We start from the raw sequence: 115,343 nt of genomic DNA, 5'->3' as shown, positions 1-115,343 counted from the left end.
TCAGATGCGCGTCGTTGTAGCTGAATCCGGCACTCAGGGTCACCGAGTTGATGGGCAGGAACTTCATCTCCAGCTCCGCACCCTGGCTGACGGCATCGCCGAAGTTAGCCGTGATGTTGTAGCCGCAACCCAGCACGATCTGCTGCTGCACGTGCTTCCAGTCGATGTGATACACGGACGCGTCGATCAGCAGGCGCCGGTCCAGCATCGAGCTCTTGAAGCCCAGCTCGTAGTTCCACAGGGTATCCGGGTTGTACTTGTTCAACTGCGACTGGCTGAGGCCAAGGCCTTCGACCTCCGAGCCACACAGCGCCGCTGGCGCCGGGTTATTCGGGCCGCCCGGACGGTAGCCTTCGGATGCCGTGGCGTAGACCATGTTGTCCGGGCTGACCTGGTACTGCAGCGTGAACTTCGGCGTGCTGCCGTAGTCCTTCGAGCTGCTATGTACGGTGCTCGGGCCGCCGTTGAGGAGGCCGTCGCCGCTCTGCGCGAAGCCCTGCTTCACCTCGAACGCACGGATGCCGGCGCTGGCCTTCAGCTTATCGGTGATGTTCCAGGACAGCTCACCGAACACGGCATACTCGTGCAGGGTGGCGTTGCGCGCGCCGGCGTAGATCGTCGAGTAATCAGGGAACGGCGTATTGAAGGCCTGGTTGAAGCCGTCGGGGTAGGGGATGGACGAGGAAAGCGGCGCACGCACATCGTGGTAGAAGGCGCCAAGGATCGCCTGCACCGGCCCGTCGAACTTGCTGGTGGCCCGCACTTCCTCGGTGAACTCCTTGTTCTTGTAGCTTCCGTACATGGTCGTCGGGTAGACGCTGGGCAGGCCGAAGAAGTAGTTGATGACCTTGGAGCTATCGTCGCGGATGTTGACGTCGCGCGTGAAGTACGAGGATGACGACATCAGTTCGAACGCGTCGAACTGCTTGTGGATGGCGAGGTTCGAGATCGTCGACTTCTGCACGTTCGCTTCGTTGACATCGCGCACTTGGTAGGGGTCGCTGAGCGTCGCCGGGATCTTGTCGTAGGTAAACGGCGAGCCGAGCCTGGAGTACTGGTAGATGACGCTCGGCGTGATCGTCAGGGTATCGTCCGGCTTGATCAGCAGTGCCGCAAGTGCGCCATACGTCTTGAACGTGTTGACGTTGTCCTTCTTCTTGCTGTCCGGGTCCGCCTCGAGATAGTTGGTCGGCGAGATCCGGTAGCGGTCGATATAGCCGTCGTCATCGCGATAGTAGGCAGAGACGCGCAGGGCGACCTTGTCCTTGAGCAGCGGAATGTTGAGCACGCCATTGACGTTGGCGTTTGGGCCGCCATGGTACGTGCCGGAGACATCGGTCTTGATGCGGGCTTCGACGAAGTCCAGGTCCGGCTGGTTGGTCACGTACTTGACCGTGCCGCCCATGGAGCTGGAGCAGTAGATCGTGCCCTGGGGCCCGCGAAGCACCTCGACACGCTCGATATCGAACACCGACGGATCAATCACGCCACGCGTGGAGAGCAGGGCGGCATTGCTGGACGCCGCGATGGGCACGTCATCCAGGTAGTAGCCGACCGTCGCCGCGGAGCCGGCGCTGGACGAGATACCGCGGATGATCAGGTTGTTCGAACCCGGGCCTGACGAAACGACGGTGAGAGAAGGTGCGATACGGGCGAGATCGACCAGGCTGGTTACACCCTGGCGCTCCAGCTGCTCGCCCGTCAGTGCGGTCATGCTGATCGGCACCTTCTGGATATCCTGCTCGCGCTTGGCGGCGGTCACCGTGATGCCTTCGAGGGTCTGGGGCGTATCCGACGCCTGCGCCTTCTTTTTATCGTTGGCGGGCGTGGTCGCGTCCTGTGCCTCGGCGGCGCCTGCGGCCAAGGCCACGGACAACAGGGCGGAATAGAGCAACGTGCGCTTGAAATCGTGGTTCATGAAACTCCCCCGGGAGTCGGTTGTGCCCTAGGTCCCCTGGCACGGAATGGATAGCCATCCAGACGGCTATGCTGCGGCGCACGATGGCTTGTTTCGATCAGATCAAAAAGTTTTGATGACGTCAAGCTTTTACGATACGATCGGGCTGCAGTCGCAGATAGACATCCAAACGGTCCAATTAATGGGGTGCCATGAAAACCATGTCCGTTCTTTTCTGCGCCGCGAGCGCAGTGACGCTGGCCGCCAGCGTGTCGGCTGAAACGCCGGCCGTCCCGACCGCCCAGGCCATCAAGCAGACGCTCGACGCCAGTGCCGCCGCCTGGTCCGCGGGTGACCTGAAAACCTTCATGGAGTGCTATGAGCACTCGCCCAGCACCCGCTACGTCAGTGCCAGCGGCACCGTGGTGGGCTACGAAGCGATCGAGACCATGTATGTGACGCGCTTCAAGAAGCCGGGTGCCAGCTTCGGCAAGCTGACGCTGGAACTGATCGACGTCAAAGACCTCGGCTCCCAGTACGCGTTCGTGGTCGGCCGCTACCACCTCAAGCCGGACACGGGCGCCGAGGTTTCCGGCCTGACGACCCTGCTGTTCCACAAGGTCGGCGGCCGCTGGCTCATCAGCAGCGACCACAGCTCCTGAGTATGGCCGGCGCACAGGGGACGCCGGTGCATGCTGCGGGGCTGAGCATTGGCTCGGCGATTCGTGACCGACGGCGAGGCCTCGGTCTCACCCTGCAGGCGCTGGCCACCAGCTCAGGGCTGTCCATACCGTTCCTCTCGCAGGTCGAGAGGAACCTCGCCCATCCATCGCTCCTGTCGCTCGAAGCCATTGCACGAGCGCTGGATGTCGACGTGGATTACTTCGTCGGGGTCCCCACGCCGGGGCAGATTGTCTGCCGCGCCGGCGAACACGAGCGACTCGATCTCGAATCACCCGTGGTCTACGAGCGATTGAGTGGCCGGCATGCCGAACGCAAGATGGAAGCGCTCCGGCTCATCGTCCCGCCCGGCCTCGTCGCGCCGACCATCCACAGGGAAGGCGAGGGCTTCTGGTACATCCTGAGCGGCACGCTGGAAATGACCGTGGGCAGGAAGAAGTTCGTACTTAAGGCGGGAGACAGTGCGCACTTTGACCAGCGCCATCCTTACAGCATGCGTAATGCGGGTAAAACCGAGGTGCGCATGATCTGGGTGGGGACGCCGGCGATATTCAAGGACTAGGCCATCGCCTTCAGGTCAAACCCAGCTTCCCGCAGACGTAAAAGGTGGCGTACAGCAGCCCCACCACCAACGGCACGAAGATGGCTACCGTCGTGCCGACCAGGCGCAACACCCGGCGCCGCTCCTTGTGGCGGCCCAACTTTCCCTGGTCGTAATGCCACTTTACAGCGAAAAACATGCCCGTCCCGAAGACCAGGGCCTTGAAGACAATGAAGATGATGGGGACCCAATCGATCATTTTAATGTTTCCGGGCAGATGCTTAGCGGTTGGCTTTAAAGCATGCTACCCAGAAACAATCCCCATACAATCGGGACAAATTGTCCCAGTACCCCCCGGACGGAAGGCGGCTCGCCTGCAACCACGGACTGGAGGCTGGATATAATTCCCCGCTTTATCATCGGCGAGCAACATGGACCGACTCGAAGCCATGGCCATGCTGGTCTCCTCGGTGGAATTGGGGAGCCTGTCGGCGGCTGCGAGACGCATGCGGATTCCGGTCTCCACGCTCACGCGAAACGTCAACGATCTTGAAGCGCTCCTGGGCACGAAGCTGCTCGTCCGAACCACCCGAAAGCTCACGCTGACCGACGCCGGCAATGAATACGTCGCCGCGGCGAAGCAGATCCTGGAGCAGGTCGATGAGCAGGAACGCCGCGCCGCCGGTGAGTTCCAGACCCCGCGAGGCGAGTTAGTCGTCGCCACTCCCGTGCAGGTTGCGCGGTTGAGAGTCCTGACGGTCATCGATCAGTTCCTGGCACAGTACCCGGACGTACGAATCCGGCTCCTGCAGTCCGACCGAAACGTCGACCTTGTCGATGCGCATGCCGACGTCGCCATTCGGATCGGCCGCCTGCGCGATAGCAGCCTTGTCGCGACGCGCATCGGGGCACTCAGGGTCGTGGTCGTAGCCAGCCCGGGCGTTCTCGAGAAACATGGTGGGCCGGAGACGCCGGAAGACCTGCGAGATTTTCCCTGCGCCGTATTCGATAGCCCCTATCTTTCGCCCTGGCGTTTCCGAAACCCCGGCGCGGAAGAGACCTTTACGGTGGCGGTTGTTCCGCGCTTGCTTGTGCTCTCACCGGATGCGGCGGTGGACGCCGCCATCGATGGAATCGGTGCGACGCTCGTGCTCGAGCATGACGTGGCCGAAGCAGTAAAGGCCGGGAAACTGCAATATATCTTGCAAGCGTACGAGGTTGAGCCGTTACCCGTGCACCTGGTGCACATCTCCCGCCACATCATGCCCGCGAAGCTTCGCCATTTCATCGATTTCGCCGTGCCGAAACTTCGCGCCGAGCTCGCCAGCTTTGGGCGCACTCCTGAGATCTAGCACGCAGCCCGCCGTCTTCGATGGCAATCGGTACGACGGGCTGCAGCGTGGTTTGCAGCGTTACGTCAGAACTGCGTCAGACCGCCATCGACCACCAGCTCGGCGCCCGTGGTGTAAGACGAGTCGTCGCTTGCCAGGAAGAGCGCGGCCTTCGCCACCTCGGCGGCTTCACCGAAGCGCTTCAGACCGGTCTTCGCCGTGATGCCGGCGGCGACTTCCTGCAGCACCGCGTCGGGCAAGCCCACCTTGCTGTAGAAAGGCGTTGCGATGGCACCCGGGCTGAGGGCGTTAACGCGGATGCCGCGAGGCGCCAGTTCAGCGCCCAGGGTGCGAACCAGGGACCGCGTCGCCGCCTTGGTCGCCGCCAGGATCGAAAGGCCCGGGTATCCGATCGTATTCAAGAAGGACGTCGTAACGATGATGCTTCCGCCCTCGGTCATGACGGGGGCAGCCTTCTGGATCGTAAAGAACGTCCCCGAGAAGTTAAGCGCCAGGTTGTCGGCGACGTATGCTTCGGTCACAGCTTCCAGCGGGGCTACCGTCGTGGCACCTGCGTTGGCAAACACAACGTCGATGTGGCCGTATGTCGCCTTGGTCTCAGCGACGGCACGTTCGATGTCCGCGACCTTGCGGATATCGGCATGAATCAGGAGAGCCTTGCCATTGAGTGCAGCGCCCGCGGCGGCCAGGCGGTCCTGGTTCGAGCCGACCAGCACCACGTGGGCGCCCTCGAGCTGGAAGAGCTTCGCGGCCTCCAGGCCAATGCCCGACGTACCGCCGGTGATGAAAGCGACTTTGTTGTTGAGCTTCATGATGAGTACTCCTCGTTGGGTTGATTGCGGGACGAGGAGAACGATGCGCCTAACCATTCGGGCGGTGAATATGGGAAAGCCGAGAAACATCTGCTCAAAAAACGATGAAGTGACTTTTGTACTTGGACTGGGCGGGGTTTGCCCTTGTGGGCGGGTGAATTCGGCGTCCTTTAACAATCCAGTGTACGTGCGCGGTGCTAGCGTCACACGCTACGCCGCCCTCACGTCAGCCCCTGGAGCGCCCCATGGCCCTGAAAGACCTGATCACCGACCCGCTTGGTTTCGGCACCGCGCCGCTCGGCAACATGTTCCGCGACATTCCCGAGGACGAAGCCCAGGCCACCGTAGATGCCGCTTGGGGCCACGGCATCCGGTACTACGACACGGCACCGCTGTATGGCGCTGGCCTGGCCGAGATCCGCCTCGGTAAGGCACTCGCCGGCCATGCCCGGGAGGATTACGTCATCAGTACCAAGGTCGGTCGCATCGTCCTCGACGAGGTCGAAGACGTGAACAGCCGCGACTTCGGCGAGAAGGGCGATGTGTTCCGTTACGGCCTGCCCAACAAGGTCATTAACGATTACTCCGAGGACGCCACCCTGCGGTCCATCGAGGGAAGCCTCAAGCGCCTGGGCACCGACGTCATCGAGATCGCGTGGGTCCACGATGTAGCACAGGATTTCTACGGCGATGAGTGGCTCGCCCAGTTCGAGAGCGCACGCAAGGGTGCCTTCCGCGCGCTCGACCGCCTGCGCGATGAAGGCGTCATCAAGGCCTGGGGCCTTGGCGTCAACCGCGTGGAACCCATCGAGATCCTGCTGGAGCTGGAAGGGCCGCGCCCGGATGGTTTCCTGCTCGCCGGCCGCTACTCGCTGCTCGATCACAGCAAGGCCCTGCAGCGCGTTATGCCGACCGTACAACGCGAAGGCCTGGGGATTGTCGTCGGTGGTCCCTACAGTTCCGGCGCGCTCGTGGGCGGCAAGCACTTCGAATATGCGCCGGCGAGCTCGGAGATCCTGCACAAGGTTGCCCGCATCCGCGGTATCGCGGATGCGCACGGCGTGAGCATGAAGGCGGCCGGCCTGCAGTTCAGCCTGGCCCATCCCGCCGTCGCCGCGGTCATCCCGGGCGCAAGCCATCCGGGTCGCATCGCCGAAGACAAGGACGCCATGCGTGAACACGTGCCGCGTTCGTTCTGGCTGGAGCTGCGCAAGGAAGGCCTGGTGGCGCCCGATGCGCCGTTGCCCGGCGACGACTGAGGGGGAGGGGAAGGGCACCCCGCGGCGACGCACGCGCTTAGAGCGCGTCGACCGCCTCGAGCGGGATGGGGTTGCGCGTGGCCAGGTCGTTGATACGGCCGAGGTAGTCCTGGTAGTGCGGGCTCGCGCGATGGGCTTCGGCGCCGGCCGTATCGGCGTACAGCTCGTCGATCACGAACACGCCAGGCGTCTCGCGGTGCCGCCACAGGTTGTAGTGCACATTGCCCGGCTCACCGCGCGAGGGCGCCGTCATGCCGCGAAGCAATGCTTCGAGTTCGCCGGCCTTGCCTTCTTTGGCGGTCAGGACGGCTATCACCTTCACTTGCTTCGACGACATGGCGGCATTTCCTTTGGGGGGCGAAAGCCTGGAGGTTAATCGACTTTGGCCAGGGCGTCGGCAATCGCCTTGCCGACGATGGTGCCGGAAGCCGGGTTCTGTCCCGTGATCAGGCGACCATCCACGATCAGGTGCGGCTGCCACGGGTCCACGCAGGTGTACTCGGCGCCGGCCTCGCGCAGCACGCCTTCCAGGTCGAAATCGACGTCGCGCGCTGCGTAACCATCCTCTTCGGCCTTGGAGAACGAGGTCAGCTTGCGGCCTTTGACAAAGGGCGTGCCGTCCTCGAAGCGAACGCCGAGGAAGGCGACTGGCCCGTGGCACACGGCCGAGACGATCTTGCCGCCGTTCCAGGCCCGCAACACGGCGCGCTTCACGTAGCGGTCCTTCGAGATATCCACCATGGGCCCCAGGCCACCCGGGAAGAAGATCGCGTCGTAATCGAGGACGTCCACCTCGGAGAGCTTGCGGCTGCATTGCAAGCGGCGGAAGGCAGCGCTTTCCAGGAACTTCTTCTGTACCGGGTCCGAGCCGTCGTACCCATCATGCGGAACAATCCCGCCGAGCGGCGAGGCAAACTCGACGGCGACGCCGGCTCCCTCCAGCTCTTCAAACGGATGCGCGATCTCGGGAAAGAAGAACCCCGTCGTGCGCTCGAAATTGCCGATAACTGCGGTATTAGTCGCGATGCAGAGAACGTGCTTGACGCGCATGGTGGTGGCTCCGTCGATGGGCTGGGGAGAGGAGGGCGCCGGGCTTGGTAGCCGAAGAGGCCATCTCACGGGATATAGCTGTGGCTCTCGGGGAAAGATTGGTAAATCCGTTCCCGTTGACGCGGTCCAGGTCGATTGGCCTATGATCCACCGGGACGTCCGCACCGGCGGGCATCTAACAAAATCAGGGCGATAAGCATGGATAAGCTTTGGAACAGGCTGCGTTCGGTCTTCGGTGGGGATAAGGCGGCGGAGCGTGTGGCAACAGGCCTGAATGGCAACAAGGATGCGGAGGACAACTTTTGGCAGGAAGTGTATGCCGCTCGAGCGGCCTTCTATCAAACACACTTCGGACCGCTTCCCGATGACATCCTCAAAATTGCACACCTGCTTGGCGTCTGGCCCGGCGGAGGAATCTTCGTCGTACCTGCAGATCGTCTGAAGCCAGGCGCTCGGATCTACACGACCTTCGGACTATCGAACCCAGACATGCCGACGGGCGTTGCTGCCACCAACATCTCGTCGACGCAGGACAGCCAAGGCCGGCTAGCAGCCACACAATCCACCCTCAGGGAAAAGTCACGCACAATCGCGCCCGCAGGCGCCGCAGGGTACGGCTATGAAATCGCTGTTGTTGCGAGCGAGGACGCGACATGGCCGCTTGGGATCGTGGAGTGGGTAGCGCAGGCGGAGCTTTGCGGTGACGCCGGGATCCTTGAACGTGTACGGAAGTACGACGGATTGACGGTCGAGCGCGTCCAGATAGGCCCGAGCGACTGGTTAAACCTGTTGATCGCGAATGCTGTGGGGCCGCTTCCACCCGGCACGACACTGCCGAACGGGACCATGGATCTACTGGTCGCCACCACGATCACCGATGAGGAAATGGCCTGGTCAAAGACCAATGGGCGTGGCGCACTCCTCGATCGTTTAGTCGCCGGCGGTGTCGGGCAGTTCAGTATGCGCAATCGCCCATCGGTCTTGGGCATTGTCACGTCCGCGGACGAGCTCAGTGGCGACGCGCCGGATCTCGCCGAGGTGGTTTCCAGGGACGTCGCCGAGCACCATGTGGCAGCGGGACGATTGGAAAGGATCCATCTTTTTCCGTTGGAACTCGGCGGAGAAGATGCTGCGGTTAACACGGTTTATGGACCAATCGGAACGCGTGCGAAGAAAGCCGCGATCGACGAGATGGTGCGACAACGTCTCGTGGCCGGCACGGTATCGCAGTATTCGGCGTCACCCGAGTACGAAGGCCGAAGCGTCGTGCCCGCGAGGATCAGGATCAGGGCGTGGGGAGCTGATTCGAAACATGCCTTCGAAACGACGTTGGATATAGGGAACGATGGGATTGTAGGAAGTCCCTGATTTCCCTGTCGGCATTATCTTACATAATATACATTATGCGCACATATGGAAGTTGCATCGACCAAGCCGGCACGGCTCGGTCGATGCCCCTCTTTCACGTGAACAAGCTCTATAGCGCCAGGCCCTGCATGCCTGCGGCACCCGCGAAGACCGGTGTATTGCCCACCTGCAACAAATGCCCGTCAGGTAGCACCAGGAAGGTATCGACGTTACCTCCGAGCGAGTTACCCACATAAATGAAAGCACCATCCGCCGATGCCTTGATGTCCGTCGGCGCTGCGCCGGCTTCCAGCTTTCCTGCCACGCCCGAACCAAGGAGCGTCAACGAGCCGTTGCGACCGATTCGGTAGGCGCTGATATCGCCCTTCCCCGCGTTGGCGGTAAACGCAAAACGCCCTGAAACGGTCAGCCAGCAGGCTGCCGCCTGGCCATTTGCCACGTCCGCCGACACCGCGCTCAGCGTTCCATCGCGACCCACGGAATAGGAAGACGCCGCCGATCCGGCCGCTTGCGACGTGACCAGATAGCCCCGGTCGTCGAAATCGAAACCAAATGGCTGCGGATCGTTAGACGGGGAAATGACCGGATCCGTGGCGGGTACGCCTGCCCGATCCAGGGCGAACAGCTCGAACCAGCCTTTGGCACCGGCATTCTTTACCGACACAGCCAGCCAGCGACCATCTGGGGAGACTTGAACCTGGGCAGGTGTCATGCCTACGTTTGGCTGATTTCCGACCAGGGGCGCATCCGTCCCGATGAGCCGCGTCTCCTGAGGTAGCGCGACAAGCTGGCCGCCTGGCGTCAGCTGGAACACAGTGACCGTGGATGTGCCAGCGCTATTAAGAACGTATACGCGATTGCCTCGCTCGGCGACGCTTACCGGATACGACCCGCCCGAGGGTTGAACGTCGACCAGATTCAGCCGGCCGCCCTCGATCGCAAAGACGGAGACCTGGTTGCTACCGGCGTTGGTGGCATAGAGCCACCGTCCATCGGCGCTCCTGAGCAAGGCATTCTGCGAGCCAAGCGGGTCGGGCGGCGGCGCTGTCGTACCCACGCCGACCCCCTTGCCACCCGTGGATACAACGGCCTTTTTCTCCAGGCCACCGAAGAAGTTGCGTTTCAGTACCGCCACGCTATTGGCAGCGATATCGTTGGAGAGAACGTAAACATAGGGCGAGTCGAACCGCGGCAGGCTAAAGGACGGTTCGGCAGCATGGGCCGTGCCAACCGCCAGTACACCAGCGATGCTGGCCGCCAGGGTGTGAATGAGCTTCATGGTGGGATCTCCGATGTGAGCCGGAAGGCTCACTAACCATTCGTCGTGCGATCCCAACGGGTTACAGCGCCACGCCAAAAATGCGACCTACGCCTCATAAAGTGAAGCGTGGAAAGCCTTCAGGTGCCGCTAGGGAACCCTCCGCCCCATCCGGCTATTAACCTAGGCTGCCCACTCCCGTTCAAGGCTTTCCTGGATAACCGCCACCAGCGATTCGTCCATCGACATAGCCTCTACCGCCCTTGCCAGATATGTCTCGTCGGAAACGAGTGAAACGCTCTTTTCCCATGCCCTCCGAACCGACGAGCCATAGGCCAACTCAGCTTTGTGCACCGACTCACGGGGGACTGGACCCCATGTGTGAATCATCATCGCCAAATCGATGATGTCCCGGCTCATGGTCGAGCGATCGACGCCGCGATCGGCGTTGGCCAGCAGTTTTTCAGCGTATGCATCAACGTTGGCGAGGACCGGCACTCCCTCGATGTCGAGCGAGCTTGGCTCCAATGGAATGCGAGCTTCGCGCACGAGCTCGAAACGGATATTCACTCCGTCGACATCGAGATACGTGGAGATCTTGTCGCGGTCAGTGCGAACATCGCGCGTATGCTTTATGGGTTTCCGGAGAAGGCTTCCCAGTGTTGGCGGGGCGATGGCTTCACGAAGACTCCGATAGCCAACCGCGTCTGCGCAAAGAAAATCAATATCGACAGACTCCCGGTACTCGCCGCACTGGAGAACGATGGCCGTTCCGCCGCCAAAGTAGCATTGGGCCTGCTTCAGGAGGCGCCCATCCAGGGCACGCAGAACGTGGGCAATGCGTTGGTGATGCGGCCGCTCAAACATGCAGTACTCCGTTCCCATAGCGATTCACCAGGTCATCGAGCAGTCGACGCTCCTTGTCGCTCATCGAATCGCGATCGACCATGTCCCAATTGCGTTCGTACAGTGCGAGTGCATCCGGCTCGGCGATGGTGCGCTTTCCCGGTCGATTCCACGCCAGTCGCTTCAACTGTGGAAAGTCGTCAATGACGATCAGCGGTTCTCCAGCCGTCGGAATCAGGTTGAGGGCGCGCATCACCGCCGCGTAGGTACCCATGGCGACCGATGGCCTACCCTGCTCCACTTCGATGAGCTTCTGCCGTCCGACTCCTGCCGCCCGCGCGACCGCGGCCTGCGTCAGGCCCATGTGCGTACGTGCGGTCCGAAGCAACTGGCCGAGGTCACGAAGGGGTTCGAGCACGGGATCTGGGATGGTCATGTATCGAATATACGACATCTTGACCAAATGTCACGTTAACGCGACACTGCCTCGAGGCTTCGAACACATACCATGGGTGCCGACCCCATCCAGTCCCAGCTGATCGCCGGTGTAACCAGACCCATGGCCACGCGCCACAAACCGTCCAGCGCCACTTACGTCTTCAAGACCTTGCCCACGCCAGTGGGACGGCTGCGCCTGGTGGGAAGCGACGGCGGGCTCGCAGCTATCCTCTGGGAAAATGACGATCCGAAACGGGTGCCACTGCCGATCGCGGGCGAGTCGCCGGAGCACCCTGTGCTGGTCGAGGTAGCGCGGCAGCTGGATGAATACTTCGCCGGCGAGCGACTCACATTCGACCTGCCCCTCGATTTCCACGGCACGGTATTCCAGAAGGATGTCTGGACCGCGTTGCTCAACGTGCCTTACGGCCAGACGCGATCCTACGCGCAGATCGCCGAACAGATCGGCCGTCCCACCGCGACCCGCGCCGTGGGCGCCGCCAATGGACGCAATCCGATCTCGATCATCGCGCCCTGCCACCGCATCATCGGCACCAACGGCACGCTGACGGGCTTTGCTGGCGGCCTGGATGCCAAGGCGTGGTTATTACGCCACGAGGGTTCGCTCGCCGCACCACCCGGTCTCGAAAGAAATGTCAGGCGGGTGTAACCCAAGGGCCGGCGCTAACGAATACATTGTCATAGCGTTGTAGCCCGTGGCGACCTGTACGATGGGCCTTGCGCGTCCACCCGCCTCCGGTCATCGGAAGGAGCTGACCATGGCCACCGTCACCCGGCGTCTCTATCGGCACCCACTGCCGCTGCGCCTGATGCACTGGATCAACGTGCTTTCGCTCACGATCCTGCTGGGCAGCGGGCTGCAGATCTTCAACGCCCACCCGAGTTTGAGCTGGGGCCAGACCAATACGCCGGAGCGTACCTGGCTGTCGCTCGACGCACCGGCGGGCCCGGATGGCATGCCCCGCGGCACCACGACGATCGCCGGGCATACGTTTCATACCGATGGCGTGCTAGGCGCCTCCACCGTCGACGGCGAGCATGTCGCCCGCGGATTTCCTGCATGGGTCACCGTGCCCGGACCGGGCTGGCTGGCGATGGGCCGGCGCTGGCATTTCTTCTTCGCATGGGTCTTCGTCCTGAACGGTGCCGCCTACCTCGCCTGGTCAGTATGGACACGGCACCTGCAGCGCGACCTCGTGCCCACCGGTGCGGACCTGCGCGCGATCGGCCCGACCGTCCTCCACCACCTGCGTCCCGACCCCGACGCGGCTACAAAGCGCTACAACGTGCTGCAGCGCCTGGCGTATCTGTCCGTGCTCATCGCTTGCATCGGCATCGCGTGCATGGGGCTGGCGATGTCGCCGCGGCTGGATGCCGCCGTTCCCTGGCTCGTGGACGCCGTTGGCGGCCGGCAGTCAGCGCGCTCGATCCATTTCCTCCTGGCCGGCTTCCTCGTCGCCTTCGTTGCGGTGCACCTGTTCGAGGTGCTGTTCAATGGTGTTCTCAATCAACTGCGCAGCATCGTTACCGGCTATGTGCGCGTGAAGGAGACGAACGATGACTGATCGACGCCGCTTCCTGCGCAACGCGATCACCTCGGCGCTGGGCGCCCTGGTCGTGGGCTGCGACCGTATCTCGGATTCAAACACTGGCCCACGGGTACTGGGCGTGGCCGAGGAGGTCAATCGACGCGTCCAGGGGCTCGTTTCCCCGCGTGCCTGGCTCGCCCGCGAATTCACCGTGGCCGACATCTCGCCTTCCTTCAAGGCCAACGGCAATACGAATCCCGACACGCCGCGCTACAACGCGATGCGGGAACGTCAGTTCGCCGACTATCGGCTGGCCGTCACCGGGCTCGTCGAGGCGCCACGTCAATTCAGCCTCGCCGAGCTCGCCCAACTGGGTGAGCGCACCCAAATCACCCGGCACGATTGCGTCGAAGGCTGGAGCGCGATCGGCCAATGGACCGGCGTGCCCCTGGCGGCGCTACTGGACACGGTTCGTCCCACGGCCACAGCCCGCTATGTCGTCTTCCATTGCTTCGACCAGTGGGAGGACGACACGTTCTACTACGAGAGCATCGACCTGGACGAGGCGCGGCATCCGCAGACCATCCTCGCGCATCATTTCAATGGCGAGCCCCTGCCCGTTCCCCATGGGGCGCCACTGCGTCTTCGCGTAGAACGACAGTTGGGTTACAAGCACGCTAAATACATTGAGCGCATCGAGCTCGTCGATCGCTTCGATCACCTATACGGCGGAGGTGGTGGCTATTGGGAAGACAACGGCTACGAATGGTACGCCGGGATCTAGTGCCACCTTCCGGCCCCTATATCGGCGGCGCAAGCACCCCAGGCCCCCACTCCGCCGCCTTCCGATGACACAACTGCCTCTCCGTCAGCGCATGAACGTTGCCCGCCGCATCGTGGACCCGCGTTGCGCACGCCTTGGGCTCAGTCGCTGCGGCCCGGTCATAGTCGCGCAGCATGGCTTCGCGAATCTCATGCGGCGTCGGGTTTCCCCGATCGCTGGGAGGCAGGTTGACCATCACGCCTCCGTTGCCCGCGTCACGTAGACACACTGAACGTGGTGCTCGAAAGCATCATCTGCCAGAGGGATGCTGTCGCCCTCAACCGAGACACCGTCCAGCGTTAACGAGCCCGTTTCGCCCGGCCCAGCCCGGCGCAACTCGATCACATACGTTGCCGCACCGTGCCGATACGTGACGGTGTAGCCGTCCCACCGTGCCGGCACACAGGGTGTGATGCGCAAGCGCCCCTCGACGAGCGTCAGACCCAAAAGCGATTCGAGCAGCAGGCGGTACATCCAGCCCGCTGAGCCCGTGTACCACGTCCAGCCACCGCGCCCGACATGCGGAGGCACCGCGTACACATCGGCAGCGAGCACATAGGGCTCGACCTTATAGGTGCCGACGGCGGCCGCATCGGCCGTGTGACCCGAAGGCAGGATCATCCGGGCCAGGTCCCAGGCGTGTTCGGTCTGGCCCAGGCGGGCGAAGGCCATGGTCGCCCATACCGCGGCATGCGTGTATTGCCCGCCGTTCTCGCGGACGCCAGGCAGGTAGCCCTTGATGTAGCCCGGATCCATCGCCGTGCGGTCAAAGGGCGGATCCAGCAGTTGGATCAGGTGCGCGTCCGGGCGGACGAGATGGGCGTCGAGCGACCGCATCGCCTGGCTAGCGCGTTCGTCACCTGCCCCACCCGAAAGCACCGCCCAGCTTTGCGCCACGGCGTCGATACGACATTCGTCATTGCGGGCGGACCCAAGCGGCGTGCCATCGTCGAACCATGCGCGGAGGTACCACTCGCCATCCCAGGCATGCGCTTCGATGTTCGCGACAAGGCGGTTTGCCTCCTCGTTGCAGCGCGCGGCGAACGCATCGTCACCGTGTGCCGCTGCTATCGGCGCGAATTCCCGAAGCACGTGGACAAGGAAGAACGCCAGCCACACGCTTTCCCCCTTCCCGCCCTCGCCCACCCGGTTCATGCCATCGTTCCAGTCGCCACTGCCCATCAACGGCAGCCCATGCGTTCCGCGTGGCATCGAGTGCATCAAGGACCGGACGCAGTGCTCATAGAGCGTTCCCCGGGTACCTGACAGGCGCGGAAGGTCGTAGAAGGACTCCTCGTCGGGCCGCAGGGCGCGCGCCTCGAGGTACTCGATCGACTCCTCGAGCACGGCGGTATCGCTGCTGGCCATGACGTATCGACTCGTCGCGAGGGGCAGCCAGAGGAAATCATCGGAGCATGCGGTACGCACGCCCCGTCCAGACGGTGGGTGCCACCAGTGCTGCACGTCGCCTTCGACGAACTGGCGCGAAGCACAGATCAGCAGCTGCGCCCTCGCCATGGCGGGCGCGGCATGCTGGGCGGCCATGGAGTCCTGCAACTGGTCGCGGAAACCGATCGCCCCACCGGACTGGTAATACCCGCTGCGCGCCCACATCCTGCTCGCGATCGTCTGGTAGAGAAGCCAGCCGTTGGCGAAGACATCGACGGCTGGCTCCGGGCTCTGCACCTGTACCGCGCCGAGCAGGTCGCGCCACTGCGCACGCACATCGACGAGCTCCCGCGCCGCGGCGCCATCCTGGCGATACCGCTGTACGAGGTCACGGGCCTCGTCCTCGCTCGCGCCCATGCCCAGGCGGAAGACCACGTCACGCGACTCACCGGGCGCCAGGGGGATGCTCACGCGCAATGCGCCACACGGGTCCAGCCCTGCCCCGACCCGGTTGCTCCAGCCCTGTCGGCGCAGGGCCAGCGGCGACGATGCACGGCCATTGCGGCCAAGGAAGTCGCCCCGGTCGCCGCCCATCTCGCGATCCGCGTCGCCCACATCAAAGAAGGCGATGCGGCCGGGGAAATCGCCGTTATACGCGTTGCGCGCGAACAGCGCGCCCGTCGTCGGGTCGATATCGGTCACCACGTGCATGGCGTTCTTCTCGCGAATGTCGCCCAGCACCCACTCCACGTACGCCGTCGCGGTGAGCAGGATGGCGTCGGTACCGTGATTGGTGATGCTGAGCACCTGGAACCTTACGGGTGCGTCGCGTGCGACGAACACTTCCAGTCGCGTGGCCACGTGGTGCTCCGTATGTTCGAACACCGAGTAGCCGAACCCATGACGGGTGGTGTAGGTGCCCTCCCCGCGCATGGGCAGGGCCGAGGGCGACCAGGCATGGCCCGTCGCTTCATCGCGCAGGTAAAGCGCCTCGCCACACGCGTCCTCCACGGGATCGTTCTGCCACGGCGTCAGCCGGCAACCATGGGCGTTGCCGGCCCAGGTATACGCGCTGCCGCTTTCCGAGATAACGCTGCCGAAGCCCGCATTGGCGAGGACGTTGCACCAGGGTGCGGGTGTAGCAGCGCCCTGCTCCTGCGTGATCACGTATTCCGTGCCATCGGCGGAGAACGCCCCACTGGCTTGCGCCGAAGGCAGCGCGGGCGGGGGCATGCTGGGCATCCAGCCCGCCGGGGCGGCGACCGGCGGCCGCAGCCCCATGCGGTGGCGCTCCATCTGCTCCTGCAGCGAACCCAGCGTATCCACCACCACGATCCGCGCGCTCGCCTCCATCACCAGGCGATCTTCGTACGACAAGGGCTGCGCTGCGCGGATGTACACCCCGCCCGGGCGATCCAGGAGGCTGGCCTCGGCACCGGAGGCGAGCAGTCCGATCAAGGCATCGTGCAAGGCCTGGCGGTAGCCAGTGCTGTCTTCGTTCCAGATCACCAGGTCCACGGCGAGCCCGCGGAGCCGCCAGTAGGCGGTCGCACGGATGAGGTCACGCGCGATATCCAGGCGGGCGATGTCGCCGATGCGGAGCAGCACGATAGGCAGGTCGCCTGAAACCGCCTGCCCCCAAAGGCCTGACTGCCCGCGCGTGTTCGCGGCGATCAGTGATGGCTCCGCGCGCATCGCTGAGTTCGCATAGATGATGGACGTGGCCATGTGCTCGAACAGCTGCGCATCGGCGAGCGTGGCATTGGCCTGGCGCAACGTCACCTGGCTATGGGTCCACGCAAGGTCGAACACGCGGTCGCAGAGATGCCGGTCCCGGTACTTCTCGATGAGCCGCATGCAATGGCCGCGCTCGTCGCCAATGCCCGTCACGAAATCGAGGGTCGCCGTCTGTTCGGGTTCAAGCGTGATGCGTACGCGAATGGCCACTACCGGATCCAGGACGGGACCTGCGGTGCCGGACAACTGGCGCGTCCCCGGGGCAAGCGCGACGGGGTCGGCCGCGCTGCGGCCACGGCCGATGAACTGGGCGCGGTCGGTTTCGTACGAGATTTCATCGATATCGGCATCATGGACGGCAACCAGGTGGCACATCCACGGCGGCTTCTCTGCCGCGGAACGGCCGCGGCGTGTGCATAGCAACGCCTGCACCGAAGGCACGATCTCGGTGGTGACGAACAGTTTGCTGAAGGCGGGGTGTGCGGTGTCGCTGGCGGGATCGGCGAGCACCACCTCGGCGTAGCTGGTCAGCTCCACGGTGCGCCGGGTCTTGTGGCGATTGGTGATCCGCGTACGGCGAAGCTCGATATCGTCCTCAGGCGAGACCACGATCTCCGTGTGCGTTTCAAAGCCACGTTGGCGCACGCGGAATTCGGCCCGCGACTCGGCGAAGATCGCTTCGAAGCGTTCCGTTTCGCGCATCACGGGCTGGTAGGCCGTGCTCCAGACCTCATCGTTGGAGGGGTCGCGCAGGTAGCAGAACATGCCGTGGTGATCGCGGGTGATGTCCTCACGCCAGCGCGTCACGGCCATGGTGTCACGCCGGCTGTACCCGCCACCCGCGCTGCTCACCATGACGTGGTAGCGACCATTGGACAGCAACTGCACGGCTGGCCGCGGACGATTCGGGTCCGTAAACAGGCGCAAACGCGTCTCGGGAGCCACCGCCTGCTGCACGCTGTCGCCGATGCCCGTGTGCTTGAGGTATTCGCTGGACGAGAACGGCACCCGCTCCTGCAGCAGGAGGCTCGTGGCCATCACGTTCGGATCCGACTCGAACCGGCGTCGCATCGGCTGGTCAAGCAAGGCGTGCCCGATCGAAAGCAGCGACATGCCCTGGTGATGCGACATGTACGACTGCACGACCGCTGCCTCCTGGCCCGGGCGCAGGCGCGATGGCGTGTAGTCGACCGCCTCGTACAGGCCGTACCGGCCAGCCATGCCCGCGTCGCTCAAGCGCCAGAGATTCGTGGTGGCCGCCGCGGGCGAAACCATCAGCGCGAGCACGGTAGCGTACGGCGCGACGACCAGGTCGTCGCCCAGGCCACGCTTCAGGCCCAGGCCCGGCACACCGAAGGCGCGGTACTGGTAGGTCATCCTCGCATCGACGGCGTTGTAACCTGATTCCGATACACCCCAAGGCACGCCGCGCTGCCTGCCGTATTCAATCTGTCGTGCGACGGCATTTCGCATGGTCTCGTCGAGCAGGCTGCCCTCGTACGTCGGCATGACCAGCACCGGCATCAGGTACTCGAACATCGAGCCCGTCCACGAGAGCAGCACAGGCAACCCCTCCGCCGTCGTCAGCAGACGGCCCAGCGAGAACCAGCTCGCTTGGGGCACCTGCCCCTGCGCGATCGCCACGAAGGTGGTCAATCGCGATTCGGAGGCAAGCAGGTCGTAGAAGGACACATCCAAGGCATGCCGTTCGAGGTCGTAGCCGATGGAGAAGAGGCGCCGGTGCTCGTCGTACATGAACGCCTGGTCCATCACGGCAAAGTTGGCCGCGAGTGCCGCGGCCTCTTCCAGACGGCGAAGCTGCGAACGAGCCCGTTCGCCGCGAATGCTGTCCGTTTCCATGGCGAGCTGGGTGAGCGACGGGATCGACGGTGTGCCCGCGGCATTGCCGTTCCACCATGTGGCCTCTGCCACCAGGTCATCACACTGCCCGGCCAGCCGTTCCAGCCAGAAGGCACCGTCGTCAGACGGCACGCCCGAAAGAGCGGCGTGTAGCGCCTCGGCCCGGGCCTGCTGATCCAGCGCGAACTCGAGCACTTCGCTCATCGACGACGGCGGTGCATCCATGGCCGTGGCCAGAACGCCGGACCACGCCCGGAGTTCAGCCGGGCTCGCAAGCGACAGCGCCGCATCGAGGACGGCCAGCGTATCGCGCAGCCCGTCGATGGATTCGCGACGGAACACCGGTTGCTCGGCCAGGCCCAGGAGCCCGCGTTGCAGGGTGATCAGGTGCCCGGCAAGGTTGCCGCTATCGACGCTGGAGACATAGCGAGGGTGCAGCGGCTGGAGCGTCTCGGTGTCGTACCAGTTGAGGAAGTGGCCACGGTAGCGTTCAAGCAAACCAAGGGTCGCCAGAGTGGCGGCGGTGCGCTCGAGGACGCGGCCGGCGCCCAGGTAGCCGAAATCGAAGGCCGCCAACCCCGCCAGTAAACCGAGGCCGATATTGGTCGGCGATGTGCGCCGCGCCACGTGCGGCTGCGGCACCATCTGCAGGTTGTCGGGTGGCAGCCAGTGGTCGTCGGGCCCGCCGTGCACCTCGAAGAATGCCCAGGTGCGGCGCGCCAGTTGGCGCAGGAACGCGAGGTCGTACGCGGAAGGTACGTAGCGCCGACTCGTGGGTGACCGGCTGACCCACCACGCGATCACCGGCGAAAGGGCCCACAGCAGCAGCCAGGGTAGCGCCACGGCCAGGGCCGATGGTCGCAGAACGACGAGAGCCACTGCCACGACCAGGGCCGCCGCGGGGCCCGCCCACAGGGCCGCCCACGGTACGCCCCGATGGTTACGCCCCAGCTTCGCCACGACGCTCGATGAGCGCCATTCAAGCAGGTGCCGCCGACTGATAGCGACACGCCAGACCGATCGGAGCATCGCATCCAGCCCCGAGTGCGCATCGTGTGGCAGCGATGCGATCGCCAGCGCGAGGCGGGCCACATGGTTGCCCAGCGCAGTGAGCGCGACGTGCGCCTGCTGCCGCCAGCCGATATCGCGCGGTTTGCGAACCGCATCGAGCGTTGCCTGCAGCAGGATCGGCAGCAGCGCCATGGAGAGCACCGCCAGCGTCCAGGTCACGACCGGTGCGATCGCAAGCCAACCCACGATCAGCAGGAACAGGGTCGCGGCAGGAACGACGCTGCGGCGAAGGTTATCGAAGATCTTCCATCGGGACAGGCCGCTCAGGTCGTTACGCCGCCAGCCGTCGGCCGCCGGAACCACCGGCATGAGCCACGGCAGCAGCTGCCAGTCACCACGCATCCACCGGTGACGGCGCTGGCTCTCATCGATGTAGCGGTCGGGCATGGCTTCAAACACGAGCACATCGCTGAGCAGCGCGGAGCGCGCCACGCAGCCTTCGATCAGATCATGGCTGAGCACGCGTTCGGGCTTGAAGCGCCCGGCCATCGCGTGCTCGAAGGCGTCGACATCGTAGATGCCCTTGCCTATGAAAGACCCCTCGTGGAAGAGGTCCTGGTACACGTCGGAGGTGGCGCGGGTGTACGGATCCACCCCGGCGTCGGCGCCATGAAGGCGCGCATGAAGCGAGCGCGCCAGGGCCGGCAACGCGATGCCGACACGCGGCTGCATGATGCCGTAGCCCGATGTGACGACGTGATCGGCGGCATCGAAGACCGGCCGGTTCAGGGGATGATCCATCGCACCGACCAGCAGATGCGCGGTATCCCGCGGCAGATGGGTGTCGGTATCGAGCGTGATGACGTAACGGATGGGCGGCAGATGCTCGAAGCGGCCCACGATGAGCTGGAAGCGTTCCCTGCCCTGCCCTCGCAACAAGGCATTCAATGCCGCCAGCTTGCCGCGCTTGCGGTCGGCGCCGATCCATAGCTGTTCGGTGTCGCTCCACTCGCGCGGCCGATGAAGCAGGAAGAACCGGTCCACTTCGCCGCTTGCATACTTCGTGTTGAGGGCGTTCACGCGTTCCAGGGCGTACTGGAGCATCGCCGCATCAGCCGGTAGCGTCGGCGACACGGCGTCCGTGAAATCGGTGAGCAGCGCAAAGTGCAGCGCGTCGTCGCGGTTCGCCAGGAACCGGATCTCCAGCGCGTCGACCAGTTCATCCACATCGCCGAGCTCACCCAGCAGCGTCGGGACGACGACGAGGGAACTGGCCTCCGACGGGATGCCCTCGCTGTAATCCATGCGGGGGATGCGATCGGGGCGCGTCAGCAGTGAAGTCGCCAGGTTGAGCAGCCCGAGCGCGAACTGACTCGCCAGCAGCGTCGCGGCCACCGCCAGCGCGACGAACATTCCCGTCTCCAGGTTCGCGAGCATGCCTGCGCCCATCAGGGCCACGGTAAGGGCGAACGTTACCGTGATGAGCACCGCCATCGCCAGGCGGAACGGCGGCCTGGGCGCCGGGGCAACGCGCCCCTTGGCGTGACCGGAGAGGCCAAGCGTCTGTTTCAGCGCTGGCAATCCATCGCCCTGGAGGTGATAGCCGACGTGACGGGAAAGGCCTTCCGCGGCCTCGCTTGCTTCGAGCACGGCGCGCGCGACGTGCAGCTCGTCAAGCTTGCCCTTGCGCGCGAGGCGCTCGATCTGGTGGCGGTAATCGTCGCGGCTAGCAAAGTCCATCCGGGCGTAAACGCCGGCGGGATCAGCGCGCAGGGTGGCCTCCACCAGGCTGGTACGCTCAACCAGAACCTTCCAGTCGATCATCGCGAGCATGCGCAGGCTGCCGATGCTGTTGCCGATCGACACCTGCTGTGCGGCTTGCTGCTGGGACTCCACCTGGACGAGATAGTCGATGCTGTGGCCCGATTCGGCGAGCCGCTGTTCAACCCAGCCCAACGGCATGGCCAGCGCCGGGCCCTGGCCTTGCAGGCGCCGGACGAGCTCAGCGACAAACGGGGCGCTCATGACAGGCGACGAGCGCGCCATGTCCGCGACGACGAGCACGACATTCTTCGCGTCTTCGGCCGCCATCCGGGTCATCGCGTTGGCCCACCGCGTCGCCCGCCTGCGGCCCGCGCGGTCCAGCGTGACGCGTACGGCGATGCGGCGCAGGTTCTCGATCAGGGCGATGCGCAGCATGATGGGCACCGCCCATAGCTCGCCAAGGTTCAGCGGCGCGACGGACTGATAGGACGTGAGGAAACGGGCAAGGCCCACCTCATCGATGCGTCCGTCCCCGTGGGCGATGACCTCCAGTGCGATGTCATAAGCACGTGGCAGGCCTTTCGATGCTCCGTCGTCAAGCTGCACCAGCTCGCGGCTGTAACCATTCGGGAAATCCCTCTTTGCCGTCCGGATCTGCTCCTCGATGAGGTACAGGTTATCCAGCAGCCACTCGCCGGCCGGCGTGGTCGCTTCACCCCGCTCACTCGCCGCCATAAGGCCGCGGCAGGCATCCAGGATCGTCAGTTCATTATCCGCGAGCCGTGGCAACAGCCATTCTGGCGCATGCACCGGCGCGACCCGGTGACGGCCGGCAAGTATGGGCCCGTGAGCTTCCAGCTGATCCGCGTTGAAGAGTTCCGCGCGTATGACAGGCTCACGCTCAATGCGCGCGGAAGTGCGTCGCCGGCGAGCGCCGAGCAGGATCAGGTCCCCGCCAAACGTGGTGCGAGGAGATCCATGGTTTTTATCCTGCAAGGGGGTGGCGAGCGCCCGGAAACGGCAGTCTCGCCCTTGGGGTGTTACGGCAGCGCGAGGGTCACGTGGCGGCGTCCGGTCATTCGTGAAGGCTACGGGCCTCGACCCAAAGGGCCACTCAACGCGGGCCCGAGCTACCCCACCTTTCCAGATCCCCCAATGTCAGCGCCCCGCTCTTCGCCGCGATGGCTGACGAATGCGTGGCTTTACTCACCACGCCATGGGCGTCCACGAGCACCATGGTCGGATAAACGTCCACGCCAACCTGCTTCGCCAGCGCATCCTGGCCGGGAACAATCGGCCAGTTGAATCCACGGCGAGTGGCGAACTCCTGGGCGGTGGCGGCGTCGTCGAAGGTGAAAGCCACCACGGGAACGTCGGGATGGGCACGATGGAACTGGCTCAGCACCGGTGTTTCCGCGATACACGGCGCGCACAGGGCAAAGAAGAAGTTGGCGATGAACGGCTTGCCGCGGAGCGATGCGAGTGAAACCGCTTTGCCGTCCAGGGTCGTGGCGTGGAAGGCGGGGAACGGCTTCCCCTGGATCGACATGCCGGCAGGCTGTGCCCTCGCCTGCTTGTGTGCGGCGATGACAGCATCGCTCTCGAGCCTGAGCACGGCCGAATGGTGCTCGGGGCTCTTCTGGATGTCGAACGGCCGGCCCTTCATCAGTGCCTGGAACTGACTGAAGGGGACGACATGCCCGTCCTGGTCCTCGCAGATCACGGTGTAATCATGCGGGATGGCCATTTGATCACGAAGGGCGTCTGGCACGACGTCGGTGGGGCGCGTCTCTGCGCTTGCGGAGGCGGTGACGGCGGCAAGGAGGGTAATGAACACGGCAAAGCGCATAGACAAGCCCGTTAAGCTACATAGGTAGCTATTACACTACATGTGTAGCGCAACTCATTGCAATGCTTCAGTGCGCTGCCACTAGCGGCAAGGACGCAACGCGCCACTCCCCGGAAGTCTCCCGGTGAAACGTCACATGCAGATCGCCATGGAGCGCCTGTTCGACGTCCCCGTCCCTCACACCCATCGCCGTCACATGAAACACGTCGCGCCCCTGTCCGGGCCGTGACTCGAAATGCAGGACGGTGCCTCGCATGCCCGCCAATGCCTCGCATTGGCCCGTCCCCACGCCCGCCACGCAAATCGCCACGCATGCGAGCCCCAAGGCAGCCGCCGCGGAGGCCCGGGCGAGAAACCCGGGCCGCTCAGGGCCGCCTTCCCCGCCGAGGATTGCGAGCAATCGTCGGCGCGCGGCCCCCGCTGGCCCGGCCATGGTCGACACCGTGGGCACCATGGCCCCGACCCGACTGGCATGGCGAAGGGATGCCAGAACCGCTTCCGCGTAGCCTGCGCGCGTGACGTCGTCGGCGCCGCGCAGGGCCTGGAGATCACAAAGCTCCTCGCGTGCCGCGAGGATGAGCGCGTGCAGCCGCCTCAGGGGCCAGCACCACGGCATGATCGCCATGGCCGCGTGCTCGGCGAGCAGGCGCCAATTATCGAGCCGTCGTGCATGGGCCAGCTCGTGGCGCCTGATCGCGCGAACCACGGGCGGGTCGAATGCGAGGACGGTGGCGCGCGGCATGACGACACGTGGCCGGACATAGCCGATAAGCATGGGCAGCCCGACTTGGGCGCCGGCGCCCCGCAGAAGGCGGCTCGTCCTGAGTGATCCAAGGAACCGGTGGCCGAAGACGACGGCTCCTGCGAACGCGCACAGCCCGAGCAGTGCGGACGACACCGTAGCGGCGCGCAGCAGCCACGTCTGCGCCGGGACGACCTCGGGCAACCACCCGTTTGCCAAGGGGTAAACCGCGCTTGCAGGGCGCCAGGGGTGGGTGAGTAAAGGCAGTATCGCTGGCAGGCCCGCCGTCACCCAAAAGGCGGCCGATGCCAGCGCGTGCCTGACTCGCGGCGACCAGCCGCCGTCGAGCCGATCGATGGCGTACGCGCCACCGGTGCCGATGGCCACGGCCGCCAGGCAAGCGAGGACAAAGCCAATGGCGCTCACGGGCGCTTCTTGCGCCCGTTGAGCAGGCGCTCGAGCTCGGCGAGCTCGCTCTCGTTGAGGATGGCGCTGCCCGACAAGGCGGATACCGGAAGCTTCCCGGACACCTCGAGAACATGCCGGAGCACATGCTCAAGGGAGTCGCCGAGCACCTCGACCTTGCTCCGGGCTGCCGAGAACACGGCAAGGCCGTGCACCTCTTCGCGGACCACCAGCTCCTTGGCCCGCATCCGTTCAAGCACGGTCCGGGTGGTCGAGACCGCCCAGCCGGTACGCGCGGCCACGGCGTCATGCAGTTCGCGCGCCGACTGGGGTGATGCCTCCCAGAGCGCTTTCAACACTTCCATTTCGCTGTCAGAAAGAATCACCGCAGGGAGGCCTTGTGGACGTGGCCGCGACCCGCGCCACCGATGCGCCGGAGGATACTACAGATGTAGCGCCCCATTGGCGGCCTCACGGCCGCGGCTAGCTCGTCCATAGGGAAGAGCGAAATCTACATGCCGGGCTCCCGCAGCTTCTTGTAGGCTCAATCTACCGCTATATAGCCTGTTTTATATCGAGATGGGCGCGGCGGCTGACCTGGGGACTTGGGAGATACCATGAAACGACTGATCGCCAGCGCTGCGGCGCTGCTATGCCCTGTGTTCGCCGCCACCGCCCAGGTGGCGAACGGCCCCTCGGATACCACCGACAAAAAGGATACGACGGCCCTGGAGACCGTGACGGTCACCGCCCGCCAGCGCGAGGAAGACCTGCAGAAGGTCCCGATGGCCGTGTCGGCGGTGAGCGGTGAATGGCTTGATCGGTCGTACACCGTCAACACGCAACAGCTCAGCCTGCTGGTCCCCTCGCTCTACTACAACTCGGCCAACCCCCGGAACACCGCGTACACCATCCGCGGGCTGGGCTCGAACACGCTTTCGGTCAGCGCGGCCAATGACGGCATCGAGCCTGGCGTCGGGTTCTACGTGGACGGGGTCTACCACGGCCGGCCCGCCACCGCCGCCTTCGACTTCACCGACATTGACCGCATCGAAGTGCTGCGAGGGCCGCAGGGTACGTTGTTCGGAAAGAACACCACGGCGGGCGCGATCAGCATCACCAGCCGCGAACCCACGTTCACGCCCGAAGGCAATGGTGAGATTTCCTATGGCGAGCAGGGATTCGTCCAGGCCAAGGGGACGGTCTCGGGACCCATCAGCCCGACGGTGGCAGCACGAGTCTCGGCTCAGTACACCGAGCGCGACGGCACGATCTACAACGTGTCCAACGGGAAAGATGAGAACGCCTTGAAGAACTATGCGCTGCGTGGCCAGCTACTCTTCAAACCCGATGACGACCTCAACGTGCGGCTGATCGGCGACCTCTCGAGCCTGAATTCCGATTGTTGCACGCAGAATTACCTGCGCGTCGGCAAGACGCTGAAGAGTGCGGCGCGGCAATTCGAGGGTCTTTCCGCCAACCTTCCCGCCCACGGCTTCCCCGCGTATTCGCCGCCCAGCCGGAACATCTACGATCGCCTTACCGATATCGATGCGCCGCTGCATATCGATACACAGGACGGCGGCGTGTCGCTCAACGCAGACTGGAATGTGGGCCCCGTCACGCTGACGTCGATTTCCGCGTGGCGGTACTGGAAGTGGGATGTTGCCAACGATCGTGACTACACCGGCGTCCCCGTCCAGCTGATCCAGCGCATCCCCTCGCGCCAGGACCAGTACAGCCAGGAATTCCGCGTGGCCTCCAACGGTGATGGCCCCTTCAGCTACGTGGGCGGCCTGTACTTCTACACCCAGGAAATCAACGGCAAGCCCATCAGCGTCTACGGCCCGGCGGCCACGTACTGGCTAGTGAGCACGACGAGCTTTCCCAACATGCCCGATAACCTGGCCGACGGTTACGGCCAGTACGGCACGTCGCACTACCGTATGAAAAGCTACGCGGCATTCGGCGAGGTGAACTATCAGTTCACCGATCGCCTGACTGGGACGATCGGCGCGCGATACACGTACGAAGACAAGAACGGTACCTACGCGACGACCGTATCGGGCGGACTGCCGACCACGCCAGGCTCGATCCAGGACAACGCGAAGCTCTCGCTGTTCCGTCCGCAGAGCTATCGCGCGTCGGATAACGGCGGCAACCCGTCTGGCCGTGTCAACCTCGCGTATCAGTTCACCGACAGCCTGATGGGCTACGCGGGCTTCGCCTATGGGTACAAATCCGGCGGCCTGAACATGTCAGGCCTGCCGCTGGATGCCCAGAACAACCCGGCCCTCGCCACCGCGGTGATCAAGGACGAGACGAACCGCACCGTGGAAGTGGGGCTGAAATCCGCGTGGTGGGACGGGCGCGCCACAGCCAACTTCGCGGCATACCGCACCACGGTCGACAACTACCAGGCGAACATCACCTCCAGCACTGAAACGGCGGCCATTCGTACGTACCCGGCGAATATCCCGAAAGTGCGTGTGCAAGGCGTGGAAGGCGATTTCGCTGCCCTGCTCTTCACCGGCTTTACCTTGCGCGCGTCCTTTGCGTACGCCGATGGCAAGTACGTGAGCTACCCTAAGGGCCCCTGCCCGCTCGAATGGCAGAACCCGAACGCGGCAGGCGGTTGCCAGCCACTCAACCCACCGGCCAGCCTGGCTAACAAGACATCGAACCCGCGTGGTAACCCCACCACGCCCGGGGCTTATGACCTGAGTGGCCTGCCGCTCGCCGGGCTGTCGAAGTGGGCGGGCTCGCTCGGGTTCGATTACGAACTCCCGGTGGGCCACGACGCCTTCCTCGTTCACGCGGACACCAGCGCCCGCAGCGGTTACAACTCGGATACCACCAACTCCATCTACACGAAAATCGCCGGTTACGCGGTCGTCAACGCGAGCATTGGGTACCGCTTCGACGATAACTGGGAAGTCGACGTCTTCGCGCGGAATCTGTTCAATCGCGACTACGTGACCGCCCTGACCGTGCAAACCGGTAATTCGGGTCTCATCCTCGGCCAGCCCAGTGATCCGAGAATGGTTGGCGTGACGTTGCGCGCGCACTTCTAGAGACCTCGGTGCACGCCGCGCCTGAAATCTGGAGGCTGCGATGCGCACGCGACGGACGTTCCCACAGGTATCCATGGATCGGGGATGTCGATTGCCGAGCCGCTCGTTCGACGTCTGACTGTGGCAACCCGCGCCACCCAGGAGAAGACCCGATGAAGATCCGTCCTCGCACCCATGCCCTCCGCTACGCCGCCGCGTCCGTGGCCTCACTCCTGCTCGGCCTGGCCATCGCGCCGCTACACGCGAAAGACGCCACCGGCATGGCCCCCATCGACGCCTACCTCCTGGACCGCACCGCGGAGATCAACCTCGCCAGGAGCGCCGCTCCCGCGTCCATCTCGAAGGACGCCACGGTCCTCGTCCTGACCCGCACCGGCTATGAGACCGCAGTCAAGGGCACCAACGGCTTCGTCTGCTACGTCGGCCGGGGTTTCGGCGGCGCACCGGACTGGCCGGAGCGCTGGGACCCGAAGATCCTCGCCGCCGCCTGTGACAACCCGCCGGCGGTACCGACGATGACGGCCCTGCTCAAGCTGCGTACCGCCCTGACCCTCGCAGGCAAGAGCGACGCGCAGGTCATGGACCGCATCAAGGCGGCCCTGAAGAGCAAGGAGATTCCGCCGCTTGGCGCCGGCGCCATGTGCTACATGATGTCGAAGAACGCGTACCTCTCCGCCCAGGGCGAACACAACATGGCGCATGTCATGTTCTACGTTCCGACCAAGGACGGAACAACATGGGGTGCGAACCTCGATGGTTCACCCGTGATCGGCGGTAACTACTGGTACCTGCTTCCCGGCCATGAAGCCGACGCCGCCACCCTTCCCCCGATCTCGGTCTTCCTGGTGGCGACGAGCACGTTCTCGGACGGTACACCGGTAGCACCACACCCCATGTAAGCCATCGCGCTGTGGGTTACGCGCTTTCCGCGAGCAGTTCGTCCAGCTGGGCGAACTGTTCCGGCAGGCCTTCCGCTGCGCCGGAGAGGGCTTCATCAAGGGCCGCTTCCGTCGGATAGATCTCGTGCAGGGTCACCAGGGTGGCGCCGGCATGGTCTTCGAACGTCACCGTGGTCACCGCGCCCTGGTCGCTTTCCTCGTTCGTCCACACCATGCGCTGGTTGGGCGTGACTTCCTTATAGGTACCGAAGAACGCCATCGGCTGGTCGAAGTTCGGGTGACGGAAGACGAGGCGATACGTGCCGCCGGTGCGGATGTCCATGTCGCATGATTCCAGCGACATGCCCGCCGACTTCGGCACCCACCACTGTTTGAACAGGTCCGGCGTGCTCCACGCCTTGAACACGATGTGCACCGGGGCGTCGAACGTCCGGGTGACGACCATCTCGCGGTTGTTCTTGCGCTGCACGGCGGTGCGGTTCGTCGCGGCTGGATTACTTTCTTTTACGTTTGGCATCTGCGTTCTCCTGGTGTTTCATCTGCGCAACAAGCTCGTCCAGCGCGTCGAACCGTGCGCTCCAGAGCTGACGGTACTGCTCGATCCAGGCGGCCTCTTCTTCCAGCCGGTCCACCCCCAGCCGGCAGGTGCGAACCCGCCCGACCTTCTCCGTCTTCACCAGTCCCGCATCCTCAAGGATGCTGACGTGCTTCTTCATGCCCGTGAGGGTCATGTGAAACCGTTCGGCGAGGTCGGTGACGGAAGCATCAGCACGGCCCAGCTGCTCCAGCACGCCCCGGCGCGTGACGTCGGAGAGGGCGGCGAAGGTGCTATCGAGGCGGGCTTGATACTGAACCATATGGTTCACTGTATGCCGCCGAACGGGCCTTTGCAAGGGGCCATGGAAGGGTCAGAGGAGCACAGTGACTCCCGAGGTCGTACGCGCCTTGGTGTCGTAGCTGCAGCGGAATGTAAACGTCTGGGCCTGGCCGCCCGCCCCTGCGAAACTGCCGTCTCCCGATACGTCGACACGACTTTCGCCGGCGACCGACCCGTCGGCCCGCGTGACCTTCACGCTACCCGCGGAAGGCATGCGCGAACGCACCTCCTGGCTCGCGGCGTCGCTGCAGGCACTCACCGCGAACGGATCCACGACCTGGTGATCGCGCGCGTCGAACGACGACCACTGCGCTGCGGCCGCAAGCGGTAGCCATGCCACCGCGCTTACCCATAGCGTTCTCATACCCGGCTCCCGTCAGTCCGCGGTGAGCCCGACGCTTGCACAGGCGCCGTCAGCGGGAGCGCAATATCCTGTGATCGCCGTCGCCTGCATCGATTTCACCCCCCAGTAACTTATGATGCTCCGGTTCACCCTTCCCCAAGGAAATCGTGCCCATGAAGAAGCTGGCAATCGCGGTCGCGCTGACGGCCCTGCTCACAAGCACCGCCCATGCGCAGACCAACGCGGGCGATCAGAAGTCCGATACCGACCTCCCCTTCAAGGTCACGAAAGTGGCCACCTTCGACCTGCCCTGGCGCATCGCGTTCCTGCCGGATGGCCGCATGCTGATCACCGAGAAGGTCGGTCGCGTGCAGCTGGTGACGCCTGATGGTGCCAAGACCGAAGTCGAAGGCGTGCCCGCCAGCTATGTCGAAGGCCAGAACGGCATGCTCGGCGTCTTCCTGTCGCCGCATTACGCGACGGACCACAACGTCTACCTCACCTATGTCGCGCCGGGCGCGTACGGCGGTGGCCTGGCCATGGGCCGGGGCAAGCTCGTGATCGAAGGCGACAAGGCCCGACTGGATGGCTTCCAGGTGCTGTGGCAGCAGTTGCCCACCGGCAAGGGCGGCCAGGCCGGCGCGCAGATCGCATTTTCCCCCGACGGCAAATACCTCTTCCTTACCGTCGGTGATCGCCAGCGCTTCACGCCCGCGCAGGATCCGAACCAGCCCGTAGGCAAGATCCTGCGACTGACGCTGGACGGCAAGCCGGCACCGGGTAATCCGTGGGCAGGCAAAGTCGGTACGCCGACGATTCCGCTGATCGATCCGGCCGCGAATACCGAAGCCGCGAAAACAGCGCCTGTGGTCAGCACCTACACCTTCCCCGGTAAAAACCTCACGCCGTCGGAAACCTGGGCGACGGGCGTCCGCACGCCGTACGGCCTTGCCTTCGCACCGGACGGCCGCCTGTGGGAACTTGAGCACGGCCCGCGCGGTGGCGACGAACTGAACCTCATCGAGCGTGGCAAGAACTACGGCTGGCCGCTGGTTTCGTATGGCAAGAACTACGACGGCGTGCCCATTCCCTCGCCTGACACGCGTCCGGATCTCGTCAAGCCTGTGATCTACTGGGTACCCGTGATGGCTCCGGGCAACCTCATGTTCTACAAGGGCACGATGTTCCCGAAGTGGACGGGTAGCGCGTTCCTCAGCGGCCTTGTCAGCCAGGGCATCATTCGCGTCACGGTGGACAACAAGGGTGGCGCCACCGCCGTGGATCGCTGGAGCCTCGGCAAGCGCATCCGCGATATCGAAGAAGCGCCGGATGGTTCGCTGTGGATTCTTGAAGATGCGAAGCCGGGTGGTTTGTTCCGGCTGACGCCGAAGTAATTCGGCCAAATGCCACGCGCTTTCGCCAAGCCGCGCCATCGGCGTCAGCCGATGGTATGCACCACGAAACGCGACGGACCCACGCCATGCATAACGCCCTGACGATCACCACGGACGCCGGCAGTTTCAACGCCTATGTCGCCTATCCGGAAGCGGACAAGGCACCTGCCGTGGTCGTGCTGCATGAAGTCTTCGGCGTGAATGACGATATCCGCCAGACCTGCGACGCCCTCGCCGCGCAAGGCTTCATTGCCGTTGCGCCCGATCTGTTCTGGCGGCAACAGGCTGGCGTGGATCTCAGCGTGACGTCGGAAGCCGACTGGAAGGCGGGCTTGGCGCTCTACATGGCGTACGACCGCGCCAAGGGCGTCGAGGACATCATGGCCACCGTCGATGCCGCCCGGCACCTCGACCGGTCCACCGGCCGTGTCGCGGTGATGGGCTACTGCCTCGGTGGCCTGATGGCCTTCCTCACCGCCGCGCGGAGCAAGGTCGATGCCGCGGTTGCCTTCCACGGTGGCGACACCGAGAAGTATCTCGACCAGGCGAAGGCGGTCACCGCGCCGTTCCTGATGCACCTGGCCGTCGAAGACGAGTTCATCTCCAAGGCGGCGCAGGCCGACATCAAGAACGCGTTCGCGGGCATGCCCAACGTCACCATCTACAGCTACCCGGGCTGCAACCACGCGTTTTCGCGGCATGGGGGTGCCCACTACAATGCGGCCGCGGCGAAGACCGCGAACGACCGGACGTGGGCGTTCCTCAAGCAGAGCCTCGCGTAGGGAAGCGAAACCGCTCGCGGATTACCCCACCGCATCCAGCTGCGCGTCGCCGTCCGCGCCTTCCTCATCCGCGCGGCCGAACCGCATGATCAGCAGGCCCGTGGCGATCGATGCCACGGCCGCGCCAACGAGCGTCGTCGAAAGACCCACGGTGTCGACTGCCCGGCCGCCGATGAACGCACCTGCGGCAAAGCCCATCTGCAGGATGGAGATGAAAACCGCGCTCGCGCTTTCCAGCTCTTTGGCCGCGGATTTAGTCATGAAGCCCTGGGTCGCGATGGGCAGGGCACCAAAGGCGAATCCCCAGGCGAGCACGGCAGCAGCCGCCAGCCACGGAGATTGGCCAAACACCGTCAGCGCGACGATGGACAGGCCAAGAAACGCTGCGGTGCCGGCGAACGTGCCACGCGCACTGCGCTGCGTAAGCGCGCCGCCCACGAAATTGCCGATGAACCCGGCGACGCCGTAGCCGACGAGCAGCGACGACAGCAACGCCGCAGGCATCTTCGAGACGTGCTCAAGGAAGGCGCCCATGTACGTATACGCGGCGAACTGGCCCGCGAAGGCGAGGAAGCACGCGAGCAGGCCGAGTCGGGCATTGGGAATGCGGAACAGCGCGGCCAGATGGCGAAGCGTCACCGTTTCCGACGGCAACAGGCGCGGCAGCAAAGCCATCTGCGCCACGAGCACCACGGCACCGAACGCGGCCACGCTCTCGAACGCGGCACGCCAGCCAAACGCGCTGCCGATCAGGGCACCCGCTGGCACGCCGACCACCGAGCCGAGCGAGATGCCGGCGAAGATGATGGCGCTCGCCCGCCCCACGGACGCCGCCGGCACCATCTTGCCGGCCACGATGCTGCTGATGGCCCAGAAGCCACCCACGTCGACGCCCAGGAGCACGCGCCCGAACAATGCGACAGCCAGGTTGGGCGCGAAAGCGACGATCAGGTTCGAGACGACCAGCAGGGCACTAAGCAGGATGAGGATAAGGCGACGATCCGCCCTGCCCGCGCCCAGCATGATCGCCGGGGCCGCAATGGCGGCGGCGAACGCCGGCACGGTCATCATCAGGCCGGTAGCACCCTCCGGCGAACCGAAATCCGCCGACATGCGGGTCAGCAGCCCTACCGGGATGAACTCACTGGTGACCAGCGCAAAGGTCCCGAGGGCCACCGCCGCAACGGCCAGCCACTGGCGCAAAGCACCCTCCGACCCGGGAGCGGGCCGATCAGACAAAGAAGACATGGGGAAATTCCGACGAGGCGTGAAGCCGCAATGGGTACGCAATGTTGGGACGGGTCGTCTCATGGCAAGGGACACGGCCGTCCCCAGCCGTGGAATAGAACCTATTCCATCGAGTGGGTTGCATAACGATAGGAAGGTCTCTACTTTTTTGCAACCCACTACAGGCGACCCTCCCATGAGCACTCCCTCCCTCGGTACCGCCATCGTCACTGGCGCCTCGTCCGGCATCGGCAAGATCTACGCGGAGCGCCTCGCCGCCCGCGGCTACGACCTCCTTCTCGTGGCCCGCCGGCTCGACCGCCTCGACGCCCTGGCCGCCCAGATTGCCTCCTCCACCGGCCGCAAGGTCGCCACGCTGCAGGCTGACCTGAGCCAGCGCGCCGGCGTCGCCGCGGTGGAGAACGTCCTCAACGAGGATCCCTCGGTCACCCTGCTGGTCAACAACGCGGGCATCTCCCTGGAAACGAGCGTGCTCAACACCTCCCCGGAGATGATCGAGCGCCTGATCGCCGTGAACACCCTGGCACCGACCCTGCTGGCCTCCGCCGCGGCCAAGGCGTTCGTCGCCCGCGACAAGGGCGCCATCATCAACATCGCCTCCGTCCTGGCGTACATCCCCGAGCTGATCGACGGGATGTACAGCGGCACGAAGGCCCACCTGGTGAACCTCACGCTGGGCCTCGCCCCGCACCTGGCGAACACGAACGTTCGCGTGCAGGCCGTCCTGCCGGGCGCCACGCGTACGGAAATCTGGGACACGATGGGCATGGACCCTGATGTCGCCCTGCCCGGCCAGGTGATGGATACGGCGGAACTCGTCGATGCGGCGCTCGTCGGTTTTGATCGCGGCGAGGTGATCACCATCCCGCCGCTGCATGACGAGAGCCAGTTCCAGGCCCTCGAAGCAGCACGCGCGGCGATGGCGCCGAACCTGTCGACCGACACCGCCGCACCGCGCTACCGCGCCTGAAGCCCCGGTCATGGACACCTACCCCCGGATCTCCCTGCCCGTTATCGCGTCGGCCGGCGTACTTGCCATGGCCACCTTGTTGAGCGCCTGCTCGCGGAGCGAGGCGGACCCTCGCCTCGCCCCGCCGCTGGTGCGCACGGCGACGCTCGCCGCCTCTGAAGCGGGTGAATCGACCTTCTCCGGCACCGTCGCCGCGCGCGTGCAGAGCAACCTCGGCTTCCGCGTGCCGGGCAAAGTGGTCGAGCGCCTCGTCGACGCCGGCCAGGCCGTCAAACGCGGCGATCCGCTGATGCGCATCGACCGCACCGACCTCGCCTTGGCGAATACTGCGTCCGCGGGCGAAGTCGAAGCGGCACGCGCGCAGGCCGTGCAGACCGCGGCCGACGAAAAACGCCTCGGCAAACTCGTCGGCGCCGGTGCGGTGTCGGCATCCGCGTACGACCAGGCCAAGGCCGCCGCCGATGCCGCGGCCGCCCGCCTTCGTGCGGCGCAGGCCCAGGCCACGGTGTCGTCGAACGAAGCGGGTTACGCCGTATTGCCCGCCGACGCGGATGGCACCGTGGTCGAGACACTCGCAGAGCCGGGCCAGGTGGTCACCGCCGGTCAGGTCGTCGTGCGGCTCGCCCATGCCGGCCCGCGCGAGGCACTCGTCGACCTGCCGGAAACGGTGCGGCCGGCCATCGGTTCTATGGCCCGTGCCACGCTTTACGGCAGCGACGGCGCCGGTGGCAGCGCACGCCTGCGCCTGCTGTCCGACGCCGCCGATACGGCGACGCGAACCTATGAGGCGCGTTACATCCTCGACGGCAGCGCGGCGGATGCACCGCTCGGTGCCACGGTCGTCATCCACATCCCGGATGCCACGCACACGGCTCCGTCGGTACCGATCTCGGCCATCTTCGATAACGGCAAGGGGCCGGGCGTGTGGATGCTCCAGGGCAAGACGCCGGCGTCGGTCACGTGGCGTGCGGTCACCCTCGGCACCATCAGCGATGAAACCGCCACCGTGACCAGCGGCCTGCATGCGGGCGAGTCGTTCGTCGCCCTCGGTGCCCATCAGCTGCACGAAGGCGAGCAGGTGCGCACCAGTGCGGCGCCGGGAGCGACGCCATGAAAGCCGGCGGCTTCAACCTATCGGCCCTCGCCGTGCGCGAGCGGTCGGTGACCCTGTTCCTGATCATCGCGATGTCACTCGCGGGCTTGTATGCCTTCGTCCATCTCGGCCGCGCGGAAGATCCGAACTTCACCGTGAAGGTGTTGACCATCGTCTCCACCTGGCCGGGCGCGACCGCGCAGGAAATGCAGGACCAGGTCGCCGAACCCCTGGAAAAGCGCCTGCAGGAACTGAAGTGGTACGACCGCAGTGAAACCTTCACGCGGCCCGGCGTGGCGTGGACCACCCTGACGCTGCGCGACGATACACCGCCGTCCGAGGTGCCCGAAGAGTTTTACCAGGCCCGCAAGAAGCTCAGCGATGAAGCACCGAAGCTGCCGCCCGGCGTGGTCGGCCCGCTGGTCAACGACGAGTTCTCGGACGTGACCTTTGCGCTGTATGCCCTGAAGGCGCGTGGCGAGCCCCAGCGTGCGCTGGTGCGCGAGGCCGAGGCGATCCGCCAGGACTTGCTCCACGTGCCGGGCGTGAGGAAGGTCAACATCATCGGCGAGCGTCCGGAGAAGATCTTCGTCGAATTCTCGCATGAGCGCCTGGCCACGCTGGGCATCGCACCGGAGGTGATCTTCGACGCGCTCAACAAGCAGAACGTGCTGACCCCCGCGGGCTCGATCGACACCAGGGGGCCCCAGGTGCAGATCCGCCTCGACGGCGCGTTCGACAATCTCGACACCATCGGCGCGACGCCCGTGGTGGCCAACGGCAAGACGCTGCGACTGAGCGACATTGCCACCGTGCGCCGGGGTTATGAAGACCCTGCCTCCTTCCTGATCCGCCACGATGGCGAACCCACGCTCGTGCTGGGCATCGTGATGAAGGACCGCTACAACGGGCTGGATCTTGGCAAGTCGCTGGAACAGAAGGCCAGCGAGATCTCCGGCACGCTGCCGGTCGGCCTGACCTTCTCGAAGATCACCGACCAGGCGGTGAACATCGCCGAGGCGTATGACGAATTCATGCTGAAGTTCTTCGTCGCGCTGGCCGTCGTCATCGTCGTCAGCCTCGTGAGCCTTGGCTTCCGCGTGGGCATCGTGGTCGCCGCCGCGGTTCCGCTGACACTGGCCGGCGTGTTCGTCATCATGCTGATGACCGGCCGGGACTTCGACCGCATCACCCTCGGTGCGCTGATCCTCTCCCTTGGCCTGCTGGTGGACGATGCGATCATCGTCATCGAAACCATCGTCGTGAAGATGGAGGAAGGCAAGGACCGTATCGCCGCGGCGACGTATTCGTGGGGCCATACCGCCGCGCCCATGCTGGCCGGCACGCTGGTGACGGCGATCGGCCTGATGCCGGTGGGCTTCGCGCATTCCGGTGCGGGCGAGTACGCGGGCAACATCTTCTGGGTAGTGATGTTCTCGCTGCTCACCTCGTGGGTCGTGGCGGTGGTCTTCACCCCGTACCTCGGCGTGAAGCTGCTCCCGCACATCAAGGCCGTCGAGGGTGGCCACGCCGCCATCTATGGCACGCCGCGTTACCGCGCCATGCGCCGCGTGATTGCCGCGGTGGTGCGCAACAAGGGACTCGTCCTCGCGAGTGTCGTCGGCCTGCTGGTGGTCTCCTTCCTCGGCATGGGCTTCGTGAAGAAGCAGTTCTTCCCCATTTCCGATCGACCCGAAGTGCTCGTGGAAGTGCAGATGCCCGAAGGGACTTCGATCGACGCCACCAGTGGTGCCACCCGGAAGATCGAAGCGTGGTTGCGCAAGCAACCGGAGGCAAAGATCGTCACCAGCTATATCGGCCAGGGTGCACCGCGTTTCTTCCTCGCGATTGCACCAGAACTGCCGGACTCGTCGTTCGCGAAGATCGTCGTGCTTACCCCGAACGAGGAAACCCGCGAAGCCCTGAAACGGCACCTGCGCCAGGCCGTGCAGGACGGCCTCGCCCCCGAGGCCCGCGTCCGCGCCACGCAGATCGTCTTCGGCCCGTACTCGCCCTTCCCTGTCGCCTTCCGCGTCTCGGGCCCGGATGAAGCGAAGGTGCGCGAGCTGGCTGGCCAGGTGCGCGGCATCATGCAGAAGAACCCGGGCATGCGCACGGTCAACATCGACTGGGACGAGCGCGTACCGACGGCGCACCTTGTCCTGGACCAGCAGCGCCTGCAGGCGATTGGCCTGACCTCGCACGACGCGGCGTCCCAGCTGCAGTTCCTGCTGACGGGTATCACCGTGACCCGCGTCCGCGAGGATATTCGCTCCGTGGACGTGGTGGCGCGTAGCCAGGGCCCGGCACGACTGGACCCGTCGCGCCTCGGCGCCTTCACCCTCGTGGGTGCGGCGGGTCAGCGCGTGCCGCTCGACCAGCTCGGCCACATCGAAGTGCGCATGGAAGATCCCATCCTGCGTCGTCGGGATCGCATGACCACGATGACCGTGCGTGGCGACGTGGGCGAAGAGTTCCAGCCGCCCGATATCTCGCTGGCACTGATTCCCCAGTTCAAGCCCATCATCGATGCCCTCCCGCCCGGCTATGCGATTGAAACGGCGGGTGCGCTGGAGGAATCGGGCAAGGCCAATACAGCGCTGGCGGCGGTGTTCCCGGTGATGGTGCTGCTGATGATGATCGTCATCGTCTTCGAGGTGCGATCCATCTCGGGCATGGCCATGGTGCTGGCTACGTCACCGTTGGCCCTGGTGGGCGTGGTGCCGACGCTGCTGCTGTTCCACCAGCCCTTCGGCTTCAACACCATCCTGGGCCTGATCGGCCTGGCGGGCATCATCATGCGCAATACGCTGATCCTGATCGGCCAGATCCGCACCAATGAGCGACAGGGTCTTGATCCGTACCACGCCGTGGTCGAAGCCACCGTGCAGCGTGCGCGGCCGGTGATCCTCACGGCACTGGCCGCGGTACTGGCGTTTATCCCGCTGACGCAATCGGTGTTCTGGGGCTCGCTGGCCTATACGCTGATCGGCGGCACCATCGGCGGCACGGTGCTGACGCTGCTCTTCCTGCCGGCCTTGTATGCGCTGTGGTACCGGATCCGACCGGACAAGGATCTGGATCCGGGTGCGGTGCCGCACATCAGCCATGTACCGGAGGAAGACTGAAGGCATAATTGACTGCCATGACACAGATCAGACCCGCCACGCCTGCTGACCGCGATGCCTTGCTTGCCATCTGGCTTCGCTCGGTTCGCGCTACGCATGCTTTCCTCACCGAAGCGGACATCACAGCGCTGATCCCCGCCGTGCGCGACGGTGCCCTGGTGATGCTGGAAACGTGGGTGCTGGCCGATGAAGACGGCCAGTCGCTAGGGTTCATGGGGTTGGATGGCGCGAAACTGGAAGCGCTGTTCATCGACCCTGGCCATGCCGGCCAGGGCGGTGGCACCGCCATGGTGAATCATGCGCGTGTACTGAAAGGCCCGCTGACCGTCGACGTCAACGAGCAGAACCCCAATGCGCTTGGTTTCTATCTGGCAAAGGGGTTCGTCGTGACCGGACGCTCGGAGACGGACGGCGACGGCAGGCCGTTTCCGTTGATCCATCTGGCGATGAACGCGTAAACGTCGTTCTCAGTCAGTGACACCCACGATCACCGACGCCGCATCGAAGATCGCCAGCACGGCCGTGCCTTCGGCAAGGCCGAGCTGGACGACACTTTCCTTGGTGACGATCGACGTGATGGTTGCGCCGCCCTCAATCGCCACGGTCACCTCGGTGTTCACCGCGCCGGGGTGAATCCGTTCCACCGTGCCGGGCAGCTGGTTGGAGGCGGACAGGCGCCCTTCCCCCGGCAAGCCGAGCATGACCCAGCTCGCCTTGATCAGCGCGATGACCGGACGGCCGGCGGCGAGGGCCAGGCTGTCGGTGCTTTCGCGGGTGACGGTGGCGGTGAGCGTCGCGCCGCCCGTGGTGCGGATGGCGATGCTGTCATTCACCGCACCCTGCTGGACGTGGTCGACAACGCCGGCAAGCTGGTTGCGTGCACTGGTTCGCATGGTCAGGTGCCTCAGCAGATGGATGTCGTGGGTGGCCTGGTCGCCCAGCGATGCCAGGTGCTCGACGAACAGGCGGTGGGCGGATTCAATGCTGCGGAACGATGCGATGAGGCGCTCGGCGCGAGCCGTGAGCCGCGCCCCGCCGCCGCCCTTCCCCCCGGTGACGCGTAGCACCAAGGCTTCGCCGGCCAGGTTGTTCATGGCCTCAACGGCGTCCCAGGCCCCCTTGTAGCTCATGCCCACGGCCTTCGCGGCCGCGGTAATCGAGCCCGTGAGCCCGATCTGGGACAGCAGTTCGACGCGGTCCACTCCGCCCCAGCGCCGCGCGCCGTCGGAGAGCCATAGGGAGCCTTCGTACTGGAGCATGCCGTCGCCTGGCGATGGGACGGGGGCAGTCTAGCCCGGAAGCGCAAAATCTACATCCAACCAGCCGGTACCCGTCTACCTCATCCCTTGCTGGAATCGACCTTGGGATCACCTTCCCGCGGTTTCTGCCCCGTCTGGTCGCCATCACGGCTGGCGGGCTTGTCCTGGCCCGGGTTGGCCGCGGGGTTATTCGAGCCACCGACGCCATTGGCGGAATGTTGCTTGCTGTCTTTATCGCTCATCACGTTTCTCCCGTTAAGGAGGTCATCCTTCGCTCCACCACGTGACGGGACCGGGGCGTCGCGGTATGCAAGCCGTGATTTAGTGATGGACGGACGGCGCCATGGCTAAGCCCAGACCAACGAGCGAGAGCCCGATCACGACAACGGCCAGGTTGCGTTTTGAGGCCGTCCAATGGGTCGCCACGAACGCGGGATAGGTGAACAACCAAAGCGCGACCATGCCCGATAGCCACAGTCTCGAGCTGCGCTTGGCGAGTATCCACGACCAGATGAAGCCGACGAACCATACAGCGACACCCAGATAGCCCACCACGACGCTGCTAAGGGTCTGCATCACCCGCCCCATGTCGGGGCCGCCCTCGCCAGGCGGCTCGTTCAGCTGAAAGGCCAGCGGCACCCTCACCCAGCTCGCTTCGGGCTTCCCGCTTTTCATGGCAGGCTTGAAAGTCCACTGGGAAACGCTCCGCACAGCGGCCGCATCGAGATCTGGGTAGCCACTGGAGGTCTCGATCGTGATGTGCGACGCCCGACCGGTGGCTTCGACCAAGGCCCGGACGGTGGCCGTGCCCTGTTCGCCCGCGTCAACGGCCGACGGTGGATACTCGAGGGAGGAATGGACGATGGACGCCGCACTCGCACCCTCTGATGCGAGGACCTGGCCACTGAGGAAAATCGCAAACAGCGCTACAGCTATCAGCCACCGACAGAAACCCCGTGTCATCCCGCTCATGTCCCTTTCCCCCGCCCCATGGAACGTCCCGTGGCTGGATGGTACGTGGAATTGTCTAACAACGCCCCGACCACCTACGATCTCGGCCGTGACCCATCCCACGCCCAACCTGCAGCGTCTGCGTCGCCATAAAGGCGGCTGGATGCTGCTGTTCGCGGCATTGATGATCAAGATCGCGGCGAGCACTGTGTGTGTGTTCGACGGGGCACGGGTGGCTTCTACGCCCACCGTGCCGGGTGATGCGGTGACCGTGAGCGTGCTTGCCGCGGATGCCGTCGCCGCTGACAACGACCTTTGCCTCCTCGGCGAAGGCAGTGGCTGCCACTGCGCGTGCGCCCATGGCGCCGCGTTGCCGATGACCTCGCCGCTGGTTGCGGCCGTCGTGGTCCCTGAGGCGCCGGTGAGGCATGTACCTTCGGCGCCCACCGCGCTGTATCCCCCTTCCCTGTTACGCCCTCCTATCGCCTGACAACCCTTCGTGCCCGACGCGTTGCCGGCTAAGCCGTCGCGTCGATCGTTGCTGGTTTTCAGGAGATTCCCCCCATGTTTTCTTTGCGTACAGCGCCCTGGGGCGCCGTGTGCGTGTTGCTTGTCGCCAGTGCGTCCGCCTCGACGCCACCGCCGCCCGCGCTTCAGGCTGCGGTGCGTGAGTGGTGGGCCAGGAGCCCGCAAGTGGAGGCCGCCAGCGCCGCGTTGCGTGCGGCCCAGGCCCGCGCGACGGCCGCCGCCCAACCCGTCTACAACCCCACGCTGCAGCTCGAAGGCGAGAACGCGGATGTCGATCGCCGTACCGCCGGGGTCAGCCTGGCACTGGACCTGTCGGGCAAACGCCGGGCCCGGATGAGCGAAAGCGATGCCGACGTACGGGCGAAGGCGGCGGCTTACGCGCTGCAGCGTCGTGACGTCGCGGCCGATGGGCTGAAGGCCTGGGCCGGTGCGAACTTCGCGCGGGAACAGAGCGAACTCGGACGTCGCCGGGTCGCCGTCATGGCGCGCTTCGACACACTGGCCGCCGACCGCCTGAGGGTGGGCGATATCAGCACGTCCGAACGCGACCTGGCCGCGCTTGCCCTGGGCGAGGCGCAGATCCAGCAGGCGTCGCTGGCACAACAGGAAGCGACGTCTCTCGCCGCACTCGAAGGCCTTGGCGCCAACCTCAGCCAGCCGTTACCCGCGCTGCCGCGTGACCTGCCGCCGGGCACGGATGACCTTGCCCCCATGGCTGTCGCCGACCGGCCGGAACTCGTGCAGGCACAGGCAGAGCAGGACCGCGCCGAAGCGGGCGTGGTCGTCGCCCAAAGGGCACGGCGCCCAGACCCGACACTGAGCTTCACTGGTGGCCAGGTGCGCAGTGGCCCGCGTAACGATCGCGTCACCGGCATCAGCGTCTCCATGCCGTTGCCCATCCGCGATACCGGGCGTGCGGGTGTCGTCGCCGCGCAGGCCGATGCGGACGTGGCGTTCGCGACGCGGCGTGCGGCCAGCCTGCGATCCGAAGCAAGCCTCAAGCAGGCGCAAGCGACCTACGCCGCGTTACGTGCGGCCACGGCGTCATTCCGGCAAAGCCGGGCCAGCGCCTTCGACGAACGCGCCCACACCCTCGAGAAGCTGTGGCAAGCCGGCGAAATCGGCACCTCGGACTACCTCGTGCAACTCAAGCAGAGCCTCGACACCGCGCTCGCCGCCGTCGCCCTCGAAAGCCAGACCTGGCAGGCATGGTTTGACTACCTCGCCGCGGCGGGTCGCCTCACCGAGTGGATCGATGGCCCCGCCAAGGACGTATCCCCATGACACTTCGTCAAACGCCTCGCATCCTCCTGCTGCCACTCCTGGCCCTGATGGCGGCCAGTCCCGCGTTCGCGGCAACGAATCCCCTCCTGCTCGATCCTGCGGCCATCAAGGCGGCCGGCATCGTGGTCGACACCCTGGCCGTGCGCACGGTATCCGACCAGGTCAAGGCGCCTGGCGAGGTCAAGGTGGATGCCTACAACACCGTGCTCGTCTCGCCTCGGGTCGCCTCCCAGGTCATCGCTCGCAAGGCGAAGCTCGGCGACATTGTCACGGCCGGCACGCCGCTGGTCGTGCTCTCCAGCGTCGAGGTGGCCGAGACGCAGGGCCAGCTGATCGTGGCCAGCCAGGACTGGCAGCGTGTCGCGTCGCTTGGCGCGCAGGCCGTCTCGGCACGTCGCTACAACGAAGCGCTGGTGCAGCGCGACCAGGCCAGGGCAAAACTGAAGGCGTATGGCCTGTCCGACGGCCAGATCGCCCGCCTGATCAAACGCGGCTCATCGGCCGCCGATGGCAGCTTTGAGCTGCTCGCCCCGAGTGCGGGACGCGTCACCACCGATGACTTCCTCGTCGGCGAACGCATCGAACCGGGCCGCCCCTTGTTCACCCTGGTCAGCGAGTCGTCGGTGTGGGTGGAAGCACGCCTTGCACCCGCCGTGGCTGCGCAGGTGAACGAAGGTGATGCCGTCACCGTCGTCGCCCACGGTGCCGAACTGCCCGGCAAGGTCCTCCAGCGATCGCACCAGACGGACGAGAAAACCCGCACCGTGGCCGTGCGCATCCAGGTGCCTAACGCCAGCGACCAGCTACACGCCGGCGAGCTGGTGGAAAGCCGCATCGCCATCGCCTCAACCTCACGGCATCTGGCCGTGCCGGCGGAGGCCGTCGTCCTGCTGCAGAACCAGGCCACCGTATTCGTGCGCGGCAAGGCACCGGGCGAGTTCGAGCCCGTGGCCGTCGAGGTGGGCGATACGCGCGGTGGATGGACGGCGATCAAACAGGGGATCAGTGCCGGCGTCCCGTACGTGCGTCAGGGCGCCTTCGCACTGAAGGCGCGGATCCTGCGCTCGCAGCTGGGAGAGGACTGATGCTGGCTCGCCTGGTCGAACTCTCCCTCAAGTACAAGGTGCTCGTGCTGATCGCCTTCGCCGTGATCGGTTTCTTGGGCTTTCGGGCCCTGCGCACGTTGCCCATCGACGCGTTCCCCGACGTCACGCCCGTCCAGGTGAACGTCTACACCGAGGCCGCCGGACTGGCCGCCGAGGATGTCGAGCAGCTACTCACGACGCCCGTGGAGTCGGCGCTGGCCGGCTTGCCCAAGGTCGACGAGATCCGTTCCGTCAGCCTGTTCGGGCTGTCCTACGTCTCGGTCTACTTCGCCGATGACATGGACATCTACTTCGCCCGCCAGCTGGTGAACGAACGCCTGCAGCAAGTCGGCGACCGCTTGCCAGCCGGCTACGGCAAGCCCGAAATGGGCCCGAACACCTCAGGTCTCGGCCAGGTGTTCTGGTACACCGTTGAGCGCGCGGACGAGTCGTTGAAGGAGGCGCCTTCCGACATGGACCTGCGCACCCTCCACGACTGGACCGTACGGCTCATCCTGCGCACCGCACCGGGCGTGGACGACGTCACCTCGTGGGGTGGCCAGCAGAAGCAATACCAGGTCCGGGTCGACCCCCTGCGCCTGATCGCACACGGCCTCGGCTTCAAGGACGTGATGCAGGCACTCGAAGCCAACAACGCGCAGGTGGGCGGCAACGTCATCGACGTGGGCCGTGAGCAATACCTGGTGCGCGGACTTGGCCTGGTAAAGGACGCAAGCGACATCGGCAACATCGTCCTGAAAACCGAGGACGGCACGCCGACCTATGTCCGCGACGTCGCCACCGTCACGGAGGCCGGCGCGCCACGGACGGGCGCCGTCACCCGCGACGGCAAGGAAGTGGTGATGGGCCAGGCGCTGGCCCGCATGGGCGAGAACGCGAAAAGCGTGGTCGATGCGGTGAAAGGCAAGCTCGACACCGTGAAAAAGGCCCTCCCCGCCGGCACCACCATCAAGCCGGTGTACGAGCGCACGGACCTCGTCAACGCCGCGGTCGGCACCGCGGCATGGGCGCTCATCGAGGGTTCGATCCTCGTGGCCCTCGTGCTGTTCCTGTTCCTGGGTGAGTTGCGCAGCGCGCTGATCGTGGTCGTAACGCTACCGCTCGCGATGCTCATTGCCTTCATCGCCATGGACCAGGTCGGCCTGTCCGCGAACCTCATGTCGCTTGCCGGCCTGGCGATCGGCATCGGCATGATGGTCGACGGGTCGGTGGTGATGGTGGAGAACGCGTTCCGGATCATGGCCGAGCGTGCCGCGCACGGACAGCCGGTGGACAGGACGGCCGCCGTGCTCGAAGCGGCACGCGAGGTCGCCGTGCCCATCGCCTTTGCGATCGGCATCATCATCGTGGTGTTCCTGCCCCTGTTCAGCCTGCAGGGGCTGGAAGGCAAGATGTTCAAGCCGATGGCCTACAACATCAGCTTCGCCATGGCCGGCTCACTGATCCTCGCCCTCACGCTCATCCCGGTGCTCGCCGCGCTGGTGCTCAAGCCCCGCGACGAGAAGGACACCCGCCTCGTGGCGGCACTCAAGCGAGGCTACGCCCGCGTACTCGGCTGGGCGCTTGGGCACCGGAAGGTCGTGATCGGCACGGCGGCCGCGGCGCTCGTGGGGAGCCTCGCCCTGTTCCCGTACCTCGGCAAGGAGTTCATGCCGAACCTGCGGGAAGGCGCGATCATGTGGCGGATCACCTCGATCCCCTCCGCCTCGCTGGACGAATCCATAGCCCTCTCGAACCGGGTCGCCGAGCGGATCAAGGCGACGTTCCCCGAAGTCGAAACGACCCTTGCGATGATCGGCCGCGCGGAGAAAGGCGAGACGGCCGACGTGAACTACATGGAGGTCTATACGCCCCTGAAGCCGAAGGACCAGTGGCGCAAGGGTGAAACCCTGCAAAGCATCGAGGAGGCCATGCAGGCCGAACTCACCACGCTGCTCCCGACCGCCGTGGTGAGTTACACGCAACCGATCCAGATGCGTATCGAGGAACTCATCTCCGGGGTACGCGCCACGCTCGCCGTGAAACTCTACGGTGACGACCTGGCGGAACTGGACCGGTTGAGCGCACGAATCAAGGACACGCTGGCGACGGTGCCCGGCGTGGCCGACCTCGGCCTGGAAGCGAACATCGGCAAGCCGCAGATCCGCATCGAGGTCAACCGCGACGCCCTCGCGCGTTATGGCCTGAACGCTGATGACATCCTCACGGTGGTGCGCAACGGCATCGGCGGCGAGCCTGTCGGCACCGTGCTGGACGGCGTGAAGCGCTTTGACATGACGGTACGCCTGGACGACGCCAGCAAGGCGTCGCTTCCCGCCATCGAACGGATTCCGCTGCGGACGCCCTCGGGCGCACTCGTCCAGCTGTCGCAGGTGGCGAAGGTGACGACGGCCGAAGGCTACTCCTTCATCCGTCGCGAACAGCTGCAACGCTATGCCGTGATCCAGATGGACGTGCGCGGCCGGGACATCGATGGTTTCGTCCAGGAGGCCAATGCCGCGATCGCGAAGGCGGTCACGCTGCCCGTCGGTTACTACACCGAATGGGGCGGTGCCTTCGAGAACCAGCAGCGCGCGCTTAAGCGACTGGCGATCATCGTGCCCGCCACGATCTTCTTCATCTTCGTGATGCTCTACACGGCGTTCAACTCAGCGCGCTATGCCGGACTGATCCTCGCCAATGTCCCTTTCGCGGTCATCGGCGGCATCGTCGGCTTGTTCGTCACCGGGCAGTACCTCTCGGTACCTTCCGCCATCGGGTTCATCGCGGTGTTCGGCGTGGCGATGTTGAACGGCATCGTCCTGGTGAGTTTCCTGAACGACCAGCAGCGGGCGGGACTGGGCGTGCGCGAGGCGGTCGTTCGTGGCACGGCCATGCGCCTGCGGCCGGTACTCATGACCGCCAGCGTGGCGATCCTGGGGCTGGTGCCCATGCTGCTTTCGTCGGGCGTGGGTGCGGAAACCCAGCGGCCGCTGGCCACGGTGGTGGTTGGCGGGTTGATCACGTCGACGTTGCTGACGCTGGTGCTGTTGCCGGTGTTGTATGACTGGATGGAGCAGCGCCGGGCACGAGGGTAAGCTGGTGCAAGCGGCCATGGCGCCTTTGGGGAACTATGGCGTGACCAGCCCTGCGGCCCGGCCGCGGAAGCCAGAGGGGACTACCATGATCGTTCTGCGCGTTAACGGGGAAGACCGCCAGGTCGACGTTCCCGACGATATGCCTCTGTTGTGGGCACTCCGGGACATCGTCGGCCTGACCGGTACCAAGTTCGGCTGCGGCATAGCCCAGTGCGGCGCCTGCACGGTGCACCTCGACGGCCGCCCCGTCCGCTCCTGCCAGCTGCCCATCGCGGCGGTGGGCAACCAGGCCATCACGACCATCGAGGGCATCGGTGCCACGCCCGAGGGTGCGAAGGTGCAGCAGGCCTGGCTGGCCCTCGATGTCGTCCAGTGTGGTTACTGCCAGTCGGGCCAGATCATGTCCGCGGCGGCCTTGCTGGCCCGCACGCCCAACCCCACCGATGCCGATATCGACACCGCTATGAGCGGCAATATATGTCGGTGCGGCACGTACGTGCGGATCCGTGAGGCCATCCACCAGGCAGCGACGGGCACACCGGCTGGCCTGCAGGTCATCGTTGACGGGACACCGGCATGAAACCGCTACGCCCTGACGATCACATCAACGAAGGCCGCCGCACGGCCCTGAAGGCCGCTGGCGCGGGCCTCGCCGTCGCTTTCCTGTGGACGGCGGGTGCCGGACCCGCCATGGCCGCCATGTCCGCCCGCCGCCAGGACGCCGATGCCGCGGTGGCGGCCGCCGACGGCAATCCGGCGTTCGCCCCCAACGCATTCATACGCATTGACGAAGACGGCAAGGTGCGGCTGGCCATGCCCTCCGCGGAAATGGGCCAGGCCATCTACACCGGCATCGCCATGTTGCTCGCCGAAGAACTCGGCGTCGGCATGGACCAGATCACCATCGAACACGCACCGGCCAGCGACGCCCTCTACGGGCAGCCGCTCCTGGGCGGCGGCCAGATCACCGGCGGTTCGACCAGCACGCGCGGCCAGTGGCAGGTGCTGCGCGAAGCCGGTGCCGTCGCGCGCGAGATGCTCGTCGCCGCGGCCGCCGCGCAGTGGCGCGTGCAGGCCTCCGAATGCAGCGTTGCCCGCGGCGTCATCACGCACGGTGCGTCCGGCCGCACCCTCGGCTTCGGTGCCGTGGCCACCGCCGCCGGCAAACTCCCGCAACCTGCCACCGTGACACTCAAGGACCGCAAGGACTTCACCCTCATCGGCAAGCCCATGCGTCGCGTGGACTCGCCCGATAAGGTGAACGGCAGCACCCAGTTCGGCATCGACGTGAAGGTGCCCGGCATGAAGTTCGCCGCGGTACGCACCAGCCCGGAACTGGCGGGCATGCTGGGCGCCGTGGACGATCGCGCCGCGCGAGCGATTCCCGGCGTGGTCGCCGTGCTCAAGCTGGACAACGCGGTGGCCGTGGTGGGCGACAACTACTGGGCTGCGCACAAGGGTCTCGATGCGCTCGCCATCACCTGGACGCCAGGCGTCAACGCCAACCTCGATACGGCGACGCTGATCGACGCGCTGAAGCAGAGCTCTTCCAACGGCCCTGCCCTCGTCGGCCGCAAGCCCAAAGGCGAAGCACCCTCCGGTGGCAAGCGCGTGGACGCGGAATACGTCACGCCCATGCTCGCGCATGCGCCGATGGAACCGCTCAACGCGACCGTGCATGTCACGCCCGGCAAGTGCGAGGTATGGACAGGCACCCAGGTGCCCACGAGGGTGGTGGCCGAGGCGGCACGCATCTGCGGTATTCCGGCGGACGCCGTCACGGTGCACAACCAGTACCTCGGCGGCGGCTTCGGGCGCCGCCTGGAAACCGACCAGGCCGAACAGGCCATCGCGTTTGCGAAGCAGGTGGCGTATCCGTTGAAGGTGATCTGGAGCCGCGAGGAGGATATCCGCCACGACCGCGTGCGCCCGCTCTACTTCGACCGCATCTCCGCCACGCTCGATGGGAACGGCAAACCCGTGGCCTGGCACCAGCGGATCACCAGCGGCACCGTGCTCGGCCGCTGGCTGCCCGGCGCCCTGGGCAAGGACGGCATGGACAGCGATGCCATCGAGTGTGCCGCGGATACACCTTATGTCATCGACTACTCCCTCGTGGAATGGATACGCCACGACATGCCGCCGGGCCTCATCGTCGGCTGGTGGCGTGGCGTTGGCCCCACGCACAACCTCTGGGTGATCGAGAGCTTCGTGGACGAGCTGGCGCACGCCGCCGGCAAGGATCCGCTCGCGTATCGCCGCGCGATGATGGCGCCCGGCTCACGTCCGCTGGGCGTGCTTGACCTCGCCGCCGCGAAGATCGGCTGGGGTGCGCCCCTCCCTGCCCGCTGCGGTCGTGGCATCGCCGTGGCGTCGCCCTTTGGCAGCCATGTATCCCTGGCCGTCGAAGTGGAGGTCACACCGCAGGGCATCGTCAAGCTGCGCCGTGCCGTCGTCGCCATCGACACGGGCATCGTGATCAACCCGAGTTCGATCCAGGCGCAGATGGAAGGCGGCATCGTGTTTGGCTTAAGCGCTGCCCTTTTCAATGGCATCACCCTGAAAAACGGCGCGATCCAGCAGAGCAACTTCCACGATTACCGGAGCCTGCGCATCAATGAGACGCCGCCGATCGAGGTGCACATCGTCGACAGCGGTGAGGCGCCGGGCGGTATCGGTGAAGTGGGCACGGCGATCGCCGCGCCCGCGCTGGCCAACGCCATCTTTGCCGCCACCGGCATTCGCCTGCGTGAGCTGCCCGTGGCGCGCACGGCGCTCTCGGTGCCCGATGCCCTGAAACAGGTGGCCGAAGTATCTCCACGCGCGGAGGATGCGGCATGAAACGCCTCTTCATCTCCCTCCTTATCCTGATCGTCATCGGCGTTGGGGCGTTCTTCTGGCTGACCCGCACCGACGGCACCGACGGCACCGCACCCCTCATCGTCGGCGCGCCCTCCGGCGCCAACCCCGTCGCCCGCGGCGAATACCTCGCCCGTGCCGCGGACTGCACCGCGTGCCATACCGTTCCGGGTGGCAAGCCGTTTGCGGGTGGCATGGCCTTCAAGTTGCCCTTCGGCACGATCTACTCCTCGAACATCACCGCCGACCCCGAGACCGGCATCGGCACGTGGACGGACGATCAGTTCGTCCGCGCCGTGCGCGAGGGTGTCCGTAACGATGGCAAGCATCTGTACCCGGCGTTCCCGTACACCTCGTACACCGAACTGAGCCGGTCCGATGTGCTGGCGATCAAGGCGTGGCTGTTCGCGCAACCCAAGGTGCGCCAGGCCAACCGCGAAAACGACCTCGGCTTCCCGTTCAACCAGCGCTGGGCCATGGCGTTCTGGAACGCGGCCTTCTTCCGCAGCCATCGCTTCGAGCCCGACGCGTCGCGCCCGCCTGCATGGAACTCCGGTGCCTACCTGGCCGGCGCCCTGGGCCACTGCGGCGAATGCCATACGCCCCGCAACATCGGCTTTGCGGTGGAACGAGGCAATGCTCTCGCTGGCGAAGTGGTGCAAGGATGGCGTGCGTATAACATCACGGCGGATCACGCGCATGGCGTCGGGCAATGGTCGGACGAGGCACTGGCGCAATACATCCGCACCGGGCACGCCGATGGCCATGCCTCCGCGTCGGGCCCCATGGGTGAAGCCGTCGAGCACAGCCTGCAGTACCTCACGCCCGAGGATACGTCGGCGCTGGTGTCATGGCTGCGCACGGTGCCTGCACGCGAAGGCCATGACCCTGTGACCGTGGATCCAAAGCCCGCGGCCGTGGCAGCGTCCGGCGCCTGGACACCGGGTGGCGACACGAGTGCGACGGCAATGGGGCAACAACTGTTCGAAGGGGCATGCGCAAGCTGCCACCAATGGGACGGCGGTGGCCAGCAGACCCGCTATGCCAGCCTGGCCGGCACGCGCGGCGTGAATGACCCGAGCGGCGCCAATGTCACCCAGGCGATTCTCGCGGGCGTGAACATGCGCGTTGCCGACAACGACGTGTACATGCCGGCGTTCGGCCACGCGTATAGCGATGCGGAAGTCGCGGCGTTGGCGAATTACGTCATCGCCCACTTCGGTGGCAAGGAAGGCAGGGTGACGCCGAGTGAAGTCGCACGGCGACGGGCGCTCTGACATGGCGCAACCTCCGTCAACCGTCACCGTATCCGCAGAGCAGGCGTGGCCCGCATGGCCTGAATACGCCCTGCTGGACGACCTGCTGCCCTCGATCCGGGCGTTCGCCGCGGACGGTCCGGTGGCACTGGCCACGCTCGTGTCCGTGGAAAACGCCTCGCCGCGCCCTCTCGGCAGCGAGATGGTGATTGCCGCCGACGGTCGCATCGCCGGTTACGTCTCCGGCGGTTGCGTGGAGGCGGCCGTCGCCGCCGAGGCATTGGCCGTCCTCGCCGAGGGGCGACCCCGCCTGCTTGACTACGGCGTCGGCAGCCCGGTGATCGATATCCAGCTCACGTGTGGTGGCCGCATTGGCGTGTTCACGCGGGAACTGTTCGCGGCCACGCGCTATGTCGATGCGCTTGCCATGGCGCGCCGCGGGCGCTTTGCCGTCACGGTCTTCACCGACCGGTCCGACGGCGCATGGCGCCTCGAGAACGGCTTCCACGCCGCCACGGAACGGGAATACGCTCGTGTCCATGAGCCGCCCATCCGGCTGGTGGTGGTCGGCGCCGACCCCGCCACGCTGGCGCTCGCAAGGCTCGCGGTGCACGCCGGCGTGGAGGTGACGCTGCTGCGGCCGCACGGGCCCGCCACGCTGCCACCGGGCCTCACCCTGGCACGCTACGACAACCGGTCGCTAAGCGTGGCACTGGACAACCTCGCCCTGGATCCGTGGACCGCGGTGTACACGCTCAGCCACGATGCCGACGTGGACCACGCGGTGATGATGCGCGCGCTGCAGTCACCGGCCTTCGCGGTGGGCGCCCTCGGCAGCCGCCACAAGATCCCGGCACGGTTGACCCGCCTGCGTAGCGCCGGTATCCACGACGACGACCTCCGCCGCCTTAACATGCCTGCCGGCCTGGCCATCGGTGCACAGACGCCGCAGACCATCGCCCTGTCCATCCTGGCCGAGGTGTCCCAGGCCGCGAGAGGGATGCCACCGTGATGGTCTCCCCCGAGGCCCTGCTCCTGGCGCGCTGGCAGTTTGCCTTCACTGTCTCGTTCCACATCGTCTTCCCGGCCATCAGCATCGGGCTCGCGTCGTTTCTCGCCGTGCTCGAAGGCCTGTGGCTGAAGACAGCCAACCGTGTCTACAAAGACCTGTTCCTGTTCTGGTCGAAGATCTTTGCCGTGGGCTTCGGCATGGGCGTGGTCTCCGGGGTGGTACTGAGCTACGAGTTCGGCACGAACTGGTCGGGCTTTTCCGCGATGGCCGGCGCCATCACCGGCCCCCTCCTGGCCTTCGAAGTGATGACGGCGTTTTTCCTCGAAGCCGGATTCCTCGGGATCATGCTGTTCGGCTGGAACAAGGTCGGGCCGCGCGCGCACTTTTTCGCCACATGCATGGTCGCCACCGGCACCCTGATCTCGACGTTCTGGATCCTTTCGTCGAACAGCTGGATGCAGACGCCGCAGGGCTACGCAATCGTCGACGGCCGCATCGTCCCCGTCGACTGGCTGCGCGTCATCTTCAATCCGTCGTTCCCCTATCGCCTGGTGCACATGACGCTGGCCGCGTTCGTCGTGGCGGCGATGATCGTCAGCGCGTGCGGCGCATGGCACCTGCTCCACGGCCGTCGCGACGATGCCGTGCGCAAAACCTTCTCCATGGCGTTGTGGATGATGGCGGCCATTGTCCCGCTGCAACTTCTTGCTGGCGACGCCCACGGCCTGAACACCCGCGAACACCAGCCGGCGAAGATCGCCGCCATCGAAGGCCTGTGGGACACCGAGCACGGCGGCACCTCGCTCAACCTCGTGGGCTGGCCCGACATGAAGCAAGAGACCACGCACTTCGCCGTGAAAGTCCCCCATCTGGGCAGCCTGCTGCTCACGCACACGTGGGATGGCGAGATCCAGGGGCTGAAGAGTTTCCCGGCGGAAGACCGCCCGAATTCCACCATCGTGTTCTGGAGCTTCCGCATCATGGTGGGCATGGGCCTGCTCATGCTGTTGCTGGCTTTTCTCGGCGTCCTCCTCCGGCGCGGCAAGCGGCTTTACGAAGCGCGCTGGTTCCAGTGGTTCGCGCTGCTGATGGGGCCGTCCGGACTCGTCGCGCTGCTGGCGGGATGGGTGACGACCGAGGCCGGCCGCCAGCCCTGGGTGGTGTATGGCGTGCTGCGCACGCAGGATGCGGCGTCCCCGGTGACCGTGGACCAGGTCGGTACCTCGCTGATGATCTTCATCCTCGTCTACACCGTCGTCTTCGGCACGGGCATCTACTACATGCTCAAGCTCATGGCGAAGGGACCGGACCTGCACGAGCAGGCGGAGATCGAGACCGGCGATACCGGCCCAGGCCGCGGCCGGTTCGACCATCGCCCGCTATCCCGCCCGACCGACGCCATCGACGAGTAACGACCATGACTATCGATCTTCCCGTGATCTGGGCCGTCGTCATCGCGTTTGGCGTGTTCCTCTACGTGACCCTGGACGGCTTCGACCTGGGCATCGGCCTGGTGTTTCCCCTGTTCAACGGCCCGGGCGACCGCGAGGTGATGCTCAACACCGTGGCCCCGGTCTGGGACGGCAACGAAACCTGGATGGTGCTCGGCGGCGCCTGTCTTTATGCGGCGTTCCCCATCGCTTATTCGGTGCTGCTGCCTGCGACGTACCTGCCGATCATCGCCATGTTGTGTGGGCTGATCTTCCGTGGCGTCGCGTTTGAAATCCGCGCGAAGGCGCGGCGTACGCAGCATCTTTGGGATCTCGCCTTCGTGCTCGGCTCGGGCGTCGCCGCCTTCGCGCAGGGCGTGGTCCTGGGCACCCTGCTCGATGGCATTCCCATCACGCGCACCGGCCAGTACGCCGGCGGCCCCTTCGACTGGTTCTCTCCCTTCAAGCTGTTCACCGGCCTCGGCCTGATGGTGACCTACGCCACGCTGGGCTGTGGCTGGTTGATGATCAAGACCGATGGCGACCTGCACCGGCGCATGCGCCGGCTGATGGGCCCGCTCGCCCTGTTGCTGGGCCTTACCGTCGCCATCGTGAGCCTGTGGACCGTGCTGGGCCAGCCCGCCGTCGCGGCACGCTGGTTCAACGCCTCCAACCTGCTTTACTTCCTCCCCGTGCCTGTCCTCGTCTTTGCATGCCTGCTGGGGATCTTCGTGACCTTGCGGCGCGGCTCGCATCACCTGCCCTTCCTACTCACGCTGGCCATCCTCTTCCTTGGCTACACCGGCTTCATCATCAGCATCTTCCCGAACATTGTGCCGCCATCGCTGGATATCTGGGCGGCGTCATCACCGCATTCCAGCCAGCTCTTCACGCTGGTGGGTGCGCTGATCATCATCCCGATCATCCTCACCTACAGCAGCGTGGCGTACTGGGTGTTTCGCGGAAAGGTGAAGGCCGGCGACGAGGGCTACCACTGATGGCCGGGCTGTCACGCGGCCGCCAGGCGGCGTGGTTCGTGGGCCTCTACGTGGCAGGCGTGGCCGTCGTCCTCGCGGTGGCGGGCGTGATACGGGCGTTTCTCGCGCCGTAAGCCGCCTTGTGGCAAGGTGCGCCCCATGCAAACGAACATCTGGGTTGACGCCGACGCCTGCCCCAACGTCATCAAGGACATCCTGTTCCGTGCCGCGGAGCGTGAGCAGGTGGAGGTGACGCTGGTCGCCAACAGCTGGATCCGCACGCCGCCGTCGCGGTTCATTCGCTCCATCCAGGTGCCCGGCGGCTTCGACGTGGCGGATGACGAGATTGTCCGCCGCGTGCAGCCGGGCGACCTCGTCGTCACCCAGGACATCCCGCTGGCCGCGTTCGCTATCGAGAAAGGGGCACTCGCCCTGCATCCGCGAGGCGAGATGTATACGAAGGACACCATCGCGCAGCGCCTTTCCATGCGTAACTTCATGGAAGAGCTGCGCGGCTCGGGCGTGGATACCGGTGGCCCGGCCGCCATGCATCCGCGGGACCGGCAGAACTTCGCCAATGAGCTGGATAAATGGCTGGCCCGGCGCAAGACGGGCAAATAGCCCGCGTTACTTGCCTTTGGCTTTGGGCGTGACCTCCACGGCAACGCCCTCCACATACGTCATCCGCACCAGGTCACCGACCTTGAGCTGCGCCATGCGCGCCTGGCGCGCCGGGTCATGCACCTCGACCTTGCGTTGTTTGCCGTCGGGGCCGCCCAGGGTCACCGTATGCGCGGTGAGGTCGATCGCTGTGATCTTGCTGGTCACGGAGATGGACTGGCCGACCACGCCGCCTGGCAGCGCCCCTTTCGGCGTGCGCGCGGCATCCACCTGGCTCTCGACGCCGAGCTCGGCGCTGTTCGCCGGAAGGATCTCGATCGCGCTCGCGGCCTGGTAGGTGATCGTCACCACGTCGCCCTCCCTGAGCTGAGCGAAGTTGCGCACCTCCGGGCCCGCCTCGATGGTGAACTCGTCACCCTTCGTGCCGCGCAAGGTGACGAAGCGGCTCTGCCGGTCGATATGGGTCACGGTGGCCGATTCGGTCTCTTCGTGCCGGTCCAGCTCGAAAGCGGTGCCATGCACCGTCGAGGCGGCGGCCGGCGCCGCTGACTGGGCGAAAGCGGCCATGGGCAGCGCCAGGGTGACGGCAGCGACCAGCAGGCAGGCCGACGGACGAAGGAAGGGGCTCATGGGACATCTCCGGGAAAGGGCGAACATCGCGTTCACACACGATGGTCCGTCCCTGCCTGCCCGGGCGCGAGCGTAAGTTCCCACCACCGGGTTCCGTAGAACTACCGGGTGGCCGCTTACTGGAAGTGGTGCACGAAGCCGATCCGGAACCCGCCGGGGAGCCAGCTGAGGATGATGGGCGAGGCACTGCGGCGTGAAGTCCACAGGCCAATGCCCGTACCCAGCGCGGCGCCCACCAGCACGTCGCTCTGCCAGTGGCCTCGCACTTTCATGCGGGCCACCGCGTCGTAGGCCGGCAGCACCGCCAGCGCGTAGACCCAGGGATGGTCTTCGCCGTAGTGGACGATGAACGGGGTGACGGCTGCCGAGATGGTCGCCACTTCACCGCTGGGGAAGCTGTGGTTCTGGCTACCGCCCTTGAACCACTGGTTGGGGTCGTCCGTTCGCGACGGGCGCTCCCGGCGAAAGGTGTACTTCATGGCGGTCGAGGCAAGGCTGGTGAAGATGATCGAATCGACGGCCCGCCAGGAGGTTTCGCCGTACTCCGTGCTGTCGCCTTCGGCGAGCGCACTTAGGCCCACCGTGGCAAGGGTGCCGTACAGGAGGATTTTCTGATTGGACCGCTTCCAGATACCGCTGTTGTCGTAACTCAGCCGGTGGTCGATACCAAAGGGGCCGCCGCCCGCATGCGCCGTGAGCGGACAGCACACGGCAAGGCCCAGCGCCAGGAACACGGAAGCGCGTCGCATAACCCCTCCTTCCCTTCGAGCCGTTCACGGCCGGCCGTCAACCACGCCATTAAAGCGCGGCCACCTTACGACCACCTGATCTGGGGCATCCCGCTTTGCCCTTGGCAACTAGCTGCCTCGTCAGCTAGTTTTCCCCTCCATGACTCTCTTCAGGGATCGACGATGGGCCTTCTCGATATCTTCCGGCGCAAGCTCTCGGCCGACGACTTCGCCGCGCTGGTGATCAAACGGGCCCAGGCCCTGGCCCAGCCGAAGTCCGCCCGCTACGACGCCGGCGAGTTCCAGATCCACTTCGAGCTGGCCGATGGCCGGCCGATGATGATGAACCTGCACAACGCCTACCGGGACACGCTGGCGGCACCCCGGGCCAAGCGCAACGGCGTCATCGACAAATACCTCGCCGGCCTGACCGGCGGATTTGACGACGAGCGCCCGGAGGATGTCCGCGCCAACCTCATGCCCGTCATCCGCGATACGGCGATGTTCAGCTGGGTCACCCTGAATTCCCGACTGTCCGGGGTCGGAAAGCCCGATGGCATGCCTTGCCTGCGCCCTTTCAGCGATGATCTTTCGGTCGCCCTGGTGGTCGATTCCGAGCACGCGACGAAGACGGTGAACCCCGGCACGCTGCTTGCCGCGGGCCTGGACACGGATGCGGCCTTCGCCCTGGCCATCAGCAACCTGCGCGACCGCACCACCGACGCCGGCATGAAGCGCCACGGCGGCGTCTGGGCCTCGACGTGGAGCGACGTCTACGACGCATCGCGCCTGCTGCTCACCGACATGATCCACCGCCTGGCGGTGCATGGCGAACCCGTGGCAGCGATTCCGTCGCGAAACAACCTGTTCGTGACGGGCAGCCTGGACGACGAAGGCATTGCGCTGATCGCGGCCCTCGCCGCCGATATCCTCGAGAACGACACCCGCCCGCTAAGTAGCGAACTGCTGGTACTGCGCGACGGCACATGGCGCCCGTTCCGTCCCAACCTCCCGGCCGACATCGCACAACGGCTCGCCTTGTCCCGCTACCGGGCGCTGGACAGCAACTACGCGGAGCAGAAGAAGCTGCTGGAGAAAATCCACGAGAAGGAAGGCACCGACCTCTTCGTCGCGACGTATCGCGCCGTACAGCAAACCGACACCGGCGAGATCACCAGCTCCGCGCAGTGGACCCGCGATGTCGTGACCTTGCTCCCACACTGCGACAGCGTCTGGCTCTTCTGCCACCAGCGGAACGAGCTGCTCGACATTGCGTGGGAGGATGCCATGCGGCACATGCCTGAGCTGGCCACGCCGTATGATCATCTGAGCCCACCCCGGTATCTGGTGACCCGCTTCCCGGACGATGCGACGTATGAAGCGCTGAAGCTGAAAGCGACGCGAGTCCGTGAAATTCAACCCAGCTAGAGCGCCAGGCCCATGGCACGCATCCTCACAAAGCTCGCCGGAACGGTCGTCGTTCTCACATTGCTCGCGCTGGCGGCAGGTGCCACCTATAACTCCCTTTCCGTGCGCAAGCTGAAGGCCGAAGCCCACACCCCGGGCCAGCTCTACGCGGTGAATGGTCATGACATGCACATGATGTGCATGGGCACAGGCTCACCCACCCTCGTTCTCGACACGGGTCTCGGCGACGACTTCACGACCTGGCTGAAAGTGCAGCCGGCGCTCGCGAAAGTGACGCGGGTTTGTTCGTACGACCGCAGTGGCTTCGGATCGAGCGCCATGACACCCGGAGCCCATGACGCTGATACATTGTCGGCGCAGCTGCATGCGCTGGTCGGCGCAGCGGACATCGAGAAGCCCTTCATCCTGATGGGTCATTCCATCGCCGGCCTCTATCTGCGCAGTTATGCCCAGCATTACCAGGGCGACCTCTCCGCGCTGGTCTTCGTCGATGGCGCGACGCCCCTACAGGATGACCGCGTACCAAAAAGCCTGGTCGCGATCCAGGACCAGCAGCGTCGCGAGATGCCGTGGCAGAAGTTCCTGATGACGGTGGGCTGGTACCGGCTGCACGGCGACTGCGACAGCGTCGCCCCGGGGTTCGAGGCCTACGCCGCGATCATCCGCGCGAACAACTGTGCGCCTTCGCAGTTTGATGCCCTCGAGGCGGAGCTCGATGCCGAGCGTCAATCCGGCGAGGAAACCGTCCACGTGGGGCCGTTCCCTCGCCTCCCCATCCTGGTCTTTTCCCGCGATCCAGCCTCCATGCCATCCAACTGGCCGCCCGAGGTGGCAAAGGCAAACTCGGTTGTCTGGAACCAGATGCAGGAAGAGAGCAAGCGGCTGTCACCGCTGAGCCGGCGTGTCATCGCCAAAGGCAGCGACCACTACGTCCATGTGGACAGGCCAGACCTGGTGATTCGTGAGGTCACTGCGCTCATTGAGTCCGTCCGGCGCGGCGAGGTCAGCTACCGACAAGATCAGCCGACGGTCACGGAGTAAGGCATTTCCTAAGCCATTTTAGGAGTTGGCTTACAGACAGGGCCGACGGACCCTTGCACCATCCTTCGCCACGGCCCCACGCCGTGTCCTTGAAGGAAGCGCATGAGAGTGATGTTACTGGTGGCCATGGGCGCCCTGGCGACGGCTAACTATTTCAGCGAAGCCATCTGCCCGGCATGCACGCTCGACACGCCGTTCCCGGACGCTGCCACCCAGAAGACCCTTGAGGAAACGTACAAGAGGCGATTCCTGCAGACCACCAGCCACGTCGGCGACACCTTGTCGATCTGCAATACCTCGTGGTGCGCGAAGTACACGCTGTTGGCGGGTGACGTCTGGGGCGATGGCCAGGCCATACGGCGAGAATCCCACCCATCGGGCCGCGGTCAGGGCAAGCCGGAAAGCTAGGAGGGGAACTCCTGTGCCCGCGGAGCGTCCATACCGATAGACAAGGGACTCTATCGGGCCGGGACGCTGGGAATGACGCGAGGGGCACCAAAGGTATCGATTCGACGGACCGTCGCGCTGGCGGCGGCCATCGGCGTTCACGTCGCTGTTCTGATCGTGCTTCTGCGCCCCGCCTCGTATCGCGTGACCACGGTTGCCCCGGCTGAAGTCCAGCCGTCCACACTGGCAATACGCCTGATAGCGCCACCGCGCGAGCCGCAGGTTCGGCCACCGCCCTTATCGCCGCCCGCCCGGGCAATGACGACACCACGAACGGCTACCCGAACGCTGCCCCCACGCCCCGCCGCCGCGCCAGCGCAGGCAGAGCAACACCCCACGGCGGCCACGCCCGCCGCACCGGCCGAACCCACGCTCTCCACCGAGACGCCCGCGACCTTCGGCGATGGCGGCTTCCAGGCCCAGCTCCGCCATGCCCAGGACAGCCAGGCCGTACATGGCGTCCCCGGATCCGACGTCCGCCGCGCGCCCGGCATGCAGTTCACCCGACCGCAGGACCAGGGCATCGGTGCCGTGATGCGCAGCGCACAGCGGCTGTTTGGGGTGACCAACAAGCACTGCATCGACGTCGAGGTGTGGGGCAACATGAGCCCACAGGAACTCATCGAGCGACATCTCACGCCCGCCGATGTCCAGGCGGCCAACGAAAAGTACCAGTGCAACCGTCCTCTCGGGCTCAGCTTTTAAGCCGGTGCCCGAGGCGCTTTATGCAATCGCTTTTCCCCGGCAACCACTACGGTAGGCGGTATTACCCTGGGAGAAACGCATGTTCGTCATTCGCCACGCCGCCGACCGTGGCCACGCCAACCATGGCTGGCTCGATTCCCACCATAGCTTCTCGTTCGCGGATTACCGCGATGAGGAGCATGTCCATTTCGGCCCGCTGCGCGTGATCAACGAGGATCGCGTCGCGGCCGGCGCGGGCTTCGGCACGCATTCCCACCGCGATATGGAAATCATCAGCTACGTGCTCGAAGGCGAGCTGGCCCATAGCGATTCGATGGGCAACAAGGTGGTGATCAAGCCCGGCGAGGTGCAAATCATGTCGGCGGGCACGGGCGTGACGCATGCGGAAGAGAACCACGCGAAGACGCTGACCCATTTCCTGCAGATCTGGATCATCCCGAACCGGCAGCATTTGAAGCCGGGCTACGAGCAGACGTTTTTCCCGGATGCCGAGAAGCGCGGCAAGCTTCGCCTGGTCGCCAGCCAGAATGGCGAGCACGGTTCGGTCACGGTGCACCAGGACGTCCGGCTTTATGCCGGCCTGTTCGGCCCGGACGAATCGGCCCACCACAACGTGGATTACGAGCGCATGGTCTATGTGCACGTCGTACGCGGCTCGGTGCACGTCAATGGCCACCCGCTCTCCGCCGGGGACGCCGCCAAGATCACCGATGAATCGCGCGTGGTGATCAGTGACGGTGTCGATGGTGAAGTGCTGCTGTTCGACATGGCGCCGCTGGAATAGCCGCCGGCCCGCGCAAGATCCCACGCATTACGCCAGAATGGCCGTTCTGATTCCTGATCTGGCTGGGCATGAACGAGGCAAAGGTTTCAACGGGCGCGGGCATCGCCCTGGGCGCCACCGTCATCATCTGGGCCTTCAGCTGGATCGTGATGAAGCTGGTGCTGCGTTATGCGGGCCCGTTCGATTTCTCGGCGCTGCGCTATAGCATCGGCGCCGTGCTCCTGTTTGCCGTGCTGGTGGTCATGAGGCGGCCGCTGGCCTCGCCGCCGCTGGCCGGCACCATCGTTACCGGGCTGGCCCAGACCGCGGCCTTCCAGGGCCTGGGCCAGTTTGCGCTGACCGCCGGCGGGACCGGCCGCGTGGTGCTCCTCGCCTACGCCATGCCGTTCTGGGCCGTACTACTGGCGTGGCTGATGCTGGGCGAACGTCCGCTCGCACGGCATTGGGTGGGCCTGGCGCTGGCAGCCGTTGGACTCACCTGCGTTATCGCCCCGTGGAACGGCCTCGGTAACCCGCTCAGCACCGCGTTCGCCCTGGTGGGCGGCATGTGCTGGGCGCTGGGCACGGTGACCAGCAAGCGGATGTTCCAGCGTCACCAGCCCGACCCGCTCACGTTCACCGCGTGGCAGATGGCCTTCGGCGCGGCGGGCCTCGCCATCGTGGCGTTCTTTATCCCCCAGCGCAGCATCGAGTGGAGCCCGGCCTTCATCGCCGGCCTGGCGTACTCGGTGATTCTGGCCACGTGCGTGGCGTGGACACTGTGGCTCCTGGTGGTACGGCGCCTGCCGACCGCCGTGGCGTCGGTGTCGTCACTGGCCGTACCGGTGCTCAGCGTGCTGATGGCCTGGGCGGTGCTGCACGAGGAGCCGACGCCCAGTGAATGGCTGGGCATGGCGTTTATCGTGGCCGGCCTGTTTGCCGTCAGCGGTGTGTCCCTGCGCCGGCCCGCCTAGCTCCAGCGCACGCCGTCAAACGCGTCGGCCAGGAAGTCGACCATGCGGCGCACCTTAACGGGCAGGTGCTTGCGTGACGCATACACCGCATGGATGCCGATGCTGCCGGCGTCGTGCGTCGGCAAGAGATGCACGAGGCGCCCTTCGCGAACGTCGTCGCCGACGATAAAGTCCGGCTGCAAGGTGATGCCCTGCCCGGCCAGCGCCGCGATGCGCGAGGTATCGCCGTTGTTGCTGCGCATGAACGGCTTCACGACCACCCGCTCGGTGCGTCCGTCGGCGGTGGTGAACGACCAGTCGTCCGGCCAGTAGCTATAGGCCAGGATCGGGTGGCTGGCGAGTTCGGCCGGCACCGTGGGCGTGCCGTGCGCCGCGAGATACGCCGGCGATGCGCACAGCAGCATGCGCGTCACGCCGAGCTGGCGACTCACAAGCGTGGAATTGGGCAGGCGTGAAATGCGAATGGCGAGGTCGAAGCCCTCGTCCACCAGGTCCACCACGCGGTCGGACAAGGTGATATCGAGCGAAACCTGGGCGTGCTCGGCTGTGAAGCGCGCCCACAGCGGCGCCAGGTGCAGCACGCCGAAGCTGAGCGGTGCGGTGATCCGCAGCAGGCCGGTGGGCTCGGTGCTGCGGGCGGTGAGCTCGGCCTCCGCCTCGGTAATGCCCGCCAGCAGGTCGCGGGCACGGCTGTAGAAGGTGCGCCCCTCGTCGGTCAGCGACAGCCTCCGGGTCGTCCGGTGCAGGAGGCGAACGCCGAGGCGGCGCTCCAGTTCGGCCACGTGGCGGGAGACGGCGGCCTTGGTCATGCCCGTGGCGTCGGCGGCACCGATAAAGCTGCCGGCATCCACCACCGCCACGAAGCTGGTCATTTCCTGGACTTTGTCCATGCGCGGGTCCCCCTGGGCTCCGGCGGAGTGTCTCACACAGCGAGACAGTCGGTCTCGGCGAGGCGCGTTTATCGCAGGGCGACGTGCCAATACCTTGTGGGGTATCGCTAAGGAGTCCCACCATGTCCCTTGCTCCTGTCCTCTTTATTTCCCACGGCGCGCCCACGTTTGCGCTCGAACCCGGCGTGCTCGGCCCGAACCTGGGGCGCATCGGCGCGCAGCTCGAAGGCATCCGCGCGGTGCTGGTCGTCTCCCCGCACTGGCAGGCACCCGGCCTGCGGGTGATGACCGCCGAGCAACCGGCCACGCTGCATGACTTCGGCGGCTTCCCCGAGCCGCTCTACCAGCTGCAATACCCGGCGCCGGGCGCACCCGACGTCGCCCGTGAAACAGCCGACATCCTCCGTGCCGCTGGCCTTACCGTGAGCGAAGACGCCACCCGGCCTTACGACCACGGCGCATGGGTGCCGCTGCGCTTCCTGCTACCCGACGCCAACGTGCCGGTGTTCCAGCTCGCCATGCCGGCGGACCTGGACACCGTCGGCGCGCTCGCCCTCGGCCGCGCACTGCGGCCGCTGCGCGAGCGCGGCGTGCTGGTGGTGGGTTCGGGCAGCCTCACCCACAACCTGTACGAGGTGCGGCGCACCGCCGATACCGTGCCTTACGCCGCGGCCTTCGCCGAGTGGGCGACGCGCAGCGTGCTGGCCCGCGATGAGGAAGCCCTCGTCGATTACCGCCGTGTCGCGCCCGACGGTGCGCGTGCCCACCCCACCGAGGAGCACTACCTGCCCCTGCTCGTGGCGATGGGTGCAAGCCACGACGACGACACGCCGTCGCTCGTGCCTGGCGGCATGACCTACGGCGTGCTGTCGATGGATTCGTACGCGTGGGGGCTCGCGTAACGGATTAAGGCGAGCCGGCCGTGGCCACGGCATACGAGCTCGTCTTGTTCGCAGGGCCCGAAAGCGGAGCCGTCGGATCAACGAGAATTTGTAAAGTGTTGCTGTAGATGAAGCGCGGCCTGTTTGGATCAGTTTCGTAAGTTGGCGATTTGGGATCAGGCGCCTGCTCGTCTGGAACAATCCCCAAGGGAAGACGATACCGTACTGTAAAGCGGTTGTTGACTTGAGTGTCGAATTGATACGAAACGCGAAGATCGAGCGTTCCGCTAATCGACTGATGCGCCCCAAGCTGTACCAGCATCCCAGGGTCAACGGGGTTCACATAGTCGTATGTGGACTGGTAGGTCTGCGTCTGACCGTCCGTACTGGATGTCACTTCAAATTGATTATTTGGAAGGTGACCGTCCCAGTCGAATGGCATCATGTATTTCGCCAACGTAACCGGAACGTCACCGTGATTACGGATCGTGACAGTCACCCTGGCTTTGCCGGCGTCAGCAGGATCTGAGGACGCCGCGAGGGCCACCGATACCGGCTCATCTGCTGAAGCGGGCAACGAGACCAGAATTGAAGCTGTAGCGGCGAAGCCCGCAACAAGGAGCCTTAAGTTCATACTTCGTTCCTCATCCGCCGATCGCGGCTTTCGGCGCGGCGAGCGTAGCCCACTGCGCGCAGCAGGATCAACACGAACAACACCACGACAAACGCGGCATAGGCGTACTGGCCGCGCGCCACGCCGGTGCCGTACGGGAACCAGATGCCGGGGATGCCTAGCGTGTTGAGTTCGGTGGCGAACAGGCCGATGCCCACCAGAAGTGCCGAAAGCGCCCCCAACAGGCGCGCAGGCAACGATGCACGCGCCACGCCGGCCCCGATCGTCCACAGGTACACGGCGGCGAACAGCCAGCGCACACCCGTGACGCCGAGGTCCGCGGCGGTTCTCACGCCAGGGCTGGCGATGAGCCACGGCCGACCCAGCAGCGCCAGCAGCAGATAAGCCACGGTGAGACCCACCACGACATAGTTGAACGCCAACTTCCGCTCCAGGCGAAACCAGTCGCGCCACGCCAGCGTCCAGCTCGCGAGCACCAGCGGACGACAGATGACGGTGACCAGCACGTCGTACCAGCGCAGGCTCAGGAACGGGGTCCAGTAAAACATCACCTGCTGCACGCGCATCAGCGCGAGAAGCACCAGGGCGGTGACCAGCCATCGGTACGGGTCGTCGCTCCGGCAGGCGATCAGCGCGACCACCATGAGCGCCAGCAAGCAGAAGGCAAAAGGCTCGATCGCATCCACGACGTAGCCTTTGAAGGTCTGCAGCCACTGCACCTGATAGAGCTGATGAACACCTTCCACCGTGCCTATCGCTGGCGCCACGTGCAGGCCACCGCTTTCCTCGCTGGCATCGAGCGGGTCCATCCACACGCGGAACGCCAGCTGGTAGGTCACCGGGCCAGCAGCCGTCCGCGGCGGCAAGGCGTAGACCGCCGGCCGGACGCTGAACACCGCTGGCGTGGCGCCCGAGAAGTCCCCAGGGCCGCCGACACGCTTTCCATCGACATAGAGCTCGTAGGTCGAGTCGACCAGCGTCGGCCCGGCAAGCGCCAGCGGCTCATCGCTATCGACCGTCACGCGCAGGCGATACCACGCATACCCGCTGTATCCCGCGTGGCCGCGCTTGCTCCATCCCGTGACATAGCCGGGCAAGCCGACGTCGCCGTCGTGGGCGCCGGGCGCGGACGTAAGGTCCACGATTTCCCAGGCGCTGTCGTCGAAGCCGGACGCGGACCACTGCGGGTCATCGCCGGTATGAAAGCGCCAGGGGCCAGTCAGCGGGACGGTAGCGTGGCCGGGCGCGACGACGGCGGCATCCGGCGGCGTGGCGCGCGCCGGGAAGGACAGCAAGAGGCTAAGAGCAAACAGAAACGCAGCGCGCATCCCCCACCCCTCATTTCAAGACGGCGAGCACCAGCTCCACGGCAATCAACACGACGATGGTGATCTCGAGCACGCCTGCACGGCTGACGGCGGCTTCGTCATAGAGCGCCGCGTACGTATCGCGGACGATCGCCAGCTTCCGGTCCACGGCGGCGCCCAGTGCGGGCACGCCAAACAGGTCCAGCGTCGTGGTGTAGACATCGGCCAGGTACGCGTGGCCCGTGGCCTCCAGGACGCTGTCGACCTTTTCGGTAAGCTCGGTGACTTCCGCCACCACCGTGTACAGCCGCCGCGCCAGCTTCGCCAGCTGGGCGGGTGCGAGGAAGGCCGAGACGGTACGGGTGCGGTCGACCAGGTCGTACATCCGCGGCAGTTCGTCATCCAGCAACGCACCGTAGTAGCGCAGCTCCAGCAGCTGGGCATTGGCTGCCTCCAGCACCGCATCCACGCCCGCGTCGCCACCTGGCTGGTACAGCACGGCACGGTCGCGGGTCACGATGACGCAATCATCGGCCAGGTAGCCGAAGCGATGGCGGAGCAGTGTCTCGCGCGTCTCGACCGATAGCGGGCGCGCATCGGCCGCCAGCAGGGGCGTGAGGTCCACGGCCAGATGAAGCGGCTGGGTGAGCGGCTCGCTGAAGCGCTCGATCTCGATGAGCTGGTAGTCCTCCTGGATCACCGCGTCATTCGCGCGCTCAAGCGACGGCGCGATGCGGGATTTGATTTCTTCCAGCAGCGCCAGCCACGGCGCATCGGCCCGGTCGAAGGCCAGGGCCTGTTCGATCTGTCGCGCGGTATCCACGAATACCTGCCACGCCGTGTCCTGGATCGCAAAGGAAATGGCCAGGGTGATGGTGCCGAAATCGTACAGATGCACGGCGACTTCGCCGGTGATCCGACGCTCGCCCACCTGGATGTCGACGTCGCTGAGGCGCAACCGCAGCGGCGGCGCCCCGAAACGCAACGGCCCCGGCGGCGGTGCCGCGGGGGCCATAGCCGCGCAAAGCGCACGGGCCTTGTCGATGTCGATGCCGTAGGCCACATCGAAAAGGCCCAGCGCCGTTACGCAGGCGCGTCCTATGCTGGGCACGCCTGGGGTTTGGCTATCCATATTCGACCGACTTAGGGACCCGCTGCGGAGACGCGCCAGACAGTATTACCTACATCATCGGCAATCAACAGCGCGCCGTCCTTATCCAGCACGACACCGACGGGTGCGCCGAACAGCTGTTTTTCGTCCTTGGAATAGAAGCCGCTCACCAGGGTTTCCGGCTTGCCGACAGGTTTGCCGTCCTGGAACGCGACGAACACCACCGCATAACCGCTCAGCGGCGAACGATCCCAGCTTCCGTGCTCACTGACGAAGGCGCCGTTCTGGTATTTCGCCGGCAAGGCGTTTTTCTGGGTCAGCAGCAGGCCCAGGGCGGCCACATGGGAGCCCAGCGCGTAATCCGGCTTGATCGCCTTGGCGACCATGTCCGGCCGCTGCGGCATCACGCGGGTGTCGACGTTCTGGCCGTAATAGCTGTAGGGCCAGCCGTAGAACGCGCCCTCGGTCACCGAGGTCATGTAATCCGGCACCAGGTCCGCACCGATCTCGTCGCGTTCGTTGGCAATGGCCCATAGCTTGTTCGTCGTGGGATCCCAGCCAAGGCCCGTGGGGTTGCGGATACCCGAGGCGAAAATGCGGCTGCCGCGGGTGGCCACATCCACTTCCAGCACGTTGGCGCGGCGGTACTCAATCTCCAGGCCGTTCTCGGTGATGTTGCTGTTCGAACCCACGCCGACGTAGAGCTTGGTGCCGTCCGGGTTGGCCTGCAGGGCCTTGGTCCAGTGATGCTGGATGGTCGACGGCAGGTCGGTGAACATCACGCCCGGCGCCTTGATCTCGGTCTCGCCTTCCACGTACGGGTACGTGAGGATGGCATCGGTGTTGGCGACGTACAGCGTGTTGCCGATCAGCTGCACGCCGAAGGGCGAATGCAGGTTGCCGATGAAATCGTGCTTCTCCCACGCACCACTACCGGTCTTGCGCAGCAGCGTGATGCGGTTGCCGCCCTTGGCGCCCTTGCCGGAGGTGTTTTTCACCATGCCGGCGATCAACTGCTTGGGCGTGGTCACCGGCTCTTCGCCCGGCCCGTTGGATTCGACGACCAGCACATCGCCGTTGGGCAGCGTCAGCAGCTGGCGCGGATGCTTGAGGTCGTCCGCGATCTTTTCGATTTTCAGGCCGGGGGCGACGGTGGGTGCCGCGCCCTGGGCCCAGCCGGCGAATTCGGGAACCTGCATGGGCGGCACGAGGAAGTTGCGTGCCTTGGGCAGCGATGGAGCCGCGCCCGACTGCTCGGCGGGGTCCTGGGAGGCTTTGCCGGCGCACGCGCCGAGCACGGCGACGCAGGCCATGGCGAGTGCGCCACGATAAAGGTGCTTAACCATGGACATACTCCCGCACCGTCGAGTAGCGCACGGCGATGATGACGTGGCCGATGGCGATGAGCAGCACCGTGACCACGGAAAGCCACACACCCGCTGGCATGATCGCGTAGGCGTCGCGGCTGTGCACGAAGGCATTGAGGATGGCGGCAACGATCGCCACGAAGTTCAGCCAGAAATCGACGTGATCGGCATGCGTGCTGATCCGGCGCGAGGTAATCCATACCTGGGCCAGGTTGACCAGCCGCGGAATGATGGCGAAGACCAGGCCAATGGAAATCAGCCACGCGGCGCTCTTTGCCCAGAGGATGACGCCGGTCTTCGCGTAGATGATGTCGAAGATCAGTGCCGCGACGAAGAACCCGAAGGGTATGGGATTGAACAGGCCGTAGATGGCGTTGGCCACGGCGGAACGACGTGGTGCGGCAGGATAATTCATGGGCGGGTGCCTCCAGGCGGCAGACCGGGGTGGTACAACCAGCGCGTTATGTAGCCTGCGCGCCGTGGAGGCCGCGTATGGGCGGGCCCGGGGTCGTGTACGCTTGGCGCCCCCATCGACACCGACGCATCGCCTCATGGCTCTCAAATCCACGGTCTTCAAGGCCGACCTGCAGGTCAGCGACATGGACCGGCATTACTACCAGGGCCACGCCCTGACCATCGCCCAGCACCCGTCGGAGACCGACGAGCGGATGATGGTGCGCGTGCTGGCCTTCGCCCTGAACGCGGATGAGGCGCTGGTCTTCGGCAAGGGCATCAGCTCGGACGACGAGCCGGACCTGTGGAAGAAGGAGCTTACCGGCGAGGTGGACCTGTGGATCGAGCTGGGCCAGCCGGACGAGCAGCGCATCCGTCGCGCCGCGGGCCGGGCCAACCGGGTGATCATCTATACGTACAGCGGCCGTGGCGCCGAGGTGTGGTGGAAAAAGACGGCGGCCGCCGTGGCGCGCACGAAAAACGTGACCGTCATCGACGTCGACCCGGCCACCGTGGCCGCGCTGGCCGGCCTCGCCCAGCGCACGATGCAAATCCAGTTCATGGTCCAGGACGGCCACGCCCAGGTCATCAGCGGCGAAACCGTGGTGCCGATCGAACTGACGACGCTCGCCTGAGCGTCGGCGGGCCTGGGCTCAGGCCTGGGCTCAGGCCTGTGCCCGGTTCAGCGCGTGTGAGCCGGTGAGGATCATCCGCAGCATCTGCGAGATCTCCTCGATCAGTTCCGGATCGCGCTCGGGCGGCTGGTCCATGGCCATGGCGCCCATGGCGAATACCAGCCGGGTGATGGCCCGGGCCACGAGGGCCGGCTCATGCAGGGTCGCGCCATCGGCGGCGGCGAGGCGGATCAGGTCCACCCGCAGCTCGTCTTCGAAGTAGCTCAGCTCCCGCTCCACCGCATGCTTGAACGCATCCGAGCCCACGGCGCCTTCGCGCAGCAGGACGTGGAGCAGCTTGTCGTCCGCCCGCAGCTGTTCCATGAAGGTTTCCACGGACACCCGGATCACGCTGCGCTCGGGGGAAGTCGCCCGCTCGCGGGCCTGGCCGATGATGGTGCGCAGCGAACGGCCGGCCAGGTCGATCAGGGCGATGGACAGCTCCCCCATGTCGCGGAACTGGCGATAGAAGCTGTTGGGGGCGATGCCGGCCTCGCGGGCCACCTCGCGCAGGCTCACCGTCGACAGGCTGCGGTTGGGGCCGATCAGCTTCATGGCCGCGGCCAGCAGGTCGTCACGCGAGATCGCGGGCTTGCGGGCCAGGGGCGCGTCGGACGTCGAGGTCAGGCTGAATGAGGTCATGGGGCGCGGCCGCAGGCTAAGGCTGAATGATACTCCGAACTGCAATATACAAGTGTATACACGGACGTATATGCGTGCGTATAGTGTGATCCCATGAATGCCCTCCCCGCCACCAAACCCCGCTGGCCGCTGCGCCTGGCCCGCCGCGCGGTCTCCCCGGCCCTGTTCGACTTCTGGGCCGGCCGGGTGAACCCCCTGTGGACCCTTGAGCAGCCGCTGGCCCGCGTGGTCTCGCGCACGGCCGAGAGCCGCGACGCGGTGACCCTGGTCCTGTGCCCGAACGGCCACTGGACGGGCATGCGCGCCGGCCAGCACGTCAATCTGGGCGTGACGATCGGCGGCCGCCGCCTGATCCGCAGCTACAGCCCCACCCCGCTGGACGACGGCACCCTGGCGATCACCGTCAAGGCCATCACCGGCGGCGTGGTCAGCACGTACCTCGCCCGCGAGGCCGCCCTGGGCACCGTCGTCACGCTGGATACCGCGTTCGGCGAGATGACGGTCCCGGCCGACCACGAAGCGCTCCTGCTCCTGGCCGCCGGCAGTGGCATCACGCCGATGCGCGCGCTGCTGCGCGACCTGGCCGCCCGTGGCATGCCTACCGTGGTCGACCTCTACTACTGGGCCCGCCAGCGCGACGAGTTCTGCTTCGTCGACGAACTGATGAGCCTGGCCGCGGCCCACCCGCGCCTGCGCGTCCACTTCCTCGCCACGCGTGAGGGCGACGCGCCTGACGCGCGCGTCGACGCCCTGGCTTTCGATGGCGTCACCGACCTCGATCAGCGCCGCGTGCTCGCGTGCGGACCGGGCGGCTTCGTGGAAGCCGCGCGTGCCCGCTTCCAGGGCAAGGTTGCCGGTTTCGACGCCGAAGCCTTCAGCCTTCCGACGCTGGCGGTCATCGATGACGCCGGTGAAGTCGAAGTACACCTTGCCCGCAGCGGGCGCACGCTCACGCTGTCGCGTGGCCAGTCGCTGCTCGAAGGCCTGGAAGCCCAGGGCGTCAAGCCGACGCACGGCTGCCGCATGGGCATCTGCAACACCTGCGCGTGCGCCCGTACGTCCGGCACCACCCGCCACACCCTTACCGGTGACCGCAGCAGCGAACCGTCGTCGCAGGTACGCCTGTGCGTCAGCGCGCCGGCGACCGACCTGATCCTGGACCTTTGAGGCCCCGCATGAGCCGTATTCGCAACCGCCCCCTTTCCGCCGACGACCTGCGCGCCTTTGGCGAGGAACTCGACGCCATCCGTGCGAAGGTCCAGGCCGACGTTGGCCCGCGTGACGCGCGTTACATCCGCCGCGTGGTCGCCCGTGTGCGCTGGACTGGCGTCGCCGGCCGCGCGCTGCTCTTCCTCGGCGCCTTCGTCCACGTGGCTCTGATCCCCGCGTGGATCGCCGGCACGCTGCTGCTCGGCCTCTCCAAGATCCTCGAGAACATGGAGCTGGGCCACAACGTGATCCACGGCCAGTTCGACTGGATGAACGACCCCAAGCTCAATGGCAAGACCTATGAGTGGGACATCGTCGCCACCTCGGCCAACTGGCGGAAGACGCACAACTTCCAGCACCACACGTACACGAACGTGCGCGGCATGGACGATGACATCGGCTATGGCCTGCTGCGCATCTTCCCCGAGCAGCGCTGGCGCCCGTTCTACCTGATGCAGCCGGCGATCGCCGTGGTCTTCGCGCTGCTGTTCCAGTGGGGCGTGGCCATCCAGGACCTGCGCATCGGCCGCCTGTTCGCGGGCAAGATGAAGCCCGGCGAGCTGCGCAAGGCGTTCCGTCCGGTCGGCCGCAAGATGGGCAAGCAGCTGCTGAAGGATTACGTGGTGTTCCCGCTGCTGGCGGGTCCGTTCTTCCTGCCGGTGCTGCTGGGCAACCTGGTGGCCAACGGCATGCGCAACGTGTGGACGTACACGATCATCTTCTGCGGCCACTTCACCGCCGATGCGGAAGTGTTCCCGAAGGAAGTGATTCGCAACGAATCGCGCGGCCACTGGTACCTGCGCCAGCTGCGCGGCTCGTCGAATATCACCGGCGGCAAGCTGATCGACATGCTCTCGGGCGATCTCAGCCACCAGATCGAGCACCACTTCTATCCCGACCTGCCGGCGAACCGCTACGCCGAGATCGCGGTGGACGTGAAGGCCATCTGCGCCCGCTACGGCCAGCACTACAACACCGGTTCCCTGCCCCGCCAGTTCGGCCAGGTGATCTGGCGCATCCTACGTCATGCCTTGCCGAGCCGCCCGCGCGTGCGCCGGGCGCGCGAGGAAGCCGTCGCCTAAGGGGTCAGGCCAGGGCGACCGTCAGCGTGACGGCGGTCCGCCCGGGCTCACTATCGATGGATACGCGGCCGCCGATATCCGCGGCGCGCTCCTTCATCGTCACCAGGCCCCAATGCCCCGGCCGCTGGCCCTGCTCGGCAATCTCCTCGGGAATGCCGCGGCCGTCGTCCCGCACCACCGCGCGAAGCTCGACGTCGCTGTAGACCAGCGCGACATGCACATGCCCCGCGTCAGCGTGAAGAAAAGCGTTGTGCATCGCCTCGCGCAGGATGTCCAGGATGGTCATCTGCCGCGCATCGCCCAGCGGCAGCTCCGGCCCCTCCACGGAAAGATCAAACGCGGCGTCCGACCCGTCGGCATGATCCTCGCCGATCATCCGCAAGGCTTCGGACAGCGCGATGCGCGTGGAGGCCACGCTGCGCAGGGCGATGACACGGGCACGCCCGTCGAGCACCAGGCCCATCAGCTGCGACGAGACCTTCTCCAGCCCTGCCCGCATGTCGGCGGGCGCGCGCTCATCGCGCTGCCATGCCGTCACCCGCAACATCACGCCCATCATGCCCTGCAGGGTGGAATCGTGGAGCTCACGCGCGATGCGGTCGCGCTCCTGTAGCTTCGCCTCGGTCTGCTCGGCGTGGCGTCGGCGCACCGACGCGATCCGGAACGCATAGGCGATGGCGATGAGCACGGCGATGGCCAGCGCGACGAGCACGGCGAACAGCGGCGTCTCGCGGAACAGTGGCCTCGCGTGCACCACGCCTGACGACACGCTCGGGGACCAGTCGCCTTCGGTCCCTCGCGCCTGCACTTCCAGCTGAAAGTCCCCCGATGGGAGGTCGGCGTACTTGAGCAGCGTGGCGCCCTGGGCGAACCGCCACGCGCGATCGACACCGTGCAGGCGATAGCGCAGCTGCACGTTGCCGGGGCCAGCGGCGGAAAGCCCGGTGAGCCCCACGGCCAGTGAACGGTCCGCCGGCTCAAGCGGGCCACCCCGTGCGAGGAGGGAGACGCCGTCGCCACTGGCCATCGAGGTAATCGCCGGGCGCGGCGCCGGAGCGGGCGCGGTATGCGACGGATCGACAAGGGCCAGCCCGGCGGTGGCCGCCACCCAGAGCCGCCCCTGTCGGTCGACGCTGAGCGTGGGTAGCGGGCGCACTTGCTGCGCGCCGCCCGGCAAGCCGTTGGCCGTATCCAACAGGCGGAACGCGGCCTCGCTGGACGCACCTGAGACGAGGCGCGCCATCTCCGTTGCATCGATGCGCACCAGGCCGGCGCGCGCATTGATCCAGACGGCGTTATCGGGCGTGCGCACGATCCCCGTCACGCCCCGCAGCAACCCGGCCTGGCGAAGCGGGAGGGTGCGAAAGACCTTGCCGTCGAACCACGCCACACCGAGTTCGCCACCGATGAGGAGCGGCTGCCCCGGGGTCACGGCGGTCACCGGGCCGATGTCCGCGCGATAGATCACCGGGGCACGCGTCGCGCCGTGTTCTACCGCTGCGACGCTGCCGTCGGCAAAGCCAAACCAGTCCTGGCCATCGTCGCCGGCCGCGCCCACGAGGGGCCACGCAGCGGGGAAGCCGTCTTTGCTACCGAGCTCACGCCAGTCTGCCCCGCTGACCAGGAACAGGCCATGGTCGCGCATGCTCATCCACAGCTTGCCGTCGCCGGCGGGGAGCAACACCTGGATCGGGCTTTCACCCAGGGCCGCGGGCCGCGCGCTGTAGGCATCGAGATGGCCGCCAGCGACGCGCCACAGGCCCTCGTGCCCGCCAAGGATGGCGCTTCCGTCCGACACCCGTGTGATGGCCGTGGTCGGCAAGGCGTCGGCAAGGGTCTGCACCGCCGTGCCCGTCACCACGACGACGCGGTCGGGCACCGAGTGTGAATCCGATGCCACCAGCACGGTGCCATCGCTGGCCGGGGATACCGCGAAGTACACGTGGCCGCCGTCGACGAGCTGCACGTCGTCCGGATGAAACCGGACGAGCCCTTGCTTGCCACCCATCCACACGTCCCCGGCCGCATCGCCGAGGACACTCATGGCCTGCCGGCCGTCGCCGCCGGGCGGCGATACCGGCGTCTTCTCGTCGCTGAGCGTGGCCGGTGCAGACACCGTGCGGCACAAGCCGGGACAGCCCTGGGACACCGTCCACAGGTGGCCGATGCGATCGCTGGCGCGCACGCTGCTGTCGTTCGCCGGGCCGGGGCGCATGGGCATGGTGACACCGGGAACCAGCGCCACCGCGTGCGGATGGGCCGCCCAAAGCTTGCCGTCCCGCGGTGAGATCAGCACCGCATCCTCGAAATCGGGATGCTCTGCGATCTGCACGAAATGCGTCGCGTGCCTGGCCAGGCGGTAGATACGCGTCCCGGCCAGCACTACCAGGTTGCCCTGGGCATCCAGGGTGGCGTTATCGAGGGGTGCCTCGGGCAGGCTCCACTCCGGCGCCTCGCAACGCACCCATGCGTTGCCACGAAGCACGAAGAGGCCATCGCCCGTCGCCGCCAGCGCACGCCCATCGCCATCGACATACACGCCGTCCACGCCCTCCATGCCGCCGGGAAGGCCGGTGGGCAGCGTGACCGTTCGTCCATCCGCCGCGAGGTGCGCCACCGTGGCGCGGCCATACGTGACCCACAGGCCACCCGTAGGATCCACGGCCAGGTCGGTCACCTGCAGCGAACCGCGATACGACGGCGGCGTCAGGTCGTAGGGGTAGAAGGTGTGCCCGTCGAAACGGAACAGGCCACCGGGTGTGCCAAGCCACAACCATCCGTCGGATGTCCGCGCCATGGCGTTGACGTCTTGCGGCGATCCCTCGCGCGCGCCCCATGACGTCGTGACGTAACCGGGCACGTCAATGTCCGTGGCGGAGACCGCCTCACCGCAGGCAAGGCCAAGTACGATCAGCAACGTCGCGGCGAACCTGCCGACGCGTAGCGCCGGGGACGGGAAAGGCATGGGTGCTACTCCGCACAAATGCCCCGCCGGGCTCTGGACCCGGCGAGGCAGACTGCGGAACCGCAGCCAGAAGCGATCAATGCAGAGTGTAGGCCATTACTTCTTGATGAAGGCCAGCAGGTCCGGATTGATCACATCGGCGTGGACGGTGAGCATCCCGTGCGGGTAGCCCGGGTAGATCTTGAGCTCGGCACCCTTGATCAGCTTGGCCGAGAGCTCGCTCGCGTCCTTGTACGGCACGATCTGGTCGTCGTCGCCGGCCATCACCAGCGTCGGCACGTCGATCTTCTTCAGGTCTTCGGTGAAGTCGGTTTCCGAGAAGGCCTTGATGCCTTCGTAGTGATTCACCGCACCGCCGATCATGCCCTGGCGCCACCAGTTGTCGACCACGCCTTCAATCGTCTTCACGCCCGGGCGGTTGAAGCCATAGAACGGGATCGGCACTTCGCGATAGAACTGCGCGCGGTTCGCGGCAAGCGCCTTGCGGAAGCCGTCGAACACCGACATGTCGGTACCCCCCGGATTGGCGGCGGTCTTCAGCATCAGCGGCGGCACGGCGCTCACCAGGATGGCCTTGGCCACGCCATGGGCCTTGCCGTACTTGGCGACGTAGCGCGCCACTTCGCCGCCACCGGTCGAATGGCCGATGTGAACCGCGTTCTTCAGGCCCAGGTGCTCGACCACCGCGGCGGCGTCCGCCACGTAGGTGTCCATGTCGTTGCCCTTCGAGGTCTGCGTCGAACGGCCGTGGCCACGACGGTCATGCGCGATCACGCGATAGCCGTGCAGCAGGAAGAACATCATCTGGGCGTCCCAGTCGTCGGACGACAACGGCCAGCCATGATGGAAGACGATCGGCTGGCCGGTACCCCAGTCCTTGTAATAGATGTCGGTGCCGTCGCTAGTCGTGATGTGGGACATGTTGTCTACCTTCGCCGATGATTTAGGTGTCTTGGGAGTGGAAGCGGCGTCGCGCGCCGGGGCGGCCGCCGCCATGGCATGGCTGCCGAGGAGCAAGGTGCCCGCCGCCACCACGCCGGTGTTCAGCACGAAGCTGCGACGACGTGGGTCGAACGGGGAATCGCTATCGGGTACGTCGTGCATGGAAGTCTCCTGGGGCTGGCGGGATCCATTGTTCGCATCCGCTGCCATCGCCTTATAGGAAGGACTTGCGCCTTTTTTCGTACAATACGTGGTCGTTTGCGGGAGATTCCCCCTGCATGGGGGGAGCGAGGCGATGCCCGCGTCCCTAGCATCGGGGTGGTCATCGACCCTTCGAGGAACGCGCATGGTTACCGTGGCCGCGCCCCACATCCGGCGCTTGCTGGACCGCGCGCTCGACCACCTGGACCGTTCCGATGCGAACGAGCAACGGATCGGTACGCACTTCCTGTCCGAAGCGCTGCGCATCCACCTGGTACCACCGCCGGATGACCCGGCGGGCGCGTTTCCCAAACTATCCCCGGACCATGTGGAAACCGTGATCGACCTGGCGCTGGCCAACCTCGAGGCACGCCTGTGCATCCGGTCGCTGGCGGCGGCATGCGGCATGTCGCGCGGGCATTTCTCGCGCGCTTTCAAGGCGACGTTCGGCGCGCCACCGCACCGCTGGCGAACCCTGCGTCGCCTGGAAAACGCCCGCTACCTGCTGGCACGCACGCAGGTCTCGCTGGCGGACATTGCGGCCACCTGCGGCTTTGCCGACCAGGCGCACTTGTGACCGTGCTCGACCTGGGCTTGCCGGACACGGACGGGGTGGCGGTGATCGCTGCGCTGCGGCGCCTGTCGCCCGCCTGCCGCGTCGTCGTCCTGACAACCTACGGCGGCGATGGCCGGGCCCGGCGGGCGCTCAACGCGGGCGCGCAGGGATACCTGCTGAAGACCTCGGTGGCCAGCAACCTCATTGGCGCCGTGCGGACGGTGCACCAAGGGCGTCAGTACATGTCCGCCAGCGTCGCGCGGCAGCTGGCGGCATTCCCCGACGACGAGACACTGACCGAGCGTGAGCTGGCCGTGCTGCGGGCCGTCGCGGAAGGCCTGGAAAACAAGCAGATCGCCGTGCGGCTCTCGGTGTCGCCCGAGACCGTCAAGGAGCACGTCTCCAACGCGATGGGCAAGTTGCGGGCGAATAATCGCACCCACGCCGTCGCCATCGCGCTGGAACGCGGCTTCCTTCGCTGAGCGCGGCCCGCTTACGCGTAACCGCGCGCCTGCATCATCCGCGACACCGCCGCTTCGGCATCCGCGATCACCGTGGCCAGCGGCTGGTTGGCATCGATATCGACGATGGGGGCACCGCTGTACTTGAGCCGCGGGGTGACGGCGATCTTCCGGCTCAGCGCCTCGCGGCGGTGGTCCGGCTTGCGTGCGCAGGCGGTGTCCAGGTCGACATTGAGGCGCAGGACGAGGTCCGGCTGATGCCCGGCCATCCACACGAAGGCGTCGTGCTCAAAGCGCGCCAGGCGCAGGACGAGCCAGGAGCCCGCCGCCTCTTTCGGGAAGCCGGGGCCGTCGTACGCGCCGGGAATCTCCACCTGCGGGAAACGGTCCGTGACCACGATGAGACCCTTGCGGCGCATGGCGAGCATCCGCCGGAACCGGCGCAGGCGGCGCAGCGTGAAGGCGCTGATGACCAGCGAGGGGAACAGCGTCGGCTGCTTGTGCTCGTCGATGCGCTTGTTCACACCGTCGGACTTGCGCCTGATCAGACGGCCCATATATCCCCCTACCAGCGGCAGGCGTTCAAGCGCCCGGCCGATATTGCCGGCCTGCTTGCCGAGGTGTGCCTGCCCCGTGGGCCCGTAACGACCCATCCAGGTGACCATGTGCTCGGCCACGGTCGACTTCCCAGAGCCATCCGTTCCGATGATGGCGATGAGCGGCGCCATGCCACTGCCCTGTTCCGGCAAGGTTTTTTTCGACAAGTTCATGTGAAGACGCAGTTAGAATCTAGTAGACGCAACAATATATCGCGTCATAACATCGTCATTATATTGCGCTACCGGACCCCTGGTGTGCTCACTTCTTCAGAAAACCCCACACAAATGAAGCCGCTGCCCGTCATCGCCCTTACCGGGAGCGATGGCTCGGGCAAGTCCACGCTGGCCGCGGCCCTCGTGGCGCAGCTGCGTGCGCATCGCCCGACCGAAGAGCTTTACCTCGGCCAGTCGAGCGGAAAGATCGGCGACTGGATCGGCACCTTGCCGCTGGTTGGGCCGCGTTTCAAACGCTACCTCGTCAGCAAGTCCGACAAGGTGCACGACCAGCCGGCGAAGCCGCCCGGCAACGCCACGGCACTGGTCATCTACCTGCTGTCGCACTGGCGCGCCTACAAATTTCGTCGCCTGCTCGCGATGTGCCGCCGCGGCACGCTCGTGGTCACCGATCGCTACCCGCAGGCCGAGCGCGCGGGTTTCTCCATCGATGGGCCGCAGCTGGCCAAGACCCAGGGCGGCAACTGGTGGGTGCGCCGTCTGCGCGCCCGCGAGCACCGGCTCTACGAATGGATGGCCTCCAACGTCCCCATGCTGGTGATCCGCCTGAACGTGGACGTGGAAACCGCCCACGCCCGCAAGCCGGACCACAAGCTGTCGTCGCTGCGCGAGAAGATCGCGGCCATTCCGCACCTTCACTTCAATGGCGCCGCCATCCTGGACCTTGACGGGACGGATGCTGCATCGAGCGTGCTGGATTCCTCCATGCGCGCGATCCACGCGGCGCTGCAGGTGGCCCACGCATGACGGCACAGGCGGCACGCATGCCCCTCTCCGACTCCCCGACGACCGCATCGGCCACCGGGGCGCGCGGCGTCATCGCCTCTGGCCTGGTCGCCGTGGTCGGTTGCGACGGCACGGGTAAATCCACCCTCACCCACGACCTGGTGCGCAAGCTCAGCGCGTTCGGCCCGACCCAGCGCCGCTACCTCGGCCTGGTCTCCGGCGAGACCGGCGCGAAGATCAAGGAGCTGCCGCTGGTTGGCGTGTGGCTGGAGCGCCGCCTGGCCGCCAAGGCCGCCCATGCCCAGCACATGAAGAACAAGGTGCCCGGTGTGTGGGGCTCGCTCATCATGTACGGCTTCTCGGTCTGGCGCGCGGCGAACCTCAAGCGCGTCTGGCGGCTGGCCAACAGTGGCCAGCTGATCATCGCCGACCGCTATCCACAGGCCGAAATCAGCGGCTTCCGCTACGACGGCCCGGGACTGGGCGTGGAACGCAGCACGCACTGGCTGACGCGCAAGCTCGCCGCGCGCGAGCAACGCCTGTACGAGCGCATGGCAACGCTCAAGCCGACCCTGGTCATCCGCCTGGATATCGACCTGGCGACGGCCTACGCGCGCAAGCCCGACCATGCGGTCGCAGAACTGAACGACAAGATCGACGTCATGTCGCGCCTGGACTACAAAGACGCGCCGCTGGTGGACCTCGATTCCCGCGCGCCTTACGCCGACGTGCTCGACGCCGCGATCCGCGCCATCCGCGGCACGTCCGCGACAGCGAAAACAGCATCATGAATACCGTCACCTCCCCGTCGGCCCCCCAGGCCCCCCTATGGCGTCGACTCCTGATCAAGGGCGGCAAACGCTTCCTGCGCTGGAGCGGCCAGTTCCAGGCGAAGCACTCGCGCGTGCCGTCCACGCCGGTCATCCACAATCGCGAGTTTGCCTGGGTGCCCCAGCTGGAAGCGGCATGGCCCGCGATCCGGCAGGAGCTGGACCACCTGCTTGAACACCCGGAAGACATTCCGGCGTTCCACCAGATCTCGCCTGACCAGAAGCGCATTTCCAAGGGCGACAACTGGAAGACGTTCGGCTTTTACGTGTACGGCAACCGGGTGGACGAAAACTGCGCCCTGTGCCCGCGCACGGCCGCCGTGCTGGACACCTTGCCCGGCGTGCGCAGCGCCATGTTTTCCATCCTGCAGCCGCGCTACCGGATTGCGCCGCACCACGGCCCTACCCGTGCCGTCATCCGTGCCCATCTGGGCCTGAAGGTGCCGGCGGATGCCCGCAATGTCTGGATCCGGGTCGACGACCAGATCCTGCATTGGGAAGAAGGCAAGGTCGTGCTGTTCGACGACACCTACGAACACGAAGTGCATAACGACACGGATGAACTGCGTGCCGTGCTTTTCATTGATATCGACCGCCCGATGGACCGCATCGGCACGATCTTCAATGGGCTGATTTTCTGGCTGATCCAGGCCAGTCCGTACGTCCGCCAGCCCGTGAAGAATCTTGCGAGGTGGAACCGCGAACGCGGCCGACAGAACCAGAAAGCCGACTAGCCGGCGGCCACGGCCGACGGATGAGAGGCGATTTCGGCAAGGATGGCCAACGATCTACGAAAGTAGCCGTGGCACGTTAAAAAAAAACGGAGCATTCTGTCACCCGCTCTGAGTATTTTCTTAACACACCCGAAATATGGTACCCTACGGTACAGTAACCTTTTGCCATTCGCCGGGGGCTGTTCCCCCGGGATGCGCAACTCGCTGGTGAGCTCGCTAAGACCATGAGTGCAGACGGAAATATCTCAATCGAATCAGGGGCATCGACCCCCACCGTAAACACGGTGCCGCTTCGTCCCGGCGACTTTGCCACCCTGGCAGAGGCGCTCGACTATGCGGCGGCCGGCGTGACGGGTGCGAACTTCTACGCAGGCGGCAAGCTCGTTACCGCACTACCCTATCGGACTTTGCGAAAGCAGGCGATGGAACTTGCGCAGAAGCTGGCCACGCTGGGCCTGCCGCGCGGCTCCCGCCTGGCGATCGTCGCCGAGACGACGCCGGAATTCCTGCGCTTTTTCTTCGCCTCCCAGTACGCCGGCCTCGTGCCGGTGGCGCTGCCGTCGGCGGTGAACCTGGGCGGGCACGATGCCTTCGTGCACAAAACCCGCGTCATGCTGGAAGCCTGCGGCGCGTCGATCGTCGTCGCCGCCGAGTCGTTCCTCGGCCTGCTCGGTGAATCCGTGCAGGGCCTGGACGTCGCCATGTGGGGCACGCCGGACGCGTTTGACGCGCTGGCGAGCAGCACCGGCGAGCTGCAGCCGCTGACCGCCGATGAAGTGGCCTACCTGCAGTTCACCTCCGGCAGCACCGGCACGCCGAAGGCGGCGATGATCCCGAGCCACGCGCTGATGGCGAACCTGCAGGGTTCGATCGGCCCGGGCCTGTCGCTGCGCGATGACGATCGTTTCGTCTCGTGGCTGCCGTTCTATCACGACATGGGCCTGGTCGGTTGCCTGCTCACGGTGATGGCCGCGCAGCGTTCCATCGATTACCTCGACACGCGCGAGTTCGCGATGCGTCCGCGCCGCTGGCTCGAACTGATGAGTCACTCGAAGGCCACCATCGCCTACAGCCCGCCGTTTGGTTATGACATGTGCGCCCGCCGCGTTAAGCCGGCGGACGTCGCTTCGTACGACCTGTCGCACTGGCGCGTCGCCGGTATCGGTGCCGAACCGATCCTGCCGTCCGTGCCGGCGCGCTTTGCAGAGATGCTCGCACCGGCGGGTTTCGATCCCCTTTCGCTGGTGCCGTCGTACGGCATGGCCGAAGCCTCGCTCGCGGTGAGCTTCTCGCCGCTGCGCAAGGGCATCGTGGTCGAGTGGATCGATTCCGACGAACTGTCGGAAAACCTGCTCGCTTCCCCGGTTGCCGAAGGCACGGGTACCGGCTTCGTCCGTTGTGGCGGTCCGCTGCCCGGCCACGAGCTGGAGATCTGGAACGACGCCGGTGAGCACCTCGCCGACCAGCATGTCGGCCGGATCATGGTGCGTGGCCCGAGCGTCATGTCGGGTTACTTCCAGCAGGCTGAAATCACCGCGAAGGTACTCGCGGCTGACGGCTGGCTCGATACCGGTGACATCGGCTACGTCGTCGACGGCGAAGTGGTCGTCACCGGCCGCCACAAGGACATGATCATCGTCAACGGCCGCAACATCTGGCCGCAGGACATCGAGCACATCGTCGAACGCCAGCCGGAGCTGCGTTCGCAGGATGCGTCCGCGTTCAGCGTACCGGGCCCGGGTGGCGCGGAAGTGGCCGTCGTGGTCGTCCAGTGCAACACGCTCGATATCGAAGCGCGCGAAGCCCTGGTCCACCGCATCCGCCGCGAGCTGCTCGAAGAGCTCGGCATCAGCTGCCTGATCGAACTGGTGCCGCGCCATACCCTGCCGCGCACGTCGTCGGGCAAGCTGTCGCGCTCGGCCACCCGTCGCGGGTACCTGGAACGCCGTGCACAGGAGCAGGTTCCCGAAGCGCTTGCTTCGTGAGCCCTGACGCCATGGGCGAAGGCGGCCCCGTTGTTGCGCTGACCGGCGCCACCGGCTTTATCGGTACCGCCCTGCGCAAGCAGCTCATGGCGGCCGGTTATCGCGTGCGCGCGCTGTACCGCCCGCGCCGTGGGCGCGTCGTGCAGTGCGCCGATGGCCTGAAGTGGATCGCGGGCGACCTCGCCGACAAGGACGCCCTGGCGGCCCTGGTCGACGGCGCCGACGTGGTCATCCACTGTGCCGGCAGCGTGCGCGGCGCGAGCCCTGCCGCGTTCAACCGGGTGAATGAGACCGGCGTGCTCGACATCGTCGAGGCGGCGAAGCAGTCGCCGACCTGCCGGCGCCTCCTGCTCGTCTCCTCGCTGGCTGCGCGCGAGCCCGGCCTGTCGGACTACGCGAACAGCAAGCGCCTGGGCGAACTGGCCCTCGAAGCCCACGCCGGGCGGCTCAACTGGGCCGTACTGCGGCCGCCGGCCGTGTATGGCCCGGGCGACCGCGAAATGCTCCCCCTGTTCCAGGGCATGGCGCGCGGCCTCGCCGCCATCCCGGGCGACGGCACGGGGCGTTTTTCACTGATCCACGTGGCGGACCTGGCCTCGGCCGTGGTCGCGTGGCTGGACCACGAGACGGCCTCGGGCAGCACGTATGAACTGGACGACGGCCACGAGCGTGGCTACGACTGGGATACGGTGCTGGCCACGGCCTCCCGGGTGCTGCGCGGCAACGCGCCGATCCGCCGCCTGCCTATTCCCGTCCCCGTCCTGCGCACCATCGCAGGCATCAATCTCATGGCCGCGCGCGCCTTTGGCTACGCGCCCATGCTGACCCCCGGCAAGGTGCGCGAAATCACGCACGCCGACTGGGTCGGCAACGGCCATGCCTTTACACAAGCCACAGGCTGGCGGCCCGCGCTAGGCTTTGAGCGCGGCCTTGCGGATACGCTCGGCACGGGCGCCGCCGCCCTCCCCGGAGTCCCATCGTGAACGTTACTGACACCACCCTTGCCCGCCTCATTGAGATCGTCACCCCGTTCGGCCAGGGCCGCGTGCCGGTGATCGATGCGTCCACCGAGCTCACCGGCGACCTGGAACTCGACTCGCTGCGCGTGATGGATCTCATGCTCGCGGTCGAAGACGAGTTCGACATCTCCGTGCCGATCAATTCGCTGGGCGAAGTGCGCACCGTGGGCGACCTGGCGTCGCTGATCCAGAAATCCGTGGACGCGAGCGCATGAGCCTGAATGCCCGACTGCAGGCCGTTCGTGCGGTCCGGGAAGAGCTGGCCACGCTGGGCATCGATCCCTTCGGCGTGCAGATCGACCGCATCGTGACGCCCACCGAGGGCATCATCCACGGGCGCAGGACGATCCTTGCCGGTACCAACAATTACCTCGGCATGACGTTCGACCGTGGCTGCATCGAGGCCGCGAGCGCCGCGCTGGAAAACTCGGGCACCGGCACCACCGGCTCGCGCATGGCCAATGGCAGCTATGCCGCGCACCGTGAGCTGGAGCTGGAACTGGCCGCGTTCTACGGCAAGCGCGACGGCATCGTGTTCTCCACGGGCTACCAGGCCAACCTCGGCATGATTTCGGCGCTGGCCGGCCCCGGCGACAACGTGCTGATCGATGCGGACAGCCACGCCAGCATCTACGACGGCTGCAAGCTCAGCGGCGCGAACATCATCCGTTTCCGCCACAACGATCCGGCCGACCTCGCCAAGCGCCTGCGCCGTCTCGGCGCCGATGCGGCGAAGGCGCTGATCGTGATCGAGGGCGTGTACAGCATGCTCGGCGATCGCGCGCCGCTGGATGAATTCGTCCGGGTCAAGAAGGAATTCGGCGCGGCGCTGATGGTCGACGAAGCGCACTCGATGGGCGTGCTCGGCGAGCGCGGCCAGGGCCTGGTCGAAGAAGCCGGCGTGCTCGACGACATCGATTACGTGGTCGGCACCTTCAGCAAGAGCCTGGGCAACACCGGTGGTTTCTGCGTCGGCGATTCCGAAGACATGGAAGTGCTGCGCTACGCCAGCCGGCCTTACGTCTTCACCGCGTCGCTCGCCCCGGCCACGATCGCGGCGACCCGCCAGGCACTGCGCACGCTGGAAGGCGCGCGCGATCTCCGCCAGCGCCTGCGTGAGAACGCCGAGCGCCTGCATGCCGGCCTCACCGCGCTGGGCTTCACCCTGGGTGCGCCGGCCAATGCGGTGGTTGCCGTGCTTGTCGGCGAGAAGGTCGAGGCGCTGCGCTTCTGGGATCACCTGCTGAAGAACGGCGTGTACGTGAACGTCATGGTCCCCCCGGCCACCCCGGGTGAGAGCTCCCTGCTCCGCTGCAGCGTCAGCGCCGCGCACACGCCCGAACAGATCGATGCGATCTGCGCCGCATTCGCCAGCTGGCCCGGCGCGAGGCCCACTGCGCATGGCGGGTGATCAGGTAGCGGTGGCATGAAACACTGGTTCTCCGACGGCTCGTTCCGCACCATCCTGCGGAACGCGTCTTACCTCGGCTCAAGCAATGTCGTGAGCGCCCTGCTGGGCCTGCTCGCGCTCGCCTGTGCGGGCCGCGCCATGTCGCCTGCGCTGTTCGGCACGCTGGTCGTGGTCCAGGCCTATGCCAAGAGCGTCAGCGATTTCGCCAAGTTCCAGACCTGGCAGTTCGTCGTGCAGTTCGGCACGCCGGCGCTCGAGCGCAAGGACCTGGCGCGCTTCCGCGACGTCACCGGCCTGTCGTTCGGCCTGGATCTCGCCAGTGGCGCGGTGGCGGTGGTCGGCGGCATGGCCTTGCTGCCGCTGCTGGGCCACGCGGTGGGCCTGAAGCCGGAGGATTTCTGGTGGGCCCTGGCGTACTGCACGCTCATCCCGACCATGACCGCGGCGACGCCCACCGGCATCCTGCGCTCGATCGACCGCTTCGACCTGATCGCCGTGCAGCAGGCGGTGACCCCGTTCCTGCGTGCCGTCGGCAGCGTGCTGGCTTACCTGTTCCACCTCGGCTTTCCCGGCTTCATCGCCACCTGGTACATCTCCAGCCTGGTCGGCGACATGTGCCTGTGGGTGTTCGCGGTTCGCGAACTGCGCCGGCAGAACATCGAACATGCGCTGCGCCCCGGCCTGCTCGCCCCTGCCCGCCGTATCAAGGGCGCGTGGGATTTCGTCTGGACCACCAACTTCGCCCACTCGATCTGGTCCGCGCGTAATGCCGGCAGCAACGTGCTGGTCGGTATCGTGCTCGGCCCGGCCGCGGCGGGTGTGTTCAAGGTGGCGCTGACCTTCTTCGACGCCGCGGGCACGCCGGCCTCGCTGATGCAGAAGAGCTTCTACCCGGAGATCATGCGCCTGGATCCGTCCAGCACGCGGCCGTGGAAGCTGGGTATCCGCTCGGCGGCGCTGGCGGGTGGCCTGGGCGTGCTCGTGGCCTTGCTGGTGATCCTGGTCGGCAAGCCGCTGATCGGCTCGGTGTTCGGCGCCAAGTATCTCGAGGCGTATAGCCTGCTGCAGGTGATGTCGGCGGCCCTGGTGGTCTCCATGGCCGGCTTCCCGCTCGAATCCCTGCTCTATATCGCCAGCCGCCAGCGCGCCGCACTCGTCGCGCAGGCCCTGGCGGCCCTTACCTACGCGGGCCTGCTGGTCGGCCTGAGCCACCTCATGGGGCTCATGGGCGCGGCGATCGCGTATTTCATCGGGACGTGCCTGGAGGCATTGTTCTCGCTAATCCCCACCGTGGCGGCGTATCGTCAGCGACACACGCTCTCCTTCCATGCACCGGAGGAAGCACGTTAGTGAACACCATGATGACCGAGTGGCCTAAATTTTCCCCGGAGACGCTGGGCCGTCTCTTCGATGCCGTGGATGTCGATGACATCATCGATGCGCACACCTGCCTGCCCGATCCGATCGTGCTGGCCGTGCCCGAGGATGCGATCCGCCGCTGTTACGCGCTATGCCTGCAGTTCTGGGACGATGGCGTATCGCGCGAGGAACTGCTGCACCTGGTCGAGAAGCTGATGCGCAATGAAGGCCTGAGTGCCGACGAGCGCCTGCAGTACAAGCACAGCCGCGCACGCTACAAGCACCTGCGCTTTGCGCAGCGCCTGTACAGCCGCAACCATCGCTCGAGCTATCTGTTCGACCTGACCACGCGCGTGCTCGGCCACATGCAGGATGGTTTCCGCGGCGGCAAGCGCGGCACGATCGTGCGCCAGGGCTGGAAGCTACGGGTGCTGCTGTCGAAGCCGGTGTGGAATTTCGTGCGCCGCGGGATGGTGGAGACGCGCCTGGACAGCGAAGCGGGTGTGATCGCGTTCCAGAAGGCGGAGATGAGCCGGCTGAAGAAGGCGGTGAACCGGACGATTTTCGCGGGCGATCAGTTCCACGCGGTGCGGAAGATCGTGAGCATGCAGGTGTCGTATTACGACACGCTGCGTTCGCTGGCGCCGAATGAGCATGCGTATTGCATGTCGCGGTTCCTGGCGGCCATCAATGGGCTGATGGGGTCGCGGCACGATGAGATGGTGGCGGAGTCGCTGTCGGGGCGGCGCAGCTACAACACGCCTGCGCCGCTGGCGAAGGAAACGCGGTCGCGTCTTGAGACGCTGGTGGCGCGGTATCCGCTTTGAGGATGCCGTGAGGAGTCGGAGGCGGACAGGCCCCTGGGCCCGCCAGACGCGGACCTTCGGACCGGGCCGTAGGAACCGCTCTCGCGACAATCGTGGCCTTGTGCGGCCCTCCGCTTATGTCGGCCCCAGGGGCCTGCCCGCCTCCGAGCCCACGCGCCCCGTTGCGTGCGGCAAAAGCAGAACACCCCGGCTTCTGACGCTCATGGCGACCTCCGATAGTCCAGAAGTGTCGAGAGCCACCTGTGGAGAGGTTTATGCCGGCGACACGGCTTCGGAGCTCCGTAGGCTGATCGCACGCAAGCGCGCTCCTACGAGCAGTAAGGTCGCGGCGCGCCGGCTTGTGCTGCACGCGACAAAACGTGTGGACTCGGTGGCGGGCAGGCCCTTGGGGCCGACATAAGCGGAGGGCCGCCGGGCGTTTCGCGTTTCGCGATGAAGGCGCCTACGGCCCGGTCCGAAGGTCCGCGTCTGGCGGCCCCAAGGGCCTGCCCGCCGCCGACCCCGCGAACCCACCAGCCTGCCAGCCACCACCCAACGCCACGATCAGGTTCACACTCGTGTCCAGCCGGCGCAGACGCAACTGCAGCTCGCCACGGCCAGCCTCAAGCGCACCATTCGTCGCCTGCACCACCGCCGGGTAATCCGCCACGCCTTCCTTGTACTGGTTCTGCGTCACCCTGTCCGACTCGGTCGCCGCAGCCGCCGCCTTCGCATGAAGCTCGGCAACGTTCGCGAGCTCATTCGTCGCAACGAGGTTATCTTCCACCTCGCGATAGGCATCCAGCACCGTCTGGCGATAGTTAGCCACCGCCTCGGTGTAACCCTCACCCGCCGACTTCACCTGCGCATCCAGGCGGCCGCCGGTGAACAGCGGTCCCTTCACGTCGGCCGTGCCGGTCGGGCCGCGGCGCACGCCGATACCGGCTGCAAGACTGATAGACGGAAGCTCTTCCGCCTTCGCCACGCCGATGCGCGCATTCGCGGCCGCCATGCGGCGTTCGCTGGCCGCCACGTCGGGACGACGTTCGAGCAGGATCGCCGGCACACCCGGCGGGATCACCGGCACCTGCGTATCGAACGGCGCCGCCGCGAGAGAGAATTCCGCCGGCGGCTTACCCAGCATCACGGCAATCGCGTGCTCGTACTGCGCACGGGCGCTGCGGGTATCGGCCAGCTGCAGCTGCGCACCGCTGAGCTTCACCAGCGCATCGGAAACATCGGCGCTTGAGGCCTGGCCCTGCGTGTACTGGTTGCCGACCATCCGGTGCCACTGTGTGGCTACGTCCGTCGAGCGCTGCAACAGGTCGATCGCGGCATCGCTCTGGCGCAGCGCGAAGTACGCCTGCACCAGTTGCGCCTGCATCGACAGCGTCGCCGCGGCAAGGTCATCCGCGCTCGCTTCGGCGGAAGCGCGATGCGCCTCGACGTCGCGGCGGATGCGGCCCCACAGGTCCAGCTCCCAGCTCACGCCCAGGCCGAAATCATTCTCGTTGCGGCGGCCGGACTTGATCGTACCCACGCTCACCTGCGGGTACGCCGCACCGTGCGCTTCCTGCACCAGCAGCTGCGCTTCGCGCATGCGTGCGGCGGAGGCGGCCAGTGACTGGTTATCCACGGCCACGTGTGAGACCAGGTCGTTGAGCACCGGGTCGCCGTAGATCTCCCACCACTTGCCGGCGATCGGTGCCGCCGGGGCGCCCTGCGCCGCCTGCGCCCTGGCTTCCTTGAACGCCGCCGAGGTCGGCGCCGCCGGGCGCACGTAATCCGGGCCGACGGTACAGCCAGCCACCAGGGTGACGGCCGCGGCCGCCATCAGTACACGCATGCCATGGGCGCTCACGGGAGCGGCTCCTCGCGGCCTGCCGGCCACGTCGCGTCGCGGTCCTGGCCGCCGAATCTTTGCATCCATCTGCCAGCCCACCTGCTGAAACGGTCGAGATAAAGGTAAACCACGGGGGTCGTATAGAGGGTCAGCAACTGGCTCACCACCAGGCCGCCGCCGATCGCGATGCCCAGCGGGCGATGCATCTCGGCGCCATTGCCGCGCGAAATCGCCAGCGGCACGGCCGCCACCATGACCGCGAGCGAGGTCATGAGGATGGGGCGGAAACGCAGGCGGCACGCATGCTGGATAGCCTCCGACGGGGTCATGCCCATCGTACGCCCGGAAACGATCGCCACATCGACCATCATGATCGCGTTCTTCATCACGATGCCGACCAGCGAGAAAATGCCGACCAGGGCGATCACGTCCAGGTCGGTATGCAGTGCCATCAGCGCGAACACCGCGCCCACGGCCGCCGAAGGCAGCGTCGAGAGGATCGTGAGCGGATGGACGACGCTCTCGTAAAGGATGCCCAGCACGATGAACAGCGTAAGCACCGCACCCAGGATCAGCGCGGGCTCGCTATCGGAGACCTGCCGCGCGGCGCCGGCCGAGCCCTGGAAGCTGCTGCGCACCGAGGTCGGCACGGCGAGACCATCCATCACTTTCTGGATGGCCTGGGTCGCCTTGGAGAGCGAGACGCCGGGCACGCGGTCGAACGAAATCGTGGTGGACACCGACTGGCCGTAATGCGAGATCGAGAGCGGTACCTGGTACTGGTGCACCTGGGCCAGGCCCAGCAGTGGCACGCCGGGGCCGCCCGTGACCGGCACCTGGATCGGCGCGAAGGCATCGGGCGATTGCGACTGCTCGCGGGCCACGCGCATGAGCACGGGGTATTCGCCCGAGGGCGAGAACATCGTGGCCACGCGCCGGTCGGCGAAGGCATCGCGCAGCACGCCATCGATGCGGGCATACGACGTACCGGCCTGCGCCGCGGCATCGCGATCCACGCTGAGTGCGGTGGCCACGCCCTTGCGGCCATTATCGCCATGGACGTTGCGCAGCTCGGGCAGGCGCATCATGCCTTCCACGATCGGCGGCACCCAGCGGCGCAGCAGTTCCGGCGAATCGGCCTGGAGGGTGTATTCGTCCGAGGCGCGGCTGCGCCGGCCGCCGACGCGAATGTTCTGCACCGAGGTGACGGTGAACACGCCGCCCGGAAGTTTGGTGAGCTGGGCGTTGAGCCGCGCCGCGACTTCATCGGCGCTTGCGTCCCGCTTCGACAAGGGCTTCAGCGTAACGAACAGCGAGCCCGAATCGTCTTCGGCATAACCCGCGGCGCTTTCCACGGCGGGATCGGCACGCACCGTGGCGAGGAACGTACCCAGCTTGTCCTTCGACACCGCGAACGACGCGCTGCCGTCGGTATCGAAATCGCCGGTGAGCTCGCCGGTGTCCTGACGCGGGAAGAAGCCCTTGGGCACCACGATGAACAGCACGATGCTAAGGCACAGCACGCCCAGCAGCGAGAGCATGGTGAGCGGCGCCCGGCGCAGCGCCCAGGTCAGGCTGCGGTCGTAGGCGCCCTGCAGCGCCACGAACTGACGCTCCGTCCAGCGGAACACGGCCCCATGCTCGCGATCCGCGCGAGCCGGCTTCAGCCACCAGGCGCACAGCATGGGCACCACGGTGAGCGACACGACCAGCGAGATGGCGATGACCGTCGCGATGGTGACCGAGAACTCGCGGACGAACAGGCCGACGTAGCCACCCATGAGCAACAGCGGGATGAACACCGCGATCAGCACGGCGCTCATCGAGAGCACGGTGAGGCCCACCTCGCCCGCGCCCACGTAGGCCGCTTCACGTGGAGGCATGCCTTCCTCGATGTGGCGGGCGATGTTCTCCACCACCACCACGGCATCATCCACCGTGAAGCCCACCGCGATGGTCAGCGCCATCAGCGAGAGGATATCGAGGCTGTAGCCCAGGAAATACATGACGATCATCGCGCCGACCAGCGAGATCGGCGCCACGGCGCTGGCGATCAGGGCCGTACGCAGATCGCGCAGGAACAGCAGCATCACGATCACCACCAGCACCACGGCCAGGGCGAGGGTGTGCTCGGCGGCATGCAGCGAGGCCCGCACGGTGGTGGCGCGGTCGACGATCACACTGACCTGCATGTCGCCCGGCAGCGACGCGCGCAGGGCCGGCAGGCGGTCGGTGATGCCGTCGATCACTTCGATGATGTTCGCGCCGGGCTTATGCCGGACGAGCGCGAGCACGGCGGGCTCGCCGTTGGCCAACGCGGCGTTCGATGGCTCACGGACGGAATCGACGACGCGGGCGATATCGCCCAGGCGCACACTGCCGCCGCCGTCATGGGCCACGGTGAGTGCGCTGAGCGTTGCGGCCGAATCCACCTGCGCGTTCGCGGCCACCTGAAGGTAGCGGTCGCCCGACTCGATAGCGCCCAGCGGCGCATTCGGCAGCGCGGCCGACACGGCGCGGCGTACCTGATCGAAGCTGACGCCATGCGCGTTCATCGCCTGCGGGTCCAGTTCGATCCGCAGCGCGGGGATGGAGCTGCCCACCAGTTCCACATCGCCCACGCCATCCACCTGCGAGAGCGCCTGGCTGAACGTCGTGGACGCCACGGCGTACATCTGGCCGGGCGTGGCGTGCTTCGAGGTCAGGCCCAGCACCAGCACCGGCGCATCCGCCGAGCTGACCTCGCGGTAGCTCGGGCTGGCCGGCATCTCGGGGGGCAACTCGCCACGCGCGGCATTGATCGCGGCCTGCACATCGCGCGAGGCACCGACCACGTCGCGCGACAGATCGAACGCCAGGCGGATATCGGTCGTGCCATTCGCGCTCACCGAGGTCATTTCGGTGAGGCCGGAGACACGGCCCAGGGTGCGCTCGAGCGGCGTGGCCACGGCGTTCACCATGGTCGCCGGGCTCGCGCCGGGCAGCTCGGCCGAGACCTTGATGGTCGGCACGTTCACCTCCGGCATGGAGGCGATCGGCAGCAGCCGCCACGCCAGCGCACCGGCGATCACCAGGCCCAGGCACAGCAGCGAGGTCGCTACCGGGCGGTCGATGAAGGGCCGTGAGATGTTCATGCCGGCGGGCTCAGGCGCGCCGGCCGCGTGCCAGGAACACGCGCTCGAACGCCAGGTAGATCACCGGCGTCGTGAACAGGGTCAGCACCTGGCTCACCGCCAGGCCCCAGAAGATGCCCACGCCCAGCGGATGGCGCAGCTCGGCGCCCATGCCGCCGCCGAGCATCAGCGGCAACGCGCCGAGCATGGCGGCAAGCGTGGTCATCAGGATCGGGCGGAAACGCAGCATGCAGGCCTGCACGATGGCGTCGCGCGCACTCAGCCGGTCACACCGCTGCGCTTCCACCGCGAAGTCGATCAGCATGATCGCGTTCTTCTGCACGATGCCGATCAGCAGGATCACGCCGATCAGCGAGATTACATCCAGCTCGAAGCCGCCAATGAGCAAGGCCAGCAGCGCGCCGATGCCGGCGGAAGGCAACGTGGAGAGGATCGTCAGCGGGTGGATATAGCTCTCGTAGAGCACGCCCAGCACGATGTACACGGTGATCAGCGTGGCCAGGATCAGCCACGGCTGGCCTTCGCGCGAGACACGGAACGCCTCGGCGGAGCCTTCCCACTTCACTTGCGCACTGGCCGGCATGTTCAGCCCGGCGTGCACCTTGTCGATCTCGTGCATGGCCGTGCCCAGGGCGACGCCCGGGGCCAGGTTGAACGACACGCTCGCGGCCGGCAGCTGATCGATGCGGGTGACCAGCAGCGGTGCCGCCCGTTCGCTCACCGTGGCGAACGACGCCAGCGGAATCAGCGACGACGCCGGATCGTTCGGATCGGCATCGGCATTCGCCGCCGCACCCTGCCCGGCCAGGTAAATGCCATTCATCGCGTCGGCAGCATCGCCACCGGCTGCCTTCGCCTCGAGAATCACGCGGCGCGGACTCGACGAGGTGAGCAGCGTGCCGACCTGGCGCTGACCGAAAGCGTTGTACAGCGCATCACCGACGGCGGCCGACGTCACGCCGTAGCGGTTGGCCATGTCGTGGTCGACGTTGATGTACGCCTCCAGGCCGTGATCCTGCTGATCGCTCGCCACATCCACGAGCTTGCGCGAGTCACGCAGCGGCCCCACCGCGCGCGACACCCACGGGCCCAGCTGCGCGGGGTCGGTACTGGACACCGAGAACTGGTACTGGCCACGGCTCACGCGGTCATCGATGGTGAGGTCCGGTACCGGCTGCATGTACAGGCGGATGCCCTCGACCCTGGCGGCCGCATCGGCAAGACGCGCCATCACTTTCGGCACGCGGTCGCGGTGCGCGAGCGGCTTCAGGTGGATCAGCAGCTGGCCGCTGTTGAGCGTCGTGCCACCTTCGCCCACGCCGATCGACGAGGCGATGCTGGCGACCGCGGGATCGGCCGAGATGGCGCGGACCAGGGCCTGCTGTCGCTCACCCATCGCCGCGAACGAGATCGACGCCGGGGCTTCGGAGATGCCCTGGATATCGCCGGAGTCCTGTGCCGGGAACAGCCCGCGCGGGATGACGACGTAAAGCACGACGGCCAGCACCATCATCAGGCCGACGCCGGCCAGGGTAAGGGTCTGTCGCGCAAGCACCCAGTCCAGGCCGCGCGCATACGAGGCGAGCACGCGATCGAGCCACGCCTTGCCGCGGCGCGAAAACGCGCTCTGACGCTGCTCAGGGACCTTGCGCAGCATGCGCGCGCACATCATGGGGGTAAGCGTGAGCGAGACCACGCCGGAGATCAGGATCGCCACCGCCAGCGTCACCGCGAACTCGCGGAACAACCGGCCCACCAGCCCGCCCATGAACAGCAGCGGGATCAGCACCGCCACCAGCGAGACGGTCAGCGACACCACGGTGAAGGCGATCTGCCGCGAACCCTTCAGCGCCGCGGCCAGCGGGCGCTCGCCCGCTTCGATATAGCGGGCGATGTTCTCGATCATGACGATCGCATCGTCGACCATGAAGCCGGTGGCGACGATCAACGCCATCAGCGTGAGGTTGTTGATCGAGAAGCCGGCCAGGTACATCACCGCGAACGTGCCGATCAGCGAGAGCGGCACGACCACGCCCGGGATGATCGTGGCGGTGCCACTACCCAGGAACAGGAAGATCACCAGCACCACCAGGATCACCGCGAACACCAGCTCCACCTGCACATCGTGCACGGCGGCGCGCACCGATTCGGTGCGGTCGGAGAGTGTGTCGATGTCGGCGGCGGCAGGCAGTGTCGCCTGCAGCGCCGGCAGCAGCTGGCGCACGCGATCGACCACTTCGACCACGTTCGCACCGGGCTGGCGACGGATCCGCAGGATGATGGCCGGCTTGTCGTTCGACCACGCACCCAGGCGCGCATTCTCCGCACCCTCGGCCACATGGGCCACATCGCCCAGGCGCACGACGGCACCATCGCGATGGGCAACGGTCAGGCGTTCAAATGCTTCCGGGCTATCGATCGGCTCGCTGATCGCGATCTCCGAGGAGCGCGTCGCGCCGTCCAGCGAACCCTTCGCCTGGTTCGAATTCGCATCGCGGATCGCATTGCGCACGTCATCCAGGGTGAGGCCATGCGAACGCAGGCGCACCGGATCGGCCTGCACGACGACCGCCGGCTGCTGGCCACCATCCAGGCTCACCAGGCCAACGCCCGTGACCTGCGACAGCTTCGGCACCAGGCGCGTATCAGCCAGTTCGCGCAGCGTGCGCAGCGACAGCGTCGGCGAGGTGAGCGCGAGCGTCATCACCGGCGTATCCGCCGGATTCACCTTGCGATAGATGGGCGGATGCGCGATGTCGGTGGGCAGGCCCGGCGACGCCGCATTGATGGCGGCCTGCACTTCCTGCTCGGCCACGTCCAGCGGCAGCGCCAGTTCAAACCGCAGCGTGATCGTGGAGGTACCGATGGCGCTGGTCGACGACATCTGCGCCAGGCCAGGCATCTGGCCAAGCTGGCGCTCCAGCGGCGAGGTAATGGTCGACGCCACCACCTGGGGGCCGGCGCCCGGGTACGCCGTCACCACTTCGATGGTCGGGAAATCGACCTCGGGCAGCGCCGACAGCGAGAGGAACCGGTAGCCGAAAAGGCCGACGAGCAGGATCGCAATCGCCAGCAGCGAGGTGGCTACGGGCCGCAGGATGAAGGGACGTGACGGGTTCACGGGCGCGCGTTCGGTGCCTGTGGCGTGGCGCCCGCATTGCCATCGCGGCATGCGGCGGAATCCACGGCCGCGGCGGGCGGCTCCGGCGCCATCGTGGCGTTCACCGCGGTACCCGAACGCAGGCGATCCGCCCCTTCGACCACCACGTGGGCGCCCGGGGTCACGCCCGAGGTCACCACCGTGGTCGTGGCATCGGAGGCGCCGACCTTCACCGGCACCACGGCCGCGGTCTTGTCGTCCTTCACCACGTAGACGAACGGCCCCTGCGCACCCTGCTGGATGGCTGCAGAAGGCACGAGCACCGCCTGGGCGAGCACCTGCACCGGCAGTTTCGCCGTCACAAACTGATTGGGAAGCAACGAGTTATCGGCATTAGCGAATTCTGCTTCGAACTTCACCGTGCCGGTGGCCGGGTCGACCTGGTTGTTCGCTGCCAGCAGGTGGCCGGTCGCCAGGATGTCATCCGGACCATCGCCCACCGCCTGTACCGGGATGCACGTACCGGCATGCATGCGCTCGAGCACCCTCGGCACCACGTTCACCGGCACGGAGAACACCACCTTGCTCGGCTGCGACTGGGTCACCACGGCGATACCGCGGGCATCGCCCGGGCCCACCAGGTTGCCCGGATCCACGCGGCGCAGGCTCACCATGCCCGCAATGGGCGAGGTGATGCGACCGCTGGAAAGCTGCAGCTGGGCGGTATCGGCACGGCCCTGCCCGGCCTTCACTTCGGCCTGGTACTGGCGCACCAGTGCTTCCTGGTCAGCCACGCGCTGGCGCGAGATCGAATCCTGGGCGAGCAGCGCGTTGTAGTGCTTCAGCACTTCCTGCGCGTTGGCCAGCTGGGCCTGGCTGCGGGCCAGGTCGCCGCCGGCCTGCTGGGCCTGGGCCTGCAACGGGCGCGGATCCACTTCCGCCAGCAGGTCGCCCTGCTTCACCAGCTGGCCGCCGGTGAAGTCCACGCGCTTGAGCACGCCATCGACCTGGCTGCGCACGAGCACGCTATTGGAGGGCGTGACCGTGCCCGGCTGCGAGCGGTACACCACGAAGCCACCCTGGCGTACGGTGGCGGCCACGACCGGCACCGTCTGGTCCGCCTGCGACTTGCCGCCGCCGGGGCCTTTGGCCACCCACCAGATGCCACCGATCACAACGATGCCTGCAAGCACCGCCACCCAGGTACGCGATGCTTGCCGACTCATGCGATGGTCCTCTCGTACACGCGGTAACGCTTGTAATCGTGGCCGCCGATCTGCTCGATGATGTTGCGCATGCCGTCGTTGTCCTCAAGGATCCACGACAGTTCCACCTGCTTCACGCCGCGCGCGACGAGGTGGTGGCGCACGGCATCGATCACCAGGAAGGCCAGGCCCGGGCCCAGCGGCGTGTTGTGGAAGCTGCGCCGTACGCCCATGAGCGGTACGCGCGACGACTTCGGGAAGCGCTTCTTCAGGCCCCACAGCAGCTTCACCCAGTTGAACGGGGCCAGCTTGCCGTTGAAGCCCTTGATCACTTCGTTGACGTTCGGCAGCGCGACGATGAACGCCGCCGGCACGCCGTCGACTTCGGCGATCTGGATGAGGTCGGACGCCACGAGCAGCTTCAGGCTGGTGCCCAAGTCCTTGAACTCGGCCTCGGTGAACGGGACGAAGCCCCAGTTATCCGACCAGGCGTCGTTGAAGATATCGCGCAGCACGGCGAGCTCTTCGGTGTAGCGCTTGGTATCGAGCGGGCGCACCTTGATGCGCGGCATGAACTTGGCCAGCAGGCGGTTCATCACCTTCGGCACCGGGAAATCCGGCGCGATCATGTACGCCAGCATGTCCTTGGCCTTGGTGTAACCGGCCTGTTCAATACGTGCGCCGTAATACGGCTTGGCGTGGCCCATCATGAACACGGGCGGCGTATCGAAGCCGTCGACCAGCAGGCCGACTTCGTCGTTGATCGACAGGCTGAGCGGGCCGCGCACGCGCTTGATGCCCCTCTCGCGCAGCCACTGCTCGGCCGTGCTGATCAGGGTGGCGAAGGTTTCGGCGTTGTCTTCGGCGTCGAGCATGCCGAAGAAGCCGGTGGCGTCGCCGTAGCGCTCGAGGTAAAGGTCATCCACCTGGGCGCTGATGCGGCCGACAGGCTTATCCCCGCGATAGGCGATCCAGCCTTGCTGGTGCGCGTGCTCAAACCAGGGATTGGTTTTTGCACCGAGATGCAAAGTGCGTTCAAGAAGTAGCGGCGAGATCCAGGCGGGATCATCACCCAGCAGGGCGCTCGGGATCCGGATGAATTGACCAAGATCTGCCTTGCTGGCAACCGGGACGACACGCAGCGGGGCAGACGTGCTCAAAGTGGGACCTCCGATAAGCAAACCACAGAGTCCGCGCCAGGAAACACGGAGCCGTGTCTGGCGCATCCTGCGCTCGAGCGCAACGAACATTGTAGTCATCACCATGTCATTTTGATACAGACGAAGGTATGGCTGTCAGTGCTGCGCACGTACCCCGGCCAGGTAGACGGCGATGAGGGCCTGCTCGTCGGCGGTGATGGCCGGGTTGGGCGGCATGCCGCGGTCCGGCAGGCCATGCACCATCAATGCCTTGAGCGACTCGGGGTCTGTCACAAACTGGAAGTGGCGCGTCACCAGGTCGGGCGCCGAGCCGCCACGCAGGTCGGGCCCATGGCACGCGGCACAGTGCGTGGCGATGGCGTGCTGGGTCGGCGACAGCGGCGCTGCTTTCGCGGTGGGGGAGCGCGGCGTGATCCCGGGATACACCGTCGGCGCGGCCGATGGCACGACGCGGACGATCAGGTCGTCATCCTGGCGCGGCTGGCCCTCGGCCGGGTCGTACTGCGAGGTGCTGAAGTACAGGTAGCCCTCGGGGCTCTGGGTCACCGCGCGAATACGGCCGAAGCCCTGGAAGAACAGGCGGCGCGGATGGGACAGCCGGTTGCCGTCACGGTCGAGCACGAGTAGGCCCTCGCCACGCAACAACGCCACGATGACCTTGCCGCGCAGTTCCGGAAATGCCTTGCCGTCATAGAGGATCGCCTTGCCCGGTGCGATGGAGGGCGAGAATTCCAGCAACGGTGAGCGCATGCCGTCATGCGCAGCGGCATGGTCGATCACCGGCCAGCCGTAGTTCGCGCCGCGCTCGACGATGTTGATCTCGTCACCGCCATTGGGGCCGTGTTCGCTCTCGAAGAGCGTGCCCGTGCGCGCGTCGAATGCGAGGCCCTGGGGGTTGCGGTGGCCGTAGCTCCAGATCTCCCCGCGAGCGCCGGGCGTGTGCACGAAGGGGTTATCCGCCGGGATCGACCCGTCGCGTTCCAGCCGGAGGATCTTGCCGTTGAGCTGGTCGAGCTGCTGGCTCTTCGGCGGCTCGTCCGCATCGCCGGTGGTGATGTAGAGCTTGCCATCGGGCCCGAACACCAGCCGGCAACCGGTGTGGTTGGTCGCGGCCGGGATGCCGTCGATCAGCGTCTTTGGCTGGACCAGCTGGTTGCCTTCGAGCGTATAACGGGCGACGCGCAACTGAAACCGGCGCTCGCCTTCGTTGGATGGGTTGTCGCCGGCGACGTGGTCGTAGGCGACGTAAACGTAATGGTTGCTGGCGAAGTCCGGGTCGAGGGCCAGCCCGAGCATGCCCATCTTGTTGCCCAGGGCCACGGCGGTGCGCAGCGCCGGGGTGGCGTCATGGCCCGGACCGAGCAGCCGCACATGCCCGTCACGCTCGGTGAAGATAAGCGTCCCGTCAGGAAGGAAGGCGAGTTCCCAGGGCACGCGAAGGTCATACGCCACGCGCTCGAAGCGATGCGGCGTGGCCAGCGTCATGTCCGGCAACGCCGCGACGGACTGCGTCTGCGCCGCCGACACCAGCGGCAGCGCCGCACCCAGGGCCAGCACGGCCGCACGCCCCATCCAAAGCCTCATATGCCCCTCCTATGCGGGGCTGACGAGCTCCACCATGGCCCGTGCCACTGGCGTGAATGCGATCGGCCCCGTGATCAGCATGCTGATCAGGATAGCGGACACACCCCACAGATAGGCAGGATGCACGCGGCGGCGAATCAACAGGTCGTACACCGGCCCCGCCAGCGCGAACACCATCACCGCCGCGAACAGTGCTAGCGGCGCGGCACGGCCAAACGATTCCATCGGCAACAGCCGCCCGAGGCCCGGCCCCATGATCGATACCGTGGCGCAGATCATCAGCCGTTTGTGCCACTCGGCCTTCCTGCGCAGGCTCACGCCCGCGATCACCAGCCCGGCGAACACCAGGATGCCGATGACATTCATGACCAGGAAGATCGTCGGCGGGAAGAACGACGGCACGACGCGGTAGTGGATGGCGAAGTACGTGGCCGCCAGGCCCATGACGAACATGGCACAGGCAAGCACCGCGCCGACCCAGCCGACCCGCCGATGCATTTTCAGCGAGCCGCGAAACACGATGGCCGGTTGGGCTACGAAGAGGACGATCCACAGCGTGAACACCAGGCCGTGGATCTGCATGAGCAGCGGCAGGCCAGGCTTCATCCGCAGATCGTCCGGCACCGTCTGCGAGAACCCGGCGATGATCACCGCGGCCATGGCCAGCGACATGAACAGGTAAAACGGCGGCCGCACGACCCTGGCCGATGCACGGCCCACGCTAACGCTACTCATGCGCTGCCCTCGTTGATGGCTCCCCTTCAACGAGGCTAGCGGGCCGCGAACGGCCCGCCTATCCCCTAAACGGCCGATAAGATTTTCTTAGGAATGCCCACCGCCGAGGGCGGGATCAGAGACCGATGCGCGGCCGGTTTCACGGTGTCCCGCAAAGCGACGGAGGAACAGTTCATCGGTGTCGCACGTCGCGGTCAGGTCGTACCAGTGGTCGCAACCGCCGATATCCCAATGGCTCTCGATGCGTTCACCCGCCTGCAGCCAGAAGCGCCGCGGCGGCTCATGCAGGTAGTCGTTGGCTTCCACGGTGATCGCGCAGGGGCGGCCGCCGTCGTTGCTGACCACCAGCCGCAGCTCACCGGGGCGACGGCCCTCGGTCAGCGTCACTTCGGGGAGGGCGAGCCGGCGGCGATCGGCGGCCGCATCCGGCTGCTTGCCGCTGAACTGGCGGAGGAAGCCATTGGGGCCGCTGACGCTGAGGTCGTAGGCATCACCGCTGTTGCTGCTCGTCCAGTAGTCGGACAGCGACTTGCCCGCTTCCACCGTATACGTCCACGGGCCGTCGCCGCGCAGCGACGAGGACACGTGGAAGCACGCGCCGGCCTTGCCCGTATTGGCGAAGGCGAGCACGTAGCGGCCATGCGCGCGGTCGACGCTGCCGGTGACTTCCAGCGCATACGGCAGTGCGCGTGCCGGGCGCTGGCCACGCTCCTGCACGGGCAGCTGCTGCACGCCCGGCGGCGTGGGATGCAGGTCCGCGTGATCGCCGCGGTCCGGCTCGTACGCGGCGGTCGGCGGCAGCGACGGCACGCGGCCATCGTGGCCGTCGAAGTCGAACGCGCGGGTCAGGTCGCCGCAGATAGCGCGGCGCCATGCGGAGATATTCGGTTCGGCGACGCCAAAGCGCTGCTCGAGGAAGCGGATGATCGAGGTGTGGTCGTACGTTTCGGAGCAGACCCAGCCGCCCTTGCTCCACGGCGACACCACCAGCATGGGCACGCGCACGCCGAGCCCATACACACCGGCGTTGAAGCCATTACCGCCGGGATAGATCTCGCCGTCGGTGCTGACGGTGGAGAGGCCACGATCACGCGAGGCAGGCGGATAGGCCGGCAGCATGTGATCGAAGAAGCCGTCGTTTTCGTCGTAGGTGATGAACAGCGCCGTCTTGCTCCACACCTCGGGGTTCGAGGTGAGCGCATCGAGCACGCGGTCCACGTACCAGGCGCCGTAGTTCGCCGGCCAGCTCGGGTGTTCGGTATAGGCTTCCGGTGCGGCGATCCACGACACCTTCGGAAGACGATCCGCGGCGACGTCGGCTTGCAGGATCTCAAACAGCGACTGGCCGTTGAGCGTGTTGGTGCCCGTGCGTGCCTTGTCGTAAAGCGGGGATCCCGGCTGCGCATTGCGGTACTGGTTGAAGTACAGCAGCGAATTGTCGCCGTAGTTGCCGATGTATGGATTGGGCGTCCAACCCCAACCACCGGCGGCGTCCAGCCCCTGCCCCATATCCTGGTAGATCTTCCACGACACGCCGGCCGCTTCTAGGCGCTCCGGGTACGTCGTCCAGCCGTAGCCCTCTTCGGCATTCGACAGCACGGGGCCACCGCCCTGCCCGTCGTTACCCACGTAGCCGGTCCACATGTAATAGCGGTTCGGATCCGTCGAGGAGAGGATGGAGCAGTGGTATGCATCGCAGACGGTGAATGCATCGGCCAGCGCGTAATGGAACGGGATGTCCTGCCGGGTCAGGTAAGCCATCGTGGTCGTGCCCTTCGACGGCACCCACTGGTCGTATTTGCCCGCGTTGAAAGCCGCCTGGGTGTCGTTCCAGCCATGCGGCAGGTCTTCGAGGAACTGCAGGCCGAGGTTGTCGGCCTGCGGACGGAACGGCAGCACGTAGTCATCGCTACCCGCGGTCACCGGCTGGTGCCATACGGACTTGCCGGTGGCGAGCTGTAGCGCGCGCGGATCGCCGAACCCGCGCACACCGCGCAGGCTGCCAAAATAATGGTCGAATGAGCGGTTCTCCTGCATCAGGATCACCACGTGCTCGATGTCCTTGAGCGTCCCCGTCCGCCGGGCGGCGGGCACGGCGAGCGCCTTCTGGATGGAAGGCGGCAAGACGGTTGCCGTAAAGGCCGCTCCTGCGGCGCCCATGGAAAGCTTAAGGAAGTGCCGCCGATCCTGGGAGGTCATGTGTGCCCCACGCGCTGTCGTTATCCCCTGCGCGGACGATTGTCACGACGGGTTATGACAGTTCTTGCGCGTGGAACGGCCTGGGCGCGGCGGGCGCCCGGAACCGTAAGGCACGTCACACTTTCGGCGATCGGGGCCGTGGCCTCACGGCGGATTGTCGGCATCCATCCGCGCGCGGATGCGCTTGCCGGCCGCATCGAGGATGTCGGCGATCTGCGCGAACGTCAGCTTCTCGCGCTTGTCGGCGTCGATCACCAGCGGATCCATGGAGACGGCGATCTGCTTGCCGGACGGGTCCAGCAGTTCCGCTTCGATCGTCGCCGAATTGAGGTTGACGTTGGGGCCGGCCGTGGCCATGTCCTTCGCCGCGCCGACCACGAAGCCAACCGGCGTGTAACCGAGGATGCCGCGCTTCTTCTTCTCCGCGTACACCTGGGTAATCGCGATACGCAGCTGGAGCACGTCCGGTCCGGTCGCATCCACCACCGGGTACTTCGGTTCCAGGTTCTTCACCAGGGCCGCGCGGAAGTTCTTCGTCACGCCCGCCAGGTCCTCGGGGTTGATGCCCTGGTACGGGGAGTCCTTCGCGTACCAGACCAGGATCGGCGCCAGCGCCACCTTGTGGTAGCCCTTCAGCGTGGCACCCGGGGCCACGTAGATGAAGGCACCGGGCCGCTTCGTGTCAGGCTGCATGGCCGGGTACGACTCAAGGAACCCGCTGTGCGCCGGCTGTTGCTGCGCAAACAGCGGTGATGACGAAAACACGAGCAGCGCGGAAAGGACGACTGGGTACTGGCGCATGGCGGGAGCTCCTTGTGGGCCGTTTCACCCTAGCCCGATGCACCCTGTCGAAACTCCGTAGTTACGTAGCCGGCGATTGCGTAGTACTACGTATGCCGCGTCAGTCGTCCGGGCCGATGTGGTGCGCGAACTTCCGGCAATGCTCCAGGTACGCTGCCTCATGCGCTGCGACCAGTTCGACCACGCTGCGCCACAACCAGCTCGGCGCGGCGATGCTCTGCGGGCGATTGCGCGACAGCTCCGCCAGCCACGCCTTGCGTAACTTCCACGTCAGCTGGCGCGCATGGCCGCGGCCGACGACGTTACCCAGGTAGCGCGCCACCTCCATGGCCTGGCGCTCATCGAGCTGCTCCAGGTCGATCTTCAGGTCCTGCGGCCGCAATTCACGAACGAACACCGTCCTGCCGCCGATGCGCCCGGTCAACATGCGCTCGCCGAGGTTCGGCGCCAGGTGCACGGCGCCTTCCCGCACCCGCTCCGCGTTGTCGGCCGGCATGTCGCCGGGCGCGGTGCTCGGTGCAGCGGCCGCAATGGCTTCCTTGACGTCCACCAGGCACAGCTCGTCGCGCTGCCCGGGCGTCAATACCCGTACCAGCAGCGCGTAGCGCAACCGGCCGAGCGAACTGCAGCCCTTCACCCAGTATTTGGCGTCCACGAGTTCCAGGGCTGCGGCGTCGTCGCGGTGGATCATCCGCGTGACCAGCTGGCGCATCCCCTCGCTAGCGGTGAGCGCGTGAAGCTCCGCTTCCTCGGCCGCCGTCACCGGCCAGAAGCGCCGGCCTTCAGGGATGATCGGATGCGTGCCGTTCATGCGTTCGCGGGCGAGGTGTTTCCAGCGACGCTTCATCGCGGCCTTCATCACGACGCGCATCGAGTCCGGGCGCTCGACGATGCGCAAGATCTTGCGACCGCCACCCATCGCGCGCTCATACCCTTCGATCAGTTCTTCCACCATCCGCGTGGTGACGACGCCCGGCAGGTCCGACCCGCGGGCGGCAGTCGCCAGCGACACCGCGAGGCGGACGATGTCATGCGCCGGGTTGCCCAGCACGGCCTGGTCCAGGTCGCGCACCTGGATATCGATTTCACCCTCGCGATCCGCCACGGGGCCGATGTTGCTGACGTGGCAATCACCGCAGATCCACAGCGTAGGCCCTTGCGGCAAGCTGCGGCCGGCCTGCTCCAGCCACGTATAGAACTGCCTCGTATTGCCACGCACGAAGGCGTGGGCGGAGCGCGCCATCTTCAGCTGGCGCAGTCCGGTGAGCACGGGAACACGATCGGCCGGAGCCGTGGAACGGGAGGGAGACGTTGACGAACGGGGCACCCGGCATCCTTGGTAGCGGAGGGAACAACGCCGCCGGGAGTGTCAGCGCAGCCAGGTCAAGGCTGCGCGAACCACCCAGGGCGCTTAGCCCTCCTGCGCGATCTTGCGCAGCTGCCGTTCGAACTCTTCCGGCGGCTGGCCGCCCGAGATCAGGTACTTGTCATTGACGATCACCGCCGGCACGCCGGTGATGCCGCGGCTCTGCCACAGCGCTTCATCGCGGCGCACCTCGGCGGCGTAACGATCCGAGTCGAGCACCGCGCGGGCTTCCGTGGCATCCAGCCCGACCTTCACCGCCGAATCCACCAGCGCGTCGTGGTTGCCCGGGTCGGTCTGCTCGGTGAAGTTGAGGGCGAGCAGCTGGCGCTTCAGTGCGTGCTGCTTGCCTTTCTCACCGGCCCACGCAAGCAGGCGATGCGCATCGAAGGTGTTGTAGATGCGGCTCGCATCAGAGGTGTTCATGGTGAAGCCGACGCCCGCCGCGCGCGCCTTGATGTTCTCGCGGTTGGTCCGCGCCTGGTCCGCCGGGATGCGGTACTTGGCGACGATGTGCTCCACCATGTTCTCGCCGCCCGCGACCATCTGCGGGTTCAGCTCGAACGGATGGAAGGTGATCTCCGGATCGACGACGCCCTGGAGGTTTTCGAGGGCGCGCTCGAGGCCACTGAGGCCGATGGCGCACCAGGGGCAGGCAATGTCGGAGACGAAGTCGATCTTCATTTTCTGGGACATGGGACGGAACCGTTAATTTTATGCGATGGCGAACATAATACTCCCGTCCCTGCCCTCACGCACGCACGCGCCGCTGCACTAGCAACGCTCCGGCTTCACATCCAGCAACGCCCGATGGATCAGTCCTCCCACCGCGCCGCCAAGCAACGGCATCACCCAGAAGAACCACAGCTGGCCAAGCGCCCAGCCACCCTGGTAAACCGCGACCGCCGTACTGCGTGCCGGATTCACCGAGGTGTTGGTGATGGGGATCGAAATGAGGTGGATCAGCGTGAGCGCCAGGCCGATCGTCAGCGGTGCAAAACCCGTGGCCGCCAGCTTGCAGGTGCTGCCGAGGATCACGATCAGGAAGAAGGCCGTCAGAACGAATTCCGCCACGGCCGCGGCCACCACCGAATAGCCGCCCGGCGAGTGTTCGCCGAAGCCATTGGTGGCGAAGCCGGCGGTGACGTCGAAGCCCGGCTTGCCGCTGGCGATGAGGTAAAGCACGCCGCCGGCTGCGATGCCCCCGATCACCTGGGTGACCATGTACGGAATCACGTCGCGCGCCGCGATCCGGCCACCGACCAGGCAGCCGAGTGTCACGGCCGGGTTGAAGTGGCCGCCGGAGATGTGGCCCACGGCGTAAGCCATCGTGAGCACCGTCAGGCCGAAGGCGAGCGCGACGCCTGCGAAGCCGATGCCCAGATCGGGAAACGCTGCGGCAATGACAGCACTGCCGCAGCCACCGAACACGAGCCAGAACGTGCCGAAGAATTCGGCCCACAAGCGCTTTGCCATGACGCTGCTCCTCGCATGAACGCATCTGTTCACGGGGGATTATTCAGGCACGGGCGCCCGCGCTCCTGAGTACATCTACCTACCCGGCGTAGGTAAGCTTTCGCGCGTTGCTCAGATCTGCGCCTGGCCACCATCGACAAAGAGCTCGATGCCGGTGATGTAGCTTGCGTCGTCCGAGGCCAGGAACGAGACGGCCTTGGCGATTTCATCCGGCTGGCCGGTGCGGCCCAGCGGGGTGATGCTCTCGACGTAGGCCGCGTAGTCGGCGATCTGCTGTTCGCTCATGCCCAGCTCGGTCGAATATCCCGGGGTGACGATGGTGCCCGGGGCGACGACGTTGACGCGGATGTCGCGGCCCTTGAGGTCGCTGGCCCACGTACGAGCAAACGAGCGCAGTGCCGCCTTGGTGGCTGCGTACACACCGAAGGCCGGCGCGCCCTTGATCGACACCATCGATCCGTTGAGCACGATGGCCGAGCCCGGGCCCATCAGTTCCAGCGCCTTCTGCACGGTGAACAGCGTGCCCTTCACGTTGATGCCGAAGTACTTGTCGAACTGCGCTTCGGTGACCTGGCCCAGCGGCGCGAACTCACCACCGCCGGCATTGGCGAACAGGATATCGAGGCGACCGCTGCGCTCGCGGATGGTGCTGAAGATGCGGTCGAGGTCGGCGGCCACGGCAATGTCGCCCTGGATGGCGGTGGCGCCCACGGCGGCCGCGGCGGCATCGAGCTCGGCCTGGCGGCGGCCGGTGATGTAGACGGTGGCGCCTTCGCGGACGAGGCGCTCGGCCGTGGCGAGACCCAGGCCCGAGCTGCCGCCCGTGACCAGGGCGATCTTGCCGGCGTGGCGGGTGGTGTGGATGTTGCTGGTGGCGAGGGAGGTAACGGTGTTCATGGTGAGGCTCCGAAGGCCGCGTCGCGGCCGATGAACGATAGTCTGGTTATTCGCGGCTGATGGATAAATAATCAGATCGCGATTTCACTATTCCCAAGGGGAAATAGTCTTGGACCACCTTCTTGCCATGCGCGTGTTTGGCCGCCTCGTCGAAACCGGCGGCTTCGGCCGGGCCGCCGACAGCCTCGAGCTGCCCAAGTCCACGGTGACCAAGCTGATCCAGGGCCTGGAGGCCCAGCTTGGGGTCCGACTGTTCGAACGCACCACGCGGCGGGTCACCGTCACCACCGAGGGCGCCGCCTATTACGAGCGCACCCGGCTGTGGCTGGCCGAGCTGGACGAATTCGAAACCACGCTGGCGGGTGGGCGCAGCAGCCCGGTGGGCAACCTGCGCATCGACACTGGCGGCTCGGTCGCCGCCTGCCTGATCCTCCCGGAGCTTCCGTCGTTCCGGGCGCGCTACCCGGGCATCCGCCTCAAGGTAGGCGTTACCGACCGCACGGTGGACCTCATCGGCGAAGGCATCGACTGCGCCATCCGCAGCACCGCGGACGATCCGAACCTCGTGACCCGGAAGATCGCGGAAGTGCCGTGGACGATGTGCGCCACGCCCGACTACCTCGCCCGGCGTGGCACGCCGCGCCATCCCGACGACCTGGCCCGCGACGGCCATGACATCGTCGGCTATTTCTCGGCGCGCAGCGGCAGGGTCCAGCCCCTGCGTTTCCTCGATCGCGATCGTGAAGTCGGTGCCGAGCTCACCGCCGTCGTCGAGGTGAATGAAAGCAACGCCCACACCGCCGCCACCCTCGCCGGGCTGGGCATCGCGCAGGCGCTCTCCTTCGCCGTCGCGCCGTCCATCGCCCGCGGCGAGTTGCTGCCCGTGCTGGCCGAGTGGCAGCCCGAGCCCCTGCCCGTCTACGTCGTCTACCCCAGCGACCGACGACACAACGCGCGGCTGCGGGCCTTCGTCGAATGGCTGGCCGAGACGCTCCCTGCGCGCGTCGCGGCCCTGGCCTGAGGCCTCGCTATTTCAGGCCGTCGTAGACGATGCGGGTGAAGAAGTCCGGGTCGATGACAAAGTGGCCGTACACCTCATCCCACGCCGCCGTCGGCTTCGCCGCCACCACCTCGTCCCGTGACTTGCCCTGTTTCTTCAGCGCAGCCACCTTGTCGCGGATGCCCGCGAGCATGTCGCGGAACGCCTTGAACTGCTTCTTCGTGCCCACCGGGCCGTGTCCCGGCACGAGCACCACGTCGTCGTTGAGCTTCGCCAGGATGGCATCGTCGGCCTTGATCATCCCGTCAATGCCGCCACCGTTCTCGTTGTCGATGAACGGATAGACGCCGTTCCAGAACAGGTCGCCCAGCGAGGCGACGTTCGCTTCCTTGAAGACGACGTACAGGTCGGTATCGGTATGCGAGGGCTCAAGCAGGCGCACTTCCACCGTCTGGCCGTCGAAGTGATACGTCTTGTTCGCCTTCAGGATCTCGGTGGGGATGCCGCCCGCGGCGAGCGGGGGGAAGGTGAAGTCCCAATCGTCGACACGCGTCGTCTCCGAGACGCGCTTCACCGTGCCTGCCGTGGCCACGATGGTGGCGCCATCCTCATGCACCCATGGATTACCGTCCGTGTGATCCCAGTGGTAGTGCGTGTTGATCACGTACTTGATCGGCGCATTGCTGATCGCGGTCAGCGCGGCCTCGACGCGTGGGCGGGACACGGCGATGCCGGCGTCGACCATCAGCTTGCCGTCCTTGCCGGTCAGCACGGTGATATTGCCGCCCGAGCCGGAGAGCATGCTCAGCGGCCCACGCAAGGGCGTGGTGGCGATCGGCGTAGTGGCCGCGGCCTTGTTGATCATGATGACGGGACTGACCGGCTTGGTGGGCGCCTGGGCCCAGGCCGAGCCACAGGCCATGCCGAGTGCAAGGGCCAGGATGCTGGTGCGTTTCATGGTGCGCTCTCCCTCAGGGCGGTCGAAGGGCCGCCAGCTCGCCCCCTATTGCGCACCCGCGAGGGGGCCAATGGCTTGGTTAATTTCCCCGTCGCCGTCGGGTCAGCGCTGGATCGAGACCAGCTTCAGGAACGCTTCCTGCTGGTAGCGGCTCATCCGCAGCTTCTGCCCCGTATCCATGGTGACCACGTGGTAACCGTTGAACCACGGATGCACGGTCTGGACCCGGCGTACGTTGACGATGGCCGACCGGTGCACGCGGGCGAACTGCCGGGGGTCGAGGCGCTCGGCAAGGCTCGCCATCGTTTCGCGCATCTCATGGACGCGGTCCGGCAGATGGATCAGCACGGTATTGCGGCTGGCCTTGATCCAGACGATATCGTCCACGTCGACAAAGGTCACCTGCTCGCTTTCACGGATGGGAATGCGCTCCAGGTAGTCGTCACGCCGGCGCAGCGCGTCCAGGGCCTGGATGATGTGGGACGAGGCGTCGGCCGTGGTCGCCGGCATAGCCAGCCGGCCTTTGGCCCGCGCCAGGGCGTGGGCAAAGCGGTCGCGGCTGAACGGTTTGACGAGGTAATCCACCGCGTTGGCCTCGAACGCGCGCACGGCGTACTGCTCATAGGCGGTGACAAACACGGTGGCCGGCATGCGCTCGAAGCCGACGGTCCGGAATACGTCCAGGCCGCTCATGGCCGGCATCTGGATATCGAGGAAGACGAGGTCCGGCGATTGCGCCCGGATCGCTTCCACGGCGGACTGGCCGTCACCGCACTCGGTGATCTCGGTGATGTCCGGGTCATCACGCAGCAGGCGCAGGATGGCCTGCCGCGCGATCGGCTCGTCGTCCACCACCAGCACGGAGAGCTTCATGCCGCGGCCACCTCCGGCGCGTCGTCCACCTCGTCGATGATCCGGTAGGGCACGCGAATGCGGCAGGCCACGCCCTGTGGCCAGAGCATCTGCAGTTCCACCTGGCCGGCCGTGCCATAGAGTTCGTCCAGGCGCAGGCGCGTGTTGGAGAGGCCGATGCCGTGGCCCGACGAGGCGCCTCCGGATTCTTCCAGCGTGCTGTTGCGGTTGCGCACTTCGATGGTGACGCTGTCGCCGTCGCGGCGGCTTTCGATCTCGATGCAGTCGCCGCCGACGCGCTCGCCAATCCCGTGGCGGATCGCGTTTTCCACGATCGGCTGGAGGATCAGGCTGGGCACGGCGCAGGAGAGGGTCTCCGGCGAGATGTAGATGCGCGTGTCGAGGCGATCCTTGAAGCGTGTGCGCTGGATACCGAGGTAGAGGTCCAGCAGCACCAGTTCCTGGCGCAGGGTGATTTCCTGGCCCTGGCATTCGTCGAGGAAGGCGCGCAGCAAGTCGCTCAGGCGTAGCAACATGTCTTCCGCGGAGGTCACGTCCGAGTGCAGCAGCGTGGCAATGGCGTGCATCGTGTTGAACAGGAAGTGCGGCTGCAGCTGGGTACGCAGCACCTGCAGGCGCGACTGGGCGAGCTCGGCCTGCAGCTGCGAGGCCTCCAGCTCGCGCCGGGCCTTCTCCTCGCGATACTGCATCGCCTGCTGGATGGCAAACAGCGCCCAGCACGTGAGCATGCCGGTGGCCGCGTGCTGGCCGACGAACTGGCGCCATTGTTCGCCGAAGCCGGTGGGTTCGAACATCGTCGATACCAGCGCGCCGATGAACAGGGCGAGCACGGTCACCGCCACGCTGGCCAGCAGCGGCACCCACAGCTCGCGCACGCGCAGCGGCAGGCGCACCGGATACTGCGCCGCCAGCCGGAACACCAGGGGCGCAAGCGCCGCCCACGTGTACCACTGGATGATCGACCAGCGCAGGTAATCGGTCATGTCGAAGCTGCGGCCGAGCAGGTCGTCATGCAGGCTGCCCTGTATCGCGAACACCACGGCCACGATGCCCCACAGCCCGAGGTACCGGGTGAGGCCGATCTGCGTGTTGCCAAGGCGGATCTTCATCGGGGGGTGTCCAGGAGGTGGCGGGGCCATCTTAGGCGCGGTTTTGCAGGGCTGGGAAGCAAAACCCGTCGCGGTTGCCATTGGTCATGCGCTGGCGACGATTCGTCCCAAAACCGTTCCGGCGCACGCCTGGCCGAGGCTTGATGGCACCGCCGGCGCCAAACGCGCACGGCCCGAAACCCACCTGCCGATGGAGCGCCCCATGACCCGGTCCCTGCCCTGCCTCGTTACCGTTCTCGCCACCCTGCTGCTGGCGGCCTGCGCCACGCCCGCGTCGCGCACCGCGCCGGACCGGCTGACGTCGGCCCCCTTCAACCTAGTCAATGCCACCGCCGACAGCGTGACGCATGTGGCTGTTGCCCCCAGCGGCAGCGACGATTTCCAGGACATTGACCTGGGAACGTCACTCAACGGCGGCCTCAACGCCACCGCCTTCCAGCTGCCCTCCGGCCCGTGCCTGCGCGATGTACAGATCACCTTCACCGGCGAACGCGTGTCGCGCCTGAATGCGGTTGATGTGTGCCGCACGCACGGCCTGCGCCTGAATACATTGCAGGGGCGCACCGTGGTGCCCGACAACGTCGCCACCGGCGGCCCCGCCGTGGATCAGCTCATCCACTGAGTCGGGGCGACGTTCATCTCGGGCAGCCCGTCGTATGATCGGCCCGGACACACCCGGATCGTGAACTGACGGAGGTCGCATGAAGGACGGTTTACTCGCTGCCACGCTCACCCTCGGCCTCGCCCTGTGCGCGCCCGCATTCGCTGCCACAGCCCCGCCTTCGCCCTTGCTGGGTCGCTGGGCCGTTGATACTTCACGCATGGCGATGCCGCCTGACGCGAGGCCGAAGAGCGTGACCATCGCCTTCACGGATGCCGGCAAGGATCGCCTGTCGATGGATGTCGACATCGTCTACGCCCCCGGCAACGAAGTGCACTCCACCAACGCCGTGCCGCTCGACGGCACGTCCGTCGCCGTCACGGGGACGCCGGAGGCCGACGCCGCTGCCACGCTGCGCCCGCAGCCCAACGTGCTGGTGGTCGGGCTGAGCAAGGGCGGCGTTCCCGCCTCGACGCGCATCTACACCGCCGCGCCCGACGGCAAGACCATGACCGAAATCGTGGCGTTCTACGACCAGGACGGAAAGCCGGCCTTCCGGACGCACTACTTCACGCGGGCGCCCTAGCCCTCGGCAAACGCCGTCGCGACATGATCCATGAAGGCACGCACCTTCGCGGAATGGCGGCGTTCCTGCGGGCTCACGAGGTGGATGGGCGAAAGAATCGACCAGTCCGGCAGCAGCTTGACCACGTCGCCGCGCGCGATTTCTTCTTCGAACAGCCAGGTGGGCGTGTAGCACACGCCCATGCCGGCAAGGATCGCCGCGCGAACCACCTCGCTGCTGTCCGTCTGCAGGTTGCCGGATACCGCCACGCGATGTTCCGTGCCTACCGGTTCGGCGGCCCCAGGCCCGGCGACGAAACGCCAGCTGCTGCGCATGCCGCTGCCGGTGTAGACGACGCAGTTGTGCCGTGCGAGGTCTTCCGGATGCACTGGCGCCTTGATGCCCTTCGGCAACGCGCGCACGTAGCGGCGGTGTGCAAGCACTTCGCGCACCGAATGGCCGACACGCCGCGCGACGAGGCTGCTGTCGGCCAGGTCACCGATGCGCACGGCCACATCGATGCCGAGTTCCACCAGGTCGATGTAGCCATCGCTTAGCCGCAGGTCGACGCGCAGGCCGGGATGCTGCGCGAGGAAGTCTTGCACGACAGGCATGAGTCGCAATCGGCCAAAGCCCACCGACGACGCGACGCGTAGCACCCCTTTCAGCGTCTCCTCGCCCGTGCCGAGCGCGGCTTCCGCTTCGGCCACTTCCGCGACGAGTCGACGTGCGCTCTCGAAGTAGCGCTCGCCTTCATCGGTCAGCGCCAGTGAGCGCGTCGTCCGCGTAAGCAACCGCGCGCCCAGCTGGCGTTCGAGCGCGGCCACCTGCTTGCTTACCGCACTCTGCGTGGCGCCCTGTTCCTTCGCCACCGCGGAGAAGCTCCCCGCCTCCACCACCCGGACGAAGGTTTGCATGGCCTGCAGCTTGTCCACGATGCCCGCCTTTAATTCCTAGGTGGCATCAATCATATGCCAAGTCGCTGTCTAGTTGCGTCATAAGGAATGGATCAAAGTCCACCCATCGATTCCTTCCCACCTCGCACTGGAGAAACACCGTGAATCACCCTGTCGTCCTTATCACTGGCGCCCTGACCGGCATCGGCCGCGCCACGGCGCTCGCTTTCGCCGCCGAAGGCGCCCGCCTCGTCGTCAGCGGCCGCCGCGAAGAAGCCGGCCACGCGCTGGCCGTCGAGCTGCGTGGCCTCGGTGTCGAAGCGGAATTCGTCCGCGCCGATGTCCGTCATGAAGCAGACGTTCGCGACCTGGTCGAGCAAGCCGTCGCCCGCTTTGGCCGCCTCGACATCGCCATCAACAACGCCGGTACCGAAGGCCAGCTTGCCCCGGTGGCCGAGCAGACGGTGGAGAACTACGAAAGCACGTTCTCGACCAACGTCCTCGGCATCCTGCTCTCGATGAAGCACGAAATGCGGGTGATGCAGGGCCAGGGCGCCGGCGCCATCGTCAACGTCTCCTCGATTGCCGGCCATGTCGGCATGGCGGGTGCATCGGTCTACGTGGGCAGCAAGCACGCGGTTGAAGGCATGACCAAGTCGGTCGCCCTGGAAGGCGCCGCCATCGGCGTGCGCGTCAACGCCGTGGCACCGGGCCCCGTCGCTACCGACATGCTCGATCGTTTCGTCGGCAACGACGAACAGGCGAAGAACGGCTTCCTCGGCACCATCCCCGCACGGCGCGCCGCCTCGGTGGACGAAATCGCGCAGACCATCGTCTTCCTCGCCGGTGACAAGGCCCGCTATCTCACCGGCCAGGTGGTCGCTGTCGATGGCGGCTACACCGCGCAGTAAATCGCCCGCGTTCCCGCCGGGACGGAAAGCCGCACCAAGACGCGGTGCGCCCGGCGGGGACATCGTGGGGTTTTCCACCCAGGGAGACCGCCATGACCACGACGCCGGCCAACCACGCGCCCTTTCCCTTCCCGCTGACGTTAGAGATCGTGGTGATCCCGGTCTCCGACGTGGAGCGGGCGAAGGCGTTTTACAGCCAGCTCGGCTGGCGCCTCGACGCTGACTTCGCCAACGACAAGGGCTTCCGGGTGATCCAGTTCACCCCGCCACAATCGCACTGCTCGGTGATGTTCGGCGACAAGATGACCGGCGCAACAGCCGGCTCTGTTCGCGGGCTGCATCTCGTCGCTCGCGACGTGGTCGCGGTACGTGAAGAACTCAACCGCCGCGGCATCGAGACCAGCGACGTATTCCACGATGCGGACGGCCTCTTCCACCACGGCGGCAACCACAACCGGGTGAGCGGACCAAACCCGCAGCGCAAGAGCTACGGCTCGTTCGTGTCGTTCAACGACCCCGACGGCAACGAGTGGATCGTGCAGGAGATCACCGAGCGATTGCCTGGCCGCCTGTGGGACTAAGCCGCCCCGCGCAATAGTCAATTGCGGCCCGCCTCGTTCCCGTCAAGCCGCTGTCTTCCCAGACTAAGCCACACCCACCAAGGCTTTGAACGGAGACCCTACGATGAGCACCCAAGCCAAACCCCCTGTTGTTTCCTACCGTCACATGGCCATCGACGGCCTGGACATCGCCTACCGCGAGGCTGGCCCCGCCGATGCCCCCGTCGTGCTGTTGCTGCACGGCTTCCCGACCTCGTCGCACATGTTCCGCAACCTCATCCCGTACCTCGCCGACCGCTACCACGTGATCGCCCCGGATTACCCGGGCTACGGCGAAAGCGCGATGCCGGACCACAACGCCTACAAGTACACGTTCGAGAACTTCGGCAATCTCATCCGTACCTTGCTTGAGCGCCTGAAGGTCGAGAAGTACGCGATGTATGTCATGGATTACGGCGCGCCCGTCGGCTGGCAGCTGTTCCTGAAGAACCCGGAGAAACTGACGGCGCTGGTGATCCAGAACGGTAACGCCTACGAAGAAGGCCTGAAGGCGTTCTGGGATCCGATCAAGGTGTACTGGGCCGACGGCGCGAGCGCGAGCCGGGATGCCCTGCGCTGGCTGGTGAAGCGCGACACCACGATCTTCCAGTACACCGACGGCGTGGACGACAAGACGCGCATCTCGCCGGACAACTGGGTGCACGACCAGGCCCTGCTCGACCGTCCGGGCAATGAAGACGTGCAGATGGACGTGATGTACGACTACCGCCAGAACGTGCCGCTCTACCCGGAAGTGCAGCGCCTGTTCCGCGAACACCAGCCGCCCACCCTGATCACCTGGGGCGAACGCGACACGATCTTCCCGGCCGACGGTGCGCACCCGTACAAGCGCGACCTGAAGGACCTGGAGTTCCACCTGTTCCCGACCGGCCACTTCGCGCTCGAGGACAAGGGCGACGAGATCATGCCGCTGATCGGCGATTTCCTTGACCGGAAGCTGGGCAAGAAGGCCTGACCGGGCGGTATGCCGCGGCGGCGTCCGCTTCGGCACCGCATTGGCCGGATATGATACTTCGGATCGTATCCGGCCGCCCTCGCCCAGCGGTGAAATGGAGCCCTTGAAACCACCCAGAGGGCTCCATCATGACCACGTCCATTGCCGGCATCGTTGTTCCCGATAGCGCGCTTGCCCGCGAGATCACCCAGCTGGTCCGCGATACCGAGAGCGAACTGCTCTACCACCACTCCCGCCGCGTGTTCTTCTTCGGCGCCCTCACTGGCAAGGCCAAAGGCCTGAACTTCGACCCCGAACTGCTCTATGCGGGCGCGATGTTCCATGACATGGGCCTGGTCCCGGCGTACTCCAGCAAGACCGAGCGCTTCGAAGTCGACGGCGCCAACACCGCCCGCGACTTCCTGCTCGCCCGCGGCATCAGCCCGGCGGAAGTCGATACCGTGTGGGCCTCCATCGCCCTGCACACCACGCCGGGCATCCCCCTGCACATGAAGCCGGAGATCGCGCTGCTCACCGCGGGCGTTGAAATGGACGTCCTCGGCCTGGGCTTCGACACGGTGCACGTGCACGACCGCCACGAGGTAGCCCTCGCCCATCCGCGTGGCCCGGCCTTCAAGGAAGGCATCATCGATGCGTTCTACAACGGCGTGCGCAACAAGCCGGAAACCACCTTTGGCAACGTCAAGGCCGATGTCATGGCGCACAAGGAACCGCACTTCCACCGCACGGACTTCGTGCACTGCATCCTGGGCAACGGCTGGCCG

The 115,343-nt window shown here is 66.1% G+C and carries 103 protein-coding genes (2 of these 103 running past the window's edge); 55 read left to right on the top strand and 48 right to left on the bottom strand.

What is annotated here, in order from left to right; all coding sequences use genetic code 11:
- Positions 1–1,918 carry the 5' portion of a TonB-dependent receptor gene (locus FIV34_RS09850; protein WP_139982146.1) on the bottom strand. 392 nt of this gene lie to the left of the window's left edge, so only the first 1,918 of its 2,310 coding nucleotides appear in the window; the start codon lies at positions 1,916–1,918; its stop codon lies off the left edge, out of view.
- A 200-nt stretch (positions 1,919–2,118) separates the two neighbouring features.
- Here FIV34_RS09850 and FIV34_RS09845 point away from each other — a divergent pair, with 200 nt between their 5' ends.
- Complete coding sequence (locus FIV34_RS09845) at positions 2,119–2,559, top strand: YybH family protein (RefSeq protein ID WP_170207564.1); 441 nt, start codon at positions 2,119–2,121, stop codon at positions 2,557–2,559.
- A gap of 2 nt (positions 2,560–2,561) precedes the next feature.
- Positions 2,562–3,140, top strand: a complete 579-nt coding sequence (locus FIV34_RS09840; RefSeq protein ID WP_139982140.1) for a helix-turn-helix domain-containing protein — start codon at positions 2,562–2,564, stop codon at positions 3,138–3,140.
- Between the two features lie 10 nt (positions 3,141–3,150).
- On the opposite strand, the gene FIV34_RS09835 is transcribed toward FIV34_RS09840, so the two are convergent.
- On the bottom strand, positions 3,151–3,378 hold the full coding sequence (locus tag FIV34_RS09835; RefSeq protein WP_139982137.1) for a hypothetical protein: 228 nt from the start codon (positions 3,376–3,378) through the stop codon (positions 3,151–3,153).
- Between the two features lie 172 nt (positions 3,379–3,550).
- Here FIV34_RS09835 and FIV34_RS09830 point away from each other — a divergent pair, with 172 nt between their 5' ends.
- Positions 3,551–4,471 carry a LysR family transcriptional regulator gene (locus FIV34_RS09830; protein WP_139982134.1) on the top strand — a complete coding sequence of 307 codons (921 nt, stop codon included), beginning with the start codon at positions 3,551–3,553 and terminating at the stop codon, positions 4,469–4,471.
- Positions 4,472–4,536: 65 nt separating this feature from the next.
- Here FIV34_RS09830 and FIV34_RS09825 read toward each other — a convergent pair whose 3' ends face one another.
- Positions 4,537–5,283 carry an SDR family oxidoreductase gene (locus tag FIV34_RS09825; protein ID WP_139982131.1) on the bottom strand — a complete coding sequence of 249 codons (747 nt, stop codon included), beginning with the start codon at positions 5,281–5,283 and terminating at the stop codon, positions 4,537–4,539.
- A gap of 245 nt (positions 5,284–5,528) precedes the next feature.
- Between FIV34_RS09825 and FIV34_RS09820 the strand changes: the two genes are divergently transcribed.
- Complete coding sequence (locus FIV34_RS09820; protein ID WP_139982127.1) at positions 5,529–6,542, top strand: aldo/keto reductase; 1,014 nt, start codon at positions 5,529–5,531, stop codon at positions 6,540–6,542.
- Positions 6,543–6,579: 37 nt separating this feature from the next.
- Here the strand turns inward: FIV34_RS09820 and FIV34_RS09815 are convergent, their stop codons facing one another.
- Together FIV34_RS09815 and FIV34_RS09810 are read right to left on the bottom strand one after the other, a co-directional pair.
- On the bottom strand, positions 6,580–6,879 hold the full coding sequence (locus FIV34_RS09815) for a putative quinol monooxygenase (protein WP_139982124.1): 300 nt from the start codon (positions 6,877–6,879) through the stop codon (positions 6,580–6,582).
- Positions 6,880–6,914: 35 nt separating this feature from the next.
- Entirely contained in the window at positions 6,915–7,592 is a 678-nt protein-coding gene (locus FIV34_RS09810) for a type 1 glutamine amidotransferase domain-containing protein (protein WP_139982121.1), read from the bottom strand.
- 198 nt (positions 7,593–7,790) lie between these two features.
- On the opposite strand from FIV34_RS09810, the gene FIV34_RS09805 reads away from it, so the two are divergent.
- Entirely contained in the window at positions 7,791–8,960 is a 1,170-nt protein-coding gene (locus FIV34_RS09805) for a suppressor of fused domain protein (RefSeq protein ID WP_139982118.1), read from the top strand.
- 109 nt (positions 8,961–9,069) lie between these two features.
- Here FIV34_RS09805 and FIV34_RS09800 read toward each other — a convergent pair whose 3' ends face one another.
- The 3 genes from FIV34_RS09800 to FIV34_RS21100 all read right to left on the bottom strand — a co-directional run bounded on the left by FIV34_RS09800 (position 9,070) and on the right by FIV34_RS21100 (position 11,500).
- Positions 9,070–10,239, bottom strand: coding sequence for a lactonase family protein (locus tag FIV34_RS09800; RefSeq protein WP_139982115.1), 1,170 nt, complete (start codon positions 10,237–10,239; stop codon positions 9,070–9,072).
- Positions 10,240–10,401: 162 nt separating this feature from the next.
- A complete protein-coding gene (locus FIV34_RS09795; protein WP_139982112.1) occupies positions 10,402–11,085 on the bottom strand; it encodes a nucleotidyl transferase AbiEii/AbiGii toxin family protein in 684 nt (227 codons plus the stop codon).
- Positions 11,078–11,500, bottom strand: a complete 423-nt coding sequence (locus FIV34_RS21100) for a helix-turn-helix domain-containing protein (RefSeq protein WP_211352741.1) — start codon at positions 11,498–11,500, stop codon at positions 11,078–11,080. Before FIV34_RS21100 ends, FIV34_RS09795 begins: the two co-directional genes overlap by 8 nt.
- A 123-nt stretch (positions 11,501–11,623) precedes the next feature.
- On the opposite strand from FIV34_RS21100, the gene FIV34_RS09785 reads away from it, so the two are divergent.
- The 3 genes from FIV34_RS09785 (at position 11,624) to FIV34_RS09775 (ending at position 13,836) form a co-directional block, all read left to right on the top strand.
- Complete coding sequence (locus FIV34_RS09785; protein ID WP_139982109.1) at positions 11,624–12,172, top strand: methylated-DNA--[protein]-cysteine S-methyltransferase; 549 nt, start codon at positions 11,624–11,626, stop codon at positions 12,170–12,172.
- 109 nt (positions 12,173–12,281) lie between these two features.
- Positions 12,282–13,088 carry a cytochrome b/b6 domain-containing protein gene (locus tag FIV34_RS09780; protein WP_139982106.1) on the top strand — a complete coding sequence of 269 codons (807 nt, stop codon included), beginning with the start codon at positions 12,282–12,284 and terminating at the stop codon, positions 13,086–13,088.
- On the top strand, positions 13,081–13,836 hold the full coding sequence (locus FIV34_RS09775; protein WP_139982103.1) for a molybdopterin-binding protein: 756 nt from the start codon (positions 13,081–13,083) through the stop codon (positions 13,834–13,836). The genes FIV34_RS09780 and FIV34_RS09775 overlap by 8 nt, the downstream gene beginning before the upstream one ends.
- Positions 13,837–14,070: 234 nt before the next feature.
- Here the strand turns inward: FIV34_RS09775 and FIV34_RS09770 are convergent, their stop codons facing one another.
- The 4 genes from FIV34_RS09770 to FIV34_RS09755 all read right to left on the bottom strand — a co-directional run bounded on the left by FIV34_RS09770 (position 14,071) and on the right by FIV34_RS09755 (position 24,988).
- On the bottom strand, positions 14,071–22,632 hold the full coding sequence (locus FIV34_RS09770; RefSeq protein ID WP_246058794.1) for a glycoside hydrolase family 94 protein: 8,562 nt from the start codon (positions 22,630–22,632) through the stop codon (positions 14,071–14,073).
- Between the two features lie 118 nt (positions 22,633–22,750).
- Positions 22,751–23,383 (bottom strand): TlpA family protein disulfide reductase, encoded by a 633-nt coding sequence (locus tag FIV34_RS09765; protein WP_211352739.1) that lies wholly within the window; start codon positions 23,381–23,383, stop codon positions 22,751–22,753.
- Positions 23,384–23,552: 169 nt separating this feature from the next.
- Entirely contained in the window at positions 23,553–24,653 is a 1,101-nt protein-coding gene (locus FIV34_RS09760; protein ID WP_139982097.1) for a M56 family metallopeptidase, read from the bottom strand.
- Entirely contained in the window at positions 24,650–24,988 is a 339-nt protein-coding gene (locus FIV34_RS09755; RefSeq protein ID WP_211352738.1) for a BlaI/MecI/CopY family transcriptional regulator, read from the bottom strand. Before FIV34_RS09755 ends, FIV34_RS09760 begins: the two co-directional genes overlap by 4 nt.
- A gap of 261 nt (positions 24,989–25,249) precedes the next feature.
- On the opposite strand from FIV34_RS09755, the gene FIV34_RS09750 reads away from it, so the two are divergent.
- Positions 25,250–27,706 carry a TonB-dependent receptor gene (locus tag FIV34_RS09750; protein ID WP_139982091.1) on the top strand — a complete coding sequence of 819 codons (2,457 nt, stop codon included), beginning with the start codon at positions 25,250–25,252 and terminating at the stop codon, positions 27,704–27,706.
- A gap of 152 nt (positions 27,707–27,858) precedes the next feature.
- A complete protein-coding gene (locus FIV34_RS09745; RefSeq protein ID WP_139982088.1) occupies positions 27,859–28,605 on the top strand; it encodes a hypothetical protein in 747 nt (248 codons plus the stop codon).
- Between the two features lie 16 nt (positions 28,606–28,621).
- Here FIV34_RS09745 and FIV34_RS09740 read toward each other — a convergent pair whose 3' ends face one another.
- From FIV34_RS09740 to FIV34_RS09730, 3 genes are read right to left on the bottom strand one after another with little or no spacing between them, the layout of a single operon-like run.
- Positions 28,622–29,122, bottom strand: coding sequence for an SRPBCC family protein (locus FIV34_RS09740; RefSeq protein ID WP_139982085.1), 501 nt, complete (start codon positions 29,120–29,122; stop codon positions 28,622–28,624).
- Complete coding sequence (locus tag FIV34_RS09735; RefSeq protein WP_139985840.1) at positions 29,100–29,462, bottom strand: ArsR/SmtB family transcription factor; 363 nt, start codon at positions 29,460–29,462, stop codon at positions 29,100–29,102. The genes FIV34_RS09740 and FIV34_RS09735 overlap by 23 nt, the downstream gene beginning before the upstream one ends.
- 51 nt (positions 29,463–29,513) lie before the next feature.
- Positions 29,514–29,846 (bottom strand): hypothetical protein, encoded by a 333-nt coding sequence (locus FIV34_RS09730; protein ID WP_139982082.1) that lies wholly within the window; start codon positions 29,844–29,846, stop codon positions 29,514–29,516.
- A gap of 152 nt (positions 29,847–29,998) precedes the next feature.
- Here FIV34_RS09730 and FIV34_RS09725 point away from each other — a divergent pair, with 152 nt between their 5' ends.
- On the top strand, positions 29,999–31,219 hold the full coding sequence (locus FIV34_RS09725) for a PQQ-dependent sugar dehydrogenase (RefSeq protein WP_139982079.1): 1,221 nt from the start codon (positions 29,999–30,001) through the stop codon (positions 31,217–31,219).
- An 86-nt stretch (positions 31,220–31,305) separates the two neighbouring features.
- Positions 31,306–32,001 (top strand): dienelactone hydrolase family protein, encoded by a 696-nt coding sequence (locus FIV34_RS09720; protein WP_139982076.1) that lies wholly within the window; start codon positions 31,306–31,308, stop codon positions 31,999–32,001.
- A 21-nt stretch (positions 32,002–32,022) separates the two neighbouring features.
- Here FIV34_RS09720 and FIV34_RS09715 read toward each other — a convergent pair whose 3' ends face one another.
- Positions 32,023–33,204 (bottom strand): MFS transporter, encoded by a 1,182-nt coding sequence (locus FIV34_RS09715; protein WP_170207562.1) that lies wholly within the window; start codon positions 33,202–33,204, stop codon positions 32,023–32,025.
- A gap of 220 nt (positions 33,205–33,424) precedes the next feature.
- Here FIV34_RS09715 and FIV34_RS09710 point away from each other — a divergent pair, with 220 nt between their 5' ends.
- From FIV34_RS09710 to FIV34_RS09695, 4 genes are read left to right on the top strand one after another with little or no spacing between them, the layout of a single operon-like run.
- The gene (locus tag FIV34_RS09710; RefSeq protein ID WP_139982070.1) at positions 33,425–34,219 is read left to right on the top strand and encodes an SDR family NAD(P)-dependent oxidoreductase; all 795 of its coding nucleotides are present in this window, start codon (positions 33,425–33,427) and stop codon (positions 34,217–34,219) included.
- Positions 34,220–34,229: 10 nt separating this feature from the next.
- Positions 34,230–35,333, top strand: coding sequence for an efflux RND transporter periplasmic adaptor subunit (locus tag FIV34_RS09705; protein WP_425462913.1), 1,104 nt, complete (start codon positions 34,230–34,232; stop codon positions 35,331–35,333).
- A complete protein-coding gene (locus tag FIV34_RS09700; protein WP_139982066.1) occupies positions 35,330–38,440 on the top strand; it encodes an efflux RND transporter permease subunit in 3,111 nt (1,036 codons plus the stop codon). The genes FIV34_RS09705 and FIV34_RS09700 overlap by 4 nt, the downstream gene beginning before the upstream one ends.
- 17 nt (positions 38,441–38,457) lie before the next feature.
- Entirely contained in the window at positions 38,458–38,898 is a 441-nt protein-coding gene (locus tag FIV34_RS09695; protein WP_139982064.1) for an acetyltransferase, read from the top strand.
- 9 nt (positions 38,899–38,907) lie between these two features.
- Here the strand turns inward: FIV34_RS09695 and FIV34_RS09690 are convergent, their stop codons facing one another.
- The 3 genes from FIV34_RS09690 to FIV34_RS09685 form a co-directional block, all read right to left on the bottom strand.
- Positions 38,908–39,699 carry a TOBE domain-containing protein gene (locus tag FIV34_RS09690; RefSeq protein WP_139982060.1) on the bottom strand — a complete coding sequence of 264 codons (792 nt, stop codon included), beginning with the start codon at positions 39,697–39,699 and terminating at the stop codon, positions 38,908–38,910.
- A gap of 80 nt (positions 39,700–39,779) precedes the next feature.
- The gene (locus FIV34_RS20935) at positions 39,780–39,941 is read right to left on the bottom strand and encodes a hypothetical protein (protein ID WP_170207561.1); all 162 of its coding nucleotides are present in this window, start codon (positions 39,939–39,941) and stop codon (positions 39,780–39,782) included.
- A 79-nt stretch (positions 39,942–40,020) separates the two neighbouring features.
- Complete coding sequence (locus FIV34_RS09685) at positions 40,021–40,671, bottom strand: energy transducer TonB (RefSeq protein ID WP_139982057.1); 651 nt, start codon at positions 40,669–40,671, stop codon at positions 40,021–40,023.
- Positions 40,672–40,759: 88 nt separating this feature from the next.
- Between FIV34_RS09685 and FIV34_RS09680 the strand changes: the two genes are divergently transcribed.
- From FIV34_RS09680 to FIV34_RS09630, 11 genes are all read left to right on the top strand, one after another.
- Positions 40,760–41,140: a hypothetical protein gene (locus tag FIV34_RS09680; RefSeq protein ID WP_139982054.1), complete on the top strand. Its 381-nt coding sequence runs from the start codon at positions 40,760–40,762 to the stop codon at positions 41,138–41,140.
- Positions 41,141–41,214: 74 nt separating this feature from the next.
- Positions 41,215–42,462, top strand: a complete 1,248-nt coding sequence (locus FIV34_RS09675; protein WP_139982052.1) for a TolC family protein — start codon at positions 41,215–41,217, stop codon at positions 42,460–42,462.
- On the top strand, positions 42,459–43,547 hold the full coding sequence (locus tag FIV34_RS09670; protein ID WP_139982049.1) for an efflux RND transporter periplasmic adaptor subunit: 1,089 nt from the start codon (positions 42,459–42,461) through the stop codon (positions 43,545–43,547). Before FIV34_RS09675 ends, FIV34_RS09670 begins: the two co-directional genes overlap by 4 nt.
- Positions 43,547–46,645 carry an efflux RND transporter permease subunit gene (locus tag FIV34_RS09665; RefSeq protein WP_139982046.1) on the top strand — a complete coding sequence of 1,033 codons (3,099 nt, stop codon included), beginning with the start codon at positions 43,547–43,549 and terminating at the stop codon, positions 46,643–46,645. Before FIV34_RS09670 ends, FIV34_RS09665 begins: the two co-directional genes overlap by 1 nt.
- Positions 46,646–46,730: 85 nt before the next feature.
- Positions 46,731–47,225, top strand: coding sequence for a (2Fe-2S)-binding protein (locus tag FIV34_RS09660; protein ID WP_139982043.1), 495 nt, complete (start codon positions 46,731–46,733; stop codon positions 47,223–47,225).
- Positions 47,222–49,486, top strand: coding sequence for a xanthine dehydrogenase family protein molybdopterin-binding subunit (locus tag FIV34_RS09655; RefSeq protein ID WP_139982039.1), 2,265 nt, complete (start codon positions 47,222–47,224; stop codon positions 49,484–49,486). The genes FIV34_RS09660 and FIV34_RS09655 overlap by 4 nt, the downstream gene beginning before the upstream one ends.
- Complete coding sequence (locus tag FIV34_RS09650) at positions 49,483–50,781, top strand: c-type cytochrome (protein WP_139982037.1); 1,299 nt, start codon at positions 49,483–49,485, stop codon at positions 50,779–50,781. Before FIV34_RS09655 ends, FIV34_RS09650 begins: the two co-directional genes overlap by 4 nt.
- Before the next feature lies 1 nt (position 50,782).
- Positions 50,783–51,772, top strand: a complete 990-nt coding sequence (locus tag FIV34_RS09645) for an XdhC family protein (RefSeq protein ID WP_139982034.1) — start codon at positions 50,783–50,785, stop codon at positions 51,770–51,772.
- Entirely contained in the window at positions 51,772–53,184 is a 1,413-nt protein-coding gene (locus FIV34_RS09640; protein ID WP_139985835.1) for a cytochrome ubiquinol oxidase subunit I, read from the top strand. The genes FIV34_RS09645 and FIV34_RS09640 overlap by 1 nt, the downstream gene beginning before the upstream one ends.
- A gap of 5 nt (positions 53,185–53,189) precedes the next feature.
- Positions 53,190–54,200 carry a cytochrome d ubiquinol oxidase subunit II gene (gene cydB / locus FIV34_RS09635; RefSeq protein ID WP_139982031.1) on the top strand — a complete coding sequence of 337 codons (1,011 nt, stop codon included), beginning with the start codon at positions 53,190–53,192 and terminating at the stop codon, positions 54,198–54,200.
- A 138-nt stretch (positions 54,201–54,338) separates the two neighbouring features.
- Positions 54,339–54,800: a YaiI/YqxD family protein gene (locus tag FIV34_RS09630; protein ID WP_139982027.1), complete on the top strand. Its 462-nt coding sequence runs from the start codon at positions 54,339–54,341 to the stop codon at positions 54,798–54,800.
- A 6-nt stretch (positions 54,801–54,806) separates the two neighbouring features.
- Here FIV34_RS09630 and FIV34_RS09625 read toward each other — a convergent pair whose 3' ends face one another.
- Both FIV34_RS09625 and FIV34_RS09620 read right to left on the bottom strand, forming a co-directional pair.
- Positions 54,807–55,430, bottom strand: coding sequence for a hypothetical protein (locus FIV34_RS09625; protein ID WP_139982024.1), 624 nt, complete (start codon positions 55,428–55,430; stop codon positions 54,807–54,809).
- A 116-nt stretch (positions 55,431–55,546) separates the two neighbouring features.
- Positions 55,547–56,179, bottom strand: a complete 633-nt coding sequence (locus FIV34_RS09620) for a phosphatase PAP2 family protein (RefSeq protein WP_139982021.1) — start codon at positions 56,177–56,179, stop codon at positions 55,547–55,549.
- Between the two features lie 162 nt (positions 56,180–56,341).
- Between FIV34_RS09620 and FIV34_RS09615 the strand changes: the two genes are divergently transcribed.
- From FIV34_RS09615 to FIV34_RS09590, 6 genes are all read left to right on the top strand, one after another.
- Positions 56,342–57,586 (top strand): DUF1444 domain-containing protein, encoded by a 1,245-nt coding sequence (locus FIV34_RS09615; protein WP_139982018.1) that lies wholly within the window; start codon positions 56,342–56,344, stop codon positions 57,584–57,586.
- A 12-nt stretch (positions 57,587–57,598) separates the two neighbouring features.
- Entirely contained in the window at positions 57,599–58,627 is a 1,029-nt protein-coding gene (locus FIV34_RS09610; protein ID WP_139982015.1) for an alpha/beta fold hydrolase, read from the top strand.
- Between the two features lie 102 nt (positions 58,628–58,729).
- Complete coding sequence (locus tag FIV34_RS09605; RefSeq protein WP_139982012.1) at positions 58,730–59,035, top strand: hypothetical protein; 306 nt, start codon at positions 58,730–58,732, stop codon at positions 59,033–59,035.
- Positions 59,036–59,332: 297 nt separating this feature from the next.
- A complete protein-coding gene (locus FIV34_RS09600; RefSeq protein ID WP_139982009.1) occupies positions 59,333–59,779 on the top strand; it encodes a hypothetical protein in 447 nt (148 codons plus the stop codon).
- Positions 59,780–59,858: 79 nt separating this feature from the next.
- A complete protein-coding gene (locus FIV34_RS09595; protein WP_139982006.1) occupies positions 59,859–60,563 on the top strand; it encodes a pirin family protein in 705 nt (234 codons plus the stop codon).
- Positions 60,564–60,631: 68 nt separating this feature from the next.
- Positions 60,632–61,516 (top strand): DMT family transporter, encoded by an 885-nt coding sequence (locus FIV34_RS09590; protein ID WP_139982003.1) that lies wholly within the window; start codon positions 60,632–60,634, stop codon positions 61,514–61,516.
- Here FIV34_RS09590 and FIV34_RS09585 read toward each other — a convergent pair.
- Positions 61,513–62,406, bottom strand: a complete 894-nt coding sequence (locus tag FIV34_RS09585; RefSeq protein ID WP_139982001.1) for a LysR family transcriptional regulator — start codon at positions 62,404–62,406, stop codon at positions 61,513–61,515. The two genes, FIV34_RS09590 and FIV34_RS09585, sit on opposite strands and share 4 nt — an antisense overlap.
- Before the next feature lie 122 nt (positions 62,407–62,528).
- On the opposite strand from FIV34_RS09585, the gene FIV34_RS09580 reads away from it, so the two are divergent.
- Positions 62,529–63,308, top strand: coding sequence for a dioxygenase family protein (locus FIV34_RS09580; RefSeq protein ID WP_139981998.1), 780 nt, complete (start codon positions 62,529–62,531; stop codon positions 63,306–63,308).
- 4 nt (positions 63,309–63,312) lie between these two features.
- Here the strand turns inward: FIV34_RS09580 and FIV34_RS09575 are convergent, their stop codons facing one another.
- Genes FIV34_RS09575 through FIV34_RS09555 form a run of 5 tightly spaced genes read right to left on the bottom strand, consistent with a single transcriptional unit; the run spans position 63,313 to position 68,121 of the window.
- On the bottom strand, positions 63,313–63,921 hold the full coding sequence (locus tag FIV34_RS09575) for a hypothetical protein (RefSeq protein WP_139981995.1): 609 nt from the start codon (positions 63,919–63,921) through the stop codon (positions 63,313–63,315).
- Positions 63,918–65,249, bottom strand: a complete 1,332-nt coding sequence (locus FIV34_RS09570) for a glycoside hydrolase (protein ID WP_139981992.1) — start codon at positions 65,247–65,249, stop codon at positions 63,918–63,920. Before FIV34_RS09570 ends, FIV34_RS09575 begins: the two co-directional genes overlap by 4 nt.
- A gap of 10 nt (positions 65,250–65,259) precedes the next feature.
- Positions 65,260–66,360 (bottom strand): hypothetical protein, encoded by a 1,101-nt coding sequence (locus tag FIV34_RS09565; RefSeq protein WP_139981989.1) that lies wholly within the window; start codon positions 66,358–66,360, stop codon positions 65,260–65,262.
- Positions 66,361–66,371: 11 nt separating this feature from the next.
- Entirely contained in the window at positions 66,372–67,685 is a 1,314-nt protein-coding gene (locus FIV34_RS09560) for a PQQ-dependent sugar dehydrogenase (protein WP_139981986.1), read from the bottom strand.
- The gene (locus FIV34_RS09555; RefSeq protein ID WP_139981983.1) at positions 67,678–68,121 is read right to left on the bottom strand and encodes a DUF2231 domain-containing protein; all 444 of its coding nucleotides are present in this window, start codon (positions 68,119–68,121) and stop codon (positions 67,678–67,680) included. The genes FIV34_RS09560 and FIV34_RS09555 overlap by 8 nt, the downstream gene beginning before the upstream one ends.
- Before the next feature lie 136 nt (positions 68,122–68,257).
- Here FIV34_RS09555 and FIV34_RS09550 point away from each other — a divergent pair, with 136 nt between their 5' ends.
- Entirely contained in the window at positions 68,258–68,794 is a 537-nt protein-coding gene (locus tag FIV34_RS09550; RefSeq protein WP_139981980.1) for a YaeQ family protein, read from the top strand.
- Between the two features lie 30 nt (positions 68,795–68,824).
- Here the strand turns inward: FIV34_RS09550 and fabR are convergent, their stop codons facing one another.
- Positions 68,825–69,475 (bottom strand): HTH-type transcriptional repressor FabR, encoded by a 651-nt coding sequence (gene fabR / locus FIV34_RS09545; protein ID WP_139981977.1) that lies wholly within the window; start codon positions 69,473–69,475, stop codon positions 68,825–68,827.
- Between the two features lie 93 nt (positions 69,476–69,568).
- Here fabR and FIV34_RS09540 point away from each other — a divergent pair, with 93 nt between their 5' ends.
- Positions 69,569–70,642: a ferredoxin reductase gene (locus tag FIV34_RS09540; protein WP_139981974.1), complete on the top strand. Its 1,074-nt coding sequence runs from the start codon at positions 69,569–69,571 to the stop codon at positions 70,640–70,642.
- Between the two features lie 8 nt (positions 70,643–70,650).
- Entirely contained in the window at positions 70,651–71,766 is a 1,116-nt protein-coding gene (locus FIV34_RS09535; protein WP_139981971.1) for a fatty acid desaturase family protein, read from the top strand.
- Between the two features lie 4 nt (positions 71,767–71,770).
- Here FIV34_RS09535 and FIV34_RS09530 read toward each other — a convergent pair whose 3' ends face one another.
- Positions 71,771–74,731 (bottom strand): sensor histidine kinase, encoded by a 2,961-nt coding sequence (locus FIV34_RS09530; protein WP_139981968.1) that lies wholly within the window; start codon positions 74,729–74,731, stop codon positions 71,771–71,773.
- A gap of 96 nt (positions 74,732–74,827) precedes the next feature.
- Positions 74,828–75,652 carry an alpha/beta fold hydrolase gene (locus FIV34_RS09525; RefSeq protein ID WP_211352776.1) on the bottom strand — a complete coding sequence of 275 codons (825 nt, stop codon included), beginning with the start codon at positions 75,650–75,652 and terminating at the stop codon, positions 74,828–74,830.
- 367 nt (positions 75,653–76,019) lie between these two features.
- Here FIV34_RS09525 and FIV34_RS09520 point away from each other — a divergent pair, with 367 nt between their 5' ends.
- Complete coding sequence (locus tag FIV34_RS09520) at positions 76,020–76,451, top strand: helix-turn-helix transcriptional regulator (RefSeq protein WP_170207560.1); 432 nt, start codon at positions 76,020–76,022, stop codon at positions 76,449–76,451.
- Positions 76,448–76,912, top strand: coding sequence for a LuxR C-terminal-related transcriptional regulator (locus tag FIV34_RS09515; protein ID WP_170207559.1), 465 nt, complete (start codon positions 76,448–76,450; stop codon positions 76,910–76,912). The genes FIV34_RS09520 and FIV34_RS09515 overlap by 4 nt, the downstream gene beginning before the upstream one ends.
- Before the next feature lie 11 nt (positions 76,913–76,923).
- On the opposite strand, the gene FIV34_RS09510 is transcribed toward FIV34_RS09515, so the two are convergent.
- Entirely contained in the window at positions 76,924–77,661 is a 738-nt protein-coding gene (locus FIV34_RS09510; protein ID WP_246058793.1) for a nucleoside/nucleotide kinase family protein, read from the bottom strand.
- A 114-nt stretch (positions 77,662–77,775) separates the two neighbouring features.
- Here FIV34_RS09510 and FIV34_RS09505 point away from each other — a divergent pair, with 114 nt between their 5' ends.
- The 9 genes from FIV34_RS09505 (at position 77,776) to FIV34_RS09465 (ending at position 86,615) form a co-directional block, all read left to right on the top strand.
- Positions 77,776–78,471 (top strand): nucleoside/nucleotide kinase family protein, encoded by a 696-nt coding sequence (locus tag FIV34_RS09505; RefSeq protein WP_211352737.1) that lies wholly within the window; start codon positions 77,776–77,778, stop codon positions 78,469–78,471.
- Between the two features lie 17 nt (positions 78,472–78,488).
- Positions 78,489–79,241, top strand: a complete 753-nt coding sequence (locus FIV34_RS09500) for a nucleoside/nucleotide kinase family protein (RefSeq protein ID WP_211352736.1) — start codon at positions 78,489–78,491, stop codon at positions 79,239–79,241.
- Positions 79,238–80,014 (top strand): aspartyl/asparaginyl beta-hydroxylase domain-containing protein, encoded by a 777-nt coding sequence (locus tag FIV34_RS09495; RefSeq protein WP_139981958.1) that lies wholly within the window; start codon positions 79,238–79,240, stop codon positions 80,012–80,014. Before FIV34_RS09500 ends, FIV34_RS09495 begins: the two co-directional genes overlap by 4 nt.
- Positions 80,015–80,298: 284 nt before the next feature.
- The gene (locus FIV34_RS09490) at positions 80,299–81,999 is read left to right on the top strand and encodes a fatty acyl-AMP ligase (protein WP_211352735.1); all 1,701 of its coding nucleotides are present in this window, start codon (positions 80,299–80,301) and stop codon (positions 81,997–81,999) included.
- Positions 81,996–82,982, top strand: coding sequence for an NAD-dependent epimerase/dehydratase family protein (locus FIV34_RS09485; protein WP_211352734.1), 987 nt, complete (start codon positions 81,996–81,998; stop codon positions 82,980–82,982). Before FIV34_RS09490 ends, FIV34_RS09485 begins: the two co-directional genes overlap by 4 nt.
- Positions 82,979–83,233, top strand: coding sequence for an acyl carrier protein (locus FIV34_RS09480; RefSeq protein WP_211352733.1), 255 nt, complete (start codon positions 82,979–82,981; stop codon positions 83,231–83,233). The genes FIV34_RS09485 and FIV34_RS09480 overlap by 4 nt, the downstream gene beginning before the upstream one ends.
- On the top strand, positions 83,230–84,429 hold the full coding sequence (gene spt / locus FIV34_RS09475; protein WP_139981949.1) for a serine palmitoyltransferase: 1,200 nt from the start codon (positions 83,230–83,232) through the stop codon (positions 84,427–84,429). The genes FIV34_RS09480 and spt overlap by 4 nt, the downstream gene beginning before the upstream one ends.
- A gap of 15 nt (positions 84,430–84,444) precedes the next feature.
- Entirely contained in the window at positions 84,445–85,779 is a 1,335-nt protein-coding gene (locus FIV34_RS09470; protein ID WP_139981947.1) for a lipopolysaccharide biosynthesis protein, read from the top strand.
- Positions 85,779–86,615: a hypothetical protein gene (locus FIV34_RS09465; RefSeq protein ID WP_211352732.1), complete on the top strand. Its 837-nt coding sequence runs from the start codon at positions 85,779–85,781 to the stop codon at positions 86,613–86,615. The genes FIV34_RS09470 and FIV34_RS09465 overlap by 1 nt, the downstream gene beginning before the upstream one ends.
- A gap of 442 nt (positions 86,616–87,057) precedes the next feature.
- Here FIV34_RS09465 and FIV34_RS09460 read toward each other — a convergent pair whose 3' ends face one another.
- From FIV34_RS09460 to FIV34_RS09400, 13 genes are all read right to left on the bottom strand, one after another.
- Entirely contained in the window at positions 87,058–88,455 is a 1,398-nt protein-coding gene (locus tag FIV34_RS09460) for an efflux transporter outer membrane subunit (protein WP_170207558.1), read from the bottom strand.
- Positions 88,452–91,571, bottom strand: coding sequence for an efflux RND transporter permease subunit (locus FIV34_RS09455; RefSeq protein ID WP_139981942.1), 3,120 nt, complete (start codon positions 91,569–91,571; stop codon positions 88,452–88,454). The genes FIV34_RS09460 and FIV34_RS09455 overlap by 4 nt, the downstream gene beginning before the upstream one ends.
- A 10-nt stretch (positions 91,572–91,581) precedes the next feature.
- Positions 91,582–94,692, bottom strand: a complete 3,111-nt coding sequence (locus tag FIV34_RS09450) for an efflux RND transporter permease subunit (RefSeq protein ID WP_246058792.1) — start codon at positions 94,690–94,692, stop codon at positions 91,582–91,584.
- On the bottom strand, positions 94,689–95,897 hold the full coding sequence (locus FIV34_RS09445; RefSeq protein ID WP_139981937.1) for an efflux RND transporter periplasmic adaptor subunit: 1,209 nt from the start codon (positions 95,895–95,897) through the stop codon (positions 94,689–94,691). The genes FIV34_RS09450 and FIV34_RS09445 overlap by 4 nt, the downstream gene beginning before the upstream one ends.
- Positions 95,894–97,036 (bottom strand): hypothetical protein, encoded by a 1,143-nt coding sequence (locus FIV34_RS09440; RefSeq protein WP_211352731.1) that lies wholly within the window; start codon positions 97,034–97,036, stop codon positions 95,894–95,896. Before FIV34_RS09440 ends, FIV34_RS09445 begins: the two co-directional genes overlap by 4 nt.
- A gap of 135 nt (positions 97,037–97,171) precedes the next feature.
- Positions 97,172–98,620 (bottom strand): PQQ-dependent sugar dehydrogenase, encoded by a 1,449-nt coding sequence (locus FIV34_RS09435; protein WP_139981934.1) that lies wholly within the window; start codon positions 98,618–98,620, stop codon positions 97,172–97,174.
- A 9-nt stretch (positions 98,621–98,629) separates the two neighbouring features.
- Complete coding sequence (locus tag FIV34_RS09430) at positions 98,630–99,355, bottom strand: hypothetical protein (protein ID WP_139981930.1); 726 nt, start codon at positions 99,353–99,355, stop codon at positions 98,630–98,632.
- Between the two features lie 87 nt (positions 99,356–99,442).
- Entirely contained in the window at positions 99,443–101,554 is a 2,112-nt protein-coding gene (locus FIV34_RS09425) for a phosphocholine-specific phospholipase C (protein ID WP_139981928.1), read from the bottom strand.
- Positions 101,555–101,698: 144 nt separating this feature from the next.
- Positions 101,699–102,355: a DUF3313 domain-containing protein gene (locus FIV34_RS09420; protein ID WP_139981925.1), complete on the bottom strand. Its 657-nt coding sequence runs from the start codon at positions 102,353–102,355 to the stop codon at positions 101,699–101,701.
- Between the two features lie 100 nt (positions 102,356–102,455).
- A complete protein-coding gene (locus tag FIV34_RS09415) occupies positions 102,456–103,682 on the bottom strand; it encodes a DUF2252 family protein (RefSeq protein WP_246058791.1) in 1,227 nt (408 codons plus the stop codon).
- A gap of 84 nt (positions 103,683–103,766) precedes the next feature.
- Entirely contained in the window at positions 103,767–104,414 is a 648-nt protein-coding gene (locus FIV34_RS09410) for a DsbA family oxidoreductase (protein WP_139981922.1), read from the bottom strand.
- A gap of 78 nt (positions 104,415–104,492) precedes the next feature.
- Positions 104,493–105,194, bottom strand: a complete 702-nt coding sequence (gene aqpZ / locus FIV34_RS09405; RefSeq protein ID WP_139981919.1) for an aquaporin Z — start codon at positions 105,192–105,194, stop codon at positions 104,493–104,495.
- A 111-nt stretch (positions 105,195–105,305) separates the two neighbouring features.
- Entirely contained in the window at positions 105,306–106,091 is a 786-nt protein-coding gene (locus FIV34_RS09400; RefSeq protein ID WP_139981916.1) for an SDR family NAD(P)-dependent oxidoreductase, read from the bottom strand.
- 109 nt (positions 106,092–106,200) lie between these two features.
- Here FIV34_RS09400 and FIV34_RS09395 point away from each other — a divergent pair, with 109 nt between their 5' ends.
- Positions 106,201–107,112, top strand: coding sequence for a LysR family transcriptional regulator (locus FIV34_RS09395; RefSeq protein WP_139981914.1), 912 nt, complete (start codon positions 106,201–106,203; stop codon positions 107,110–107,112).
- A gap of 7 nt (positions 107,113–107,119) precedes the next feature.
- Here the strand turns inward: FIV34_RS09395 and FIV34_RS09390 are convergent, their stop codons facing one another.
- The 3 genes from FIV34_RS09390 to FIV34_RS09380 all read right to left on the bottom strand — a co-directional run bounded on the left by FIV34_RS09390 (position 107,120) and on the right by FIV34_RS09380 (position 110,031).
- Positions 107,120–108,049, bottom strand: a complete 930-nt coding sequence (locus FIV34_RS09390; RefSeq protein ID WP_139981911.1) for an MBL fold metallo-hydrolase — start codon at positions 108,047–108,049, stop codon at positions 107,120–107,122.
- Between the two features lie 102 nt (positions 108,050–108,151).
- Positions 108,152–108,922 (bottom strand): LytR/AlgR family response regulator transcription factor, encoded by a 771-nt coding sequence (locus FIV34_RS09385; RefSeq protein WP_139981908.1) that lies wholly within the window; start codon positions 108,920–108,922, stop codon positions 108,152–108,154.
- Positions 108,919–110,031, bottom strand: coding sequence for a sensor histidine kinase (locus tag FIV34_RS09380; protein ID WP_139981905.1), 1,113 nt, complete (start codon positions 110,029–110,031; stop codon positions 108,919–108,921). The genes FIV34_RS09385 and FIV34_RS09380 overlap by 4 nt, the downstream gene beginning before the upstream one ends.
- A gap of 202 nt (positions 110,032–110,233) precedes the next feature.
- Between FIV34_RS09380 and FIV34_RS09375 the strand changes: the two genes are divergently transcribed.
- Both FIV34_RS09375 and FIV34_RS09370 read left to right on the top strand, forming a co-directional pair.
- Complete coding sequence (locus tag FIV34_RS09375; protein ID WP_139981903.1) at positions 110,234–110,653, top strand: hypothetical protein; 420 nt, start codon at positions 110,234–110,236, stop codon at positions 110,651–110,653.
- Between the two features lie 79 nt (positions 110,654–110,732).
- Complete coding sequence (locus FIV34_RS09370; protein WP_139981900.1) at positions 110,733–111,218, top strand: hypothetical protein; 486 nt, start codon at positions 110,733–110,735, stop codon at positions 111,216–111,218.
- Here FIV34_RS09370 and FIV34_RS09365 read toward each other — a convergent pair.
- On the bottom strand, positions 111,215–112,132 hold the full coding sequence (locus FIV34_RS09365; RefSeq protein ID WP_139981898.1) for a LysR family transcriptional regulator: 918 nt from the start codon (positions 112,130–112,132) through the stop codon (positions 111,215–111,217). The genes FIV34_RS09370 and FIV34_RS09365 overlap by 4 nt on opposite strands.
- Before the next feature lie 122 nt (positions 112,133–112,254).
- On the opposite strand from FIV34_RS09365, the gene FIV34_RS09360 reads away from it, so the two are divergent.
- From FIV34_RS09360 to FIV34_RS09345, 4 genes are all read left to right on the top strand, one after another.
- Entirely contained in the window at positions 112,255–113,004 is a 750-nt protein-coding gene (locus tag FIV34_RS09360; RefSeq protein WP_139981895.1) for an SDR family NAD(P)-dependent oxidoreductase, read from the top strand.
- Between the two features lie 92 nt (positions 113,005–113,096).
- Entirely contained in the window at positions 113,097–113,585 is a 489-nt protein-coding gene (locus tag FIV34_RS09355; protein ID WP_139981893.1) for a VOC family protein, read from the top strand.
- A 103-nt stretch (positions 113,586–113,688) separates the two neighbouring features.
- Positions 113,689–114,579 (top strand): alpha/beta fold hydrolase, encoded by an 891-nt coding sequence (locus FIV34_RS09350; RefSeq protein WP_139981890.1) that lies wholly within the window; start codon positions 113,689–113,691, stop codon positions 114,577–114,579.
- Between the two features lie 128 nt (positions 114,580–114,707).
- Positions 114,708–115,343, top strand: the 5' portion of a protein-coding gene (locus FIV34_RS09345; protein ID WP_139981887.1) for an HD domain-containing protein. It continues 6 nt past the right edge of the window; only the first 636 of its 642 coding nucleotides appear in the window; its start codon is at positions 114,708–114,710; its stop codon lies off the right edge, out of view.

Source organism: Luteibacter pinisoli (assembly GCF_006385595.1).
GTDB lineage: Bacteria > Pseudomonadota > Gammaproteobacteria > Xanthomonadales > Rhodanobacteraceae > Luteibacter > Luteibacter pinisoli.
This window is presented reverse-complemented; position numbering and strand designations above follow the sequence as displayed.

Bases quoted from the DNA above. Each gene is read 5' to 3' on its own strand.
- FIV34_RS09845 (WP_170207564.1), top strand. From the start codon at position 2,119: ATGTCCGTTCTTTTCTGCGCCGCGAGCGCAGTGACGCTGGCCGCCAGC.
- FIV34_RS09840 (WP_139982140.1), top strand. From the start codon at position 2,562: ATGGCCGGCGCACAGGGGACGCCGGTGCATGCTGCGGGGCTGAGCATT.
- FIV34_RS09835 (WP_139982137.1), bottom strand. From the start codon at position 3,378: ATGATCGATTGGGTCCCCATCATCTTCATTGTCTTCAAGGCCCTGGTC.
- FIV34_RS09830 (WP_139982134.1), top strand. From the start codon at position 3,551: ATGGACCGACTCGAAGCCATGGCCATGCTGGTCTCCTCGGTGGAATTG.
- FIV34_RS09825 (WP_139982131.1), bottom strand. From the start codon at position 5,283: ATGAAGCTCAACAACAAAGTCGCTTTCATCACCGGCGGTACGTCGGGC.
- FIV34_RS09820 (WP_139982127.1), top strand. From the start codon at position 5,529: ATGGCCCTGAAAGACCTGATCACCGACCCGCTTGGTTTCGGCACCGCG.
- FIV34_RS09815 (WP_139982124.1), bottom strand. From the start codon at position 6,879: ATGTCGTCGAAGCAAGTGAAGGTGATAGCCGTCCTGACCGCCAAAGAA.
- FIV34_RS09810 (WP_139982121.1), bottom strand. From the start codon at position 7,592: ATGCGCGTCAAGCACGTTCTCTGCATCGCGACTAATACCGCAGTTATC.
- FIV34_RS09805 (WP_139982118.1), top strand. From the start codon at position 7,791: ATGGATAAGCTTTGGAACAGGCTGCGTTCGGTCTTCGGTGGGGATAAG.
- FIV34_RS09800 (WP_139982115.1), bottom strand. From the start codon at position 10,239: ATGAAGCTCATTCACACCCTGGCGGCCAGCATCGCTGGTGTACTGGCG.
- FIV34_RS09795 (WP_139982112.1), bottom strand. From the start codon at position 11,085: ATGTTTGAGCGGCCGCATCACCAACGCATTGCCCACGTTCTGCGTGCC.
- FIV34_RS21100 (WP_211352741.1), bottom strand. From the start codon at position 11,500: ATGACCATCCCAGATCCCGTGCTCGAACCCCTTCGTGACCTCGGCCAG.
- FIV34_RS09785 (WP_139982109.1), top strand. From the start codon at position 11,624: ATGGCCACGCGCCACAAACCGTCCAGCGCCACTTACGTCTTCAAGACC.
- FIV34_RS09780 (WP_139982106.1), top strand. From the start codon at position 12,282: ATGGCCACCGTCACCCGGCGTCTCTATCGGCACCCACTGCCGCTGCGC.
- FIV34_RS09775 (WP_139982103.1), top strand. From the start codon at position 13,081: ATGACTGATCGACGCCGCTTCCTGCGCAACGCGATCACCTCGGCGCTG.
- FIV34_RS09765 (WP_211352739.1), bottom strand. From the start codon at position 23,383: ATGGCCATCCCGCATGATTACACCGTGATCTGCGAGGACCAGGACGGG.
- FIV34_RS09750 (WP_139982091.1), top strand. From the start codon at position 25,250: ATGAAACGACTGATCGCCAGCGCTGCGGCGCTGCTATGCCCTGTGTTC.
- FIV34_RS09745 (WP_139982088.1), top strand. From the start codon at position 27,859: ATGAAGATCCGTCCTCGCACCCATGCCCTCCGCTACGCCGCCGCGTCC.
- FIV34_RS09740 (WP_139982085.1), bottom strand. From the start codon at position 29,122: ATGCCAAACGTAAAAGAAAGTAATCCAGCCGCGACGAACCGCACCGCC.
- FIV34_RS09735 (WP_139985840.1), bottom strand. From the start codon at position 29,462: ATGGTTCAGTATCAAGCCCGCCTCGATAGCACCTTCGCCGCCCTCTCC.
- FIV34_RS09730 (WP_139982082.1), bottom strand. From the start codon at position 29,846: ATGAGAACGCTATGGGTAAGCGCGGTGGCATGGCTACCGCTTGCGGCC.
- FIV34_RS09725 (WP_139982079.1), top strand. From the start codon at position 29,999: ATGAAGAAGCTGGCAATCGCGGTCGCGCTGACGGCCCTGCTCACAAGC.
- FIV34_RS09720 (WP_139982076.1), top strand. From the start codon at position 31,306: ATGCATAACGCCCTGACGATCACCACGGACGCCGGCAGTTTCAACGCC.
- FIV34_RS09710 (WP_139982070.1), top strand. From the start codon at position 33,425: ATGAGCACTCCCTCCCTCGGTACCGCCATCGTCACTGGCGCCTCGTCC.
- FIV34_RS09705 (WP_425462913.1), top strand. From the start codon at position 34,230: ATGGACACCTACCCCCGGATCTCCCTGCCCGTTATCGCGTCGGCCGGC.
- FIV34_RS09700 (WP_139982066.1), top strand. From the start codon at position 35,330: ATGAAAGCCGGCGGCTTCAACCTATCGGCCCTCGCCGTGCGCGAGCGG.
- FIV34_RS09695 (WP_139982064.1), top strand. From the start codon at position 38,458: ATGACACAGATCAGACCCGCCACGCCTGCTGACCGCGATGCCTTGCTT.
- FIV34_RS09690 (WP_139982060.1), bottom strand. From the start codon at position 39,699: ATGCTCCAGTACGAAGGCTCCCTATGGCTCTCCGACGGCGCGCGGCGC.
- FIV34_RS20935 (WP_170207561.1), bottom strand. From the start codon at position 39,941: ATGAGCGATAAAGACAGCAAGCAACATTCCGCCAATGGCGTCGGTGGC.
- FIV34_RS09685 (WP_139982057.1), bottom strand. From the start codon at position 40,671: ATGAGCGGGATGACACGGGGTTTCTGTCGGTGGCTGATAGCTGTAGCG.
- FIV34_RS09675 (WP_139982052.1), top strand. From the start codon at position 41,215: ATGTTTTCTTTGCGTACAGCGCCCTGGGGCGCCGTGTGCGTGTTGCTT.
- FIV34_RS09670 (WP_139982049.1), top strand. From the start codon at position 42,459: ATGACACTTCGTCAAACGCCTCGCATCCTCCTGCTGCCACTCCTGGCC.
- FIV34_RS09665 (WP_139982046.1), top strand. From the start codon at position 43,547: ATGCTGGCTCGCCTGGTCGAACTCTCCCTCAAGTACAAGGTGCTCGTG.
- FIV34_RS09660 (WP_139982043.1), top strand. From the start codon at position 46,731: ATGATCGTTCTGCGCGTTAACGGGGAAGACCGCCAGGTCGACGTTCCC.
- FIV34_RS09655 (WP_139982039.1), top strand. From the start codon at position 47,222: ATGAAACCGCTACGCCCTGACGATCACATCAACGAAGGCCGCCGCACG.
- FIV34_RS09650 (WP_139982037.1), top strand. From the start codon at position 49,483: ATGAAACGCCTCTTCATCTCCCTCCTTATCCTGATCGTCATCGGCGTT.
- FIV34_RS09645 (WP_139982034.1), top strand. From the start codon at position 50,783: ATGGCGCAACCTCCGTCAACCGTCACCGTATCCGCAGAGCAGGCGTGG.
- FIV34_RS09640 (WP_139985835.1), top strand. From the start codon at position 51,772: ATGGTCTCCCCCGAGGCCCTGCTCCTGGCGCGCTGGCAGTTTGCCTTC.
- cydB (WP_139982031.1), top strand. From the start codon at position 53,190: ATGACTATCGATCTTCCCGTGATCTGGGCCGTCGTCATCGCGTTTGGC.
- FIV34_RS09630 (WP_139982027.1), top strand. From the start codon at position 54,339: ATGCAAACGAACATCTGGGTTGACGCCGACGCCTGCCCCAACGTCATC.
- FIV34_RS09625 (WP_139982024.1), bottom strand. From the start codon at position 55,430: ATGAGCCCCTTCCTTCGTCCGTCGGCCTGCCTGCTGGTCGCTGCCGTC.
- FIV34_RS09620 (WP_139982021.1), bottom strand. From the start codon at position 56,179: ATGCGACGCGCTTCCGTGTTCCTGGCGCTGGGCCTTGCCGTGTGCTGT.
- FIV34_RS09615 (WP_139982018.1), top strand. From the start codon at position 56,342: ATGGGCCTTCTCGATATCTTCCGGCGCAAGCTCTCGGCCGACGACTTC.
- FIV34_RS09610 (WP_139982015.1), top strand. From the start codon at position 57,599: ATGGCACGCATCCTCACAAAGCTCGCCGGAACGGTCGTCGTTCTCACA.
- FIV34_RS09605 (WP_139982012.1), top strand. From the start codon at position 58,730: ATGAGAGTGATGTTACTGGTGGCCATGGGCGCCCTGGCGACGGCTAAC.
- FIV34_RS09600 (WP_139982009.1), top strand. From the start codon at position 59,333: ATGACGACACCACGAACGGCTACCCGAACGCTGCCCCCACGCCCCGCC.
- FIV34_RS09595 (WP_139982006.1), top strand. From the start codon at position 59,859: ATGTTCGTCATTCGCCACGCCGCCGACCGTGGCCACGCCAACCATGGC.
- FIV34_RS09590 (WP_139982003.1), top strand. From the start codon at position 60,632: ATGAACGAGGCAAAGGTTTCAACGGGCGCGGGCATCGCCCTGGGCGCC.
- FIV34_RS09585 (WP_139982001.1), bottom strand. From the start codon at position 62,406: ATGGACAAAGTCCAGGAAATGACCAGCTTCGTGGCGGTGGTGGATGCC.
- FIV34_RS09580 (WP_139981998.1), top strand. From the start codon at position 62,529: ATGTCCCTTGCTCCTGTCCTCTTTATTTCCCACGGCGCGCCCACGTTT.
- FIV34_RS09575 (WP_139981995.1), bottom strand. From the start codon at position 63,921: ATGAACTTAAGGCTCCTTGTTGCGGGCTTCGCCGCTACAGCTTCAATT.
- FIV34_RS09570 (WP_139981992.1), bottom strand. From the start codon at position 65,249: ATGCGCGCTGCGTTTCTGTTTGCTCTTAGCCTCTTGCTGTCCTTCCCG.
- FIV34_RS09565 (WP_139981989.1), bottom strand. From the start codon at position 66,360: ATGGATAGCCAAACCCCAGGCGTGCCCAGCATAGGACGCGCCTGCGTA.
- FIV34_RS09560 (WP_139981986.1), bottom strand. From the start codon at position 67,685: ATGGTTAAGCACCTTTATCGTGGCGCACTCGCCATGGCCTGCGTCGCC.
- FIV34_RS09555 (WP_139981983.1), bottom strand. From the start codon at position 68,121: ATGAATTATCCTGCCGCACCACGTCGTTCCGCCGTGGCCAACGCCATC.
- FIV34_RS09550 (WP_139981980.1), top strand. From the start codon at position 68,258: ATGGCTCTCAAATCCACGGTCTTCAAGGCCGACCTGCAGGTCAGCGAC.
- fabR (WP_139981977.1), bottom strand. From the start codon at position 69,475: ATGACCTCATTCAGCCTGACCTCGACGTCCGACGCGCCCCTGGCCCGC.
- FIV34_RS09540 (WP_139981974.1), top strand. From the start codon at position 69,569: ATGAATGCCCTCCCCGCCACCAAACCCCGCTGGCCGCTGCGCCTGGCC.
- FIV34_RS09535 (WP_139981971.1), top strand. From the start codon at position 70,651: ATGAGCCGTATTCGCAACCGCCCCCTTTCCGCCGACGACCTGCGCGCC.
- FIV34_RS09530 (WP_139981968.1), bottom strand. From the start codon at position 74,731: ATGCCTTTCCCGTCCCCGGCGCTACGCGTCGGCAGGTTCGCCGCGACG.
- FIV34_RS09525 (WP_211352776.1), bottom strand. From the start codon at position 75,652: ATGTCCCACATCACGACTAGCGACGGCACCGACATCTATTACAAGGAC.
- FIV34_RS09520 (WP_170207560.1), top strand. From the start codon at position 76,020: ATGGTTACCGTGGCCGCGCCCCACATCCGGCGCTTGCTGGACCGCGCG.
- FIV34_RS09510 (WP_246058793.1), bottom strand. From the start codon at position 77,661: ATGAACTTGTCGAAAAAAACCTTGCCGGAACAGGGCAGTGGCATGGCG.
- FIV34_RS09505 (WP_211352737.1), top strand. From the start codon at position 77,776: ATGAAGCCGCTGCCCGTCATCGCCCTTACCGGGAGCGATGGCTCGGGC.
- FIV34_RS09500 (WP_211352736.1), top strand. From the start codon at position 78,489: ATGCCCCTCTCCGACTCCCCGACGACCGCATCGGCCACCGGGGCGCGC.
- FIV34_RS09495 (WP_139981958.1), top strand. From the start codon at position 79,238: ATGAATACCGTCACCTCCCCGTCGGCCCCCCAGGCCCCCCTATGGCGT.
- spt (WP_139981949.1), top strand. From the start codon at position 83,230: ATGAGCCTGAATGCCCGACTGCAGGCCGTTCGTGCGGTCCGGGAAGAG.
- FIV34_RS09470 (WP_139981947.1), top strand. From the start codon at position 84,445: ATGAAACACTGGTTCTCCGACGGCTCGTTCCGCACCATCCTGCGGAAC.
- FIV34_RS09455 (WP_139981942.1), bottom strand. From the start codon at position 91,571: ATGAACATCTCACGGCCCTTCATCGACCGCCCGGTAGCGACCTCGCTG.
- FIV34_RS09445 (WP_139981937.1), bottom strand. From the start codon at position 95,897: ATGAGTCGGCAAGCATCGCGTACCTGGGTGGCGGTGCTTGCAGGCATC.
- FIV34_RS09435 (WP_139981934.1), bottom strand. From the start codon at position 98,620: ATGAGGCTTTGGATGGGGCGTGCGGCCGTGCTGGCCCTGGGTGCGGCG.
- FIV34_RS09430 (WP_139981930.1), bottom strand. From the start codon at position 99,355: ATGAGTAGCGTTAGCGTGGGCCGTGCATCGGCCAGGGTCGTGCGGCCG.
- FIV34_RS09425 (WP_139981928.1), bottom strand. From the start codon at position 101,554: ATGACCTCCCAGGATCGGCGGCACTTCCTTAAGCTTTCCATGGGCGCC.
- FIV34_RS09420 (WP_139981925.1), bottom strand. From the start codon at position 102,355: ATGCGCCAGTACCCAGTCGTCCTTTCCGCGCTGCTCGTGTTTTCGTCA.
- FIV34_RS09410 (WP_139981922.1), bottom strand. From the start codon at position 104,414: ATGTCCCAGAAAATGAAGATCGACTTCGTCTCCGACATTGCCTGCCCC.
- aqpZ (WP_139981919.1), bottom strand. From the start codon at position 105,194: ATGGCAAAGCGCTTGTGGGCCGAATTCTTCGGCACGTTCTGGCTCGTG.
- FIV34_RS09400 (WP_139981916.1), bottom strand. From the start codon at position 106,091: ATGAACACCGTTACCTCCCTCGCCACCAGCAACATCCACACCACCCGC.
- FIV34_RS09390 (WP_139981911.1), bottom strand. From the start codon at position 108,049: ATGAAACGCACCAGCATCCTGGCCCTTGCACTCGGCATGGCCTGTGGC.
- FIV34_RS09385 (WP_139981908.1), bottom strand. From the start codon at position 108,922: ATGAAGCTCTCCGTGCTGGTGGTGGACGACGAGCCGATCGCGCGGCAG.
- FIV34_RS09380 (WP_139981905.1), bottom strand. From the start codon at position 110,031: ATGAAGATCCGCCTTGGCAACACGCAGATCGGCCTCACCCGGTACCTC.
- FIV34_RS09375 (WP_139981903.1), top strand. From the start codon at position 110,234: ATGACCCGGTCCCTGCCCTGCCTCGTTACCGTTCTCGCCACCCTGCTG.
- FIV34_RS09370 (WP_139981900.1), top strand. From the start codon at position 110,733: ATGAAGGACGGTTTACTCGCTGCCACGCTCACCCTCGGCCTCGCCCTG.
- FIV34_RS09355 (WP_139981893.1), top strand. From the start codon at position 113,097: ATGACCACGACGCCGGCCAACCACGCGCCCTTTCCCTTCCCGCTGACG.
- FIV34_RS09350 (WP_139981890.1), top strand. From the start codon at position 113,689: ATGAGCACCCAAGCCAAACCCCCTGTTGTTTCCTACCGTCACATGGCC.